The organism is Clostridium neonatale, from assembly GCF_900465025.1.
Taxonomy (GTDB): domain Bacteria; phylum Bacillota; class Clostridia; order Clostridiales; family Clostridiaceae; genus Clostridium; species Clostridium neonatale.
Genome location: NZ_UICR01000001.1, coordinates 172,501 through 287,843, shown reverse-complemented (window position 1 = coordinate 287,843; position 115,343 = coordinate 172,501). Strand labels below are relative to the sequence as shown.

Here is a 115,343-nt window from a genome sequence, read left to right as displayed (position 1 = left end):
CTATATCCTTCTGATTATCGTGAACAAAAACTTAAAACTAATAATAAGTAAAGCAAAAAATGCACTAGAGAACAAATCTCTAGTGCATAACAAAATCATGCTCTATAAACTCTTCTCTTATCTCTAGTCTAAAATGACTACAGGAATTAGCACCATATAAAATAATAAATGAATAATTTTATTGGTTGCCGGGCTTCAAAGGGCCAGTCCCTCTACCTCTCTTGATAAGAAATATTTATTTTTTTAAATTATATACTTGTCTGGTTATTATTATCAAGTATGTTAATTAATATCTTCTCAATTCTTTTTTCATTAAATTTATCTATTTTAAAGTTTATATTTTTATAATTAATATCCATCTCATCTTCTTTAGATGGGATTTTTCCAATTAAATTTATAATAAAACCACTTAATGTGTCTACTTCCTTGCACTCTAGTTCTAATTGAAGTTTTTCATTTATTTCATCCAGTGGCGTTATTCCATCTACTAAAAATGTTTTTGAATCTATTTGCTTTATTTCATCCTCATCATCGTCGTCACAGTCATTTAATTCACCAGTAATTTCTTCAATTAAATCTTTTACTGTAACTATTCCTGAGAAACCACCATACTCATCAATTACTACTGCCATATGCATTTTAGATGACTGCATTGACTTAAGCAACGAATGTATATTTTTCCCTTCATGAACGAAGTATGGCTTTTGAAGTATTTCTCTAATATTGACATTTTCAAAACCCTTTTTCTTAGCCTCTATTATAAAATCTTTTATATAAAGGATTCCTATTATATTATCAATACTTTCCTCATATACTGGAACTCTAGAAAATTTTGATTCTAATAATTCATCTAAATATGATTCTAATTCATCTTCTATATCTATACAATAAACTTCTGTTCTAGGTATCATTATCTTTTCTGTCTTTTTATCATTAAATTCAAAGATACCTTCTATCATGTCTTTCTCACTTTCATTTATTGCACCATATTCTTCGCCCTCTTCTATCAGTGATTTAATTTCTTCCTTAGTAACCCTCTGCTCATCACCTTCACTATCTAATCCTAAAAGTTTAACTATTAAATAAGTTGACATAGATAGAATCTTTACAAAAGGTAACACTATTTTACTTATAAGTAATATTGGTTTAAGAGATAACATTGCTATAGTTTCTGATTTTCTTAGTGCTATTCTTTTAGGCACCAATTCTCCAAATACTAGGGTAAAATAAGATAAGATAATTGTAACTCCTGCAAATGCTATCTCATTTCCATATGGTACTCCCATATTTCCTAAGAATTTTCCAAAATCTTGAGATATCCCTGTAGCAGCTGAAGCACTGGCAAAAAATCCAGCCAATGTTATTCCTACTTGAATAGTAGATAAGAAATTTGTTGGTTCTTCTATTAGTTTGTACAAAATAGCAGCTTTCTTATTGCCTTCATTAGCTAGCATCTTCATCCTATTTTTGTTCAAAGATACTATAGCCATTTCTGCTGATGCAAAAAAAGCATTAATTGCTGTTAATAAAAATAGTATTGAAATTTGAAATAAATAATTGTTGGTCAGGACCGATTCACCGTCCATAGTTTTCCCTCCTAAATTTTTATGATTATAAATTATTATATTTTTAATAATATCATAATTAGAATGCAATCGGTATATTTATTTAAATATTTTACATAAATTTCATTTATTATTAAGACTGTATTCATAATTCATAACAAAATCGCCAAAGCGACTATTATATAATCCCTATAAAACATAAATCCAATATAATACGATAACTTAAATTTAAAAAAATCCTTTAGCCATCGATTTTTTTCAGCGCATACTGGATTTTCTGAGCTTGCCGAAGAAAAGGCCAGCGCATATATTTTATTTTTTTATTCTTTAGGTTCCATAGCATTAGTTTATTACAATATTTTTCAAGTCAGTCTATCCACAGATTTTCAATGAATATAATTTCCTAAAGAATAAAAAATAAGCATTTAAATATCTTGAAATGTTTAAATGCTTATTTAGTAATTCATCTATCTATTCAATTTGCATATTTCTTTTCTATTAACTCAGCTAATCCATGAGCCATCTTATCAATTTCTTCTTGATCTTCACCTTCTAGCATTACCCTTACTAGTGGTTCTGTTCCTGAAGGTCTTATAAGAACTCTTCCTACTCCATCAAGAGCATTCTCTATTTTTTTTATTTCTTCTTGGATTTCATCATCAGTTAAGTATAAGTTCTTCTTTTCATTTGGAATTGTCGCATTAGCAAGTACTTGTGGTAATTCCTTCATTACTGAACATAATTCTGATATCGATGCCTCTTTCTTCTTTGCTATTGTTGCAATTTGAAGTGCAGTAACAAGACCATCACCTGTTGAATTATAATCTAAGAAAATTATATGTCCTGACTGTTCCCCGCCTAAAACATATTTATCTTTAAGCATTTCTTCTAAAACATATCTGTCACCAACACTAGTTTTAATCAATTTAATGCCTTCTCTTTTACAAGCAATGTCTAATCCTAAGTTACTCATAACTGTTACTACAATTGTATCATCTTTTAGCTTTCCTATTTCTTTTAAGTACATTCCACATAACATTAAAATAAAATCACCGTTAATAAGATTTCCTTTTTCGTCAACAGCTAAACATCTATCGGCATCTCCATCAAAAGCAAATCCCATATCGCATTTTTTTCTAACCACATAATCCATTAATTCTTCTGGATGAGTTGATCCGCAATTTTCATTTATATTTGTTCCATCTGGATTATCGTTGATTATAAATACATCTGCACCTAAATCTCTAAATGTCTTTACTGCTACGTTATAAGCAGCTCCATTTGCACAGTCTAAAGCTATTTTTAAACCTTTTAAACTATATGGAACTGTACTTTTAGCAAATTCTATATAATCATCTAAAGCTGTTTTTTCAACTTTTTCTCTTTTTCCTATTTCAGTTCCTGTTGGACTTGGTACATTCTCAAATCCGTTTTCTATAACCCTTTGTATTTCATCTTCCAATTCGTCTGAAAGTTTATATCCTCTATCATCAAAAAACTTTATTCCATTATATTCTACCGGATTATGTGATGCAGAAATCATAACACCTGCATCTGCCTTATACTTTCTAGTTAAATATGCTACAGCTGGTGTTGGAACCACTCCAAGAACTACAGCTTCTGCTCCTACTGATAATATTCCTGCAATTAATGCAGCTTCAAGCATATCTCCTGATATTCTTGTATCCTTTGCAACTAATATTTTAGGCTTATGAGCTCCTTCTGTTAATACATATGCACCTGCTCTTCCTAAATTATATGCAGTTTGAGCTGTTAATTCTGTGTTAGCTATGCCTCTAACTCCATCAGTTCCAAACATTCTACTCATATTTTTCCCTCACTTTTTATAATTATATTATTATACTTTATTCTATAGTATTTATTATATTCTTCAAACTCTACACTATTTTATCATATTCCTTATAAAGTATAATATTTTTTATAATTTTTTACAACGCTATCTCCTAAATAAACAATTAATATGTGTCTATTTTTATAAATCATTATCCTTCATTCTCTCTAAAACCAAATTATACCCATCACTTCCATAATTAAGACATCTATTTACCCTACTAATAGTAGCCGTGCTTGCTCCTGTTATTTGGGCAATTTCAGAGTATGTTTTCTTTTCATCAAGTAATCTAGCTACATACAATCTTTGTGCTAAAGATTTAACTTCATTTATTGTCGCCACATCCTCAAAAAATTTATAGCATTCTTCTATATTTTGAAGCTTTAATATACCTTGGAAAAATAAATCTAATTCTTTACTTTTTATTTTTGATTCTAAATCACTCACACCTATCACCTCTACTATTGTTCTTTATCTAGATTATACATATATATCATTCTCTTTACAACTTTAATATAGCAAAGTAATAAATATCATTGTGTGTAACCTCCCAAAATATTACTTTCTATAATTACTCACTTGATTATTTGTAGTATTAAAGTATAATAAAAATGTTCAATATGCTAATTTATTGTAATTGATATTAATTATAGAAAAAAATCAATATAAAAGTTTGTTATATTTGTAGTGTATAAAACTTTAGGAGGAAATATTATGACATTTAACTCGCCAAACTTTCTTATATTTTTCCCAATAGTGGCTCTTATCTATTTTTTGATAGTCCCAAGATTCAGATGGATATGGCTTTTAGTATCAAGCTATTATTTCTATATGTGCTGGAACCCTAAATATGCAATAGTTATTGTATTTTCAACAATAGTAACATATATCACCGGATTATTAATACATAAAAGTAATTCTATCATTAATAAGAAAAAATCTATTTTTTATAAAAACTTTTTTCTTTTATCCTGCTTACTTATAAATCTAGGCATATTATTTCTATTTAAGTACTATAATTTCTTTTCATCAATTGTAATAAGGCTAGGAACATCACTAGATTTAACAATTAATCTTCCTACATTTGATTATATGCTCCCTGTAGGAATATCATATTATACGTTCCAAGTAATAAGCTATTTAATGGATGTATATAGAAATGATATTGAAGCAGAAAAAAACTTAGGAAAGTATGCTTTATTTGTTTCTTTCTTTCCATCTATAGTTGCAGGTCCAATTGAAAAGGCCAAGCATATGATTCCTCAATATAATTCAGTTCATAAGTTTGAGTATGACAGAGTAAAAAATGGCTTACTTCAAATGTTATGGGGATATTTCAAAAAGGCCATTATTGCTGATAGAATAGCTTTTTTAGTTAATACTGTTTTTAATGATCCTAGTAAATATTTTGGATATCAAATAGTTATTGCTACATTAATGTTTACAATACAGATATACTGTGATTTCTCTGGTTATTCAGATATAGCAATAGGATGTGCTAAAGTTATGGGCTTTTCACTTACTACCAATTTTAAAGAGCCATACTTTGCTACTTCTATTAAAGATTTTTGGAAAAAGTGGCATATAAGTCTTACATCTTGGTTTAGAGATTATTTATACATTCCTTTAGGTGGTAATAGAAAAGGTAAATTCAGAACTCAATTAAATGTTATGATTGTTTTCTTAGTAAGTGGATTATGGCATGGAGCAGCCCTTACATATATATTATGGGGATTTTTACATGGTGCCTTCCAAGTCATTGAAAACTTATTAAATCCACTTAGAGAAAATCTAATTAGGAGATTTAAAATAGATATAAATTCATTTTCATATAAATTTGGTCAAATATTAGTCACTTTTTTACTTGTAAATTTTGCATGGATATTTTTTAGAGCAAATTCAATACATGATATAAAAATTATATTTAGAAATATGTTTGTTAATAACCCTTGGATCTTTACAGATGGTTCTCTATTTAATTTAGGATTGAACTCAACAGAATTTATGCTTTCAATTATTAGCATTATCATTCTTATTTTAATAGATTACCTAAAAACAAAATTTGATTTACTTGATGAACTCTCTAAACAAAATATAGTTTTTAGATGGTGTATTTATATTCTTGCAGTATTATCAATACTTCTATTTGGAGTATATGGTTCTGGATATAATGCGCAGCAGTTTATATATTCTCAATTTTAGGAGGTGTTTATCTTATGGTAAAAAAATTTCTTTTTAAATGTTTAATAATAATATGCATAATATTAACCTTTATAATAAAAATGGCACCATATGTTGTAGATCCTGGTCATACAGAACAATTATATCAAGGATTGTATAATAAAGATTCATCATATGATGTATTATTTATGGGATCTAGCCATATGAATGGTATGATGGATCCAAGTGTACTTTATAATAAATATGGTATCACAAGCTTTAATTACGCGACTGGAGGCCAGCCAGTTAATGTAACTTATTATTTATTAAAAGAAGCTTTAAAGACTCAATCACCCAAAATAGTAGTTTTAGACTTATACTATTTTGGCCTTACTGATGAGTATGGTGATGAAGGCTATATAAGATATGTTCTTGATAATTTGAAGTTCTCTAAAAATAAACTTGAAGCTATAAACAATTGTGTTCCTAAAAATCAGAGATTAGAATACTTATTTCCATATATAAAATACCATGATAGATGGAGTACACTTACAGAATCAGATTTTGCTACTGATATAAAATTAGATCCATCAATAACTGGATATGGAGCTGGTGATAATCTGTATGGTGAACCTTTGGTAGAATATCAACATGGATCCGAAACAGGTGAACTACCTACTGAAAGTGAAAAATATCTAAATAAATTTATAGAGCTATCTAAAGAAAAAGGATTTAAATTAATATTTACAAATGCACCTTATGATTACTCGGCTAATAATACAGATTCCTGGTATAAAGATGATTCTGTATTATATAATACGATTTCATTAATAGCAGATAAAAACAATATACCATTTTTGAATTATTCTACAGAAGATCTCATGTCTGAAATAAACTTTGATTTTCCAAATGATATGAATAATGTAGGTCATACTAATATTTATGGTGCTGAAAAAGTAAGTTCAAATTTTGCAGATTTTCTCCATAATAATTACCAGCTAGAGGATCACAGATAATGTATGCAATACATGTTCATGTTATGAATAACTAGTTTTTATATTATATTTATGAGTAAACTCTGTAGATAAAATTCGTCACAGATACCCTCCTAAAATCAATATAATGTTTATAAAAAATAGAAAAAGACCATTGGAATAAGAAATACTCCTATTCCAATGGTCTTTATATGTTATTAAAATAACTAATATATTAGTTATTTATTAATTTGTCATTTTCATTATTCCAGCTGTAAAGCTTACGAATTTCTTCTCCAACCTTTTCAGATTCATGTTCAGCTGCTAACTTTCTCATAGCTTTAAAGTGAGCTTGTCCTCCAGCTTCAGACATATCTAATAAGAAATCTTTTGCAAAAGTTCCATCTTGGATATCCTTAAGGATCTTTTTCATAGCTTTCTTAGTATCTTCAGTTATAACCTTAGGTCCAGTGATATAATCACCATATTCAGCTGTATTAGAAATTGAATATCTCATTCCAGCAAAACCTGATTGATAAATAAGATCTACGATTAACTTCATTTCATGAATACATTCAAAGTAAGCATTTCTTGCATCATATCCAGCTTCTACTAATGTTTCAAATCCAGCTTGCATAAGTGCACAAACACCACCACAAAGAACTGCTTGTTCACCAAATAAATCTGTTTCTGTTTCTGTTCTAAATGTTGTTTCAAGTACACCAGCATTTGCTCCACCAATTGCAGCTGCATATGCAAGTGCTTTTTCTAAAGCCTTACCAGTAGCATCTTGATGTACTGCCACAAGACAAGGAACTCCCTTACCTTCTTGATATTCGCTTCTTACAGTATGTCCTGGTCCCTTTGGAGCGATCATTGTTACATCAACATCTTTAGGTGCTACGATTTGACCAAAGTGAATGTTGAATCCATGAGCAAACATTAACATGTTTCCTGCTTCAAGATTTGGTTCAATATCTTTCTTATACATTGCTGCTTGTAATTCGTCGTTAATAAGGATCATGATTATATCTGCTCTTTTTGCGGCTTCTGCTGCAGTATATACTTCAAATCCTTGTGCTTCTGCTTTTGCCCATGACTTACTGCCTTCATATAAACCTATAATCACATTGCATCCTGATTCCTTAGCGTTTAATGCATGTGCATGTCCTTGGCTTCCGTAACCAATTACAGCTATTGTTTTACCATTTAATAATGATAAATCACAGTCTTGTTGATAAAAAATTCTTGCTTCTGCCATTATATAAAACCCCCAAATAATAAATTTTGTCTTAAATTTGCATTACTTACAATATATTAGGTTGTAAGTTATGTAACTTTAAAATTATGATTTAATTTTAAAATAGGCTATCAAACTTCTAATAATTTAATAACTTTTACTTAAGATTTTTAACGATTTTTCATCATTTCGTTATTATTTTTAGTATAACAACGGCAATCTTTTTTGTCAATCCATACTTTTAATAACTGAAACTTCAGTGTTTATATTAGCCTATTTTATCATATATTGTATAAATCACCTTAAACACCTATACCAGTAAAATTCACACGATTATTTACACTTCTGTATTAATATCATTCTGCGATTTTATTAAATCTTCCATTGGTTTTGTTCTTAATTTATTATAGATATTTTTTGTTGGAATAAGCCAAACCTCCCCAGATCCTCTATATACATTTACAAATCCCTCACCACTTGTTAATGATCCAACTATTGATTTAGATGATTTTTCTACTGAAAATTCTATATTCCCAGTTCTTAATATTGCAAAATTTCCATCAACTTTTAACGTATCATTTATAAGAACACACTTAAATATTTCACTCTCAGGCACAGGAATTTCAAGCGCAACTATTCCACTTCCAGATAATTTAGTTTGATACAACCCCTCATTTCCTAATAGGCTAGATGATAAAGTTCTTTGCATAGCCACTCCTACTTCAACATCTTCTTCACATGCATAAAACATTCCATCGTCAACTATAATTTCATCATCTTCTAATTCAATTAATGCAAAATGTCCAAACGATGGCTCTAAAAATATTTCTCCTGTTCCCCTATAAGAGGGCTTAAATGCTGTTTCTCCTGTTAATTTACTTGAAATTATTTTTTTCCCTAATCCTAAAACGCCACCCATTTTACTATAGATATTAATATCTCCCTTCATGTAGCTCAACGCTCCAGGTTCTAGCCTTACTGTACTATCATCTAATATTATTCTAATCTGCTTTAACTTTATTCCGCTTTCTTTCATTATATTTAATCCAAAAGCTGTTTCAATGTCTGTAGCTCCATCTAAACTATCATATTGTAATATTTGAAACTTCGAATCATTTTCCATTTCATACAGCATTCTTAACTTATTACTAAAATTTAATGAACTTCTCATATGTCCTCTCCTATTTCATCTAAATAATATTATTTTCATTATATAATATTATAGACAGGTTGTATAAAAGTTTATTCATTAGTTCTAAAAATTATAGTTAGTGACTAGTCTAAATTATAATAGGTCTTATCATTTTTTATAAAAAAAAGAACTATACAGAGCATAATTCACTTCATATAGTTCTTTTTAATTAATATTTATTCTTAATATACTTTTGCTTTTTCTTCTCCACTTAAAACACTTATAGCACCTTGAGCTAATGCTAATAATTCATCTTCTCCTGGATATACAGTTACTGGTGCAATCCATTCAACATTTGCTTTTAAATCTGGTATAAGTGTTGGCGAATATGCAATACCTCCAGTCAAAATGATTTGATCAACTTTACCGTTTAAAGCTGCTGACATCTCTCCAATTGCCTTAGTTATTTGATATAAGAAAGCTTTATAAATTTTTTCACATTCTTTATCTCCAGCTTCCATCTTATCAATAGTTCCTTTAACGTCATTAGTGTTTAAGTAACCAACAAATCCACCTTTTCCAACTACTTTGCTATATACTTCTGCTTCAGTATATTTTCCACTAAAGCACATCTTTATTAAATCTCCTGCTGGAACTGATCCTGCCCTTTCAGGTGAGAATGGACCATCTCCATCAAGTGCGTTATTAACATCAACAACTTTACCATGTTTATGAGCTCCAACAGAAACCCCTCCGCCCATATGAACAACAACAAGATTTAAGTTTTCATATCCTTTTCCAGATTCTTTTCCATATCTCTTAGCAACAGCTTTTTGATTTAAAGCATGGAACTTACTCTTTCTTGGGATATCAGGTGTTCCAGATAATCTTGCTACATCAGCAAGTTCATCAGTAACAACTGGATCGACAATATATGAAGGAATACCTAACTCATCAGCAATTGATCTTGCTAAAATCCCACCTAAATTTGAAGCATGTGGTCCTTGAACTCCAACTTTTAAGTCTTCTACCATTGCATCATTAACTGCATAAGTACCGCCTTCAACTGGCTTAAGCATTCCACCTCTACCAATAACAGCATTTAATGTCTTTATATCAAAGTTTTTTTCATTTAATACTTTTAATATTACATCTTTTCTAAATTGGAATTGATCAAAGATTGTATCAAATTGTTTTAATTCTTCATTAGTATGTCTTAAAGTTTCTTCAAATAATTCTTTTTCATCTTCATAAACACCTATTTTAGTAGATGTTGAACCTGGATTAATTATCAATAATTTGTGAGCCATTTTCTTTCCTCCATATATCTTTATAATTTATTTTTTATTTCATTCTGAAATATTTTTAAAATCACACTCCAAATTTTCCTATTTAATTTGGAATAAATTATTTATTTTTTGCTGCAACTAAAGCTGCTAAGGCAATTGAATTAACTTTTGTTTCAAATGTATCAGCTCTTGAAGTTAATATAGCTGGTGCAGATGTTCCAACTAAAAGACAACCATTCTTAGTTGGTGCAAAATATGTTAATGTCTTATACATTACGTTTCCTGTTTCAATATTAGGTAACATTAAAATATCAGCTTGTCCAGCCACTTCACCTTTAACACCTTTATGATGAGCAGCCTCTAAAGATATAGCATTATCTAAAGCAAATGGTCCATCAACTACGCATCCTTTAAATTGTCCTCTATCACTCATTTTAGCTAATAATGCTGCATCTATTGTTGATGGCATATTAGGGTTTACAACCTCTACTGGACATACAACACCAACCTTTGGATTTGGAAGACCACATGCATGAGCTACAGAAACTGCATTATTTATTATTGCTACTTTATCTTTTAATTCTGGATATGTATTGAATGCAACGTCTGTTAAGAAGAATAATCTATCCCATCCTTCTATTTCAAATACAGAAACGTGAGACATTACTTTTCCTGTTCTAAGACCGACTTCTTTATTTAATACACTTCTTAAAAATGTAGCTGTATCAACTAATCCCTTCATTAACATATCTGCATTTCCACTTGATACAAGCTTAACTGCTTCTAATGTTGCTTTTTTAGGATCTTTTACATCCATTATTTCAAAGTCTTTTAGATCCATATTGATTTTATCTGCAATCTCTTGGATTTTTACTTTATCTCCTACTAATACTGCCTTTGCTATTCCTCTTTCATTAGCTTCTTTTATTGCTTCCAAAACTGGTTCATCTTGTGCTACTGCTACTGCTACCTTTTTAGTTTCAATTTCTTTTAACTTTGAAAATAAATCATCAAAATTCTTACTCATCTTTGCACCTCTTATTTTTTATAATAAATTTATTTATATTTTACTAATAGATTTAATTAACTTCATACATTATTAATTATCTCAATTCGTTAAAATTATGTCAATCAAAACTATCATTATTTCTTATCTAATTTAATTTTAACAAATTTATTTTAAAAATCTTGATTTTTCAGAATATTTTTATAAACTTTTCTAAACTACAATCATTTACTTTCTTTTTAGTGGTATTTAATGAAATAATTTCAACCATAAAATTGAAAAAAATACACAAGAGTTATTGCATAATCAAAACATTCACGTTAATTATGTAACAACTCTTTTAATCTATATAATTATTTTTTTCTTATTGCATAAATATAGTCTTCTATATATTCTCCAATTATATCTTTTAGTAAATCGTAAGCATTTAACTTTAAATCTCCTTCTCTTACCTTTTTATATTGATTATGCATATACTGACTTAAAACTGTAAGAGGAATCTCTGCATTTGATAAATTATCTAACATTTTATTTAAAGCAAATTCTACATCTTCATCTGGCATATAATATCTGCATCGATCTGATAAACTATATTTTCTTTCTAATTTAACTTTATATCCAGTTCCGCTATAATGTTTACTCCATTGAGCAGGATTTTTTATCATGGTAAAATCTAATATTTCCTTAAATTTTGATAGCTCAATATTGGAATCATATTTTAATAATTCTTCTTCAATGCAATTCAATAAAAAAGCTCCTTCTCTAAATGCAAATGTAAGTGCTGGACCTACTTTTAATATTATATATCCATCTTCCACCATCTGCCTTAGTGCATATCTTGTTTGATAATCAGTTGAATGTGCTTCAAAAACTAAATTATCATATTCTTTAATAGCTTTTGATAATTCTGATGCTGCCTCTCTGTCATATTCCCAAACACTATCAGAACCGTATTCAACGCCTGGTTGTACAACAATACCAACAACATACTCAAATGCATTTTCCACTCCATGCTTCTTAAAAGATTCTTTAAATGTTTCTACTGTTTTCTTAAAGTGTTCTACCTTAGTAACCTGCATTCCTTCTTCTACTTCTTCTTCTGCTTCAGCACCTCCTGGAATAGGTACTTCACTACCAATAATATATACTGGATGTACTGCATCAGTATCTTCTTTTAATAAATCCTTATATGCATCTTCAGCTACTTTACATAGTATTCCTGCTCTTTCGGCTATAATACCATCTCCAAAATCACCTTTTTCAATATCACCCTTTATCGGCATACTCGTATCTATATGAATTTTTGTAAATCCAGCCATAACATATTGTCTTATTAACTCTTTTGCATTTTCCATAGCTTGTTTTTCATCTGTTTCTTTCCAAGTTAAAGGTCCTAGGTGATCTCCTCCTAATATAAGCTTATCCTTTGGAAAATCATTTTTTTCACATAAATCATATATAAATTTCTTATACTCTAGTGGTTTCATACCTGTATATCCACCAAATTGATCAACCTGATTAGCAGTTGCCTCTACAAGTAAATACATATCAGTATTCTTTATTTTATCCATAGCAGCTTCAATGACAAACTTATTTGAACAACAAACAGAAAATATTCCATCATGTTTTCCTGATTTATAATTTTTTATTATATCTATTATTGGATGTTTATACATATATTTACCTTCTTTCATTGCATTAATAAAAATATTTTTCACATAATAGCATTTCAATTCAAGTTAGCTTTATTTGTTGTTTATCATCAAAATTACAGCGTAGGTTGTAATACCTACGCTTCACATTATGTCATGTCTATTAAAGTTTTACGAGAAATTTCCTACTATTGTATTTGTATTTTTTTTATTATAAAATATAGTTGCTTATTTGTTTTATTACTTAGATGTACTAAGTAATAATCATTATTATCAGCTTAGGATTTATTTGACCATTTCCTAAGCTATTTTTTGTTTTAATATCTATTTGCACTTCCACATACTTCAATCTTATGTTTAACTATCTCTTTCATAGCTTCTTTTCCTGGTGTCATGTATTTTCTTGGATCACTTTCTTTTGAGTTTTCGTTGAAGAATTTCTTTACTGCATCAGCAAAAGGTATCTTTAAGTCTGTCGCAACATTTACTTTACATATTCCAAGCGAAATAGCTTCTTTAACTAATTCATCTGGTACATCAGAAGCTCCATGTAAAACTAATGGAATACTCACTTTACTTCTGATTTCTTTTAATCTTTCAAAATCAAGTTTAGGTTCTCCTTTATATAATCCATGTGCAGTTCCTATCGCTATTGCTAATGAGTCAACATTTGTTTTATTAACGAATTCTGCTGCATCATCAGGATTAGTATACCTTGTATCTTTCTCATCAACTACTAAATCATCTTCTCTTCCACCAAGTTTTCCAAGCTCAGCTTCTACAACTGCATCATATCTATGTGCATATTCCACAACATCTTTAACAATTGCTATATTTTCTTCAAAAGGCTTTTTTGAAGCATCTATCATACATGATTTAAATCCAATATCAATATCCCTCTTTATAGCATCTACATCTTCAAAATGATCTAAATGTATCGCTATTGGGACATCATATTTGTTTGCTGCTACTTCTGCCATAGCTTTAATATAATCAGGACCTGCATAATCCTCTATTGTTGAAGGTGTTCCTGCTATAATTACAGGTGATTTCATTTCCATAGCAGTTTCTGCTACCACTTGTAATGTTTCCATATTGTGAATGTTAAATGCAGGTACTGCATAACCTTCACGTTGTGCTTTTAAAAGCATTTCTCTTGTTGATAATATCATTGTAAATTACTCCCTTCTTACTAGAATTAAAATTTTTAATAACTTTAAATTCCATCATTAAGATTCTCATCATCAAGTTGTTTTTCTTTTAGTTTAAATATGTTTATTCCATTAGCACCAGCTTCTTTTGCTGTTTCTATTAAATCTTTCAGCTCCACATTATCTCTTCCAAGTACTACTTCTAATAACATAGGTATATTGGTTCCAGATATAACTTCTATGTTTTTATTTATTAATTCTTCCTTTAAAAGTACAGAGTTTGTAAATGGAGACCCTCCTGCTAAATCAGTTAAAATAAAGATATCATCTCCAAAGTTGTTTATAGTTTCCTTAATATTATTTTTCAATTCAGCAGATCCTTGCCCATCTATAAAATCTATTCCTATGACATTTTCTTGTTCGCCTGCAATTAATTTTAATGTGCTTAATAAGCCTGAAGCAAAATTTCCATGACCTGATACTATTATTCCCACCATATACCTTAACTCCTTGTCCTATTTGTATTGATGAATTACAACACCTTTAACAACTCTATTTACAGTTCCATCTGGCCTTGGATTATCTGGAGATATATTAAGTTTTAATGAACTTAAATATCCAAACATTTGACCAAATATCATATAGTTAAATACTTTATATATATTAGGTACACTTTCTCCATTTATGCAGATATAATTACTACAATTTTCTTTCATAGCTTCATCATTTTCATACGTAATTACTGTAAGTTTATGATTTCCTAAATCATTATGAATTTCTTTTATTAAATCAATATCATATAATTTTGTGTATTCCTCATTAGTTGCCATAATTATTACTAAAGTTTTATCATTAATTATTGATTTAGGTCCATGCCTGAATCCCAATACTGATTCACATACTGTAGTTACTTTTCCACTTGTAAGTTCAAGATTTTTTAATGCCATCTCCTGACATAATCCTTTTAGCATTCCAGAACCTAAATAAACAACTCTATCACATTCATAATCAACTAATTCTTTAACTTCTAGCCATCTATTGTCTAATATTTCTTCTGCTTGTAGTGAAACTATCTCAATAAATTCTTTATTTTTTTCTATATTTTCTATATCAAAAACAAGTAATGTTGCAAGAGTCATACAACTAAAAGAGCTTGTCATTGCAAAACTTTTATCATTAGATTTTTCAGGCATTAAAATCAACATATTTTTTTCATTATTTATACATTTTTTAGCTAAATCTCCATCCTTGTTGCATGTTATTACAATTTGAAAAATATTATTCACATTATTTTCAAATAAATCATATGCACCTATACTTTCTGGAGAGTTTCCAGATCTAGCATACGAAACTAATATAGTTTTAGTGTCTTTTTCTATATATTCTTTTGGATTGGAAACTATATCTGTTGTAGCAATTGCCTCAACTCTAGCATTTAATTTTTTATTTAATTCTAAAACAACTGTATCTCCAACATAATCAGATGTACCTGCTCCAGTTAATACAATTCTTGTATTTTCATCTACATTTTTATCTATGAATCTTTGTATATTTTCTTTTTGATCTAATATCAATTTATAAGTTTCTCTCCAAAGTTCTGGCTGCTGTCTTATTTCTGTTGCTGTAAATATAGCTTTTATTTTTTCTAGTTCTTCTAAACTTTTTCCAAAAATCATTTTTCTTCTCCTTATCTGTAATTTTTAATTGATAAGTTGTAATTTAAAAATATCTAAATCACAACTTATCAATTAAGAAAATTATATTCAATATAGATTAATATTCTTTATCGTATCAATCAATATTATCAGCATCATTTATTAAACAAACCCTATATTTAAACTTATCTCCTCTAGTAATACTTACTGTATACTCAATTATCTGTTGATTTTCATATGTAAGCCTCTCCACCTTTAAAGCACATTCTCCTTCTTTTATCTTTAAATATATACTTTCAAGCTTATTTACTAAGATAGGCCTAAACAATTCTTCTGCATATGTTATTTTAGTATGATAATTTTTATTGAAAACATCATACATAGAATTTTCTTCTAACATTTTTTTATTTAAATCTTCAAATCTGTTATATGGAAGATATGATATTTCATATATCATAGGTACTCCATCAGCTAATCTTATTCTAGCAATCTTATATACTAAATCATTTTCTCTTAATTTTAATTTTGATGCTATTTTTTCATCTAGCTCTACAATTTCAAATGTTAATATTTCTGTAGTAGGCACCTTTCCTTTCTTTCTCATATCTTCAGAGAAAGAATAAAATTTTGTTAGATTTTGTTCCATTGTACGTTCGGCAACAAAATTACCTTTACCTTGGATTTTATATATATATCCATTCTTTTGAAGATAATCAAGAGCCTGCCTCACAGTTACTCTGCTTAAAGAATATTGCTTACTAATTTCTCTTTCTGTATCTAACTTATCATTTTCATGCATATTTTTTTCAATATCTTCAATAAAAATATCAGCTAATTGTATATATAATGGAATTTTTGAATTCTTATCAATTTTTTGTTTCATGGTATGGCCACGCTCCAATTCTACAATATATTTTTACTTATTATATCATTTATAGTAATAAATATATCATTTTTCCAGGCATTAAATCAATACCAATTTCGTGCATAACCATACCAATCTTAAATTATATTTTATAATATAGCGAATCCTGTAAATTGTTGAATAGCTTTAGCTACTATTCCCATAATAACTGTAATTGTTATTAATTTAACTGGTGAATATCCCTTCTTTAACAACTTATACATTAACAATGTATAACCAAGAGCTAACATATTAGGCATTACAGCATCTAAAACGCCTTCTTGAACCTTAACTGCTGAATCTCCAACTGCTGAACCTACTGCAATTACCATTGTAGTTTTTAATTTTACCATTGAAGCTATTAATCCTCCAACAACTGTTAGACCAACAATTGATGCTGCATGAGAAATCTTCTTTGTTTGTTCTTTCAATGTAGCTATTGCATTAACGCCAGTATTGTATCCATATTTCATTAAGAAAAATCTTAAGAAGAAATGTAATGCATTAAATAAAATCAAGAATACAAATGGTCCTGCTATATTTCCTTCCATTGCAATTGAAGCACCAATACCTACGCATATAGGAAGTGCAGTCAACCAAAATAATGCATCTCCTATACCTCCTAGAGGTCCCATTGTAGCAACCTTTACAGCTCTTATTGTATTTCTATCTTCTTTATTTTCTTCCATAGCAAGTATTAAACCCATTATAAAATTAACTAAAAATGGATGTGTATTAAAAAACTCCATATGATCTTTCATTGATTTTGAAAGGTCTTCTTTATTTTTATGAATCTTTTTTAATCCTGGTAATAATCCATATAACCAGCCACAAGCCTGCATTCTTTCATAGTTAAAAGATGCTTGCAATAATAATGAACGCCACACCATTTTATTTAAATCACCATTAGTAATAACCTTTTTCCTTGAAGGGTCTTTATAAGTATTAGATTCCATCATCATATACCTCCTCTACCACTTTTTCTCTTGAATCACTATTATTTTTTGAGAAATAATCATATAAAGCAATACATACTCCTAGTAATGCTAATCCTAAAATTGGTAAGTTGAAATATGTTACTAATAAGAATCCTAAAATCATAAATCCAACATATTCTTTCTTTAACATTATCTTTAATAACATTGCGAAACCTATTGCTGGCATTATTCCACCGGCTACTGATAGTCCATCTATTATCCATGTTGGAATTGAACTTACAATAGCTGCTGCCTTATCAGCACCTAATAATATTGGTAAAAAAGCTATAGTAAAATAGAATATAAATAGCACTACTAGTCCTAAATAATTTATTCTTTCGATTCCTGCTGTATCGGCATCTTCACAATACTTGTCCGCTTTATGCATAAAGAAAGAAAAAGCAGTAAATAGTAATGTTATTGCAGCTTGTACTGCTACAGCAAATGGTACAGCTATACCAATAGCTGCTTGTGCATCTAATTTGCCTAAAATAGCTATACTAGTTCCTATGATTCCCCCTATAACAACATTTGGTGGTTGTGCTCCTGCAAGTGGTACCATACCCATCCAAACAAGTTCAAGTGATGCTCCAACTATAAGTCCAGTTTTCATATCTCCTAAAATCAATCCCACTACAAGGCCTGTTACTATTGGTCTATGAATATGTGTTAATCCATCAAACATATCCACACCTGCTATACCAGCCCATAGCCCTATTAATAGCGCTTGTACAAACATAAAGTTTCCTCCTTAAAATTAATTCTTATTTAAATATGTTTATAAATATCTTCATCAATATTTTCATCTGGTACTCTTCTTATTTCTAATGCTATTCCTAATTCTTTTAATTTTCTAAATGCTTCTTTATCCTTTTCATCTATTGAGACTGTTGATGAAATTTGTTCCTTACCTTCTGAGAAATGCATATTTCCTATATTTATCTTGTCAATTGGTACATTACCTTCTGCTAACCTCAAAGCATCTTGTGGATTTCTTACTACTAGAAAAATCTTTTGTCTTGGTGCTGCCTTATGAATTACATCAATTGTCTTTTGTATAGAAAAAAATCTAATTCCTATAGCATCCGGTATTACCATTTCCATCAGATTTTGTTGTACCGGATCTTTGGAGACTTCATCATTCGCAACTACAATTAAGTTTGCACCTAGATGATTCACCCAAGTTACTCCCACTTGTCCATGCACAAGTCGATTATCAATTCTTGTTAATAAAATATTAGGCATAAAACCATTCCTCCTCTTTTATTTTGGTATTAACCAATTTATATTTTTATTTTATATCCAGTTATATAAGTTGTCAACATTTTCACAAAAATTTTTTTAAAAATTATTTTTACTTCTAAAACCAGATACTATGCGCAATCTTCTTAATATATTCCTTATATTTTTAATTTGAAATAATGGTTGCCTCAATCTTATTTATAAAACATATAAATTTTTCCTTGAAAACAGTATTATGCATGTTCTATAATTAAAATATACAATTGGATAATACCAATATTGAAGTTTCAAATATATGTAAAATTGGAGTGATATAGTATGTTAATAAAAAATTGTAAAATAATTAAACTAGACCATATCGAATTAGGATCTGTTCTTATTGAAGATGGAAAGATACAAGAATTAAATCCCGCAAATTATGAATGCAATGAAGTTATTGATGCAAATGGCTTATTTTTGTCACCAGGCTTTATAGATATACATATTCATGGTGCTGGAGGCTATGATACAATGGACGGAACTGTTGATGCCATTGATTCTATATCAAAAACAATAGTCAAGCACGGAACAACTTCTTTCCTTCCAACAACAATGACAGTTTCTATTGAGCAAATAAATAAATCAATGCATGCAATAAAGGAATTGAAAGAAAAAGGCACTTCTGGTGCTCAGGTGCTGGGAGCTCATCTCGAGGGGCCATTTGTAAGTCCTTCTGCAATAGGTGCTCAAAATCCAAAATATCTTCTAGCTCCTTCTATAGAGACCTTTAATGAAATGACTGCCGAATGTGAGGATGTTGTCGTATCAATAACATTAGCACCAGAATTAAATGGAAGTTTAAATCTTATAAAGCATTTATCTAAAAAAAATATTAATTGCTCATTAGGACATACAAGAGCTACATACGAAGAAACAATGGAAGCTATAGATGCTGGTGCTAATCATTCTACTCATCTTTATAATGCAATGCCACCATTTAATCATAGATCACCTGGCATTATAGGTGCATTATTTGATAGTTCTAAAATAACCATAGAAACAATATCAGATGGAATCCATATTTCTTACCCAGCATTAAGAATAGCTTATAAACAAAAAAGCTCTGATAAATCTATTTTGGTAACAGATGCTATGATGGCCTGTTGTATGCCTGATGGTAATTACACACTTGGAGGTCAAGATGTTATAGTTAAAGATAATGCAGCAAGAATTAAAACAGGATCATTAGCTGGATCAGTTCTAACATTAGATGCTGCTATAAGAAATGTTTATAATAATTGTAATATGCCTTTATATGAAGTTGTTAAAATGGCTACTTATAATCCCGCAAAATATTGTAATGTATCAGATCATAAAGGACTAATAAAAAAAGGCTATGACGCAGACTTAGTATTATTTGATGAAAATATAAATGTTAAGCAAGTATTTATTAACGGAAAATCTATTTTTAATGCATAATAAAATAGAGATATGCAGATTATTTCTGCATATCTCTATTTTATTAATTCTATATAATTATCTGGTAATTCATTATCTGATAGTAAATAAGCTAACAATGCAGCTCCATGCCATGGTTTAAGTTTAGGCTCTATTAATATACATTCTATTTTGTCGTTTTTTAACATTTCCTTTAAAGGATTTAATATAAATTCTCCAGCTTTAAATACTCCACCACTATATGAAACTAAAAATCCATTTTCTAGATTCAATTCATTTTTCAATACTTTTATATGAAAAAATAATTCTTTAGCTGCCTCTTTAAATATATTTCTACAAGTCTCACATCCAGCTGATGCCGCTAAATAAGCTATTTCGGAAAATTTAGCAATATCTGTTCTAGAAAATTTTAATCTATTAAATGCTATGTCAACAATTTCAAAATAATCTTTTATATTATATTCTTTTTCTAATGTATCAACTAGAACAGTCTTTTCATTTCTGCCATCTTTCTGTTTTGTATATTCATTCAATATCTTTAATCCAATCCAGTATGCACTTGCATCATCACCAATGCCAGGTCCCCATCCTCCACATCTAGCTTCATTTCCTTTTTTATTTCTTCCATACGCTATACTTCCTGTTCCAGCAACAATGTTTATACCTTCTTTACATCCCGTTCCAGCTGCCCATCCAACAACAGAATCATTTCCAATAACGTAATTAATACCATCAAAAACCTTCTTAACCGAATATTCTATATCTTCAATATCGCTTTTACTTTCTCCATATCCAGGTATACCTAAAAATGCATATTCAATTTCATTCTTATTTATACATCCCTTCTCACAAATTAACTCCAAATTTTCATTTAAAACTTCAATTAATTTTTCTTTTCCAATTTGATGAATATGGGTTGTACCACTTTCTACATCACATATAACTCGTAGTTCTTGATTTATTAATAAATACTTAGTCTTAGTTCCACCACCATCAACTCCTAAAAAGTACATAATCTCTCCTTTCTTACTTAAAAAGGGAATATAAATATTCCCTTTTTATTAATAGATTTATTTGATTATTGCTTCTCTTAATTTAGCACTTGTTTCTTCAAGTGATTTTTCCCAATCTTCTACTGTTTTATTTCCAGACATGATTGAATCTATAGTTCCAAGATAAATATCTGTCCAGCTTACGCCTTCAACAGCATTAGTAGCTACAAATCCACCCATTATAGGTAATGCACCATTGTCATATATTTTAAATAACTCTACTTGTAATGGATCTAAATAATCATTAGCAATTTCAATGGCACCTTTAACTGGTACAACTGCTTTTGCATTTTCAGCTATAATTTTAACTGCTTCATCACTATACATATAAGCCATAAATTCTTCTGCTAGTTCTTTATTAGCAGCATCTTTAGGAATATACATTTGTTCAAGGAAACTTACAGAATATTGTTCTTTTCCATTTTCAAATGCTGGATATGGCATGAATCCCCATTCAAAACCTTTACTTCTTGGTGCATCCTTCATTTCATCTGGAAGCCAAGTTCCATTTGGTATAAATAAAGCTTTATTATCTAAAATTAATTGTTGATTCTTTGTGAATCCTTGATTGTTTGCATTTGCAACAACTGATGGTTCTAAGTAATCCTTAAGTTTTCCAACTACACCTAAAGCTTGCTTAGCTTCTTTTGATGTCCACGTACCTTCTTCATAATTATAAGCCTTATTAACTAAATCTAAACCACCAGCACCAGCGAGTAACGCAGGGACTGCACAATCAAAATATCCACTTGTTGAGTAAGTAAATAATGATATTCCATCATTTTTAGCTTTATCTCCAAGAGCAAACATTTCATCCCAAGTTTTAGGAACTTCATATCCCTTTTCTTCAAATAAATGCTTGTCATAAAACAATCCTGTTGGACTATAAAATAAAGGTGCTAAATATGTCTTTCCATCTCCGTATGGATTAGTAGCTGATGTATCTAAAAATCCTGGTAAAATTTTTTCTCTTACAGTAACGTTTTCACCTGGTACTTTCTTATCAAGTACTCCTGTTAAATCACTTAAAGCTTGGTCTTTTATAAATGTCTCTGTTAATGCGTCAGGTCTTCCAGTTGCTAAATAAACTAAATCTGGTATATTTCCTGATTGTATTTGTGGACGAATTACCTCTTCTAAATTTGAAGCTACTGTAAGTTCAACTGTAACTCCTTCATGGCTTTTTTCGAAATTTTCTTTTAATTTGTCCCAATAAACTTTTCCATATCCACCTTCAAAGGCAGCTATTTTTAATACTTTTCCTTCTGCTGTATCTTTTGATGCCTCACTATTACTTCCGCACCCAATTAACCCTGAAACCATCATTAGTGATGCAAGCATTGTTGCTATAATTCTCTTTTTCATTCTAAATCCCTCCTAATTTTTTATTTATATTTATTTTTTATAGTTCACATTGTCTATTAAATATTAAAATATTATTTAATTCATTGTTATTGGTACTGTTTGTTATACAAATAAATTTCTGACAATATTCCTATTAGCCCAACAAACATCATTGCAAGTCCAAAATAGTTTGTTATGGTTCTACCTTTAATGACTAGAAATAAGCTTATAATAAAAGTTATTAAGTATATTATCTTTTTCATATAATCATCTCCTATAAACGAAAGATTATTTTATTTTGAACCATCTTATAGCTGCTGGTTCTAATTCTATTTCAAATGCATTTTTAGAACCCTCATATACTTTTGTTTTTTGTTTCTCATTAGAGTTATTAATAACAGCATATTTGTTAGATTCTATGTATGCCGATACTTCACAATAAATATTGTCACAATACCATTCCTTTAAATGTTCTTCTTTGTTTGCAGCATAATAACATGATCTCATTAATATTCTAGCATTCTGTGATGAATACGGAAGCCCTGCAATGTATACTGCTCTACCTTTTCCATATACATTAGCGGCCATCATTACATCATCATTTTCTATTTCTATTATTTCTGTACTGTCAGAATTAGCATATATATTCTTAACACTTTCTCCAAAATCAAGTTCAGAATTTATATCTTCAGTTATAAAATGCTTTTCAATCTTTGTCTTAAAATATTTATCTGTACTTAATGAAAATCCAAGTTCTTTATCTACACCAAGCGCATCTGCCATTTGAAAGAATCTTCCTCCATTTAACATTGCTGATGGTTCACCAATTCCTACAAATCCTCCACCATTAAAGATCCATTCTCTTAAAGTAACACTTATTTTTTCATCAATCCATTTTTCTCCACCACTAAATGCAGTTCCTGAATCTCCAGCATTTATTATTACATCAACATCGCTAGATATTCCATTTTCTTTTATATCATCAAAGCTTATAAACTCTACATCGAAGCTCATTCCGCTTAATGCTTCTATAACTCCAAGATAAGTATATATTTGTTTATACCAAAGTGAATGTGCCACCATATGTGTTTGCCAAGTGCGAAGTTTCCCCCAGCAATTTAATATTGCTACTTTCAGCCCACAATATGGTTTAACGTTATTTATATTGTCATATATTTCTCTAAATTCATCACAAACTTTTCCAACATATTCAACAAAATCAGGAAATTTATATGCAAGTGATAAATATCCACCGTATCCTATTCTATCTACAGGTTTTCTCATTATCGCTCTTCTTGCTGTTAACCAGTTTTCTCTAGCTTCTATAATAGGATCATTACCTTCAAAAAATGTATCTGGAAAGAAGTATGGCAAAAAACGTCCTTCTGTATATTTAATCCCTGATATATCAGATATCATTCTAAGAGTTGCACCATTCCCAACAGATCCTACTACTGCATCCAATCCTATATTTTCAAAATATTTTCCGTAAGGTTCAGTTCCAATCCACGTGTCTCCTAAAAACATCATTGCTTCTCTACCATGCTCATGAACTACATCAACTAATTTCTTTACATTATCTGCAACAAACTTTTGTTGAAAATCCATATAATCTAAGTATGCTTTCTTAGGTACTCTAAATGGCGAATTATAATATCCTTCATCTATAATGTCTTCCGCCCTTAATTTGTAACCCTTTTCTTTTTCAAATTCTCTTAAAGCCTTTGCACTTACACTTGAAGAATATCCAAACCAATCAACATATTTCTCTTTTTTTAAATTATTAAATACTAAAGCAAAGTGATAAAAGAAAGTGGTAAATCTAACCACGCTAGTTCCTGGATGTTCATCTAACCAATTATGCATAGCTTCAACTATATGCTTGTTAGTATTTTCATTTCTAACATCAAAAGGAATATCATGTGGTTTGTCATTCCAATCATTAGTTATATGATTATACATCTGAGTTGGATCCCATATACAATAAGCTAAAAATGAAACTGTATACTCGTGCCATTCTTTAGTACCATGTACTATAACTTTTTGTCCTTCTTCCTTATAATCCCAGTTATTTGTATCAACGACTTCATTTGTTGTTCTATCTATAACTTCCCAGAATTCTTTGATGTCATTTTTTATATCTGGCTGAACTTGTTCCTCAAAATACCCGTCCATAATAGATATTTCTAATACATCACTAGTTGCTAGGTTATGTCTGCTCATTAAATATGTCTGCTGAAGTTCATCCATATGTTCTTCTGCCCAGTTATTGTCTCCACGACTTACAAAATATGTCGAATATATCTTTTCTGCTAAACCTTCAATTTCAGGTGTTAGCTTAAATCCATCACAGTCTCTAATTGCATCCGCTCCCCATTTTTCTAATATTTCACATGTTTCTTTTATAAAATTATCATCTGTTGGAATAGTTATTCTTCCTTTACTCATTTTTTTCCTCCTTATTCTTTGACCCCGCCAACTGTCATTCCTTCTGTTAATTTCTTTTGAACTAAAATATATAAAATTATTGTTGGAATCATAACTATAACAAGTCCAGCATACATAGCACCATAATCAGTTGCTGTTTTTTGTACTTGCATTAAGTTTATGAGTCCTAATGGCAACGTTTTTGATTTATTTGGTAAAAGTGTTAATGCTATTATATATTCATTCCAAAAGGCTAAGAAATTAAATAATATAACTGTAATTATGCTTGGTTTAGCCATTGGTATGATTACATGAATTAATGTTTTTAACTTACTACATCCATCAATATAAGCAGCTTCTTCATATGATTTAGATAATGTTCTAAAATAATTTATCAATAGATATACAGTAAATGGTATTGCTGTTGCTGCATAAACTATACTTACTACTATTCTGCTATCCAAAAACACTGTCATACTCGACGGTAATGCAAAAATATTTTTGATAAACTTTTCACCATCAAGTATTAATAAAAATATTGGGACTACTATATAATTTACATTTACAAATAATCCTGCTGTAAATAAAGCACTTATTATTTTCTTACTTTTAAATTCAAATCTAGCTAACACATAAGCTGCTGGTATAGAGACTAAAAGTAATATAATTAAAGCTAAAGCTGTTATAAATACAGAATTCAAAAAGTACTCTCCCATGTTTGCTTCTACAAATGCCCTTCTAAAATTTTCCAAATAAATCCCTTTTGGTAATGACCATGGGCTTCCATAAAATTCTGTTTTATGCTTTAATGATGCCAAAAACGCCCATCCAAGTGGAATTATTATGCTTAATGCAAAAGCCCATAAACAAAAATACATAAAGAACTTTACTAATTTCTTTTGTAATTTATTATCATTCATAAAATTCACCTCTTAAAACTCTATTATATCTCTTTGTGTTATCTTATTAATAACTAATGATAAGACAAATGAGAATATAAACACTACAACACCAATTGTCATACCATACCCATAAGAAGAATTACTATAAGCCTGCTTGTACATATAGCTTAAAAATACTTCTGAAGATCCATCCGGACCGCCAGAGGTCATTACCTTTACAAATAGAAAGCTCAAATTTATTGTACTTATTACAAAAAAAGTTAAAGTAGTTCTTATTGTATTCCAAACCAATGGTAACGTTATCTTAAAAAATTGCTGTACTGCAGTTGCACCATCTAAGCTTGCTGATTCATATAAACTTATAGAAATTCCACTTATACTCGACATGTACATAACCATATAGTATCCAATAGCTTGCCATATCATAGCAAATGCAATACACCATATTACAACTTTCTGATCACCTAGCCACATTCGAGTTAATGAATTTAGATTTAAAAAATTTAATGTTGAATTTACTATTCCTTGATTAGGATCAAGTATTGCTGAAAAGATTGCTGAAATTACAACTACAGATAAAATATTAGGGAAATAAAAGATTATTCTGAAAAAGTTTTTAAATTTTGTATCTTCTCGTACTAAGATTGCCGCAGATATTATAGCCAGAATCATAGTAACTATTGTTACTATCACTAGTAAAAAAATTGTATTTTGAAATGACTTCAAGAAATTGCTATCTTTCAACAACATCTTAAAATTATCTAATCCAACAAATTTTTTATTATTTACAAGTCCGCCCCATTTGAACATAGACATCCAAAATACATTTATTGTTGGTATAATCATAAATATAATAAACAGTATTACTGCTGGCGCTAAAGATAATCCAATAAAAGTCTTGTTTCCTTTATTCTTCACGTTTTTCCCTCCATTCTTTATATGTTTATGATATTACTTTGTAATCATTTGCACAACAAGATTGTTGTTATATTCTTTAGTTATATTGCTATAATATCATTTTACTTTATTTATCTATATAGTATAATAATTGTATAAAAACCAATAAGTAGCACAACGCAATAGTCCTTGAATCTATAAAGTAAGAGGTGTATTATGGGAAATATACGATATTTAATTGATGATAAAAATTTCTCTGATTTTAATTTCGAATTACTCTATATAACTAAGTCAAAGTTTGAAAACGATTGGCATAGCACAGCTCATATTCATCCTTTCATGGAAATATTTTTTATTACAGAAGGAAATGGTGCTTTTCAATTAGAAGATAGTATTGTTAATGTTAAGGAAAATGATTTAATAATAATAAATCCAAATTGTCTTCATACAGAAAAATCAAATTTAAATGATTCCCCTCTTGAATATATCGTTTTAGGAATTGGTAATTTTTCTATCAACTTTTTTAATTTAAATAATACAAAGTTTTCACAATCTGACATTAAAACTTATCATATAATAAATTTTAAAGAAAATAGTTCTAACATACTTAATCAGTTAAATCTAATAATTGATGAAATCAAACTTAAAAATTACAAATATGAAGTTGCTTGTAAAAGTATGCTTTCTCTATTTATATTGAATATATTAAGAACAACTCCCTCAGTGTCAATTCTTCAAAATGAAAAAAAGAACTTGAACTTAGAATGTGCTAAAATAAAGAATTATTTAGATGCACATTATTCAGAAAATATAACTTTAGAAACTTTATCAACTCTCTCATACATGAATAAATTTAGTTTAATACATACATTTACAAAACAAATAGGAATGTCTCCTATTTCTTATTTAATTGAGAAAAGAATTAATGAAGCTAAAAGTCTACTTGAGACTACTAATTATTCGATTAAAGATATAGGCTCAATTGTTGGTTTTTCAAATTCATCATACTTTAGCCAAATGTTTAAAAAACAAACTAATCTTTCTCCTAAACAATATAGATTTCAAAAAAGTTCTTACTAGAAATAAAATTATCTTAGAAAATAAATAAAGCATATATTTTTAGTACATGCTTTATTTATTTTCTAAGATAATTTAGAAATATTAAATTTTTTAATTATATATTCAGCCGATTTCATACCATCAACAGCTGCCGATATTATTCCACCTGCAAATCCAGCGCCTTCCCCTGAAGGATATACTCCTTCTACATTAATACTTTCAAAATATTCATTTCTATTAATTCTAACTGGAGCTGATGTCCTTGTTTCAATCCCTGTTAAAACTGCATCTTCCCTACCATATCCTTTGATTTTTTTATCAAAGTCTACTACTGCTTCTTTTATTGCTTCTACAACATATTCTGGTAAGCATTGTTTTAATTCCTTAAATTCATATCCTCTAGTATAGCTAGGTGTTACTTCTCCTAATTTAGTTGACGGTCTATCCTTAATAAAATCTCCCAATAATTGTATTGGAGCTTTATATTCTCCACCACCTAATTTGAATGCTAAACTTTCATAGTATCTTTGAAATTCCATTCCTCTTAAAGGTGAATTTCCTTCAAAATCGTCTGGGGATACTGTTACTACTAATGCTGAATTCGCATTTTCTAAATCTCTCGCATGATAACTCATTCCATTTGATACTAATCTTCCATCTTCTGATGCTGCTGCAACTACAACTCCACCTGGACACATACAGAATGAATATACAGCCCTCTTTAATTTCTCACTCTGATAAGTTAGTCTATAGTCTGCTGCCCCTAAACGAGGATTATCATAAAAATCACCATATTGACTAATATTTATCATTTTTTGTGGATGTTCAATTCTGACCCCTACAGCAAAAGGCTTAGCTTCCATTTCTATGCCTTCTTTATGTAACATTTCATACGTATCTCTTGAACTATGACCTATTGCAAGAACTAAAGCTTCACAAGGTATATTTTCGCCATTAACAACAACACTATCTAATTTTCCATCAATTATTTGAATTTTTTCTAATCTTGAGTTAAATCTAACCTCACCGCCTAATGACTTAATTTCTTCTCTTATATTTTTTACAACACCTTTTAATAAGTCTGTTCCTACATGGGCCTTACTTTCATATTTTATTTCTTTTGGTGCTCCAGCTTTTATAAACTCATCTAATACAAATGAGCACCTAGGATCTTTTATTCTAGTAGTTAACTTTCCATCTGAAAATGTTCCAGCTCCGCCTTCTCCAAACTGAACATTAGATTCTAAATTAAGTTTTCCAGTCTCCCAAAACTCATCTACTGTCTTAGTTCTATTATCTACATCTTCACCTCTCTCTAATACAATAGGTTTATATCCTTCTCTTGCTAAAACTAAAGCAGCAAAGATTCCTGATGGTCCAAACCCAACGACTATAGGTCTATGATTAAGTTGTTTATTTCCTGGAATTAATTTCTCTAATTCCTTTCTTTCATCTATTTTTATATCTTTGTCATGAAGCTTTGATAATATCTTTTTTTCATTATTGCAAAAAACATCTACACAATATTTAAATTTAATATCATTCTTTTTTCTTGCATCTAAACTTTCTTTTATCAGCTCAATATTCTTAATATTATCTTTTGATATTTTTAGTTTTTTACAGACTTTTCTTTCTAAATCATTAAAATCTTCATCTATATTTAAGTTTAAATTATTTATTCTTATAGCCATATGAATCTTATTCCTTTCTAAAATTATATAATAATTATATTAGAAAAATTATATCATAAAATAACCACAGTATATAAATACTGTGGTTATTTTAATTATTTTTTTATGGTATATAATCCTATACTTTCTTTTTTAGTGTAACTTCTGCATTTTCAACACTTATTACAGTAACACTATCATTATTTGTTTTTACTTCTGGAGTATATGTGAATGTACCCTCTTCTGTAATATCAGCTAGATTCACAGTCACCTGTATATTTTCTGCATTAACTTTATCTAATTGATCTTTTAGCCCATGTAAATTAACTTTTACACCTTCAGTAGAATTTTCTAATATAAATCCTTCAGGTACATTTATATAATTAACATTTCCAACTACTTCCTTGGATACTGGATCTTCTTTTACTACAGTAAATTTTACATCAACCGTATCACTAGCATCCTTTAACGTAATTCCATCAGGAACATTTAATTTCAGTGTAAGTGTATTGGTAGATGTCAAGTTTGATATATCTATATATTCAGTATCTATTTTATCAATAGAATTTAATACATCATCATCTCCACTTATATTAACAGTCGCTTTACTCAATTCACTTTTTTCCAATACATATCCTTCTGGTAATGTTCCTGTTGTCCTTATGTTTATTGGAACAGATTTCCCATTTTTAACCGTTACTATTAATTGGGCATTTGTATTACTTGGTTCTAATCCAGTTACTTCATGTCCTGCTTCGTCTAAAAATTTAATTTCATATGTTTTACTGAAATTTGATTGTATATCTTTTTCTTCTCCTAATAAAACAGCCTTAGATATTTTTTCCACCTGACTTTTTCCCCCTGAAACCGAAACAGTTCGTGGATTTATGGATTTGCTATTTTCATAAATATGATCTTTATATGATAATTTAACCTCTGAAATAATATCAAAGTTCTTACTTATATATTTCTCTAACATAACTTTAATTCCTAAGAATCCATTATTTTTAATTGTTACATTTTCCGGATATGTTATTATTTGAACCGGAATAGTATTTTCTCCTTCTCTGAGTGCATATGTTTCCATATCAGCTACTATCTTAAAATCATCTTTTTTTACTTTAGACATTTCACTAGAAGGCCCCTCTAGTTTTAAATCGACTGTAAATTGCTGATCATTAACCACAGAAAAATCTGAATTTTTTAAAATATCTGTATTAACTAGTTCTACTGGTACTTTTTTAATTTCATAAGTTCTAACTGGATTTTCAACATTAGAGATGTATAACCATAATCCAAAAGACAGAAGTATACATACAAGTTTAACAATTAGTGTTTGGTTTTTACCTTTATCCACGAACTCACCTTCTCTCTAGCTGTTTTTACAGTTTTATCACTTCTCTTTTCTATTATTTTAGACAATACCATTTTTAATTTTTCTTTATCATATCCTCGTGTCAATTTACCATTAATAGCCAATGAAATAGTTCCTGTTTCTTCTGAAACAATAATAATTAATGCATCTGATACTTCTGACAAACCGATCGCAGCTCTGTGCCTAGTTCCTAGCTTTTTATTTATATTTACATTATTTGTAAGTGGCAGAACACAGCCTGATGCTAGTATTCTATTATTTCTAATAATAGTTGCTCCATCATGTAGTGGTGTATTTACCACAAAAATATTTTCTAAAAGATTTGAGGTTATATTTGCATCAATCAAAGTGCCTGCTCCTATTACCTCATTAAGACCTGTACTTTGCTCTAATACCAATAATGCACCTGTTCTGCTTTCAGATAAATTTTGTACTGCAGTTACAATTTCATTAATTGTTGTATCTACTAACTTTTTATCATTTACATGAGAAATATCATCAAAAGCAGTTCTTCCTAAATGCTCTAATGCTCTCCTAATTTCAGGTTGAAAAATTATAACTATTGATAATACTCCTATAGTTAGTGTTTTATTTAATATAAAATACAACATATCTAACTTAAGTATATAACTAATTGGTATAAGAAATCCTATTAAAACTATGCCTTTTAATAATTGTTCAGCTCTTGTTTCTTTAATCAAAGTATAACCTTTATAAAAAATATATGATACCACTAAAATATCCACTACTGACCAAATTGACATATTAGATAAACTTTTACTAACCATACTTATAATTTCTTGCACTTTGTTCACCTCTTTTCTTTACACTTAAATTATATAACAATTTTTTATTTAATACACTTAAAATAGAATTACTATTTTCTTACTTTTTAATTATTTTTATAATAAATTTAAATTAATATAATATATTTATTATTAAGTATACAAATCTTTATTGTACTAAAGGAGGATATTATATGATTAAATTCAAATCCAGAGATATTAAATTTTCTATAATTACTTTGAGCATGTTATTTATTTCTATTATAGTATTAACTTTATCCTTCAAAAATAATGATTTACATAAATTATCTATTGTTTCTCAAGAGATTTGTAATGTAAATAAAGACTTAGGTAGTACCATAAATAATAATGATTTTAATTCTAATGAATCTATAGACATTTTAAAAGAAAATCTAATTAAGCTACAAAAGCTTAATAACTCATTAGAAAATATTAATGTGAAAGATAAGAATATTAACTTAAAAAATCAATTATCATCTTATATAGAATCTAATATCAAGCTTTACGAATCTTCATTATCTATATTAAATATGCAAAATCCAGACAATTTCTCATCTCTTTATAATAATTTACTTAAATCAGAACAAAATATATTAATAAATACAGATAGCTTTAAAAATAGTAGGTTAAATATATCTTTTCCTAAAGAAGCTAATATATTTTTTATAAAACTAAATCAATATGTTAATGATTCATTTAAAAGCACTCGCGAAAAAGATATTGTTTATTCTCAGAAACAAGATTTCTTAATCGAAATCAATTCAATATTATCTGATTTTTCTTATTTGAAAGAAGATTTAAATCCTATTATAAATAATATTAAAGATACCAAAAGAAGCCTATTGATATTAATAAGTGATATAAACACAAAGCGTTCTAAATATCTAGAAATCAGAGAAAAGTCATATTCTATTATTCTTCCTACTGGCACTCAAGAATGTTATGAATCACTAATTGAAATGCTAAATTCTTATGAAATTTATTTAAATAGCATAGAAAGTAGTATAAAGTACGATATAGAGAATTCAAAATTAGATGACAATAAATTAAATACAGTTATTAATAATAATTATAAAGATTCCTTTGATAAATATAATACGTTTTTATCATGCTATGGTACTTTAAAAAATAATATAAAAATTTATAAAAAACATTAATGTATATAATTACTCCTTCTGGCAATAATATTATTTGTCGTGATAAGCGAAGGAGGGTTTTATGAAAAAAATATATAGTATTTTTTTTGCTACATTAATAATCTGTCTTTGTGTTATTAATATCAATACAGCTTATGCTAAAAGCCAAAACTCAGGTTTTAGTACAAATTTAATTAAATCTGATAATTATTCAAATAAATCAGTATTAACTAATAAAAATAATTATACTGATGTTAGTGTTTTTAGCTATGCAACACAACAATTATATATAACACAAGATGACATAGAATTAATGGCAAAGCTTGTTGCAGCAGAAAGTATTGGCGAGCCATATACGGGTAAAATAGCAGTTGCATCTGTTGTTCTAAATCGTGTCGCTAATCCAAAATTTCCAAATAGTATTCAAGGAGTGATTTTTCAAAAAAATGCTTTTTCATGCGTTAGAAACAACCAGATTATAAGCACTCCTAATGAGGACTGTTATAGAGCTGTATATGAAGCAATAAATGGTAGTGATCCAACAAATAAAGCTTTATTCTTTTACAATCCTGCTATTGCTACATGCAATTGGATGAAACAAAGCAATAAAGTTAATGAGACAATAATTGGTCATCACACATTTTTCAAAATCGAATAGAATATAATTATATAAAAAATAGACTATCCCTTAATATGAATTTAGGATAGTCTATCTTAATTTTTATTCAAAAATGAAAATTAAAAACTTTCTATTCAAAGTACCCTTTAACTATAGCTTTTCTATTTTGAACCATTATTTTACCTTTAGCAATTACAGTTTCAATCTCTAGTGATTCCTTATTAACCATTACTAAATCTGCATCTTTTCCATTTTGAATAATCCCTTTATCTTTCAAGCATAATCTTTCTGCTACATTAGATGTGATAACTTTTAAGGCTAACTCTATTGAAACATCAAAATCTTTGATTGCTGAACATACTTCATCATATAAAGATTTAACAGAACATATTCCATAACTTATTAAATTACCATCTTTATCAAAGCTGGGTAGGCTTCCATTTCCATCAGATGAAAAAGTTATATTTTCTATAGGTACATTATTATCAATTAAAAATTTTAATGCTTTTCCTGCCCTAAATTCTCCTTCTTGTAAATTATCTGGATCACAGCTAGTAGTCAAATCTATAAATCCACCTTCTTTAGTGTATCTTATTCCATCTTGAAGTAAATCACTATTTCTATTTATATGGGTAGGTAATAATTGTGATGCAGGTATCTCAGTGCCCTCTATTAAATCAAACAAGTACTTTAATCTTCTCGCTCCATCTCCTAAATGAATATTAACTATTCCACATTTACCAGATAAAATTCCTCCTACTCTACTTTCTGCTATAGTCCTTAAAAATTCTTCATATGTAGCCTGTGAACTTCTATTGTCCGATATAGCTATTTCTCCAACACCTATAAACTCTTCTATTAGCAATAAATCTCCCTTTATAGATCCTGTTAATGTTTTTACTGGAATTTCATATGATCCGGTGTAGCAATACACTGATAATCCAAGGTTTTTTAAAGATTTTGCTTTAGCAATTAAAGATTTAGAACTTCTACATACGTTATCTGTTCCAATACATCCAACCAAAGTAGTTATTCCTGATTCTGTTATTGTTGATAGTCCAATTTCTGGTGTTCTTGTCTCATATCCACCTTCTCCACCGCCTCCAAGTATGTGCACATGTGAATCTATAAAACCTGGAAATAATAATTTTCCGTGTCCATCAATTATTTCTATATCTAATTCTACATTTTGTATATTTAGTGAATCATAAATCCCTTCTATTTTTTCTCCTACTACTAGGACATCTTTTACCCCGATATATCTAGGTGAATATACCTCACACCCTTTAATAATAGTTATCATATATACTTCTCTCCTTTAAATTTAAAATAAAAGATAATCTAATGATATATAAAATCACATATCATTAGATTATCCTTAAAAAGCAATTCAATTCAGTTTTTATTAACTATTTAAAATATTAACTATATAATCATTTATATATATTGATCCTGGAAACTTAATAATTAATTCATTTGCATATGCTTTACTTTTTTCTTTATCTACAGAATTAGTTAACATAGCCAATTCATATAAAGCACCTTCTGTATATGCTCCAATTGGATACTCTTTATAATATTCTTCATATTGCTTTATAGCCAACTCATTTTTCATAAGCATAGATAAGTTACTTGCTCTATAAAATAAAATGTGCTCTTTATAATCATTATTTTCACAAAAATCGTATGCTTTATCGAATTCTATCTCTGCATTCTCATAATCCTTTTGATTATAATATTCTAATCCCATATTATAATAGTTTACTACACCTTCTGAATTTATTAAATTAACAGCCTGTCTATATAAATATATATTCTCACTTCCGATATTTTCTTTATTTATTCCTCTTACTTCATCTACAAGAGCATCAATATTTTTATTTGATATTAGTCCTTTTATCTTTTCAGCATCAAAAACTGTACCTGTATTCTCATTATCATTGTTATTATCTTCATCAGTTTCAGCCTTCTTATTATCCATTTCATCTTTTTTATCTTGTTTCCTAGAATCACTATTTTCTTTATTTAAATTTTTTTCTTTATCATTACTTGTAATTAAATTATTACTGCTTTTATTATTAAATAAATTTTCATAATTATTTCTCATGAATAGAGTAATAAAACTGCATATAATAATTATTGTAATAAATAAAATAGTTGATAATATAATTTTTTTTGAAGATTTCTTTTTTAGTTTATATCCTCCAAAATCAATCAATTCTTTTTGAATTGTAATAGCCTCTTTATCATTACAATCTATCTTTAATGCTTTCTCTATATAATCATAAGCCTTGCTATAATCTCCCTTTTTTTGATAGCAAATAGCCAGTCCAGTATTTACTTTTATAGAATTAAAATCGCTTAATGCACATCTTGAAAGCAATTCTAACGCTAGTTCAATATTCAATTTTTTCAACGCTTCTTCTGATCTTTCGTATAAATCCAATCTCTCAAAATCACTTTGAGCATCCTTTATATAATTTGATGCAATAGTATCGTTGTTTAATTCCTTATTCAATTTCCATACTGTTATAGCTTCATTTAATCTTCCTTTTTGATACAAGAGCATTCCTTTAAAATTCAAAATTGAAGAGTTATTTAATTCTTCTGAAAGCGCTAATTCACAGATATCTAATGCATTATCAATCTTACCTTGTTCATATAAACTCATAGCTTTCTCATATAATTTTCTCGATTTTTTTTCCATAAACAATCCCCTTATTTATAAGTAAAATCTGTGCTATATATAGTATATAATTTAATACTAATATTTACAATAAAAGCCGCCCCAAAATACTTGAGACGGCTATTAAAAGAATATATATTATTCTTGTTCTAACATTATTTTTTTAGCATTTAAGATTGAAGTAGCACTCATTGAGAACTCATCTAATCCATATTCAACTAATGTAGGGATAGCAGCTTCATCTCCTGCCATTTCTCCACACATTCCAACCCATTTACCGTGCTTATGAGCTCCATCAATTGTCATCTTTATTAATCTTAATACAGCTGGGTGCATTGGATTGTAAAGATATGAAACTTTTTCGCTCATTCTATCAGCAGCTAATGTATATTGGATTAAGTCATTTGTTCCGATTGAGAAGAAATCAACATGTTTAGCTAATTCATCAGCATAAACTGCTGCAGCTGGAATCTCAACCATGATACCCCATTGAATATCTTCTGAATATGCTTTTCCTTCCGCTTTTAATTCTGCTTTACATTCTTCAACAACTTCTTTCGCTTGTTCGAATTCTTGTAATCCTGAAATCATTGGGAACATAACTGCAAGCTTACCAAATACAGAAGCTCTAAGTAATGCTCTTAATTGAACTTTAAATATGTCTTTTCTATCTAAACAAAGTCTTATTGCTCTATATCCTAAGAACGGATTCATTTCTTCTGGTAATGGTAAGTATGGAAGAGTCTTATCTCCACCTATATCTAAAGTTCTGATAACAACTTGCTTACCTCCCATTTTTTCAAGAACAAATTTATAGCTTTCAAATTGTTCTTCTTCAGTTGGTGCACTATCTCTATCCATATATAAAAATTCAGTTCTGAATAAACCTACACCATCACCACCGTTTGCTATAACTCCAAGAACATCTTCTGGTTTACCAATGTTTCCGCAAACTTCTATTCTTCTACCTGATTTAGTAGTAGTTTTTACATCTATTAATTTCTTTAATTCTTCTTGTTCTTGTCTAAATTTTTCTTTCTTAGCCTTATATTCAGCTAAAACATCATCTGAAGGATTTATGATTACATCACCAGTTAATCCATCAACTATAACAGAATCTCCATTTTTAACACTGTCTGTTATATCTCCTAAGCCAAGAACTGCTGGTATTTCTAAAGTTCTAGCCATAATTGCTGCATGTGAAGTTCTTCCACCTATATTTGTGATAAAACCTACAACCTTACTTCTATCTAATCCAGCTGTATCTGATGGTGTTAAATCATGTGCTACTACTACAGTATTTTCTTCTGTTATAGCTAAAGAATCTCCACCTTTTCCTGCAAAATTTGATAAAATTCTTTTTGAAACGTCTTTTATATCAGCCGCTCTTTCTCTCATATATTCATTATCCATTGACTCAAATATAGCAACGAATGTATTTGTAACATTTTCAATAGCTTTTAAACCATTTAAATTGTTGTTTTCGATTTCACTCATCATAGCACCAGTAAATTCTGGATCATCTAATAATGTGATGTGAGCTTCGAATACTTCTGCTTTTTCTGCTCCCATTTCAGTTGCAGCTTTAACCTTTATAGCCTCTAATTGTGATTTTGAATCATCTAATGCTTTTTGCATTTTTGCCTTTTCTGCATCAACATCAGTAATTTTTGCATCAGTTACAACTATTTCTTCATCTACGTGCAAAAATACTTTTCCTATTGCATATCCTTTAGAAGCAGCAATACCTTTTTTCATAATATGGAACTCCTCCTTGAATGTATATTTTCTTCTCAAATTAATTAATTTAGTACTCTATATGGTGTCTGCAATTACTATTTTAGTATAAACAACTACAATTATAACATACTTTTTGTGAATTTTAACAGTTTGTTATAATTTTTTTTATGTAATAAACTATTAAATTATACATTTTTTATTAATTCAATGTATTATATTTAACTTATTTTTTAAAATTTGAGCATATAAGTTAAATATAATACATTTTGTATTTTTTCTATAAATCATCAACTAATGTCGCAGCTTTGGCATAAGCCGTAGATCTTGCTTCAAAGAAATCAGTCTTAACTGAATTGGCATTAGATAAACTATCCACCCATGAGGCTGGATTTTTATCATACTCAGTTGAATATAGAGGCTCTAAATTTATCTCTCTAAGTCTTTTGTTACCCAGGTATTTTATGTAGTCTTCAATTAACTTTTTATTTATTCCTTGTATATTATCTCCAATAACATAATGTCCCCAAAGAATTTCTTGGCTTACTCCATATTCCATCATCTCTCTTAATTCACTCTTTATTTCATTTGTGAATAGTTCTGGATTTTCATTTTGTAATTCTTTTATTATATTTCTAAATAACCAAAGATGTGTATTTTCATCTCTGTTAATATATCTAATCTCCTGTGCAGATCCAGGCATTTTCCCATTTCTTTCTAAATTATAAAAGAACATAAATCCTGAATAGAAATAGATTCCCTCCAATATATAATTAGCCATTAGCGCCTTTAATAGGTTTGTTTCTGTTGGATTATCTATAAATTGATTATATAAATCTCCAATAAATTTATTTCTATTTAAAAGAATCTCATCATCTTTCCATTGATATAGTATTTCATTTCTCTTTTCTGGAGAACAAATGCTATCAAGCATATAGCTATAACTTTGAGAATGTACTGCTTCTTGGAAACTTTGTATTGTTAAGCATAGATTTACTTCACTAGCAGTTATATAGTTATTAATATTTCCTAAATTAGCAGTTTGAATCGAATCTAAAAAGATTAAAAATGATAATATCTTATCATAAGCAGTTCTTTCTTCCTCAGATAATTTCTTATAATCTTTTAAATCTTGAGAAAGATTAACTTCTTCAGGTATCCAAAAGTTATTCATTCCTTGCCTATACCAATCTGACACCCAAGTATATTTCATATTATTAAAATCATTTAAATTAGTAGTATTTCCATTTATAATTCTCTTCTTACTTATTTCCCTATCCCCAAATTCGTTAAAAAGGGGTTTTTTTTCAATTTTCATAAAATATTACTCCTATCATTAATTAAACATTTATATTTATCAATTTAAATGTATATCTTTAGAATACTTATTCTTGTATTCTTATACTCCTAAGAATACATATTTCTAAGCTGAACAGCTCTCACATTCTGACACTTCTAAGGATTTTGATCTTACATAATATATAGATTTAACTTTACATTTACATGCCTCTATATATAAATTCATTATTTGTCGCATTGTATAATCACTTGTTATATAAAGGTTAAAAGATTGCCCCTGATCAATATGTCTTTGACGTATCCCATTTATTTGTACTGACCATTTTTGCTCTATATTATATGCAGAATTATAATACCAGTAATTATCATCACAAAGGCTTGGTGCTGTTTTAGGAATTATGCTTCCTTTTTTCTCTTCCAAATAAAATCTAGACATTATTGGATCAATACCTTCAGACGTTCCTGCTATAGTCGCAGTTGATCCATTAGGTGCTATAGCTATTAAATATCCATTTCTAAGCCCATTCTTATTTACTTCTTCTTTTAACTTAATCCACTTTTCATCATTATAATGTCTTAATTCAAAATAAGCTCCATTCTCCCAATCTGAACCTTTAAATAATTCATATGCTCCTTTTTCTTTAGAAATTTTCATACTTGATTTTATAGCATAATAATTTATTTTTTCATAAACTTCATCTGCAAAATTCTTATGTTTTTCTTCCGTCCAATGAATTTTATTATTAGCAAGCATATGATGATATCCGCTTGTTCCAAGTCCTATTGCTCTATATTTTTTATTAGTTATCTCTGCAAATGGAACTGAATAATAATTTAAATCTATAACATTATCCATTGCTCTTATTTGAGTTTCAACAACATATTCCACTTCTTCATCGTTGCAAACATCTATATTTCCAAGTACTACTGATGAAAGATTACATACTACGAAATCACCTGGAATTATTTTATTAATTACAGAATATCCTTCTTCCGACTCTACAATTTTATTGCCCTCAATTTTCATAGGACTCATATTTTGCATTATTTCTGTACACAAATTAGAAGAATATATCATTCCTGCATGTTTATTTGGATTCATATCATTTGCTGTATCTCTAAAGAATGCAAAAGGGGCTCCAGTTTCAGCTGCACTTTTTATTATTAATCTAACTATATCCTTAACTGACATAACTCTTTTGTCAATTCTTTCATCATTTACGCAATCATAATATTTTTCTTCCCATTCTTCTCCATAAAAATCTTCTAGAGAATATCCCTTAACTAATTTTATCTCGTGAGGACACATCATATACCAGTCTGCATCAATATCATTTTCTGCAAGTTTCCAAAACAAATCTGGATAACATATCCCGGGAAATACATCATGTGCCTTCTTTCTATCGTCTCCATTATTAGTTCTTATTTGTAAAAATTCCGGAATATCTTTATGCCATGCATCAAGCCATATTGCTACTGAACCATTTCTTACACCCAATTGATCTACAGCAACTGCTGTATCATTAAATAGCTTTACCCAAGGAATAACTCCTCCAGAAGCACCTTTAAAACCTCTTATAGAAGATCCCAATGCTCTAACTTTTCCAATATATATTCCCATTCCGCCACCGAATTTTGAAACCTCCGCAAAATTGTCAAGTGATTTATATATTCCTTCTAAACTATCTTCAACACTATCAATAAAACATGAACTTAATTGATAAAATGGCTTTCTAGCGTTAGACATAGTTGGTGTTGCCATAGTAGCTTTTAATGAACTTAAAACATCATAAAATCTTTTTGCCCAATATACTCTATTTTCTTTCTTTTCTGGAATTGCTAAATGCATTGCTATTCCCATAAACATTTGTTGTGGAAGTTCTATGACATCTCTGTTAAAATCTTGAACTAGATATCTCTTTGTGATTAAATCTATTCCACTGTAATTAAATATAAAATCTCTCTCTGGCTTTATTTCTTTTTCTAACTCTAAAATATCTTCCTTTGAATAATTATCTAATATATATTTCCCGTATAAATTCCTATTAGTCAATTCTTCTATAAACTCATAATAATTTTTATATAGATCATTTATGCTTTCTATTCCCCTTAACTTTTTAACCTTCTCATACAATTCATATGTATATAATTTAGACGCTACGTATTGCCAATTAGGTTCCATATCATTAGTTAGCTCTAGAGAAACTTGTATTAATGATCTTCTTGTTTCACTATAATCCATGTTTTCTCTAACAATATGTTTTAGTGCTTTTATTAATTTATCTTCTGTATATATTCCCTCATTATCTTTAATTCCGTCAACAGCATCTTTACACAACTCTTTTATATCAAACATTTCTACCTCCACTATATCTTGTGCATGTTTTAGATTATTTCATACAATATATCGTATATTATAATTATTTGTTTAATATTTGTAAAACTTTAAAATTTCTAAATTAAGCTAAGAAAAAGCAGCTAATCTCTTCTTTTCTACGAATTAACTGCTTAAATAATAAATTTTATTTATTAGTATGTTTTCTTAATTAACAGGTAATGATATATATAGTTTAAACATATCTCCTTCTCTCTTTATATTAACTTCTCCACCATGTAACTCAATTATACTTTTGGTTATTGCAAGTCCTAATCCTGATCCTTCAACTTTTGAATTTCTAGACTTATCACCTCTAGCAAACCTTTCAAAAATCTCACTCTCATTAAAATCCATCTCATAATTCGCAATATTTTTAACAGAAATTTTTACATTGTTTTCTTTCTTTTCAGCTTTTATATATACTCTGGTATTATCCATAGAATATTTCAATGCATTCACAATCACGTTCTCCAATGCACGAGACATCAATTTTCCATCTAACTCCATGTATATAAATTCTTCTTCTGATGTAACTTTAAAAGATATGTTTTTTTCTTCATATAGTGTACTATATTCTCCTACTTCTTGATGGATTAATGATAGTAAATCTATTAATTCTTTATTTAATTTAATCTTTCCACTATTAATTTTAGACATCTCAAATAGATCTTCTATTAACGATTTTAATTTTAATGATTTTTTTTCTAAAATTAATAAATACTCCGTTCTTTCTTCCTCTGTTATATCTGGATTTTTTAATATATTAACATAATTGATTATTGATGTTAATGGTGTTTTTAAATCATGTGAAACATTTGATATAAGTTCTGTTTTTAATTTCTCATTTTTTACCCCTTCATATAAAATATCATCATATATTTTCTTTATTAGGTTTATATTATGAGCTAATTCTTCAATTGCAGGAGAACCTTCTAATTTTATATCCTCTTCCCAATTCCCCTCATTCACCTTTTTAAGAGCATCATTAACTATAATTACATCTAATGTCTTTTTTATAATATAAATTGTCGCCAGGAATAGCAATACAATTATAAGTATAGTTCCTTTAAATGGATAAGTCTTAAAAAAGCGAACAAATATATTATTTTCATATCCACCGGTTGCAAGAAAGTATAAATACGTAATTAAAAGAATTGTTAATACAGTCATAGATATAATCAAAGTTTTTCTAGTATCATCATAATTAAATCCATTTTTCATGACATATACTATGTTATTTATTAACTTAGATTTTATTTGTGGCGACTTTGGATTCCTTTTAATTATTATAAAGAGCTTAATAATATATACTATGTAAATAACTAGAATCATTAATCCCACTATTAAATTTTCGCCTAACTTGTTTCCTATCTGATAGTCTATTCTATTATTTTTAACGTAATCCCCTATTTCTGATATTAAAAATAATGTTATTGTGGAAACTACTATTACATCAAAAAGATATATGCTAGAAAAATACTCTTTAATTTTCTTTTTCAATCTTATATCCAATACCCCACACCACCTTAATATACTCTGGCTCCTTTGTATTTAATTCTATTTTTTCTCGTATTCTTCTGATATGTACTGTAACTGTATTTTCACTTTTATAAAAAGGTTCTTCCCATACCATCTCATATATTTCTTTAATTGAAAATACTTTTCCTAAATTAGACGCTAATAAGTGTAATATCTTATACTCTGTTGCAGTAACTTTTACTTCTTCTCCCCTTAATGTTATTTTTTTAGCTATGGTATCTATAACTAAATCTTTAACTTTTATAACATCTTCACTTTCTCCACTATTCAACGGTTTTTCATATCTTCTTAATTGTGATTTAACTCTTGCAACTAATTCTAAGTGATTGAATGGCTTTGTCATATAATCATCAGCACCTACATTTAGCCCTAAAATTTTATCCGAATCTTCTCCCTTTGCAGATAACATGATTATAGGTAAATTTTGCTTTTCTCTTATTTTAAGGCAAGTTCTTATTCCATCCAATCTCGGCATCATTATATCTAGTATAATTAAATGAATTTTTTCCTCTTCTAATATTTCTAGCGCTTCTATACCATCTCCAGCTTTAAATACATTCAAATTTTCGCCTCGTAAATATATCTCAATTGCATCTCTTATTTCTTTTTCATCGTCAACTACTAAAACATTAAACATACTTTAGATCCTCCCAAATAATTTTCTAAACAATAATACTACTTTAATTATATACTACTTTTTGAAATTCTTCAGATGATCTTACTGGTTCAAAATCATGCTCATTTTGTGCAACTTCTTTAGCTGCCGGATCAATTTCTATAGCTTTATTCAGATATTTCATTGTATTATTAATATCACCTCGTCTTCCATATATAGATGCAATGCCATAATAACTCCATACATAATCTTCTATTTCTAAATCTTTATTATACCACTTTAATGCTTCATCCATATTTCCATATAGTTCATAGGTGAGTGCTTTATTAAAAATTGCATAACCATAATCATCTTTTATAGATAGAGCCTTATCTATATCATTCATTCCCTCTTCATAATCACCATTATATGCTTTTGCTATTCCTCTTATGTTATATCCCATATAATTATTAGGGTAATTATTTACAAGCTCATTAGCTTTATTTATTGCATTTTCATATTCATTAGAAAAAAATAATCTATATGCCTCATTATATATATTATTTTCCTCTTCTGATATAGTATATATGCCATCCATATCATTAGGCTCTTTTCTATTTTCATTATTTTCTTCAATATAATCGGAATTATTGCTATTTATAATCATAGTATTTGAACTATTATTTATTTCCTCTCTATCTTTAAATTTTCTATTCATTATTCCTTCATATATCAATATTCCAATTGCTATTATTAATAGGGTTATTAATAATACTTTTTTCATTTTATCACTGACAGGTAATTTAACTCTCATAATTAATCTCCTTATTAATTTAATTCGATTCTAATTTATAGTTATTATATAAATAAATTATACAAATACTATCAATATACAATAAAGATTATTATATATCTGTTACAGTATTTTGTTTTAACATTAGAATTATTATTTTTATATTTTTATCCATTTATTTTAAACAAATAATTAATAATGTTTTTTATTTTTTCTATTTTAATATAGAAATATTATCCCTTATTAAAATTATTATTTCAACATTATTTATCCTTTTATATTATTTCTTGATTTTTGTCTTATAAAAGTGTATTAATATATTGACTATACATATAGATAGTAAAGGAGCATTTAAAATGAATACGTACTACAAATATAAAGCTACATTAATTGATGTTATCTTCATTTTTCTAGGTTGCACAATAGCTTCACTCGGAGTTAACCTATTTCTATCACATGCAAAATTATTAAGTGGTGGAGCTACAGGATTAGCATTAATTTTAGAGTATACAATAGGACTTCCTGCCGGAATAGTCGTATTTCTTTTGAATATTCCTTTATTAATAATAAGTTATAAAAAATTAGATAAATCATTTACTATATATACTACACTAGGAATGTTATCTCTTTCAATATCACTTATGCTTACTAAACCATTAACTAATTTAATACCATTAGAAAATGATCTACTTATTTTTTGTATTTATGGTGGTGTATTATGTGGTATTGGATATGGATTAGTATTTCTTAGAAATGGTTCTACTGGCGGAACAGATATAATAACAATGCTTATTAGAAAAAAATTTTCTAATTTTAATATAGGTGCATTAGGATTTTCTCTCAATATAATAATCATTATATTAGGTGCTATTATATTTGGAATTCCCCAAGCTTTATACACTTTAATTTCATTATTTATTCAAAGTACAGTACTAGATAGGATGCTAAAAGGATTTAGCAGTAAAAAACTACTTCTTATATTAACTGAAAAAGAAGAAGAAGTTATAGAATACGTAATAAAAGATTTACATCGTGGTGTTACTTCACTTGTTGCTGAAGGCGAATATACTCATGATAGAAAAAAGATGCTTTACTGTATTGTTACGTCACGTCAAATGATTTTATTAAAAAATATTGTTCATCAAATAGATCCAATGGCATTTATAACTATAATTGATATATCAGAAGTACGAGGCAAGGGTTTTATAAATATATAATATATTTATAAATTTAATTCACTAAATTTAAAATTAATCCACAATAAAAAAATAATCTATTGTTTTTATCCACAATAGATTATTTTTTTGTTGTTTTTGTTGATTATTTTTACTTTACTGATTCTAAATAACTTTTTTGTCCTATATCATAAAGGTTATTACCTTGTGGATCTATAATTACAACTAAAGGCATATCCTTTACTTCCATTCTTCTAATTGCCTCCGCACCTAAATCTTCATAGGCAATTATTTCAGACTTAATTATACTCTTCCCAATTAAAGCTGCAGCTCCACCAATAGCTCCAAAATATACTGCTTTATTTTTCTTTATAGAATCTATAACCTCTTCATTTCTTGCACCTTTTCCAATCATTCCTTTTAATCCAAGATCCATTAATCTAGGTGCATAGGCATCCATTCTATAACTAGTAGTCGGACCTGCTGAACCAATTACTTGACCAGGCTTTGCTGGTGATGGTCCAACATAATATATTGTTTCATCTTTTATATTTAGAGGCAATTCTTTTCCTTTATCTAATAATTCAATTAGACGTTTATGAGCAGCATCTCTTGCTGAATATATAACTCCACTTAATAATATGTTATCTCCAGCTTTTAAATTTGATATTTTATCTTCTGTAAGAGGTGTATGTAATTTAATATCCATAATCCAATCTCCTATAATATTATTTCTTTGTGTCTAGTTGCATGACAATTAATATTTACTGCCACTGGCAAACCTGCTATATGAGTAGGATAAACCTCTATATTTAGACCTAGCGCAGTAGTTCTTCCCCCGAAGCCTTGTGGCCCTATACCAAATTTATTTACTTTTTCTAATAATTCTTCTTCTAATTCTTTATAAAACTCATTTTTGTTTCTAATATCAATAGGTCTTATAAGAGCCTTTTTAGCCAAATATGCAGCTTTGTCAAATGTCCCTCCTATTCCTACTCCAATTACCATAGGAGGACATGGATTTGGGCCAGCAGCCTTTACAGTTTCTAATATAAACTTCTTTACTCCTTCAATTCCATCTGAAGGTTTTAACATTCCTATCTTACTCATATTTTCAGATCCAAATCCCTTTGGTGCTAATGTAATTTTAACTTTATCTCCTTCTACAATATCATAGTAAATTATAGCAGGAGTATTATCCTTAGTATTTATTCTTTCTATTGGATCTCCTACAACTGATTTTCTTAAGTATCCCTCCTCATATCCTCTTCTTACACCCTCATTTATGGCATCTTCTAGCTTTCCTCCTACAAGATGAACATCTTGTCCTATTTCCATAAAAACACATGCCATACCAGTATCCTGACAAATAGGCATCTCATCTTTACATGCAATTTCAGAATTAATAATTATTTTATCTAGTACATCTTCAGCTAGCTTCCATGTTTCTTTCTTCTTAGATATCTCTAAAGCTTCTTTTATATCATCTCCTAGATAATAATTAGCTTCAATACATAAATTCCTTACTGCCTCTGTTATAACTCCAACATTTAATTCTCTCATCCTAAAAACTCCTTTGCTTGTACTAAATATAAGTTTAAATATATTTCTTAATATTTACAAGCAAAAAACAAATTAGATTATTAACTAAAATTATCTAAACTACTATAATTTTAAATTGTTAAATAAATTTTTATTTTTCCTTCATAATTTAATATTTTCTTTATTATATTTAAATTATAAATAGTTATATTTGAGGTGATTTATGAAAAACTCACTACTTAACAAAATTGCTAATATTATAATATATTTTTTAGTCATCTGCCTAATATGTCTAATAACTTATAATATATTTCTATTAGTACATAGCACCTATTATATCCAATCTCCACCTAAGAATAGCATAGAAGTTGGTCCAAATTTATAAATAAATTATATATAAAAAAATTACCATCTTATTTTTATTGTTAAATAAGGTGGTAATGTTTAATTTACTTATTATCTTCAAAATATTTTTCTATTCCTAATGCTATCCCTTCAACTATTTTATCTTGATGATTTGAATCTTTTAATCTCTGCTCTTCTTCATGATTAGATAAAAATCCACATTCAACTATAATACTTCCACCTTCATAACCATCACGCAATATCTTATATTGATTTTTAGCTGCCTTAGGAATTCTTTTATTATTATCCTTTATTACACTCTTCATTGATTCTTGAACACTTTCTGCAAGCAATCTACTATTCTCATTATCCGAATACCATACCTGCGCTCCAAAGCAGCTAGACTGTTGAAACATGTTTTGATGTATAGAAATAAAAATATCGCAATTTGTTTCCTTTTTTAATTTGCATCTTTGTGTAAGATCATTTACTTTTTTAGTATCAAGTTCTTTATCTTCTTCTCTAGTCATATGAACTTCATACCCTTTTTCAAGTAAATAATCCCTTAACTTTAATGAAATATCTAAATTTATATCTTTCTCGATAGTTCCACTTTTACTTTTTGCTCCACCATCAATTCCACCATGACCTGGGTCTATTAATATTATATGTTTATCTTGATTACTCTCAGCGAAAACTGTAGTTGGTAATGAGAATAACATAATTGTAATGCATAATAATGTTAGTGCTCTTATATATCTCATTCTTTTGAATCCTCCTATTAGTAAAGCTTTATAAAATTAGTATTTGCTTACTCATAAGTATTTATACAATAGTAAATCTGTATATAATATCACTCACAGATAAAAAATAACCCTATCAAATAATTTTTTTATTTGATAGGGTTAAAACAAATTCTGTTATAATTATTTTAATTCACATAATTCTCTATAACACTTTCAGCTATATTAGTAGAATGATCTCCTATTCTTTCAAAAGAGCTTACTAAGTCTAGGAAAATAGCTCCTGCAAATGCATTACATTTTCCATCATATAATCTTTGAATATGTTTTTCTCTATATTTCTTTTGATATGTATCAATTTTATCCTCAATTTCAACAATATTTCTAGCTTGATTGATATTCCTATTTTCATATGATTCTACTGCTATCTCTAATGCTTCTAATGTAGTGTTATATATTTCATATAATTCATCTATGGCGTCTTTACTATATTTAAGTTTTTTATTAATTTTTTCGATTGATAAATCCGCAATATTCTCAGCATGATCTCCGATTCTTTCTATATCTATTATTACATGAAATGTAGATGCCACTATTCCTTTTTCTCTATCGGATAAATCACATTTTGCAAGCTTTATTAAGTATGTAGTTATACTTTCTTCTAATACATTTATTATTTTTTCATTTTCATATACCTTTTGTATTAATTCTTCATCATTATCTACAAATGCCTTCATTGCTAATTCAACGTTTTGCTTAGCCTTATTAGCCATTCTAATTGTTTCCTTTATTACTTGACCAGCAGCTATAACTGGTGTTTCAAGCACTCTATCATCTATATATTTAGGTCCAACTTTTTCTTCATTTTCTTCACAAGGTATTACTCTATTTATAAATTTTATTATGTACGTAGTAAATGGTAATAATAAGGCTGTATTCGCTATATTAAATACTGTATGTGCATTAGCAATTTGTCTACTAACATCATCTGGACTAGTATATTGAACAAATCTTGCTAATACGCCTAAGAATGGCAAGAATATTATAGTACCAACTATATTGAATATAAGATGTAGTAAAGCTGCTTTATGTGCTGTCTTATTAGTTCCTATACTAGCAATCATTGCAGTAATACATGTTCCTATATTACATCCAAATACAACTGGTAAAGCAAGACCAATATCTATAGTTCCAGTAGTAGCTAATGCAATTAGTATACCTGTTGTTGCAGATGAACTTTGAAGTATCGCAGTAATTGCAGCTCCTGCTATAATTCCTATAAACCAATTATCACCTATAGCAATTAGTATGTTAGTAAAAGCAGGCGAAGACGCTAGTGGCTTCATTGCTCCACTCATTATTCCCATCCCAGTAAATAATATACCAAAACCTAATATTATATTTCCTATTTCTCTTCTTTTCTTTGCTCTTGCAAACATTACTAATGCTGCACCAACAAATACAAACAATGGGGCTATTTGATCTAATTTAAATGCTACCAATTGAGCTGTTATTGTTGTTCCTATATTAGCTCCCATTATTATTCCAGCAGCTTGTGCTAAACTCATTAGTCCTGCATTAACAAAACCAACTACCATAACAGTTGTAGCACTACTACTCTGAATTACCATTGTAACAATCGCACCAATTGCAACTCCCATTAGACGATTACTTGTTACTTTTTCCAGGATTGATTTTAAACCGTCTCCTGCTGCATTTTCCAGTCCATCTCCCATTAATTTCATACCATAAATAAATAGTCCTAGTCCACCCATTAATTGAATAATAACTTTTATTGTTTCCAAAACCTTATTCTCCTTTGGCTAATTTATTTATTACCAATCAACAGTTTACATTAAATTTAACCTATTGTTAATATATTTACTTAAATTTTAACTTACATTTAATATTAATTATTAATTTAACCAATTTTTGTTGATTATTATTGAATTTATTCTATATATTTGTAATTTTAAGTCTAATTATATACTATTTATTCTAATTATTTCACAAATAATATACTCTATTTATTAATTATTTTTTCTATAAGTACAACTTCATATGTTACTTTCAATTTAATTCTATAAAAGCATCTTTTATTTGATCTTTTGCTAATTTTATCTTTTCTTTTTTTCTTAACTTCTTCCCATTCATCTATAGCTGCTATAAGTTGTTTCTTATTAACATTATTAAATATATGTTTATAATTAGAATAAAATATTGAATAATCCTTTTTTGTATAATTGATTCTTGATATAAATGAGTTTTCAAATACATTCCTTTTATCCCCATCTAATTCAATACGCTTAAACATTACTTCTAAGCATACTATTAAAGTAATAAGTAAACCTGCTATAATTCCTCCAATAAATTTTTCATTAATACCATGACGAATGAACACAATCCCCAATATAGGCCACTAAAAATTATTAATTATTTTTGTTCTTATAGTTATTTTATTATCATTCATTTAGTAACCTACCTTTTTAAATAATATAGAATATTTTACCAGAAATTGTTCTATATTTCTATATTACTATTAATAGATCTTTTTATTTATTACTTATAGATAAAAAACAACCTATTTTCATAAAATTTTATATAAGAGAAAACCCCACGAATATTGAATTCGTGGGGTTTGTATAACTCCAATAATTATCTCTTTGAGAATTGAGGAGCTCTTCTTGCCTTTTTAAGACCGTATTTCTTTCTTTCCTTCATTCTTGGATCTCTAGTTAAGAATCCAGCCTTCTTTAATTCTGACTTTAAAGCTTCATCAGATTTAACTAATGCTCTAGCTATACCGTGTCTGATAGCTCCTGCTTGACCTGTAAATCCACCACCGTGAACATTTACTAAAACGTCAAACTTTTCTTTAGCTCCAGTTAAAACTAATGGTTGGTTAACGATAACTCTTAAAGTTTCTAAACCAAAATAATTTTCGATATCTCTTTTATTTACAACTACGTTACCATTTCCTGGTACTAGTCTTACTCTTGCAACTGATTTTTTTCTTCTTCCAGTTCCCATATATTGAACTTTTGCCATTTTTCTTCCTCCTCCCGAGATCATATTAGTATCTTAATTCAAGTACTTCTGGTTTTTGAGCTGCATGTTTATGATCAGCACCTCTATATACATTTAGTTTCTTTAACATTTGTCTTCCTAAAACACCTGTTGGAAGCATTCTTCTTACAGCTTCTTCGAAAGCAAATTCTGGTTTCTTATCTAATACTACTCTGTATGGAGTTTCTTTTAATCCACCTGGGTAAAGGCTATGCTTTCTCATTAATTTTTGATCTAACTTCTTACCAGTTAAAACAACCTTTTCAGCGTTAATTACGATAACAAAATCTCCACAGTCAACGTTAGGTGTGAATGTTGGTTTATTTTTACCTCTTAAAATTGAAGCAACTTGGCTAGCAACTCTACCTAATGGCTTACCAGCAGCATCAACAACATACCATTTTCTTTCAATTTCACTTGCTTTTGCAATGTATGATTTCATCTGTTTCCCTCCCTGAACTTACATTAATTTTTTACTTTCACTTAAAGTAAATTTTTTATGTCAAGACCCGGGGCTAGTGGATCTTAATTACATAAATATTTAACAAACAAATCTATTATAATACACGCTTACGGGCGTGTCAACAATTTTTTGGTATTTAATAAAAAACTTTTTCTAATATTAATCCATTAGCTGGAACGCACATTCCCGCACGCTTTCTATTTCCTTCTTTAATTATGCTCTCAATTTCTTCTGGTTTTATTTTGCCATTTCCTACTTTTAATAATGTTCCTACTATAATTCTAACCATATTATATAAAAATCCATTTCCAGTTATAAAAATCTGTATTTTATCTCCATCTCTTTTTAAATATAATTCGTAGATTGTTCTAATTGTGGTTTTTATTGAACTCCCTGGAGACATAAATGCTCTAAAATCATGAGTACCTACAAAATACTTACACGCTTCCTCCATCTTATTAAAATCTAATGGATATCTATAATGATATAAATATTGATGCCCTAGTGATAGCCTCTCATATCTATTTATTATAGTATATGAATAAGTCTTTCCTTTCGAAGAGTACCTTGCATGAAAATTTTCAGCCACTTCCTCTGATTTAATAATAGAAACATCTTCTGGCAATCTAACATTAATTGCTTCTCTAAATTTTTCAGATGGAATTGTGCTATTTGTAAAAAAATTGGCTACCATGGATTTGGCATGAACTCCTGAGTCAGTCCTAGAACTTCCATTTATCTCTATTTGTTCATTAGTCGCTTTAAATATAGCCTTTTCTATTGTTTCTTGAACTGTTCTTCCTTTAGGCTGTTTTTGCCATCCACAAAAATTACTACCGTCAAATTCAATTGTTAACTTAATATTTTTCATTTTAAATTCCTCTTAACTAAACAAAGGCAGTTATACTATAAATAAATATATAGTATAACAACCTCCATTGCTTATTATTATATTATCCAATTTAAAAAAATTAATACTATTTTAAATTCTATCATAATTAAGAATTATATGATTCCTGTAAATACAAATCTAACTGCTATACACCATATAATTAATACTCCAAACACACTAAAAGCTATAATATCTCTAGAAGTAAATTTCAAAACTTTCATTCTTGTTCTTCCAGCTCCACCTCTATAACCTCTTGCCTCCATAGCCATTGCTAATTCATCTGCTCTTCTAAATGAGCTGATAAATAAAGGCACTAATAATGGTATTAAATTTTTAGCTTTTTGAATTAATCCTCCACTTTCAAAGTCAGCTCCCCTAGCCTTTTGCGCTTTCATTATTTTATCCGTTTCATCCATAAGTGTTGGTATAAATCTAAGCGCTATTGTCATCATCATAGCCAACTCATGTGCCATCTCTTTTCCAATCGGCCTAAGTAGTCGCTCTATTCCATCTGTTAGCTCTATAGGAGAAGTTGTTAATGTTAATAACGATGTGCCTGTTATTAATAATATCAATCGTATGGCCATAAATCCAGCAATACTTAATCCTTCTTTATAAATATATAAAAATCCTATTTTATATATTAATGTATCAGGTGTTCCTTTAACCATAAATATATTTAAAACAGCTGTAAGCATAACCAAAAATAGTACTGGTTTTAATCCATTAAAAATGAATCTTGGTGGTATCTTGGCAATCATTATTATCATTATTAAAAACGCTACAACAACTGTATATCCAACAAATTTATTTATTAAAAAAAGACATACTATAAATAATAATGAAATTAAAATTTTTGTTCTAGGATCAAGTTTATGTATAAAGGACTCTCCTGGTAAATATTGTCCTATAGTAATATCCTTTAACATCCCCTATTCTCCCCCTCTCATATTATTATCTTTTAATATCGATAATAACTGTTTCTTAGCTTCTTCTATAGTAAATATATCATCGCTTAAATTAAATCCTCTTTTTCTTAACTCTCTAGCCAAATATGTAACCTGCGGTACTCCTAATCCTATCTTCTCTAACATATCTATTTCTTTAAAAACTTCAGAAGGCTTTCCTTGAATAGCCACTTTTCCATGATTCATAACGATAATTCTTTGAGCCATATTGGCAACATCCTCCATACTATGACTTACAATTATTATTGTCATATTTGAAGTTTTATGTAGTTCTTTAATTTGATTTAGTATATCATCTCTTCCTTTTGGATCTAATCCCGCTGTTGGTTCATCTAAAATTAAAGTTGTTGGCTTCATAGCTAGAACACCTGCTATTGCAACTCTTCTTTTCTGTCCTCCACTTAAATCAAATGGTGATTTATCTTTATATATCTCATAATCTAAACCCACCATTTTCATTGATTCCTTAACTCGTTCTTGGATTTCTTCTTCTGAAAGTCCTAAATTCCCAGGTCCATAAGCTATATCCTTTGCTATAGTCTCTTCAAACAATTGATATTCTGGATATTGAAACACTAGTCCAACTTTTTTTCTTATTTCTGAAAGCTTTATTTTCTTATCAGTTATATCAATTCCATCTACTATTATTTTTCCACTCGTTGCTTCTAAAAGGCCATTGAAATGTTGAATTAAAGTTGATTTTCCTGAACCTGTGTGACCTATCAATGCTATAAATTCTCCATCATTAATATCTAAAGAAACATTATCTAACGCAATTTTTTCAAATGGGCTTTTAGGCATATATATATGTGTTAAATTTTCTACTTTAATTGACATAATTCTTCCACCATTTCATCTACATTTAATATTTTTTCATTTATATTAATTCCAGCTTTTTTTAATTCATATGCTAATTCAGTCACCTGTGGAACATCTAATCCAATAGTCTTCATACGTTCCACTTGTGGAAATATTTCTCTTGGAGTGCCTTCCATTTTTATGCTTCCATCATCCATTACTATTATTCTATCTGCTTGAGCAGCTTCATCCATATAATGCGTAATAAGTATTATTGTCATTCCATGTTCTTTATTTAAATATTTTATATTATTCAGCACTTCTTTTCTTCCAGAAGGGTCTAACATTGCTGTAGGTTCATCAAAGATTATACATTCTGGTTCAATTGCAAGTATTCCAGCTATAGCCACTCTTTGTTTTTGACCACCAGATAATAGATGTGGTGCATGCCTTTTATATTCGCTCATACCAACTTTCTCTAAACTATCATCAACACGCTTACGTATTTCAGCAGGATCTATACCTAAATTTTCTGGGCCAAAAGCAACATCCTCTTCAACTATAGTAGCAACAAGTTGATTATCAGGATTTTGAAATACCATACCTGCCTTTGCTCTGATATCCCATAATACTTCTGGATTACTAGTATCTAAACCATCTACAATCACAGTTCCTTCTGATGGAGTTATTAAAGCATTTATATGTTTTGCTATTGTAGATTTTCCTGATCCATTATGCCCTAATATAACTAAAAATTCACCCTTTTTCACTTCTAAATTCACATTTTTTAATGCGTATTTCTCTTCATTTTTTCCTTCTGTATTATTAATATATTTAAAAGATACATTACTGCACTTAATCATTGCATCTCTCATTTTTTACCTCCAGTATGCATTATTACTACATTATACAAATGTTTAATAATATTCTTCTAGTATTGAGTATTTTTCTATACGTTTATTATATACTAATCTAATAAATATTCAATAAAATATATATTTTTTTATATATTCTCTCTAAAACATCTCTATAATATATTAATTTAATATTAATTAACTTTATTTAGATAAATTTTCTTATAAAAAAGGGATTAAGTTCAAACTTAATCCCGTACTATAATTATACTAATTCAAGTATAACTATTTCTGCTCCATCTCCTCTTCTAGGACCTTTCTTAATGATTCTAGTATATCCACCGTTTCTATCGGCATACTTTGGAGCTACATTATCAAATAAATTCTTAACAACTAATTCTTCTTGAACATAAGCTAACACTTGTCTTCTAGCATGAAGATCCCCTCTTTTTCCAAGAGTAATCATTTTTTCAGCTATAGATCTAGTTTCTTTAGCTCTAGTTTCAGTTGTTTCGATCTTACCATGCTTTAATAAACTAGTAACAAGATTTCTTAGCATAGCTTTTCTTTGGTCTGTAGGAAGACCTAATTTACGATAACCTGCCATGGATTTACCTCCTTACTCCTCACCTAACTTTAGGCATAAGCCTAATTCTTTAAGCTTTCTTTCAACTTCTTCTAAAGATTTCTTTCCTAGATTTCTTACCTTCATCATATCTTCCATTGACTTTCCGGCAAGTTCTTGTACTGTATTGATTCCTGCTCTCTTTAAACAGTTATATGATCTAACTGATAAATCAAGTTCTTCTACAGTCATTTCTAGAACTTTTTCTTTTTTATCTTCTTCTTTTTCAACCATTACTTCAATATCATTTGTATTATCTGTTAATGACATGAATAATTTGAAATGTTCAATAAGTATCTTTGCAGATAAACTGATAGCTTCATCTATTTTTATAGTACCATCAGTCCAAATCTCTAAAGTTAATTTATCATAATCAGTAATTTGACCAACTCTTGTGTTATCAACAGTAAAATTCACTCTCTTTACTGGTGTATAGATAGAATCAACTGCTATGGCTGATATTGGAAGGTCTTCGCTCTTATTTTTATTTTGAGTAACGTATCCTCTTCCTCTATCAACTGTTAATTCCATGTAAAGTCTTCCGTCAGCATCTAAAGTTGCTATATGTAGATCCTTATTAACAACTTCAACATCTCCATCAGTCTTTATATCTGCTCCAGTAACTTCTCCCGGTCCTTTGGCATCAATATAAATTACTTTTGGACCTTCACCGTTCATTCTTAAAGCTAATGATTTAATATTAAGAATTAATTCTGTAACATCTTCTTTAACTCCTTGAACTGTAGAAAACTCATGAAGCACACCATCAATTTTAACAGAAGTTGGTGCTACACCTGGAAGTGATGATAATAAAATTCTTCTTAATGCATTTCCTAGTGTAATACCATATCCTCTTTCTAGTGGTTCAACAACGTACTTACCATAAGTACCGTCTTCATTAACTTCTATACATTCTATTATTGGCTTTTCGATTTCTAACATTGATAAACCCTCCTTTTATTATAAATGGCAACCTTATTATGAGGGCAACTGATTCTATATTTGCATATATTTTGATAAATTTCTGCAACAAATATAAATATATTACTTGCTGTATAACTCAACAATAAGTGTTTCGTTAACAGGTACATCAATATCTTCTCTTGATGGCTCTGCAACTACTTTTCCTTCATAGTTATCAACATTAGCTTCTAACCATTTTGGTAAAGTCTTTGGATTTTCTGCAAAAGTTTTGAACTTTTCGCTTCCTCTGCTCTTTTCACATACAGTGATTACATCGTTAACTGAAACTTTATATGAACATATATCAACTTTCTTACCATTTACTAAGAAATGTCCATGAGTTACTAATTGTCTAGCTTCATTTCTTGATGCACCGTAACCTAATCTATAAACTACGTTATCAAGTCTTAATTCTAGTAATTTAAGTAAGTTTTCACCTGTAATACCTTTCATGTGTTCAGCTTTTTCATAATATGTTCTAAATTGGCCTTCTAATACGCCATAAATTCTTCTTGCTTTTTGCTTTTCTCTTAATTGAATTCCATAGTTAGACATTTTTTTCTTACTTGCACCATGTTGTCCTGGAGCATAGCTTCTTCTTACAAAAGCACATTTATCAGTAAAACATCTATCACCTTTAAGGAAAAGTTTCATACCTTCTCTTCTACATAATCTACATGTAGCACCAGTATATCTTGCCATTAAACTACACCTCCTATATAGATCTATAATTAGACTCTTCTTCTCTTTGGTGGTCTACAACCATTATGTGGGATTGGAGTAACATCTTTAATTAAAGTTACTTCTAGTCCAGCTGCTTGTAAAGATCTTATTGCTGCTTCTCTACCTGAACCCGGTCCTTTAACATAAACTTCTATACTCTTTAATCCATGTTCCATTGCTGCTTTAGCTGCTGTTTCTGCTGCCATTTGAGCTGCAAATGGAGTACTTTTTCTTGATCCTCTAAATCCTAGTGCTCCTGCACTTGACCATGATAACGCATTTCCTACTGCATCTGTTAAAGTAACTATTGAGTTATTGAAAGTTGACTTAATGTGTGCAGCACCATGCTCAATGTTTTTTCTTTCTTTTCTTCTTCTAGTCTTTTTAACCTTTTGAGCTGCCATTATCTTCCCTCCTAACTATTTCTTCTTATTAGCTATTGTCTTCTTAGGGCCTTTTCTAGTTCTAGCATTAGTCTTAGTTTTTTGTCCTCTAACTGGAAGACCTCTTCTATGTCTAATTCCTCTATAAGAACCAATTTCTACTAATCTCTTAATGTTTAAAGCAACATCTCTTCTTAAGTCACCTTCCACTATTAAGTTCTTATTTATATAAGTTCTAATTTCATTAACTTCTTCTTCTGATAAATCCTTAACTCTTGTATCTGGATTAACTCCTGTTGAAGCTAATATTTTTTGTGAAGTTGAAAGTCCAATTCCATAAATATAAGTTAAACCTATCTCAACTCTCTTTTCTCTTGGTAAATCAATACCTGCTATTCTTGCCATTAAAATTTACACCTCCTGATAATTGAAATGTATTAAAGTTGATTTTTTTATTTATAATAAAATTTCAGGCAATGTAATTTCATTGCAGCCGCCCTGAAATTTATTGTTTTGATTAATTAAACGACTATATAATCATATTTGACTTTTAATAAATTGTCAATATTATTATATCTATTTATTGTAAATAATATTGTCTAATAATTTATTAGCCTTGTTTTTGTTTGTGCTTAGGATTTTCACAGATTACCATTACTTTTCCTTTTCTTTTTATAACTTTGCACTTTTCACAAATAGGCTTAACTGATGGTCTTACTTTCATAGCTAACCCTCCTCATATTACTTTTGTGATATCTTTATTTAGCTCTCCATGTAATTCTACCTCTTGTTAGATCATAAGGAGAAAGTTCAACTGTAACTTTATCTCCAGGTAGAATTCTTATGAAGTTCATTCTTAATTTACCTGATATATGTGCTAAAATCTTATGCCCACTTTCAAGTTCCACTTGGAACATTGCATTTGGTAATGATTCTAGTACCGTACCTTGCATTTCTATAACGTCATCTTTTGACATAAGGTAATCAACCCTCCTTAACAATGCCTTTTAACTTTAGGAATCTTTTTATTTTTAAATCAGTACCCTTATCGCATGATTTGATTGATGAAATTATCTCATCATCAGTATCTTCTAAAATACTTAAGTGTTTTAACTTTTTCTTTTTAGGCATATTTATTGATTTTGTATTTCCATTAGCTAGCAACACATAATCTTCATTCATCTGCCTAACAATAACGTATAAGTTATTTTTATCTCTTCCTGCTTTTGAAAGTACTACTTTTCCAATCAAGTCATTGTTTTGCAAATTTTTCACCTCTATGATTACCTTAGTATAAATTAGCGATACTATTTCTAGTATAATGCAAATTTATAACTAAGCAACACTCTAATTTCTACTTAAACTAGTGTTAATATTTCTGGTCCGTCTGATAATATTGCAACTGTATTTTCATAATGTGCTGATAATGAAGAATCTCTTGTCACAACAGTCCATCCATTTCTTAAAGTTTTTACTTTATGATTCCCTATGTTAACCATAGGTTCTATAGCTAAAACCATTCCTTTAACTAAGTCCGGACCGATACCAGCCTTTCCAAAATTAGGTACATTAGGATCTTCATGAACATTAGCTCCAATCCCGTGTCCTACAAAATCTCTTACAACTGAGAAACCAGCTGCCTCAACGTAGCTTTGTATTTCGTGTGATACATCTCCTAATTTATTTCCAACCTTGGCATATTCTATACCTTTAAAGAAACTTTCTTTAGTGATATCAATTAGCTTTTGTGCATCAGAACTTATATTTCCTACTGGAAAAGTTCTTGCTGCATCTCCATGAAATCCATCAATACATGCTCCACAATCAATACTTACTATATCTCCGTCTTTTAACATGTATTCCCCTGGTATTCCATGTATTACTTGCTCATTTACTGAAATACATAGTGAAGAAGGAAAACCATATAAGCCTTTGAATGAAGGTTTTGCTCCATGCTTAGTTATAAATTCCTCTGCTATTTTATCTAATTCTGCAGTTGTTATTCCTGGTTTTATCTCATTCTCGAGCAAGAGCAATGTTTCTCCTACAATTTTACCTGCTTTTCTCATTAAGGATACTTCATTATCATTTTTTATAATAATCATTACTTCTTATTCTCCAGAATTTCACATATTCCTCTGAAGACTTCAATAATTGCCTTTGTTCCATCCACTGTAGATAATTTGTTTTTATCTGCATAATAATCTATTAATGGTTGTGTTTCTCTTCCATATACTTCAAGTCTTTCTTTTACAGTCTCTTCTGTATCATCTTTCCTTTGTATTACTTCAGTTCCACACAAATCACACTTTTTGCTATCAGCTGGTGGATTAAATTTTATATGATAACTTGCTCCACATGATGGACATACTCTTCTTCCAGTCATTCTTTCTAAAATGAATTCGTTTGGTACCTCTATTGCTAATGCAGTATCTAGTTCTTCATTTCTTTCTTTAAGAAAACTATCAAGAGCTTCAGCTTGAGCCACAGTTCTTGGAAAACCATCTAATAAATATCCTTCTTTGCAATCATCTTGGCTAAGTCTATCTTTAACCATATTTATCGTTACTTCATCTGGCACCAATTGACCTTTATCCATATAAGATTTTGCTTCAATCCCCAAAGATGTATTTTCTGAAATATTCTTTCTAAATATATCTCCTGTAGAAATATGAGGAATTGAATATTTATTACTAATAGATTTCGCCTGTGTTCCTTTTCCTGCTCCAGGAGGACCTAATAATACTATCTTCACCGGCTTCATCTCCATTTATTTAATCTATTTAAGAAATCCTTTGTAGTGTCTAACTACCATTTGTGATTCTACTTTTCTAGTAAAATCTAAAGCAACGTTAATCATAATTAACAATGATGTTCCTGAAAAAGATATATTTTTAAAAGCTGTGTTATTTTCTATTAAAATTGGAGTTACTGCTAAGATTGCTGCTAATACTCCTCCGATAACTGCTAATCTATTTAATATCTTTTCAAAATAAATTGTTGTCTCTTCACCTGGTCTTATCCCTGGAATAAAGCCAGCTGATTTATGCAAGTTTTCTGACATCTCATCTGGTTTAAATGTAATCTGCATATAAAACCAATTAAAAAATATAGTAAGTACAGCATAAATCACTATATAACTCCAACTTTTTGAGTTAAATGGACATGTGTTATTAGTTAAAATCCATTGTGCCCAACTTTTATCACCACCAAATAATGTTGCAATAGTTCTTGGAAATTCCATAACTGACATAGAGAAAATTATGCCTAAAACTGCCGAACCAATTATACTAAGTGGAATATGTGTTGATTGTGATTTAACCATCGCATTATTTCCTGAAGCAAACTTACCTGCATATTGTACTGGTATTCTTCTTTCAGATAATGAGAAGAACAATACTGCTGCTAACAGTAATAAAATAAATGCTGTAAATAATACAATTGAAACAATACTTACACTACCTGCATCCTTAAGAACAATTATAGATCCAATTATTGTTGGAATTCTTGAAATTATATTAACAAAAATTAGTATAGATGTTCCATTTCCAATTCCCTTTACTGTTACCTGATCACCTAGCCACATACAAAATGTAGAACCGACCACTAAAGTGAATACTATTACTATTTTTTGAGTTATTTCTAATCCCGCTGTTGCTCCACTATTTGCTAAAGTAGCATATATTCCATAGGCTAATACAAAAGAAATAACTAATGCTACATAACGTGTTGCATTTTGTATCTTCTTTCTCCCTGAATCACCTTCTTTAGAAAGCTGCTCAAGCTGTGGAATAGCTACAGTCAATAATTGTATTATGATAGATGAATTAATATATGGCATAACTCCAAGAGCTAATATACTTGCTCTACTAAAAGCCCCTCCAGATATTAAATCATAAAAACCTAGTAAACTCCCTGATTGAGATATATTCTTTAAATAATCAGAGTTAATTCCAGGAAGAGGAATGTGACTTCCCATCCTGAAAACTGCAACTAGTAATATTGTCCATAAGAGTTTTTTCCTTAGTTCAGGTACCTTAAATGCATTACGTAGGGTTTGAAGCATTTTACATCACCTCAACTTTTCCTCCAGCTGCTTCTATCTTTTCTATAGCAGACTTAGAGAACTTACATCCTTTAACTGTTAAGCTCTTTTCTAAATTTCCGTTTCCAAGAATCTTAACTCCATCCAATACTTTACTTATAACTCTTCTTTCAAGTAAAACTTCTGGAGTTATTTCTGTACCATTATCAAAGATGTTTAATCTATCAACATTTATGCTAACAATTTGTTTTGTAAATGGATTTGTGAAGCCTCTCTTAGGAAGTCTTCTATATAGAGGCATTTGTCCTCCTTCAAATCCAGGTCTTACTCCACCACCTGATCTAGCATTTTGGCCTTTTTCACCTTTACCAGCATTTCTACCTAATCCTGAACCAGTACCTCTACCAATTCTTTTAGGAGCCTTTTTACTGCCTGCTGCTGGTTTTAATTCGTGAAGTTTCATACTCAGTGCACCTCCTCTATATATTAAACTTCTTCTACTTTTAGTAAGTAGTCTATTTTCTTAATCATACCTTGTACTTGAGGTGTTCCCTCAACTTCTACTGTTTTTCTTATCTTTCTAAGTCCTAGAGCATTTGCAGTAGCGATATGGTCTTTTTTTCTACCTATTAGGCTCTTTACTAATGTAACTCTTAATTTAGCCATTGCAATATCCTCCTAACCTAATATTTCTTCTACAGACTTGCCTCTTAATTTAGCTATTTCTTCAGCTGTTCTTAAGTTTGCTAATCCGTTTATTGTAGCATTTACCATGTTATTTGGATTGTTTGAACCCAATGATTTAGCTCTTACATCTTTTAATCCTGCTAATTCTAATACAGCTCTTGCTGGACCCCCAGCGATAACTCCTGTACCTTCTTTAGCTGGCATAATTAGAACATCAGCTGTTCCAAATTTTCCGTGTATTTCATGAGGAATTGTGTTTCCTACTATTGCAACTTCTACTAAGTTTTTCTTAGCATCTTCTATTCCTTTTTTTATTGCTTCTGGGATTTCGATAGATTTACCCATTCCAACGCCAACGTGTCCGTTCTCATCACCAACAACAACTAATGCGCTGAATCTGAAGTTTCTACCACCCTTAACAACCTTAGTAACTCTGTTTATGAAAACAACCTTTTCTTTAAGGTCTAGTGTACTAGGATCGATTCTCATTGATTTCCCTCCTTATTATTAGAATTGTAATCCTGCTTCTCTTGCTGCTTCTGCTAATTCTTTAACTCTTCCGTGGTATATGTATCCGCCTCTATCAAATACCACTTCAGTGATTCCTTTTTCAATAGCTCTTTTAGCAACTACTTCACCTACAAGTTTAGCTCCTTCTTTATTTCCGCCTTTAGCCGAAAAATCCTTATCTAAACTTGAAGCTGCTACTAATGTAACGCCGTTTATATCATCTATAACTTGTGCATATATATTCTTTTCACTCTTGAAAACTGAAAGTCTTGGTCTTTCAACTGTACCAAATACTTTTTTACGAACTCTAAGGTGACGTTTTTCTCTACTTGCCTTTTTGTCTACCTTTTTGAACATATGGACTCACTCCTTCCTACTTATTTTTTACCAGTTTTACCTTCTTTACGTCTGATCACTTCATTTTCGTACTTGATACCTTTACCCTTATATGGTTCTGGTAATCTCCACTTTCTGATATCAGCTGCTGCAAAACCAACTTTTTCTTTGTCAATACCTTTAACAACAACTCTAGTAGCAGCTGGAGTTTCGAATGTGATTCCATCAATAGGTTCTATTTCAACTGGATGTGAATATCCAAGGTTCATTACAAGCTTCTTTCCTTGTAATTGAGCTCTATAACCAACACCAACTAAATCTAAAGTCTTTTGGTAACCTTCAGTAACTCCAATTACCATGTTATTAATTAATGCTCTTGTTAAACCATGAAGAGCTCTGTGTTCTTTTACATCACTATCTCTAGTAACGACTACTTCGTTATTTTCAATAGCTATGTTAATGTCTTTGTGCATATCTTTAACTAATTCACCTTTTGGTCCTTTAACTGTAACAACGTTGTCTGGTGTTACAGTTACAGTTACGCCAGCAGGAATAGCTATTGGTAATCTACCCACTCTTGACATAAGTGCACCTCCTGTATTATTTGAAAATTGTATCGTAATTCAACAATTTATACTTATTATCTATAATTTATACTATTACCAAACGTAGCAGATTACTTCTCCACCTAAACCGTTCTTTCTAGCTTCTCTATCTACCATTATTCCTTTTGAAGTTGAAACAACTGCAATACCTAATCCATTAAGAACCTTAGGAACTTCATCTTTCTTACAGTATACTCTTAATCCTGGCTTAGATATTCTCTTTATTCCAGTAATAACTCTTTCTTTGTTAGCTCCATATTTAAGAGATAATCTTAGCATTGGAACAACACCATCGTTATATTCATTAATTTCTTTAATATAACCCTCTTGTAATAATATATTTGCAATTTCCTTCTTAACCTTTGAAGAAGGTACTTCTACCACTTCATGTCTTACAGAATTAGCATTTCTCACACGAGTTAATAAATCTGCTATTGGATCTGTCATAACCATTTAATGTGCCTCCTTTCATTACATGTTTCTTCTTACCAACTTGCTTTTCTACAACCTGGAATTTCGCCCTTATAAGCAAGTTCTCTAAAACAAATACGGCATACTCCATATTTCTTTAATACAGCATGTGGTCTTCCACATATTCTACATCTAGTATAAGCTCTAGTTTTATATTTAGGAGTTTTGCTCCACTTTTCGATTATAGCCTTACGTGCCATCGTGTTACCTCCTTAATTATTGAGCAAATGGCATTCCAAGGAATCTTAATAATTCCCTAGCTTCTTCATCAGTATTTGCTGATGTTACGAAGATTATATCCATTCCTCTTACTTTATCTATTTTATCATATTCTATTTCTGGGAATATTAATTGTTCTTTAATTCCTAATGAGTAGTTTCCTCTACCATCGAACGCTTTGCTTGAAACTCCTCTAAAATCTCTAACTCTAGGTAAAGCAATAGATACTAATTTATCAGCAAATTCATACATTTTTGCTTTTCTTAAAGTAACCTTACAACCTAAAGGCATATTTTCTCTAATTTTGAAATTAGCTACTGATTTCTTAGCTCTAGTCAATATTGGTTTTTGGCCTGAGATTAATGTTAGATCATTAACAGCTGCTTCTAAAACCTTTTGGTTTTCTCTAGCTTCACCAACTCCCATGTTAATTACGATTTTTTCTAATTTTGGTACTTCCATAATATTCTTGTATCCGAACTTCTCGATCATAGCTGGAACTACTTCTTTTTCGTATCTTTCTTGAAGTCTTACCATATTTATTTACCTCCTTTCAAAATGTTAGAATGTTTCTCCACATTTTTTACAAACTCTAACTTTAGTGCCGTCATCTAATATTTTATTATTGATTCTAGTTGCGTTTTTACACTTAGTGCAATATAACATAACTTTTGAACTATTAATAGCAGCTTCTTTTTCAATAATAGCGCTTTCCATTTGAGCTTTATTAGCTTTTTGATGTTTCTTTACTATATTAACTCCTTGAACAAGAACTTTTCCTGTCTTTGGAGATACCTTTAAAACTTCTCCAGTTTTCCCTTTATCTTTACCAGATATAACTATAACTGTATCATTCTTTCTTACATGTACCTTCAATGTTTAGACACCTCCTTTTATAGAACTTCTGGTGCTAATGATAATATTTTATTGAATTCTTTATCTCTTAGCTCCCTAGCAACAGGCCCAAAGATACGAGTTCCTCTTGGTTGTTTGTCATCTTTGATTATAACCGCTGCGTTTTCATCGAATTTTATATATGAACCATCTGCTCTTCTTACGCCTCTTACAGATCTAACTATAACTGCCTTTACAACATCACCTTTTTTAACAACTCCACCTGGTGTTGCACTTTTAACGCTAGCTACTATAACGTCACCGATGTTACCAAACTTTCTCTTTGATCCGCCTAAAACTCTGATACACATAATTTCTTTTGCACCTGAATTATCTGCAACCTTTAATAAGGTTTGTTGTTGTATCATTATATTACCCTCCTTTCAGTCTTCAAGCCTCTATTTAGCTTTTTCAACTATTTCAACAAGTCTCCATCTTTTATCTTTAGATAAAGGTCTAGTTTCCATTATTAATACTCTATCATTAATTTTTGCATCATTATTTTCATCATGAACTTTAAATTTTGTTGTTCTATTAACAGTTTTTCCATACAACGGATGTCTAACCTTAGTTTCAACAGCAACTACGATAGTTTTTTCCATTTTGTCTGAAACAACTCTACCGATTCTTTTCTTTCTTAATCCTCTTTCCATTAGAGTTTAACCTCCTTCCAACTTTTATTGTTCCAATGCTCTTAATTCTTCTTCTCTTAAGATGGTTTTTATTTGGGCTATAGATTTTTTAACTTCTCTTATTCTCATTGGATTTTCTAATTGTCCTGTAGCTAGTTGGAATCTTAAGTTGAATAATTCAGCTTTAAGATCTCCTAATTTAACTGCTAAGTCTTGAGGATTGCTTGATCTTAATTCTTTTAATTCTCTAGCCTTCATTATTTTTCACCACCCATTTCCTCAAAATCTCTTTTTGTAACAAACTTTGTCTTTACAGGAAGTTTATGTGATGCAAGTCTCATAGCTTCTCTTGCAGTATCTTCTGCTACTCCTGATAATTCAAATAAAACTCTACCTGGTTTAACTACTGCTACCCAGTATTCTGGTGAACCTTTACCTGAACCCATTCTTGTTTCTGCTGGTTTTTCAGTAACTGGCTTATCTGGGAAAATCTTTATCCAAAGTTTTCCTCCTCTTTTAATATATCTATTGATAGCAATTCTGGCAGATTCAATTTGGTTACTAGTAATCCATCCACAAGTTGTTGCTTGTATACCGTAATCTCCATAAGCTAAGAAATTACCTCTAGTAGCTTTACCTTTCATTCTACCACGTTGTACCTTACGATGTTTTACTCTTTTAGGCATTAACATGACTTATTCCTCCTTTCTTATGCGTTAGCCTCTTCCTTTTCAACTTTCTTAGTTGGAAGAACCTCTCCATTATAAACCCAAACTTTAACTCCAATTTTTCCATATGTTGTATCTGCTTCTGCAAATCCATAATTTATATCAGCTCTTAATGTTTGTAGTGGAATTGTTCCTTCATGATATTGTTCAGTTCTTGCGATTTCAGCTCCACCTAATCTTCCTGAACATGCAGTCTTAACACCTTTAATTCCGTGTTTCATAGCTCTTTGCATTGTTTGCTTCATAGCTCTTCTGAAAGAAATTCTCTTTTCTAATTGTGCTGCAATGTTTTCTGCCATTAATTGAGCATCACATTCAGCACTCTTAACTTCAACAATGTTTATTAAAACATTTTTATCTTTAATAAATGAAGTTAATTTACCTTTTAAAGCTTCAATTCCTGCTCCACCTTTTCCAATAATAACACCTGGCTTTGCAGTGTGTATATTTAACTTAACTCTCTTAGCAGCTCTTTCGATTTCTACTTTAGAAATACCCGCTGAGAAAAGTTCTTTTTTAACAAACTTTCTTATTTTGTTATCTTCAACTAGGTTATCTGCAAAATTTTTCTTGTTAGCATACCATTTTGCATCCCAACCCTTGATGACACCTACTCTAAGGCCGTGAGGATTTACTTTTTGACCCACTTGCTTTTCCCTCCTTCTAAACTAAGCTCTTTCTTTAACAACTAGTGTTATGTTGCTTGTTTTCTTTAAAATCTTAAATGCTCTACCTTGTGCATGTGGTTGGAATCTCTTCAATGTTGGACCTTGACCCACAAAGCATTCTGAAACAAATAAGTTATCAGCATTTAATTCTAAATTATGTTCTGCATTTGCAACAGCTGATTTTAATACTTTTTTAATTACTACTGCTGCTTCTCTTGGCGTATATTCTAATATAGCAAAAGCTTCATTAACTTGCTTTCCTCTAATTAAATCTAGAACAACTCCTACTTTTGTTGGAGACATTCTAACATATTTTGCTATAGCTTTAGCTTCCATTTATGATCCTCCTTTCAAGGCTATCTCTTTGATGTTTTATCATCGTGACCTTTATAAGTTCTAGTTAATACAAATTCACCTAACTTATGGCCAACCATATCTTCTGATATATAAACAGGTACATGCTTTCTTCCATCATGAACAGCAATTGTGTGTCCTATGAAAGCTGGATAGATAGTTGAACTTCTTGACCAAGTCTTTACAACCTTTTTTTCTCCAGCTTTATTCATTTCTTCTACCTTATTAAAAAGTCCTTCATGAACAAAAGGTGCTTTCTTTGTTGATCTACTCACTAATATGCCTCCCTTCATAAAATCATCAAGTTTAAGCAACTTGAAGAGAAATAAGTATTCTCCTCAAACTACTTTCTTCTATCTTTAATGATGAATTTATCTGAATATTTCTTAGTTTTTCTAGTTTTGTAACCAAGAGCTGGTTTACCCCATGGAGTAACTGGACTTGGTCTACCGATTGGTGATTTACCTTCACCACCACCATGAGGGTGATCGTTAGGATTCATAACAGAACCTCTTACTGTTGGTCTCCATCCCATATGTCTCTTTCTACCTGCTTTACCGATATTTACAATATCGTTAGTAGTATTTGAAAGACTTCCTATTGTTGCTCTACATTCGATTCTTACATATCTCATTTCACCTGATGGTAATCTAAGAGTTGCATAATCTCCTTCTTTAGCCATTAATTGCGCAGAAGTACCAGCCGATCTTACTAATTGACCACCTTTACCTGTTTGTAATTCCACGTTATGAATTACTGTACCTACTGGTATATTCTTTAATGGTAAAGCGTTACCTGGTTTGATATCAGCATTTACTCCTGATTCAATAACGTCTCCAACTTTTAAAGCTGATGGTGCAAGAATATATCTTTTTTCACCGTCTGCGTATATAACTAACGCTATATATGCTGTTCTATTTGGATCATATTCTATAGTCGCAACCTTTGCTGGAATTCCATCCTTATTTCTTTTAAAATCTATAATTCTATATTTTCTCTTAGCACCGCCACCACGATGTCTAACAGTAATTTTACCTTGAGCATTTCTACCCGCTTTACTTTTTAAAGTAACAAGAAGTGACTTTTCTGGTGATTGTGAAGTAATTTCTTCAAATGTTGCCATTGTCATTTGTCTTCTTGATGGAGTAATCGGATTAAATTTTTTAACTGCCATTAAAATTCCCTCCTTCTTTAAGCTTTTCTGGTGTTCCTACACCAATAATGGCTTTAATATTATTGCATTCCTTCGAAGAATTCAATTCCGTTGCTTTCTTCTGTTAATGTAACAACAGCTTTCTTGTAGTCTGATCTTTTACCTACATGTACGCCCATTCTCTTAGTTTTTCCCAAACCATTTATAGTATTAACACTTTCAACTTTTACGTTGAATACCTCTTCTACAGCTCTCTTTATTTGAGATTTATTTGCATCAACATGAACGATAAAAGTGTACTTCTTTTCAGCCATATCAGCCATACTCTTTTCAGTTATAACTGGTTTTCTGATTATATCATGACTAGTTAATTTCATTATGCGTACACCTCCTCAATTTTAGATACAGCATCTTTTGTAACGATTAATTTTTCATATTTTAATAAATCATATACATTGATATTGTTAGCTGGAATTACGCTTACGCCTTCAATATTTCTTGCTGACTTGTATACAGCTTCATTTGATTCAGCAGTAATTATCAATGCTTTTTTAGCTTCTAAAGCTTTTAACATATCAACTACTATTCTTGTTTTTGGTGCCTCAAAACTTAATTCATCTAAAACTATCATTTGTTCATTTTGAACTTTAGTAGTTAAAGCTGATTTCATAGCAACCTTTCTCATACTCTTTGGAACTGCCATTCTGTAATCTCTTGGCTTTGGAGCGAATACTATACCACCTTTAATCCATTGAGGTGCTCTGATAGAACCTTGTCTTGCTCTTCCAGTACCTTTTTGTCTCCAAGGTTTAATTCCTCCCCCTCTAACTTCAGATCTTGTTTTAGCAGATTGAGTTCCTTGTCTTTTATTAGCTAATAACGCTACTACTACTTGATGTAATGCATATTCATTAACTTCTGTCGCAAACACTGTTTCATTTAATTGCATTTCATCAACTTTTTTTCCTTCTTTATTAAATATTCCTACTGTAGGCATTCTATTTCCTCCTTTCCTATAAAAATTAAGCTCTTACTGTATCTTTAATTACTACTGTACCTTTGTTAGGTCCTGGAATTCCACCCTTAATTAATATTAAGTTCTTTTCTGGAATAACCTTAACAACTTCTAAGTTTAATACAGTTGTATTTACAGATCCCATATGTCCTGGCATTCTCTTATTTTTGAATGTTCTTGATGGATCTGAAGAAGCTCCCATTGAACCTGGTGCTCTATGGAACTTAGAACCGTGTGTCATAGGTCCTCTTTGTTGATTCCATCTCTTGATAGCTCCTTGGAATCCCTTACCTTTTGAAACTGCTGATACATCTACTTTATCTCCAATTTCAAATACATCAGCTTTTATTTCTTGACCTACTTCATAAGTACTTATGTCTTCTAATCTAAATTCTTTAAGAGTTCTTCTTACACTAACCCCTGCCTTTGCGAAAGTACCTTTTCTTGGCTTGTTAGCTAATTTTTCTCTTATTTCTTCAAAACCAACTTGTATTGCTTCATAACCATCTTTTTCTACAGTTTTCTTTTGAACAACAACACATGGGCCAGCTTCTACTACAGTGACTGGAATAACTTTACCCTTTTCATCAAAAATTTGAGTCATTCCAACTTTTTTACCAATTATAGCTTTTTTCATGTATTTACACCTCCCAAACTAATTAGCGGACTTTTTACAATCATAACTAGCCGTTTTCTTTAAATTTTATATTATAGTTTAATTTCTATATCTACACCAGCTGGAAGATTTAATCTCATTAATGCATCAACAGTTTTTGGTGATGGATTAACTATATCGATTAATCTTTTATGCGTTCTGATTTCGAATTGTTCTCTTGAATCTTTATACTTGTGCACTGCTCTTAATATTGTAACAACATCTTTTTCAGTTGGTAGTGGTACTGGACCTACAACTTTAGCTCCTGTTGTTTTTGCAGTTTCAGTAATTTTTTCAGCTGATTGATCTAATATTGTATGATCAAAAGCTTTTAATCTTATCCTTATTTTTTGCTTTGACATTTCATTTCCCTCCTTTTTTATGTACGTTTTACTTCTAACGCACAACAGCGACTATGTGTAAACTGTTCCAGGTGTTTCATATACACCAAAGACGCTACAAAGCCCTGTTGTTGAGTTCTAGACTCAAACTTACTCATCAAGAATTACCCGGAAGTCCGGCAACCTCTCGAATCCGTGTCGTTATACAACTTCTTTATTATACTATTCTCAATAAATATTTTCAAGTTTTTTTTTATTTTTTAAAAAATTTAATAAAAATAATTATCCTGAAGTATTTAACACAAATATATTTTAGATTTTTACTCATAAAAATACAATATATTTATTTAAGGCTTTATATCCATATTTTATCTTTTACTGCTTTAACAACACTACCATTAATATTTTATGTAAATAATTGAGGTAAGGAATAAATTCCCTACCTCAATTACAATTTAATATTATTCAACTATACTAGTAACAACTCCAGAACCTACAGTTCTTCCACCTTCTCTGATAGCGAATCTTAATCCTTCATCCATTGCGATTGGAGTGATTAATTCAACATTCATGTCAATGTGGTCTCCTGGCATTACCATTTCCATTCCATCTGGTAATTTGATTGAACCAGTAACGTCAGTTGTTCTGAAATAGAATTGTGGTCTATATCCATCGAAGAATGGAGTATGTCTTCCACCTTCTTCTTTTTTAAGTACGTATACTTGACCTACGAACTTAGTATGTGGATGTACTGAGTTTGGTTTTGCTAAAACTTGACCTCTTTCGATTTCAGTTCTTTGAATACCTCTTAATAATGCTCCGATATTATCTCCTGCTTGCGCTTCGTCTAATAACTTTCTGAACATTTCGATTCCAGTTACTACTGTCTTCTTCTTTTCTTCTTGTAATCCAACGATATCTATTTCATCTCCAACATGAAGAACCCCAGCTTCAACTCTTCCTGTTGCAACTGTTCCTCTACCAGTGATTGTAAATACATCTTCAACTGGCATTAAGAATGGTTTATCTGTAGCTCTTTCTGGTGTTGGAATATAACTATCTACTGCATCCATTAAATCTAATATTGGTTTGATAGCTTCTTCATCTGTTGGATTTTCTAATGCTTTTAATGCTGATCCTGTTATTACTGGAATATCATCACCTGGGAAGTCATATTCACTTAATAATTCTCTTACTTCCATTTCAACTAATTCTAATAATTCTGGATCATCTACCATATCTGCTTTGTTTAAGAATACTACTATGTATTCTATACCAACTCTTGATCCTAATAAGATATGTTCTCTTGTTTGTGGCATTGGACCATCTGCTGCTGATACAACTAAGATAGCTCCATCCATTTGTGCAGCTCCTGTAATCATGTTCTTAACATAGTCAGCATGTCCTGGACAGTCTACGTGAGCATAGTGTCTGTTTTCTGTTTCATACTCAACGTGAGCTGTATTGATTGTAATTCCTCTTTCTTTTTCTTCTGGCGCTTTATCTATATCAGCATAGTTAAACGCTTCTGCATATCCTCTGTTTGCTAATACAGTTGTTATAGCTGCTGTTAATGTTGTCTTACCGTGGTCTACGTGACCGATTGTTCCAATGTTAACATGTGGCTTACTTCTCTCGAACTTTTCCTTTGCCATTGTTAAATTCCTCCCTTATGATAGAAATTAATTTTTCAAATCTTTCGTAATTATTATAGCGTATAAAATAGATAATATCTATATATATTATCTATTTTATTATTAATTATTATACTATAATTTAAAATTATTTTGCTCTCTTGCCAGCTATTTCTTCTTGTATGTTCTTTGGAACTTCTTCATAGTGGTCGAATACCATAGCGTAAACACCTCTACCTTGAGTTCTTGATCTTAAAGCTGTAGCATATCCAAACATTTCAGATAATGGTATATATGCTCTAATAACTTGAGCTCCATTAACAGCCTCCATGCCTTCCATTCTACCTCTTCTTGAGTTAACGTCTCCAATAACATCTCCCATGTATTCTTCTGGAACTGTTATTTCAACTTTCATCATAGGTTCAAGAAGTACTGGATCTGCTTTAGCCATAGCATTTTTGAATGCCATAGAACCAGCAATTTTAAATGCCATTTCAGATGAGTCAACCTCATGATATGAACCATGTACTAACTTAACTTTGAAGTTAATAACGTTGTATCCAGCAACAATACCATTTAAAGCTGCTTCTTGAATACCTGCATCGATAGCTGGTATATATTCCTTAGGAATAGCTCCACCAACAATAGCATTTTCAAATACATATTCTCCATCAGTTGGTTCCATTTCAATTACAGCATGACCGTATTGACCTTTACCACCTGATTGTTTAGCATATTTAGCTTCAGCTTTAACTGCTGATCTAATTGTTTCTTTGTAAGCAACTTGAGGAGCACCTACATTACATTCAACCTTAAACTCTCTTTGAAGTCTATCAACGATAATATCTAAGTGAAGCTCTCCCATACCTGCAATTATTGTTTGACCTGTTTCTTCATCAGTCCAAGTTTTGAAAGTTGGATCTTCTTCAGCTAACTTAGCTAAAGCTATACCCATCTTTTCTTGACCGGCCTTTGTTTTAGGCTCAATTGCAATATTTATAACTGGTTCTGGGAATTCCATAGACTCAAGAACTACTGGAGATTTTTCATCACATAAAGTATCTCCTGTAGTAGTATTCTTTAATCCAATAACTGCTCCTAATTCACCTGCTTCCAAAGCTTCAACTTCTTGTCTTGAATTAGAGTGCATCTTTACAAGTCTTCCGATTCTTTCTTTCTTACCCTTAGTTGAGTTAAGAACATATGAACCACTTTGCATTACACCTGAATAAATTCTTGTGAACGCCAACTTACCAACAAATGGATCTGTAGCAATTTTAAATGCTAAAGCAGATAATGGTTCGCTATCATCAGCTTTTCTTTCAACTTCTTCACCTTCTAAAGTTGTTCCTTTTACAGCTGGAATATCTAATGGTGATGGTAAGAAGTCCACAACACCATCAATCATTTCTTGAACGCCTTTATTTTTGTATGAAGAACCACAAATACATGGATAAATTTCATTAGCGATTGTTGCTTTTCTTAAAGCAGATTTTAATTCTTCTACAGTAAGTTCTTCACCTTCTAAATACTTTTCCATTAATTCTTCATCTGTTTCAGCTATAGCTTCAATCATGGCAGCTCTATATTCTTCAGCTTGATCTACTAAATCAGCTGGAATTTCTTCTTCTCTCATATCTTTTCCAAGATCATCATAGAATACGATAGCTATATTTCTTATAAGGTCAACCATACCTTTAAAGTTTTCTTCGCTACCTATTGGAATTTGTATTGGAACAGCATTTCCTTTTAATCTATCCTTAACAGTTTCTACACATCTAAAGAAATCTGCACCTGTAGCATCCATCTTATTTACATAAATCATTCTTGGAACACCATATTTATCCGCCTGTCTCCAAACTGTTTCAGTTTGAGGTTCAACCCCACTTTTAGCATCTAAAACAGTAACGGCTCCATCTAGAACTCTTAAAGATCTTTCAACTTCCACTGTGAAGTCTACGTGTCCTGGAGTATCAATGATGTTTAATTCATGACCTTTCCATTCACATGATGTCGCAGCAGAAGTAATTGTTATACCTCTTTCTTGTTCTTGAACCATCCAGTCCATTGTAGCTTCACCATCATGAACTTCTCCTATTTTATGGCTTACACCTGTATAAAATAATATACGCTCAGTAGTTGTTGTTTTACCTGCATCTATATGAGCCATTATTCCGAAATTTCTAAATTTCTCTAAAGGATATTTTCTTGCCATTTATTTGTCCTCCTCTCAAATAGTAAATATAGTAAAATAATTTGACAAAACTGCCTTAGCATTAGCCAAAACAGTTTTGATATATATATATTAGTATCTGTAATGAGCGAATGCTTTATTAGCTTCAGCCATTTTATGAGTATCTTCTCTCTTTTTAACAGCTGCTCCTGTGTTATTAGATGCGTCCATTAATTCTCCTGCAACTCTTTCAGCCATAAGCTTTTCGCCTCTTTTTCTTGCCGCTATTAACATCCATCTTATTCCTAACGTCTGTCTTCTTTCTGGTCTAACTTCTATTGGAACTTGATATGTAGCACCACCTATTCTTCTAGCTTTTACTTCTAATAATGGCATTACATTGTTCATAGCTTCTTCAAATACTTCTAAAGCATCTTTTCCAGTTCTTTGAGCTATTAATTCAAAAGCGTCGTAGCATATTTTTTGCGCTACACCTTTCTTACCATCTAGCATTATGCTGTTGATAAATTTAGTAACAACCTTTGAGTTATAAACTGGATCTGGTAATACGTCTCTTTTTGCAATATGTCCTTTTCTTGGCACTTTTCTTCCCTCCTTAACATTTTGAATTTAAGTTCATCGGTACTCGGCATTATTTTCTAATACCGCAAAGTGCTAATCTTTACATCTATATATAAACTTAACTAAATTCAATATTTATGTTGAAGATAAGCACTATCATAAGTTAAGATTCCTATTTCTTAGGTTTCTTAGCACCGTACTTAGATCTTCCTTGCATTCTGTTAGCTACTCCGGCACAGTCTAATGCACCTCTTACAATATGGTATCTAACACCAGGAAGGTCCTTAACTCTTCCACCTCTTATAAGAACAACACTATGTTCTTGTAAGTTGTGACCAACTCCACCTATATATGCAGTTACTTCATATCCATTTGTTAATCTAACTCTGGCAATTTTTCTTAAAGCTGAGTTAGGCTTCTTAGGAGTTGTTGTTTTAACTACTGTACATACCCCTCTTTTTTGTGGACACTCTTTAAGTGCTGGTGCAGTTGATTTAGCTATAGTTGTCTTTCTGCCTTTTCTTACTAATTGGCTAATAGTTGGCATTGTTTCACCTCCTGAAATTTATTTTATCTATATAAATAAAGATAAAAACTAATTTATTTTTAAATATTGGGTAATCTACTATTATTTTAAATTTTCAATATTAAATTATGTAAATAATTTATAAAATATACGAAACTTATTTATTGTGTTGACACATATCTGTATATTTTATAGAGTAAATCACACAAATTGTATTTTATCATTTTAATATACACATGTCAACACAATAAGTTTCTAATATTAAACTGTTTCTATTTCTTCTACAGATTCTTCCTCTGCTGCTTCTATGTTAAGATTTCTATATCTCATCATTCCTGTACCAGCTGGAATAAGTTTACCAATTATAACATTTTCTTTTAAGCCTACTAATGGATCTACTTTTCCTTTTATTGCTGCTTCTGTTAATACTCTTGTTGTTTCTTGGAATGACGCTGCTGATAAGAAGCTATCTGTTGCTAATGCTGCTTTAGTAATTCCCAAAAGAGTTTCTTCTCCTTTGGCTTCTTCTCCACCAAATTCTCTAACTCTAGCATTTTCTTCTTTGAAATCAAACATATCTATCATTGTTCCTGGTAAAAGATCTGTATCTCCAGATTCACTAACTTTTATTTTTCTTGTCATTTGTCTTACAACTACTTCTAGATGTTTATCGTTAATATCAACACCTTGTAATCTATAAACTTTTTGAACTTCTGAGAGTAAATATCTTCTTGCACCATCAATTCCTTTGATATTCATTATATCATGCGGATTAACAGAGCCTTCTGTTATTTCATCTCCTGCTTCTATATAGTCACCTTCAGTTACTCTTAATCTAGATCCAAATGGAATATCATAGCTACGTTCTTCTCCATCAGAACTCATAACTATAACCATTCTCTTTTTCTTTGTTTCTTCTATTTTAATACTTCCTGCTATTTCTGATACAATTGCAAGCCCTTTTGGTTTTCTAGCCTCAAATAACTCCTCAACTCTAGGTAAACCTTGAGTGATATCTGCACCTGAAGCAACTCCACCTGTATGGAATGTTCTCATTGTAAGTTGTGTTCCTGGCTCTCCGATTGATTGTGCTGCTATAATACCAACTGCTTCACCTATATCAATCTTTTTAGCAGTAGCCATGTTCATACCATAACATCTTGAACATACACCCACTTTACAATCACATGTAAATACTGATCTTATTTTTACTTTTTTAATTCCTAACGAAGTAATTTTTTCAGCTGCATCTATATCCATATATTCATTTCTAGGAACTACAACTTCTCCATTTTCTGGGTTTATAACATCTTCAGCAGTATATCTACCAATTAGTCTTTCTTTTAATTCCTCAATAACTTCATTTCCTTCTTTGATTTCTGTAACATAAAGACCTTCAGAAGTTCCACAGTCTTCTTCTCTAACAATTACATCTTGAGAAACATCAACAAGCCTTCTTGTTAAATACCCTGAATCCGCTGTTTTTAATGCAGTATCAGCATTACCTTTTCTAGCACCATGTGTAGATAAGAAATATTCTAATACATCCAAACCTTCTTTGAATGATGCTTTGATTGGCAATTCTATGATTTTACCAGATGGACTCGCCATAAGTCCTCTCATACCAGCTAATTGCTTAATTTGTGACTTAGAACCTCTGGCTCCTGAGTCTGCCATCATATATATTGGATTAAACTTATCAAGACTGTCCATTAAAGCATTCGCAATGTCCTCAGTTGTTTGAGTCCACTTTTCAATAACTCTTTCATATCTTTCGTCATCAGATATGAATCCTCTCTTATACATTTTTTCAATTTTTTCAACTGTTTCATCAGCTTCTTTAAGTAATTCATATTTAGCATCTGGAACTATAATATCCGATGTCGCAACTGTTACCGCTCCAATTGATGAATAATGATATCCTAGCGCTTTTATATTATCAAGCATCACTGATGTCTTTATTGGGCCATGCTTCATATAGCAATTATCTATAATTCTACCTAATGATTTTTTAGTTACTAAGAAATCAACTTCCAAATCAAATTTTGTTTCTTCATTGCTTCTATCGACTAATCCTAGATTTTGAGGTATTGATTCATTGAAAATTATTTTACCAACTGTAGTTTTAATTATTCTTGATTGTTTTACTCCATCAAATTCTCTAGTTACTTTTACATTAATCTTTGCATGGATATTAATAGCCTTTGTCTCATATGCCATTATAGCTTCATCTACACTAGAGAAAGTCATTCCTTCTCCTTTAGCACCATCTCTATCCATTGTTAAGTAATATGATCCAAGAACCATATCTTGTGTAGGAACACAAACCGGTTTACCATCTGATGGCTTTAATATATTGCTTGCACCTAGCATTAAAAACCTTGCTTCCGCTTGTGCTTCAACAGATAATGGAAGATGGACAGCCATTTGGTCACCATCAAAGTCAGCATTGTATGCTGTACAAGATAATGGATGAAGTTTTATTGCCTTACCTTCTACTAAGACTGGTTGAAATGCTTGAATTCCAAGTCTATGCAGTGTAGGAGCACGATTAAGTAATACTGGATGATCAGCAATAACCTCTTCTAGTACATCCCAGACTTGTGGTTGAACTCTTTCAACCATTCTCTTAGCACTTTTAATATTATGAGCAATTCCATCTTGAACTAGTTTCTTCATAACAAATGGTTTAAATAACTCTATAGCCATTTCTTTTGGAAGACCGCATTGATACATTTTTAATTCTGGACCAACAACAATAACTGATCTTCCCGAATAGTCAACTCTCTTACCAAGTAAGTTTTGTCTAAATCTTCCTTGCTTACCTTTTAACATATCAGAAAGAGATTTTAAAGGTCTATTTCCCGGACCTGTTACAGGCCTACCTCTTCTACCATTATCAATAAGTGCATCTACAGCCTCTTGAAGCATTCTTTTTTCATTTCTAACAATTATATCAGGAGCTCCTAAATCTAATAACTTCTTTAATCTGTTATTTCTATTTATAACTCTTCTATATAAATCATTTAAATCAGAAGTAGCAAATCTTCCACCATCTAGTTGAACCATTGGTCTTAAATCTGGCGGTATTACTGGTATAACACTTATAACCATCCACCCTGGTTTATTCCCAGATTTTCTAAATGATTCTACCACTTCTAATCTTCTAATTATTCTTACTTTTTTTTGACCAGTACTCTGTTTTAATTCTTCTTTTAGTTCCTTTGACGCTGATTCTAAGTCAATCTCATTTAATAATTCTTGGATTGCTTCTGCACCCATACTAGCTTCAAAGCTTTCATCACCATATTTTTCAACAGCTTCTCTATACTCTTTTTCATTAAGAAGTTGTTTCTTTAATAGTGGTGTTTCTTTTGGATCTGTAACTATATAAGAAGCAAAATATAATACTTTTTCTAAAGATCTTGGTGACATATCTAGTAACAATCCCATTCTTGATGGGATTCCTTTAAAGTACCAAATGTGAGATACAGGGGCAGCCAATTCAATGTGACCCATTCTTTCTCTTCTTACCTTAGCCTTAGTAACTTCTACTCCACATCTATCACAAACTATTCCCTTATATCTAACTCTCTTATATTTTCCACAATGACATTCCCAATCTTTCATTGGTCCAAATATTCTTTCACAGAATAAACCATCTCTTTCTGGCTTTAAAGTTCTGTAATTAATTGTTTCTGGTTTTTTAACTTCTCCTCTTGACCACTCTCTTATTTGTTCTGGAGATGCTAAACCAATTTGTATTGCATCAAAATTATTTAATTCAAACAAGGGTAAATCCTCCCTTCAAAATTAGTGTTCATCATTAAATCCATCTAAATCTAACTGATCTAGTTCTTCGATATCTGCATTTTCGTCATAATCAATATCATCAAGGTCATCTTCCCTAGTCTCATCATAGCCATCATTTATAATTTCCGGTTCTGGAGTAATACTTTCTTCAGTTCCCTCTATATTAACTTCCAAATCTGCCATGTCATCATCAGCAAACTCTTTTAATTTAACTTCTTCATGCGAGTCATTTAGAACCTTTATATCAAGACATAAAGCTTGAAGTTCCTTTATAAGAACTTTAAATGATTCCGGAACACCTGGTTCTGGTATATTTTCACCTTTAACTATAGCCTCATATGTTTTAACTCTACCTACAACATCATCTGATTTAACTGTTAAAATTTCTTGTAATGTATGTGCTGCGCCGTATGCTTCAAGTGCCCAAACTTCCATTTCTCCAAATCTTTGCCCACCAAATTGAGCTTTACCTCCAAGTGGTTGTTGCGTAACTAAAGAGTATGGTCCAGTTGATCTAGCATGTATCTTATCATCAACTAAGTGATGAAGCTTTAAGATATACATTATTCCAACAGTTACTTCATTATCAAACGGCTCTCCTGTTCTTCCGTCATATAATATAGTCTTAGCATTAGCATTAAATCCAGCCTTTTCTAAGCATTCTGTAATTTCACTTTCTGTTGCTCCATCAAATACTGGTGTTGCTATGTGCCAACCTAAATGGCTTGCTGCCCATCCTAAATGAACTTCAAGCACCTGCCCTATATTCATACGTGAAGGAACTCCTAGCGGATTTAAGCAAATTTGAAGTGGTCTTCCATCTGGTAAAAACGGCATATCTTCTTCCGGTAAAACTCTTGATATAACCCCTTTATTACCATGACGTCCTGCCATCTTATCACCAACTGATATTTTTCTTTTTTGTGCGATATAGCATCTTACAAGTTCATTAACTCCTGGATTTAATTCATCTCCATTTTCTCTTGTAAATACTTTAATATCAACAATTATACCAGCTTCTCCATGTGGCACTCTTAATGAAGTATCTCTTACTTCTCTAGCTTTTTCTCCAAATATTGCTCTCAGCAATCTTTCTTCTGCTGTTAATTCTGTTTCGCCCTTTGGTGTAACCTTACCTACTAATATATCTCCGGATCTTACTTCAGCACCTATTCTGATTATTCCTCTTTCATCCACATCTTTAAGCGCATCATCGCTTACATTTGGAATATCTCTTGTTATTTCTTCTGGGCCTAGCTTCGTATCTCTCGCTTCGCATTCATATTCTTCAATATGCATAGAAGTAAAGATATCTTCTCTAACTAATTCTTCAGAAATCAGCATAGCATCTTCGTAGTTATATCCTTCCCATGTTATGAATCCCATTCTGATATTTCTACCTAATGCAATTTCACCTAAGTCTGTTGATGGACCGTCTGCAATAACCTGATTCTTATATACAACTTCTCCTGTATCTACTATTGGCCTTTGATTAATACAAGTACCTGAGTTACTTCTCTTAAACTTTAATAGTTTATATACATCTATACCACCATCTGAATCTCTTTTAATTTTTATTTCAGAACCAGATACATATGTAACAATCCCTGCATTTTTCGCTTTAGGAAGTACTCCTGAATCTACAGCTGCTTTATACTCAATACCAGTACCCACTATTGGTGCTTGTGGCTTTAATAATGGAACTGCTTGACGTTGCATGTTTGATCCCATAAGTGCTCTTGTAGCATCATCATTTTCAAGGAACGGAATCATAGCTGTTGCAACTGATACCATCTGTCTTGCAGATACATCAATCAAATCTACATCTGTAGCCGGAACTACGAACACGTCTTCTAAGTGTCTTACTGTAACCTTTTTATCGATAAAATGTCCTTCTTCATCTAGCGGTTCTTTTGCTTGAGCTATTAAAAACTGATCTTCTTCATCTGCAGTAAAGTATCTAATTTCATCTGTAGCTCTACCGTGTTCTTTATCAACTATTCTATATGGTGTTTCTATAAAACCATATTCATTGACTTTAGCAAAAGTAGCTAATGAATTAATAAGACCTATATTCGGACCTTCTGGTGTTTCTATAGGACACATTCTTCCATAATGTGAATGGTGAACGTCTCTAACTTCAAACCCTGCTCTTTCTCTTGAAAGTCCCCCTGGTCCTAATGCTGATAATCTTCTTTTATGAGTTAATTCCGATAATGGATTTGTTTGATCCATGAATTGTGATAATTGTGAGCTTCCAAAGAATTCTTTTATAGCTGCTGCCACCGGTCTTATATTTATTAACATCTGTGGAGTTATTGCTTCTTGATCTTGAATAGTCATTCTTTCTTTAACTACTCTTTCCATCCTTGATAAACCAATTCTAAATTGATTTTGTAATAATTCTCCAACTGATCTTAATCTTCTATTTCCTAAATGGTCTATATCATCAACATAGCCTATTCCATATGCTAATCCTAGTTCATAACTAATAGTTGCGAAAATATCGTCTCTTATAATATGTTTTGGAATAAGTCTTGAAATATTCTTCTTTATCTCTTCTTTAATAGTTGATTCATCAGAAAAGTTATCTAATATTTCTCTTAATGTTGGATAGTGTACTAATTCTTTAATTCCTAAATCTGAAATATCAAATGAAACTTGTTTATTTATATCAACAAAATGGTTACTTATTACCCTAACCACCTTATCTTCTATTAATAGATCAACAGATTTAACACCAGCATTTTGTATTTCTTCAGCCATCAACCTACTAATTTTTTGATTTTTCTCAACCATTATTTCTCCAGTTTGTGGATTAACAATATCCCCTGCAGATACTTGGTTTGCTATTCTTAAATTTAATGCTAGCTTTCTATTAAATTTATATCTACCTACTCTAGATAAATCATATCTTTTTGCATCAAAAAATAGAGTATCAATTAAAGATATAGCACTATCAACTGTTGGTGGCTCTCCTGGTCTTAATCTTTTATATATTTCAAGCAATGCCTCTTCTTTAGTCTTAGTATTATCTTTTTCTATTGAAGCTCTAAGTCTTTCTTCTTCTCCAAAAAAGTCTAATAATTCTTGATCACTGCCAAAACCCATAGCTCTCGCTAATATAGTGATTGGTAGCTTTCTTGTCTTATCTATTCTTACATAGATTATATCATTTGAATCTGTTTCATACTCTAACCATGCACCCCTATTAGGAATTACAGTGGCAGAATATAATTTTTTACCACTCTTGTCTATAGAGTAATTATAATATACGCCTGGTGATCTTACTAATTGACTTACTATAACTCTTTCTGCACCATTGATTACAAAAGTACCTTGTTCAGTCATTAAAGGAAAATCTCCCATGAACACTTCTTGTTCTTTTATTTCACCAGTTTCATTATTTTGAAGTCTTACTGAAACTTTCAGTGGAGCTGCATATGTTGCATCTCTTTCTTTACATTCTTCAACTGAGTATTTGATATTTTCCATATCAAGTTTATAATCAACAAATTCTAAAACTAAATTACCCGTAAAATTTGTTATCGGATTGATATCCTCAAAAACTTCGTGTAATCCTTCATCTAGAAACCATTGATATGAATCTAATTGAACCTCAATTAGATTTGGCATTTCAGTAACATCTTTAACCTTACCGAAACTCATTCTTGTTCTTTTCCCAACTTGGACAGGATGTACCATGAACTTTCACCCCTTGTATAAACTAAAATAACCAAAAGCATACTTTCCCTAAGGACTTTGCTTTCGGACAGCGTCTTTTTATAGTATAACCATTAATAACCAAATTATACTCTGTTTTTCCACTAAGAATATATATTATTCCATAGTGAATAATACATTATATTATAATATCATATGATTTTTTTATTGTCAACACAATTTAAAATGTAATATTTAGTCATAAAGCTATATATAATATTTACTATGAATTTGTATAATAAACATTATATATAGCTTTATACAACCAACAAAAAAGGTGCATCAAGCACCTTTTTATTATTTAAATTCTACAGTAGCTCCAACTTCAGCTAATTTAGCTTTCATTTCTTCTGCTTCTTCTTTAGCAACGCCTTCTTTTAATGTCTTAGGAGCTCCATCAACTATTTCTTTAGCTTCTTTTAATCCTAATCCAGTTATTTCTCTTACAACTTTGATAACCTTTATTTTGTTATCTCCAGCGCTAGCTAATACTACATCAAATTCTGATTTTTCTTCAGCAGCAGCTCCACCAGCTACAGCTCCACCAGCTACAACAGCAGCAGCAGCACTTACTCCAAATTCTTCTTCACAAGCCTTTACTAATTCGTTTAATTCTAAAACGCTCATTTCTTTAATTGCTTGAATTATATCTTCTCTTGTCATTTTAATAGCACCTCCGAAAATTTTTATAAAATTATTTTTTTGTTTTCCACAAATATTATTCTGCAGATTCTGTTCCCTTACTATCAGCAATAGCACTTATTACACGTGCAAAGCTTGATATTGGAGACTTGATACTTCCAAGAAGTTTTGCGATAAGAACTTCTTTTGATGGTATTGTTGCAAGTTGTTGAATCTTTGCTGCATCATATAATTCTCCATCTACGATACCAGCTTTAAGTTCTAAAGCTTTATGATCTTTTGCAAAATCATTTAATATTCTTGCAGGAGCTGTTACGTCATCATATCCAAACGCAATAGACACAGGTCCTTCTAAATATTCATCAAAACCTTCAATTCCTAATTCTTTAACAGCTAAAGTAACTAAAGTATTTTTATATACTTTATATTCAATTCCAGCTTCTCTTAGATTCTTTCTTAGTAAAGTATCTTCTTCAACAGTTAATCCTTGATATTTAGCAAGAACAACCGCTTGAGCTTTTTCTAACTTTTCTTTGATTTCTGCAACTTTTGCTTCTTTAAGTTGTCTGTTCTTATTTATCACTGCGGTCCACCTCCTCACAGTTTTAAACTGCTTATTTATTTAAAAAGATCTTCCCGCAGACAGGAAGATCTATAATAACTAATTATTATATACCTCGGTAGGTAGTTATCCTTTTATGCTTTCGCACCTACTGTCTACGGAAAAATTTATTCTTTTTTCAACAACATTTGATATTGTATCACTTAACTTATTTTAAGTCAATACTAATCTAAAACTTTTGTTGGATTTATTTTAGCTCCTGGTCCCATTGTACTTGAAACTGATACCGATTTTACATATTGTCCTTTAGCCGCTGCTGGTTTAGCCTTGATTAAAGCTTCCATTAAAGCATTAAAGTTTTCTTTTAACTTCTCTACTCCAAATGATTTCTTTCCAATAGGGCAGTGAACTATAGCAGTTTTATCTACTCTATATTCAACCTTACCAGCTTTTATATCTTCAATAGCTTTAGTAACATCAAATGTTACTGTTCCTGATTTAGGGTTTGGCATTAATCCTTTAGGTCCTAAAACCCTACCGATTCTACCAACAACCCCCATCATATCTGGAGTTGCTACAACTACATCATAGTCGAACCAATTTTCACTTTGAATTTTTTGAACTAATTCTTCTGCTCCAACAAAATCTGCTCCAGCTGCTTTAGCTTCATCAGCTTTAGCACCTTTTGCAAATACAAGCACTTTGACAGTTTTACCTGTTCCGTTAGGTAAAACAACAGCACCTCTTACTTGTTGGTCTGCATGCCTTGGATCTACTCCAAGTCTTACATGTAGTTCAATTGTTTCATCAAAATTAGCTTTTGCAGTCTTTAAAACAAGATCTAATGCCTCATTAGAACTATATAGTGTACTTTTATCTATAAGCTTTGCACTTTCAATGTATTTTTTTCCCATTTCTTTTCCTCCTCCGTGGTAATAACGGTTTTTACCTCCCACTTAATTTTACGAATTACTCTTCAATAGTTACGCCCATACTTCTAGCTGTTCCAGCAATCATTCTCATTGCTGATTCAACGTTAGCAGCATTTAAATCCGGCATCTTAGTTTCTGCTATTTTTTTAAGTTGATCTTGAGTTAACTTACCAACCTTAGTTTTATTAGGAACCCCTGATCCGCTTTCTAATCCTAATTCTTTCTTAATTAGAACTGCAGCTGGAGGTGTTTTTAATATAAAACTAAAAGATCTATCTTGGTAAACTGTTATAACTACTGGTATTATTAATCCTGCTTGGTTTGCTGTTTTAGCATTAAACTCCTTACAGAATCCCATTATATTTACACCATGTTGACCTAAAGCTGGACCAACTGGTGGAGCTGGTGTTGCCTTACCTGCTTGAAGTTGAAGTTTAATCATTCCAGTTACTTTCTTAGCCATTTTTGTTATTCCTCCTATTACTGTGGTATATGCGAACTTTTCGTTCTCCCACTTTATTAAATCAGTTTACATTAAACTAATTTTTCAACTTGATTAAAATCTAATTCGGCAAGAGTTTCTCTGCCAAACATTTCTACTAAAGCCTTAACTTTATGTTTCTCTAAAATTATCTCTTGTATTATAGCTATGGAATCTCTTAACGGTCCTGAGATAATTCTTATATTTTCCCCTATTTCTAAATCTATATCAATAGTAGTTTCTACCACTCCCATTGATTGAACTTCATCATCTGATAGAGGAACTGGTTTTGATCCTGGACCGACAAATCCTGTTACACCTCTTGTATTTCTTACAACGTACCAAGCTTCATCACCCATTATCATCTTAACTAGCACATATCCAGGAAATTTTTTCTTTAATGAGACTTTGCGCTTACCATCTTTTTCTTCAACCACTTCTTCCATTGGTACTTGTATATCATGGATAAGAGATTCAAGATTTCTGTTTTCAATTGCTTTTTCTAGATTTGCTTTAACCTTATTTTCATATCCAGAGTATGTATGTACTACATACCATCTTGCTCTTTCACTCATAGTCATTTCAGCAACAATGAATATTGCCAAACCTCCTTATTATTTTAATTTTAAAATCATTTCAAAGAGGCTCTTGAAAATAAAATCAAATCCACCAACTAATACTATGTATATTACAGTGAATATTAAAACTGCAATTAATGCTTTCTTTGTCTCATTCTTTGAAGGCCAAGTTATTTTTTTCACCTCAGCCTTAACCTCTCTAAAAAAACTAAACAAACTACTCTTTTGAACAGCCTTTCCAGTTTTCACATTATTTTTATCTGACATACTATCACATCCTTAATTTTAATAAGCATATGTCATTTTAGGCTAACTATTTTGTTTCTCTATGAAGAGTGTGTTTTTTGCAGAATTTACAATATTTTCTCATTTCTAATCTATCTGGATCATTTTTCTTGTTCTTCATTGAATCATAATTTCTTTGTTTACACTCTGTGCATGCTAAAGTTATCTTTGTTCTCATGACTGCACCTCCAGTTTCATATATTTCATATATATTAAACAAAAGATCTTATCTTTTGTTTTTGTTGAAAAGACTTACTTTTAATTTTACTTATATAAAATATCATACAAGATCTTTATTGTCAATCACCTTTAAATAGGACTAAGTTAAATAACTTAGTCCTATTTATTTAAAGAATAATTAATATTATTCAACTATACTAGTAACAACTCCAGAACCTACAGTTCTTCCACCTTCTCTGATAGCGAATCTTAATCCTTCATCCATTGCGATTGGAGTGATTAATTCAACATTCATGTCAATGTGGTCTCCTGGCATTACCATTTCCATTCCATCTGGTAATTTGATTGAACCAGTAACGTCAGTTGTTCTGAAATAGAATTGTGGTCTATATCCATCGAAGAATGGAGTATGTCTTCCACCTTCTTCTTTTTTAAGTACGTATACTTGACCTACGAACTTAGTATGTGGATGTACTGAGTTTGGTTTTGCTAAAACTTGACCTCTTTCGATTTCAGTTCTTTGAATACCTCTTAATAATGCTCCGATATTATCTCCTGCTTGCGCTTCGTCTAATAACTTTCTGAACATTTCGATTCCAGTTACTACTGTCTTCTTCTTTTCTTCTTGTAATCCAACGATATCTATTTCATCTCCAACATGAAGAACCCCAGCTTCAACTCTTCCTGTTGCAACTGTTCCTCTACCAGTGATTGTAAATACATCTTCAACTGGCATTAAGAATGGTTTATCTGTAGCTCTTTCTGGTGTTGGAATATAACTATCTACTGCATCCATTAAATCTAATATTGGTTTGATAGCTTCTTCATCTGTTGGATTTTCTAATGCTTTTAATGCTGATCCTGTTATTACTGGAATATCATCACCTGGGAAGTCATATTCACTTAATAATTCTCTTACTTCCATTTCAACTAATTCTAATAATTCTGGATCATCTACCATATCTGCTTTGTTTAAGAATACTACTATGTATTCTATACCAACTCTTGATCCTAATAAGATATGTTCTCTTGTTTGTGGCATTGGACCATCTGCTGCTGATACAACTAAGATAGCTCCATCCATTTGTGCAGCTCCTGTAATCATGTTCTTAACATAGTCAGCATGTCCTGGACAGTCTACGTGAGCATAGTGTCTGTTTTCTGTTTCATACTCAACGTGAGCTGTATTGATTGTAATTCCTCTTTCTTTTTCTTCTGGCGCTTTATCTATATCAGCATAGTTAAACGCTTCTGCATATCCTCTGTTTGCTAATACAGTTGTTATAGCTGCTGTTAATGTTGTCTTACCGTGGTCTACGTGACCGATTGTTCCAATGTTAACATGTGGCTTACTTCTCTCGAACTTTTCCTTTGCCATTGTTAAATTCCTCCCTTAAATCATGTAATAAACTTTGCCTAGTGTTTTTTTATTTTATTTGGAGCTCACAATCGGGATTGAACCGACGACCTCCGCCTTACCAAGGCGACGCTCTGCCTACTGAGCTATGTGAGCGTTCATTTTATGCTATTCCTTGATATACCAATTATAAATTTTACTATTCTTTTTTTTATTTGTCAATAAAAAAATTATTTTATATCTAAATACTTTTCCAGTTTTCTTTTTACTCTTTGTAAAGCATTATCGATAGATTTAGAATGCCTCTCTAAATCACATGCTATTTCTTGATAAGACTTCCCATCTAAGTATGATGTAAGAACTTCCAATTCTAAATCTGATAACACATTTTCTATTTTATCCTCAATATAATCCATTTGTTCTTTACTTATTATAAGTTCTTCTGGATCTGAAATCTTTATACCAGCTAAAACATCTAATAATGTTCGTTCAGATTCTTCTTCATAAATTGGTTTATTCAATGATACATAAGTATTTAATGGAATATGCTTTTGTCTAGTAGCAGTTTTAATTGCAGTAATGATCTGTCGCGTTACACATATTTCTGCAAAAGCCTTAAACGATGTTGACTTATCAGGTTTATAATCTCTAATAGCTTTGTAAAAACCAATCATTCCTTCTTGATAAATGTCTTCTTTATCTGCCCCAATTAAAAAATATGACTTAGCCTTTGACTTAACAAAATTTTCATATTTAGAAATCAAATAATCTTGCGCTCTATTATCTCCTGATTTTGCTTCTATAACAATTTCTTCATCTGATTTATCTTTAAATTCTAAAAACTTTTCCAACGATTCTCACTCAACTCTCTTCTGCATAAAACTACTTATGTAAACAATTATACCTTAGCAAAATTGCCTTAGTCAACTTAATTCATTTGCCCCTTCTAATTTTTTCCAACTTTTCAACAATACTATCAGGAATATTATCACTTAAGCTATTTTTATATCCAATCTTATTATTTTCAGAATTCTTTTTAATCACTTTTTCTACCTTTAAAATTTCATTATAAAATTCTAAAGAAGACATTCTAACTGCCCCTCTTTGAAATACTGTTTGTTGCTCTAAATTATCAGAAGTTACTACTACTATCTCATGTTTTCTTCCTAATTGATTAACTTTTTTCTCAATATAACTATCAGCCGTTTCTCCATCTTTAGTAAAAATAACCGATATATGATTGCTAACCTCTTCTTTTTTCTCAATACTTCCTGTAACCTTATGTGCATCAAAGACTATAGATATTCTGCAACTATTAAATACAGAATAATTATGAAGAATATCTATCAGAGACTGCCTTGCACCTTCAAAAGTAAAATCTTTTGTAGCTTTTAAATTAGGCCAGCTATTTATAACATTGTACCCATCTACAAAAATAGTTTTCACATATATACCTCTCTCACTTTAGTCTCCCTTTTAATATTTCATACATCATTATACCACCTGCTACTGATGCATTTAAAGAATTAATCTTTCCCACCATTGGTATTTTAATTAACTTATCACATTTTTGTATTGTTAATTTAGACATACCTTTACCTTCATTTCCTATTATAATTGCACAAGGTCCAGTAAAATCAGCTTCATAACTATATTCTTTTGCTCTTATATCAGTACCATAAACCCATATTCCGTTTTCTTTTAATTCGTCTATAGTATTATTTATATTAGTTACTTTAGCTATCTTCATATGCTCAATAGCTCCCACTGATGATTTATACACAGTACTATTTACCGACACACTTCTTCTTTTAGGTATAATAATTCCATGTGCTCCAAATAGCTCTGCAGTTCTAGCTATAGAACCTAAATTATGAGGGTCTTCAATTTCATCTAATATAATTATAAACGGATCTTCATTCTTATCTCTTGCTAAATCTAGGATATCTGATACATCAGAATATTTAAATGGTGTCACTTTAGCTATTACTCCTTGATGAACTTCCCCACCACACATTGAATCAAGTTTTCTCTTATCAACTTCTTTTATAAGAATTCCTTTTTCCTTTGCCATTCCTATAATAGCTTTTATCGATCCTTCAGATCTATTGTTAGATATGTATAATGCTTCTATTGTTCCTTTTCCCTTTAAAGTTTCTGAAACAGCATTCCTTCCTATTATTAAATCTTCTCTTCCTATATTCAAATTATCTTTTTTATTCAATTTATCTTTTTGTTCTGTATCTTTACTTTTCTTCATTTCACTATTTTTTCTTATAGCTCTATTTTTTTCTTGCATTCATTTCCCTCCTTGCATTTTATAATAAAATCTAATTTAATATGTAAAGTGATTTATTTAGCACAAATTCCAATCGTTCTTTATCTCCAATTAGATATAAATATCCTACAAGTGCTTCAAATCCTGTTGCCATTCTATAATCTCTCACATCTGCATTTTTGGGAATTGTAGCTGACTTAGCATTTCGCCCTCTTTTGTAAATACTTAACTCATCTTCTTTAAGTAAACTTTCCAATTGATGCATTATATCAGATTGGCTTTTAGCTTTTACGTAACTAATTGCTTTTACATGAATCTTATTAGCATTTAATGATATATTGTTGCTCAATATATAATTTCTGATAAAAACTTCATATACTCCATCACCAATTAAAGCTAATTGCAAAGGGTTTAACATTCTAGCTTCATCTTTACTAAATTCTTTAACTCTTAAGTCATTTATCATTTTTTTCTCCTCTTTAACTAAAAGTACCACTTTTAAAGCAAATGCACAATGACAATATTCAAGACTTATATAAGTCTTGCTAACTTGTACTGTGCATTTTAATTGCTATTTTTATGTTTGCATACTAACCATTAATTAAATAATCTTTTCTTACAAGAAATATCAATTAATTTTCTTCCATCTTACACCTTGTGGAGTATCTTCTAGCACAATATTTCTTGCCTTTAAATCATCTCTTATTTTATCCGCCAACGCAAAATTCTTATTTTTTCTCGCTTCCTGTCTTTGTTCTATAAGTTCTTCTATTTCTGAATCTAAGTCCTTTTCAATCCTCTTTTGTAAAATTCCAAGTGGCTTTCCTAATTCCCTTATAAGTTTCTCTGCATTTTCGCAAATTTCTACTGATGAATCTATACTTATATTATTATTTATATCTTTAGTTAAATCAAATAGTACAGATATAGCATCTGCAGTATTAAAATCATCATCCATTTTTTCAATGAATTTATCTCTATATTTATCTAAAGATTTTAAATAAATATGCTCTTCTTCTGTCATATCCTTATGCTTAACTTCACTTTTTAAATTTTCAAGATTATTTATACAATTATATAACCTTTCAACTGAAGATTTAGACGAATCTAATAGTTCTTTAGTAAAGTTAATTTGAATTCTATAGTGCCCTGAAAGCATTAAAAATCTTATAGCATCTGAATCATACTCTTCAAGGATCTCTCTTGCTGTAAAGAAATTATTTAATGACTTAGACATTTTTTTGTTATCTACATTTACAAATGCAGCATGCATCCAATAGTTTGCGAACTTCTTGCCAGTCACTGCTTCACTTTGAGCTATTTCATTTTCATGATGCGGAAATTTTAAATCCATCCCTCCAGCATGAATATCAATTGTATTTCCCAAAAGCTTTTTAGCCATACATGAACATTCGATATGCCAACCGGGTCTTCCCATGCCCCAAGGACTTTTCCATGCTGGTTCACCGGTTTTTTGTGCTTTCCAAACTGCAAAATCCATCGGATCTTTTTTTCTTTCATCTACATTTATTCTAGCGCCAGCTTGTAAATCCTCCAGATTTTGACCACAAAGTTTTCCATATGCCTCAAATTTATTTGTACTAAAATAAACATCACCATCTACTTCATACGCATATCCTAAATTTATTAATTGTTCTACAAATTTTATAATTTCATCTATATATTCTGTTGCTCTTGGATTAATTGTAGCTCTTTCTATATTAAGCAAATCTGCATCTTTATAATATTCTTCAATATATCTATCACCTAATTCTTTTACTGTTACACCTTCTGAATTAGCTTTATTTATCATTTTATCGTCTATATCAGTAAAATTTTGAATGAACGATACTTTATATCCTCTATATTCCAGATATCTTCTTACGGTATCGAATATAATGAAAGTTCTTCCATTTCCAATGTGAAAATAATTATAAACAGTTGGTCCACAAACATACATTTTCACTTCATTTGGGACTATAGGGATAAACTCTTCTTTTCTTCTAGTTAAACTATTATATATCTTCATCAATTTACCTCCTAATATTATTTTAAGCTTATATTATTTTTATCAAATTCATCCTTAATTATATCATATACATCTTCAAGTTGTACTTCTCTCATTTCTCCATCTCTAAGTTTAAACTCTACTATACCTTCTCCAATTTTTTTACCTACAGTTACTCTTATTGGTATTCCTATTAATTCTGAATCCTTAAACTTTACTCCTGCTCTTTCATTTCTATCATCAATAAGTGCTTCTACACCCATACCTATTAATTTTTCATAAAGTTGATTCGCTGCTTCAAGTTGATTTTCATCTTTAACATTTACAGGAATTACAGATACATGATATGGTGCAACAGCCAAAGGCCACACTATTCCATTTTCGTCATGGTGCTGTTCTATTATAGAAGCAACAGTTCTAGTAACTCCTATACCATAGCATCCCATTATAAATGGCTTTTCTTTCCCATTCTCATCTATAAAATTTGCATTCATAGCTTTTGAGTATTTTGTTCCAAGTTTAAAAATATGCCCAACTTCTGTTCCTCTTGCTATAGTTATAGTGCCATCGCAACAAGGACATTTTTCACCTTCAGTTACATTTCTAAAATCTCCAACAATACCTTCAAAATCTCTTCCATAATTAACATTTTCAACATGATATCCTGTTTCATTTGCTCCAGCAATAAAATTGTACATATTGGCAACTTCTTCATCTACTAATAACATATCAACTTTTATTCCAATTGGTCCAGCAAATCCTATTAATGCTTCAGTTGCATTGAAAACTTCTTCTGGGCTTGCGAAATCAAGATTGCTTACTTCTCCAATTTCATTAGTAACCTTTACCTCATTTATTTCCCTATCTCCTCTTACCATAACAGCAACTATTTTTCCATCTGCATTAAATAACATAGTCTTAGCAAATCTTTTTTCATCTGCATTGAAGAAATTTGCTACTTCTTCTATAGTTCTTGCATTAGGTGTTTCAACTTTATGAACTTCTTTTAACTCTTCTTTTTCTTGTTTTTCTGGAATAGCTACTGCTTTTTCAATATTTGCAGCATAATTGCATTTAGTGCAGAATACTACATCATCTTCTCCCACTTCTGATTTAACCATAAATTCTGCTGAATTTGCTCCACCAATTGCCCCAGAATCTGCTTGAACGCATTTAGCATCTAATCCACATCTATTAAATATTTTTACATATGCATCATGCATTTTATCATATGCTAAATCTAATCCTTCTTGATCTTTATCAAAGCTATACGCATCTTTCATAATAAATTCTCTTGATCTCATAACTCCGAATCTTGGTCTACGCTCATCTCTATACTTAGTTTGAATTTGATATAAATTAAGTGGTAATTGCTTATATGATTTTATCATACTTCTAGCTATATCAGTAAAAACTTCTTCATGAGTTGGTCCTAAGCAAAAGTCTCTTTCTCCTCTATCTTTTAATCTAAACATTTCGGCGCCATACGCATCCCATCTACCAGATTCTTGCCATAATTCTGCTGGAATCATAGCTGATGCCAAAAATTCTTGCGCTCCTGCTGAATTCATTTCTTCTCTTACTATGTCTTCAACTTTTTTTAATACTCTCAATCCTAATGGCATATAATTGTATACTCCCGCTGCCATTTTTTTCATCAATCCTGCTCTAAGCATAAGTTTATGACTATCGATTTCTGCTTCCGCTGGTACTTCTCTCAATGTTGTTATTAACATATTAGACATTTTCATTATAAAAATTCCTCCTAATGTATATAAATTTATATAGTTTTCTAAGTTAGGACCATCTGCAAAATGATGGTTATTCACGCCTATAAGACTTTCTTACTGACTGTGATAATTCGTACATTAAACATATAACTTATGCAAATCATCCTATAGTGCCATTAAAATTGCTTTTGCTCTAAATTACTTTAATTTTAAATATCAAATTACATTTCGCTAATTACTCAAATTGAACATTTTTAACCCTTCATTGCATTCGCTCTATACTTTAACCCTATTAAAACTAATTTTCTTACATTTATAAAATCAGCTTTTTCTACTCACTGCGGAAAACTATTTAGATCTACCAGCATAGAATTTGTTAGTCAAAATACAAAAAAAGTTCGCCTAATATATATATTAGGGCGAACTTATTATCGCGGTACCACCTAAATTTGTTCTCTAATAATGATAACGGTATTAAACCGATAGTTTTTTCCTATTACTCCGAAGCTGGTTCAAAATCTATTAAAAGTCTTACAGCCTATGGACCTTTTCTCTGAAATTGCGATTTCTACTATTCTTCATCATTGATTTTATAAATAATTTTGTTGTGAGTTAATTATAACTTTTTGAAAATTACCTGTCAATAATATTGTAATAGACTAGATTTTTACCAAATATTCAGCTAAAATCATGTCTTCGGGAGTAGTTATCTTTATATTAGTGTACTCTCCTTGAAAAATATAAACCTCATTTCCAAAAAGCTCTGCTACCATTGTATCATCGGTCACTGATATTCCCATTTCTTTAACTTTACTATGACATTCATAAATCATATTATAGTCAAAGGCTTGTGGTGTCTGAATTGATACAAGTTTTTTTCTATCAAGAGTCTCAACAGAGAAATTTTTTTCATTTTTTATTTTTATCGTATCTTTAGGCATAACTCCAGGTGCTGTTGCCTTATATTTCTTAGCATATTTTATTGAATCATTAATAATTCGTTCAGATGTAAAAGGTCTTGCTGCATCATGTATTAATACGATATCTGAATTATTAACTGCTAATAATCCATTGTATACAGACTCTTGTCTTTCGCTTCCACCCTCTACTATTTTATTTACTTTAAGATTATATTTTTTTAATACTTCATTTTTACAGTATTCAGTATCATCCTTTGATAATACTAAAATAATATTGTCTATTAAATCATTGTCCATAAACAACTTAATAGTATAATATAAAATAGGCTTATCTTTTATCTCAATAAATTGTTTGCTTTTGGAAGTTCCCATCCTAGTCCCTTTTCCACCAGCTAATAAAATTGCAGTTACCATTCTATCTCCTTAGCACTAACTTTCTTTTGGTTTTGCAAAAATCATTCTTCCTGCTGCAGTTTGAAGTACTGATGTAACTAATACATCTTTTGTTTGACCAATATATCTTTTTCCTCCCTCAACAACAATCATGGTGCCATCATCTAAATATGCCACACCTTGACTAGATTCTTTACCATCTTTAACTATATCTATAACCATTTCTTCTCCTGGCAAAACCACTGGTTTTATTGCATTAGATAGCTCATTTATATTCAATACAGGAACCCCTTGAAATTCAGCGACTTTATTTAGATTATAATCATTAGTTATAACTTTCCCTTTCATTTCTTGTGCTAACTTTAATAATTTGCTATCAACCTCAGTAATTTTAGGAAAATTATCTTCAACTATCCTTGTTTCAATAGGTAATTCCTTTTGAATTTTATTTAATATATCTAATCCTCTTCGTCCCCTGTTTCTTTTTAATGCATCTGAAGAATCTGATATATGTCTTAATTCATCCAATACTGCATTTGAAACAACCAATGGGCCTTCTATAAATCCTGTCTCACAGATGTCAAATATTCGTCCATCAATTATAACTGAAGTATCTAATACCTTCGGAATTTCATATTGAATTGCTTCTTCTTTTGAATTTTCTTTAGATTCTTTACTTTTCTTTTCTTTCATTGATGGTATTTTAAAATTTACTATAAGTCCAGTTATATCATCTTTTTTCTTAATCATAACTTCTGCACCTATTACAGCCGCCAGCAAATTTAATATTATCAATAATATTGGACCTACGACTGGATATATACCACTTACTGGTTTAGCAATAAAAGTCATTAATATTAATGCAATTACTGCCCCTAAGCATCCATATATTATTTCTGCTATGCTCATCTTTTGCATACTTCTCTCAATGTATTCTATCAAATTAGAAATTCCTCTATAAACTGTAGGGCAAATAAAAAATAATATAAGTCCAAAAATTAAACATAATACTACAATGAAAGTCAATTTCCCAATAGTATTAGCTAGATATGATATACTTGATATTTGAGGTATCGCAAGTAGCATTTGTGCTATTACATACCCTATTACAACACCTAAAATTGTAAATAAAACTCTCAATATTTTTTTTAACACATAATTCACCTCCTTCTAATTATCTCCACTTTTATGTGTTTTCATACTTACAATCTAATAGTCATACTATATATTGTTAATTATAACATACAATTAATCTATCTAAAATGAATAAATTATTAAGTTTAATAAAATGTCCCCCTATTAAATTTCTATTTTCTTATGTATTATATAACTTGTATTTGAAATATAGCTATAATAATTTATTTGAATTAATGCTCTAATTTTCTATAAAACTATAAAAGCTTTTACAGTACTAGATAGAATTCTTTAGTATAGTATTTTATTAAGGAGATGAAGTACATGAATGATATGATATTTGATGAATATCAAAATTGTGTAAATGATTGTTTAATACGTCATAATAACATTTTAGATGTTATCACCAAATATAGCGAAACTAATTCCAAGGTAAATAGAGCCATAGCAAAATCTATAACAAATTGCGGATGCATTAATATTAAGAATATATCTTACATAAAAAATGGAGAGAATAATATCAATAAGGAAATTTCATCTGATAGCAAGACTTCTTGTATTGCTTGTGATGATTGTCGTGAGGTTATAGAAAAAGAAATTGGTAATAATTTATTTTATCTTACTTCATTATGTAATTTATTAGGCATAAGCTTATATGATATAATAATAAAAGAATATAACAAGATGATAACTTTAGGTAAATTTAACTTAAATTAATTCTAAAAAAGCTAGATTAATAATTTAGATTATTAATCTAGCTTTTATTAGATTTCCTTTTTTAAAGATATTTGTTCACGTATTCTTTTTAAGCCACTCCTTATGGCAGTAGCTCTAGCTTCTCCAATTCCCTCTACATTATCTAGATCATCAATATCTGCTTCAATTATTGCACTTAGCTCCTTAAATTCTTTAATTAAGTTTTCAATTACATTTGCAGGTATTCTAGGAACTTTACTTAATACTCTATATCCTTTAGGAGAAATTAAAGTATCCATTAACGGTATACCTGAGTACCCTAAAACTCTAGCGATAGCATCTAAATCTATAAGTTCTGATGAATTTAATTTCTGTATTGCTTCATAAATGTCATTATAATTAAGATCTTCTTTGCAGTAATCTCTAATTAATAGAATCCCATCCCTTTCTATGTGACGTATCAATTCACTAAGCTGCATTGAAATCAATCTACCTTCATTTCCAAGTTCTAATATGTACATATTAATTTCTTCAACTATTCTCATTACCATTTCTGTTCTTTGAATCGCTGTTACCACATCAAACAATGTTGTTAAATCCTGAAACTCTAGTAAATTCAAATTGTTAATTACACGATCTAAAACTGCAACATATTTTTCTAAAGTTTGTATTGCCTGATTTGCTTTACTTAATATAACACTACTTTCTCTTAAAACATATTTTATATCCCCTTTGTACATAGTTATTATATTTCTTCTTTGTGAGATAGCTATTACTATTTTATTAGTCTGTTTTGCTACTCTATGTGCAGTTCTATGCCTGGTTCCTGTTTCATAAGTAGGAATAGATGAATCCGGTATTAACTGTGCATTTGCACAAATAATTTTTTTCAAGTCCTCTGTTATAACTATTGCTCCGTCCATCTTTGCCAATTCATAAACGTAAGAAGGTGTATATTCTGAATTAATTGAAAATCCCCCATCTACAATGTTCATAACTTCTTCGCTATCACTAATAACAATTAATCCACCTGTTTTTGCTCTTAATATATTTTCTAACCCTTCTCTAAGTTGTGTACCTGGACACATTATTTTTAATATATCTTTTATTCCTGTACCTTTTTCAATCCTCATAAATTCACCCCTTTTCACATACTAAACTTATTCAAAGCATAAAGTAACCCTATACTAAACTCTATCATTTATGATACTATAATAATTCCAATCTCTCAATCAATTTATTAATAAATTGATGCACATAAGTTCCATGAAGCTATTAATTATATATATGATTTATTACTTCACTTAATGTTTTTAATTCTACTATTTGTATTTTTCTAAAATTATGTTCATTCAAAAATGACTCTTTAGGTACATAAACTTGTTTAAATCCCATTCTCTCAAGTTCCTTTACTCTACTTTCAATAGACGGTACTCTCTTTAATTCACCAGTTAATCCAACATCACCTACAAAGGCAATATTTGACTTTATCCCCTTTTCTTTAATAGATGATACAATACTCATTATTACTGCTAAATTTATTCCCTGCTCTCTTATTTTCATTCCACCAGTTGTTTTTATAATTACATTTTTATCATATAAATTAATCCCACCACGCTGCTCTAATATAGATATTAGTGTGTTCAATTTATCTTTTCCTAACGTCTCTCCAATACGAGTAGGATACGGTGTAAAACTCTTTGATACTAAACTTTCTACTTCTGTTATTATAGATCTAGTACCTTCTTTTATAACAGATAGAGCACACCCTGATATCACTTCATTTTCCTCTCGTTTAGTCATAAAAAATTCTGAAGGATTATCTATAGATAATATTCCTTTATCACTCATTTCAAAAAATCCATTTTCAATGCCACCGAATCTATTTTTTGAGCTAACTAAAACACGTAAGTTTTCTTCATTATCATCTTCTATTATTAAAACTGTATCTACCAAATGTTCCAGTGCTCTTAATCCTGCTAACTCATCATTTTTAGTCATCTGCCCTACTATAATAACAGCTCTTGGTCTTTTTTCATTTTTAGCAACTTGTAGTAATGTGTTTGCACATTCCATTGTTTGTGTAGGTGATCCTGCTCTCGCTGGCAATGAATTTTCCATTGTAAATGTCTGAATACTATCTACAATTATTAAATCAGGGTTTATATCTTCTATTGACTGCAAAACATTATCTAAACTATTTTCTTGCATCACCCATATATTTTCATTAATATTATTAAGTATTCTATCTGCTCTATTTTTTATTTGAGTATCGCTCTCTTCTCCTGATGCATAAACAACTTTTAACCCCTTTTTAGCTACTTCATTTGAAATTTCAAGTAATAGTGTAGATTTCCCTGCACCAGGTCTTGCAGTTATTATGGTTATAGAATCTTTTACTATTCCTCCACCCATAACTCTATCAAATTCATTTATTCCAGTTATAATTCTATCTTCTTTACTTGATATAATATCATTTAGTTTTCTTATTTGACTCCCAGAATTTATTTTTGCACTTACATTTTTCTTAATATCTACGATTTCTTCTTGCAAGGTATTCCAACTATTGCAAGTTGGACATTTCCCTAACCATTTTATACTTTCAAATCCACAATTAGAACATCTATACAGCATTTTCTTTTTCATACTTTTCTCCTTTTTATATAAACTCTCACAAATTTATCTCTTCAGAAATAATTTATATTTATTAATATAAAAATCTTATCATAATAAAATCATTTTATACACATTTCATTTATCAATATTCTATGTATATATTGCCTAATTGTTGCAAATACTATAAAAAATTATTTATAGGAGTGATATATATGATAAATATAGATTATCTTAAAAATATTCCTGGCCCTAAAAAAAGTACCCTTCATGAAACATCAAAGCAAAATCTAAGTAATATATCATTTAACTCATGTTCTGAAAATGAATGTAATAATCTATTATTAAATTCAAATCTAGAGCAATTTAACACAATTAAGTAATAATAAATTCACTTATATAATAATTATTAATAATAACATTGATATAAAAATAGAATTGTACTATAATTGAAATTAACAAATAATAATTATTATTTAGGAGGTGATTATATGATTAAAGTATATAGCACAAATTCATGTCCATGGTGTGTTAAAGCAAAAAATTATTTAAAATCTCAAAATATTGATTTTGAAGATCTTAATGTACAAGAAGATATGGTAGCGAGAGAAGAAATGATAAATAAATCACATCAAATGAGCGTACCTGTTTTGGATATTAACGGAAAAATAATTATAGGCTTTGATAAACCAGCTATTTTAGAAGCAATAAATAATATCCAATAAATATTATTTATTTAGTTAGAGCAATAGATATTCTTAGTATTTATCTATTGCTCTATTTTATATTATTTATTTAATTCCTTATCTATTAATTTTTTATCAAAACCAACAATCACAGAATCATTTATTTGTATTACTGGAACAGTCCTTTGTCCAGACACTCTAAACACTTCTTCTCTATCTTCATGCTTATCAGCTACATTTATCTCTGAATAATTTACACCCTTGGTATTAAAATATTTTTTCGCCTTAATGCAATCTGGGCACCATGAAGTTGAATAAATTTTTATCATCTATTATTTCTCCTTATCTACTATATATTTTTCTGCACTTAAAAGTGCAATAGTTCCATCAGCTACAGCTGTAGTTATTTGCCTAAACTCTTTTTCTCTTACATCTCCTGCTGCATAAACTCCTTTTATATTTGTTTGCATATTTTCATCTGTAATCACATATCCGTATTCATTTAAATTTATATATTTTTTTATTAAATCTGTCTTTGGTTCTGTCCCTATGTATGCAAATACAGCATCCATAGCAATGTTTGTAATTTGATTTGTCTTAGTATTTTTAAGTTCAATTCCTTCTAATTTGCCATCACCTTGAAGTCCTATAATGTCTTCATTTAACATAACTTCTATCTTTGGGTGATTAAATATAGCTTCTATTTTTGTTTTTTCCCCTTTAAAATAATCATGTCTCCTAATTAAATATACTTTTTCTGCAAATCGAGTTAAAAATATTGCTTCTTCTAAAGCTGAGTTTCCACCACCTACAACTGCTATCTTTTTACCTTCATATAAAGCACCATCACAAACAGCACAGTAATGTACTCCATTGCCTGAAAACTTACTTTCTTGTGGAATAGGAAGTTTTTTAGGCGATGCTCCAGTTGCAATTATTATAGCTTTAGGCTTATATATAAATGACTCCGTTTCAACTATTTTTTCATCATCTGAAAGGATTATATCTTCTATTAAATCAAACTCATCAATGATAGCTCCACTTTCTTCAGCTTGAGATTGTAATATGTCAGATAATTCACTTCCCTGTATGCTTTTAAACCCAGGATAATTTTCTATTGTGTAACTATTTCTAACCTGCCCTCCTAAAACTTTATCCTCTAACAACAATGTATTCAATTTGGCCCTTCCAGCATATATAGCTGCAGTAAGTCCTGCTGGGCCTCCTCCGATTATTATCAAATCTAATTCTTTTATTTCTTTATCCATATATCTCTCCTAATTTCTATATTTTATATTTTAATTTTATCACTATTTATCAATATGTGTATATATAATTATTTAATTATTATTATTTAATTATTATTATCATTTATTAATATTAATTAAAATCTATTTTCAAATAATAAAAGGTGATTAGATATATAAAATACTCTAACCACTTTTTATTGTATTATAATTTGCTAAATACAAGTTTATCTTCTAAATGATTAACTTTTAATTTATCACCTATTTTTATGTTTCCTTGTAATATTTCTTCACTCAATCTATCTTCAACTTCTTTAATTATAAGTCGTCTTAATGGACGTGCACCATAGTTAATATCTATGCCTTTATTTAATAAGAATTTCTTGCTATCAGCTTCAAAATCCAAGTAAATATTTCTCTTGCCTAATCTGTTTTTAATAGAGGCAAGCATCAAATCCATAATCTTATCTAAATCATCATCATTTAACTTATGAAATACTATTGTATCATCAATTCTATTTAAAAATTCTGGTTTAAATTTTTGTTTTAATTCCTCCAAAATATTTTCTTTCATCTTTTCATATTCTGAATTTTCACTGATAGAATTATTAAATCCTATCACTTTTTGTTTTTTAATACTATGGGCACCTACGTTTGAAGTCATAATTATTATTGTATTTTTAAAATCTACAACTTTTCCTTTTGAATCAGTTAGTCTTCCATCATCCATTATTTGAAGCAATATATTAAATATATCAGAATGTGCTTTTTCAATTTCATCTAATAAAACTATAGAGTAAGGATTCCTTCTTACTGCTTCAGTCAATTGACCACCTTCTTCATATCCAACATATCCCGGAGGAGACCCTATCAATCTAGAGACTGCATGACTTTCCATATATTCTGACATATCAATTCTTATAATATTATTTTCATCTCCAAACATTACTTCTGCTAATGCTTTTGATAATTCAGTTTTACCAACTCCTGTTGGACCTAAGAAAATGAAACTACCTATAGGTTTATTAGGGTCTTTTATTCCTACCCTTGCTCTTCTAACAGCTCTAGCTATAGATTTAACAGCTTCATCTTGACCAATAACCCTTTTGTGTAGTATTTCCTCTAATTTTAATAGTCTTTCACTTTCATTTTCTGATAATTTTTCAACCGGTATCTTAGTCCATGAGGAAACAACACTGGCTATATGTTCTGGCGTAACTACTAATACTTGAGATGAATTTTTACTATTCCACTCCTGTTTCATATTCTCTAATTTTTCTATAACTCTCTTTTCTTTATCTCTTAAGTCTGCAGCCTTTTCGAAATTTTGAATAACTACAGCTTCTTCCTTTTCTTTAGTTATACATTCAATTTCTTTTTCAATCTCTTTTAATTCTGGTGGTGCTATTAAATTTTGAATTCTAACTTTAGATGAACCTTCATCAATTAAATCAATAGCTTTATCTGGCATAAATCTATCATTAATATATCTATCAGCTAGATTAACAGCAGCCTCTAAAGCATCATCAGTGATTCTAACATTATGATGCTCCTCATATTTTTCTCTTAATCCAAACAAAATCTCTAAAGTCTCTTCTTTAGATGGTTCTTTTACATTTACTGGTTGAAATCTTCTTTCTAATGCCGAATCTTTTTCAATATATTTTCTATATTCTTCTATTGTAGTAGCTCCGATACATTGGATTTCACCTCGTGCTAATGATGGCTTTAATATATTAGAAGCATCTATAGCCCCTTCAGCTCCACCGGCTCCTATTATTGTATGAATTTCATCAATAAATACAATGATATTCTTATTTTTTATTATTTCTTCCATCGTTCTCTTTAATCGTTCTTCAAATTCACCTCTATATTTCGCTCCGGCTATCATAGATGTTAAATCTAATGCAACAACCCTCTTTTCTCGGAGCACTTCTGGAATATCTCCTCTAACTATTTTTTGTGCAAGGCCTTCAACAACAGCAGTTTTTCCTACTCCTGGTTCTCCAATCAAGCATGGATTATTTTTTATCCTTCTGCATAATATCTCCAATAATCTTTGATTTTCATTTTCTCTTCCTATAACTGGATCTAACATACCTTCTCGCGCTAACTCAGTGAGATCTCTGCCATACTTATCAAGCATAGGGGTTTTTTCTTTCTTACTTCTTTCTGCCTCTCTATCTATCTTTTTATCATCATACTTTCCTGATAAAAATAATACTAGGTCATCTCTAATTCCCACAAAGTTTAATTGCAATATTTTTAAAATGGTATACGCCATACCCTCTTCTTGATTTATTATTGCTAATAAAATATGTTCTGGAGAAACATATTTATGATTTAGTTTTTTAGCTTCAATCACACCTTCCTCTAGAAGCCTTTTTACTCTTGGTGTTCTTGAAATATACTCTAACTTAATATCTCCAAATCCTATATATTTTTGAATCATTCTTTTTACATTATCTAAATAGATACCATATTTTTTTAATAGTTCACTTGAATATCCATTTTCTTTTATGATCCCAATCAAAACATGCTCTGTCCCCACATATCCATGTTTAAAATTTTCCGATTCTTTTTCTGCTTCTAAAAAAACAATCTGTGCTCTATCTGTTAATTTGCTATCTTCCATCTTATTGCTCCTCTCATTATAAAATATCTAAATCAATATTCTCTTTACAAGGTTAGCTCTCTCATAATTTATTTCTCTTATATTTAATGGTCTTCCTATATAATTCTCTATTGAACTATTTTTAATCATAACTAACAACTGATTAATCTTACCATTTTCTATATTTAATAAATTAAGTTCTACTCCTAATCGAATATCAGATAATAGTTCTATTGCCTCTTTCTCGTCTAAAAGGACTGCTGATTCAAGTATTGCATATGCTCTGTATACTTTATTTTCTACTTCATATTTATTTTTACTTAGCAATACCTCCTTAGCCCTTTTTTCCTCAGAAATTACATTTAAAACTACTCCTTTTAATGTTCCTATTATTTCATGTTCCTTTATTCCTAATGATGATTTATTGGATATCCTATATATATTTCCATATTTCTCAGAATCGTAATTGTATATACTTTTTATGCTCATTCCTAACCTATCAAATGTCTTGGATATCTTATCAATTTCATTATTCATAGTTAATGCCGGCAAATGAATATCTATAGATGCTTCAAGTCCTGTTCCAATATTTTTAGGAGATTCCATTAGATATCCTAAATTTTCATTAAATGCATATTCTAATTTTGATTCTATATTATCATCAATTATATTAGCACTATTAAATGCTTCTTCTAAATTCAATCCTGCTGTTATGCACTGTATTTTTATATGTTCTCCTTCATTTATCATAATGCTTATAGTTTCATTTTTGTTTACTATGAATGCACCTTTTTCTGAATTGTCTAATAAATTTTTATTAATTAAATGTTTTTCTATACAGTCCTCATAATCTTTTTTATCATTCTCCCATAACTTATATAAAGTCATATCTTCAGAATATATTGTATCATTTAATACTTCATATATTAATTCGGCATTTTCTCTTGCCTTCATATAATCTAATTTATTGGGAAAAGGGACTAACTTTAGATTCCTCGCTAATTGAATTTTAGTGCTTAATACAATATCTTCATTATTAGCCAAATTATGAATCCAGTTTCTCATTATACTCTTCCCCCTCCACATCTATCATTCTTGATATACTATCATCTATTATACTTTTCTCTATTTCTGAAATACTATCTCTAATTACTGCAGCCTTCTCATAGTCTTCTTCTAATATTAGCTTCTGTAAACTTTCTTTCAAATCTTTTAGCTTTTTCTTTTGTGATAATTCAATCTTATTCCTTTTTGGTATCTTTCCTGCATACTTAACAAAATTAGTTGCTGTCTTCACTAATGGTTCATTTGATTTTGAGAATTCTTCATAGCACTCAGAACATCCTAACTTTCCAGTCTTTTTAAATTCGTCATAATGCATGCCACAATTAGGACATACTAATTCTTTCTTTTCTGAAACATTATTAAAATTTGATATTAACCCTGTTAATATTCCTTGAAATGGAAAATCAATTTCTTTACTAATAGAATTTAACATTGGAATATCAGCTATATCTCTAGCACAATTTTCACATAGCCATATTTCTTGCTTTTGACCGTTTAATATTTTAACTAAATTTATTCTAGCTTCATTTTTTTTGCATTTTTCACACAACATAATATATCCCACCTTTTAAGATAAAATTACCATAATCATTGCTTTTAAAATATCTGCTCTCACTTTGTTTTTATTTTCTACTGAAATCAAGCTTCTATCATTTATTGCAATTTTCATTAGTTCATATTGCTTTTCCTCAATAATATCTGATTCAAGTAAGTTCTCTAATAAAGCATTAGCATTATGATAAGTAATTGTATCTCCAATACTTTGACTTATTAGTTGTCCTCTGATATTAGAACGACCATGACTAAGTTGTTTAATGACTATATGTCCACCACCACCTCTTTTACTCTCAATTAAATAACCTCTTTCGTAAGTAAATCTAGTTGTTAGTACATAATTTATTTGAGATGGAGCACATCTAAATTGATCTGCTAATTCATTTCTTTGTATAAAAACTATATTATCGTCATTATTGTTAAACATCTCTTTTATAAAATCTTCTATTATATCTGACAGTCTTGCCATAATATCACCTGCTTAAACCTTATTTATCATTTTTGTTTTTGACTTACTTTGACTTTATAATATTATACTATTTTTTTATATATTTTCAAACCTAATTATTTATGACTAAATCTTATTTATAAATTTTACTGATTAATTTTAATATTATTTGCTAATACTATAATATTGAATACTGATTTTATGGAGGATATATATGCAGATTATTTGGTATGGACATTCTTGCTTTTTAATTAAAGCCTCATCAGGAAAAAGAATTTTATTAGATCCATTTAAAATTGATATAAATAGTAATGCTAGTTTTCCCAAATGTGATTTAATAACATTGAGTCATACTCATTTTAATCATTCATATATTAATAAGAATAATACAGATACAAAAATAATCAATACTGAAGGTTACTTTGACATGAATTTTGCAAAAACATATGGTATTAATGCATATCATGATAAACTATTAGGACTTAAAAGAGGAAAAAACATTATCTTTATACTAAAAATTGATAACTATACATTCTGTCATCTAGGAGATTTAGGGCACATTCCTGATGATACTATTTTAGATAAATTACAAGGAATTGATATATTATTTATACCTATAGGAGGAAAATTCACTTTAGATGGTTATGAAGCTTCAAAACTTTGTGAATTAATTTTACCTAAATATATAATTCCTATGCAATATAGAACTCTAGATAGTTCCATTCCACTAGATGATTTAGAGAAATTTATATTCTCTAATAAATATATCAATAAAATTAATTCATCAAGCTTAGATACTAATATTTTAACTTCTAAACATCAGTCTAATATTATTTTGATGAATATATGTAAATTAAATTAATTATTAAAGTTATATTTATATTGTTAAGTATTTATCATTAATAATTAAAATAAGGACATCACTAAAAGTGATGTCCTTATTTTAATTAAGTACCTTATTACAGTCATCATGACAATAAAACATAAAGTCATGTTTTCTACGTTAAGGCAATTCCATGTAATATTATTCTTGGCAAGGAGCTCCTACTGGACAAACATTAGCACAGTTTCCACAATCTATGCAAGTATCTGCATCAATAACAAATTGAGTATCTCCTTGGCTTATAGCATTTACTGGACATTCAGCTGCACATGCTCCGCAGCTAACACATGAATCATTAATAACAAATGCCATATTAAACACCTCCTAATAAATTGTTGTAATTAACCAATTACATTTTATCACGTATTGTCTTGTTTTAAAAGTATTTTATTTACAATAAAGGTGTTAATTTATTTTCACATCTTATATAACTATATATGCTAAATCTTCTATGGTATTAATAATTTTTTCTTCATTTAAATATATTGAATCATATATTACAACTATTTCTTTTTTTTGCAAAGATACTTGACTCGCAATTATTCCTGAATTATTTGCTATAGCATTTTGAATTAACTTTACATCTTTTTCAGATTCCATATTTAAAATCTTAATAATAGATTTCACAAAATATCCTCCTATTTTTCACTAAAAAGATCTTTTATTAATTTTTTATCTTCTTCTGACTCTATCTCTAACTTTATATTTGATTCATCTACAGTATCCTCATATTCTCCGGAAATAAGTTCTATATCTGATATACCGTATTCTTCAATAACTTCTTCATCGCCTTTTTTTAATTTAACTTTAACTATTTCTTTTACTATTGAGTTTCCAGTAACTTCACCATTTCCATATGGTGTTTTAACTATAGCCCCTACTTTAGGTAATCTTTTTCTTATATCCTCATATGTACTTTGCTCATAATTTAAGCAACACATAAGTCTGCCACAAATACCTGAAATCTTAGTCGGATTAAGTGAAAGATTTTGTTCCTTGGCCATCTTTATTGATACTGATGCAAAATCCCCTAAGAAACTAGAGCAACACATTGGTCTACCACATGGTCCAAGTCCGCCTATCATTTTAGCTTCATCCCTTACTCCAATTTGTCTTAATTCTATTCTTGTCTTGAATATAGTTGCTAAATCTTTAACTAAATCTCTAAAATCAACTCGCCCATCAGCTGTAAAATAAAATATTACTTTATGGTTATCAAATGTATATTCAACATCTATCAACTTCATATTAAGTTCATGCTCTTCTATTTTCTTTAAACAAATACTTAATGCTTCTTCTTCTTTTTCCTTATTTTCTTTATGTTTTAATATATCTTTTTCATCTGCAATTCTTATTACACTTTTTAATGGAGAAATTATATCTTCTTCTGATACTTCTCTTATTCCTATTACACATTCTCCAAATTCAACACCTCGTGCAGTTTCTACAATTACATAGTCTCCTTTTATTATGTTAAATTTTTCAGGACTAAAATAATATATTTTTCCAGCCTTCTTGAATCTTACTCCTATAACCTTTATCATTAATTATACCTCCGCAAATCCCATAAGCAGCACACTTATAGTCATCGAATAGTTTGAATTACTATTAAAATTTATTCTTGCCTCTTTTATGTATTCTAACATATTACTTAATTTTTTATAAGATATCTTTCTTGATATTAATTCTAATTTTTCTACCTTATCAATATTAATGATTCTTTCGATTTTATTTAATTCTTTTAAAACTAATAAATCCCTAATATACAGAAGCAATATATCTAATAAATCATCTTTCTCATCTTTCAAGTTATTAAATGCTTCTTGATATTTAATAACTATTTTTTTATTTCTAGCCAATATATCATCAAATAATTCTATGCATAAATCTCTTAATTGTTTTAATTTTTCATCTTTTATAAATCTATCTACTTTGCCTGGAATACCTGTACTATAGGCTATCGCTGATTGTCTTTCTTCTAAATTCAAGCTTTTATAGTTTTCATCTATATACTCTAAAATTTCATCTTTTGATAATGGCGTTAGTTTATATATTTGGCATCGTGATTGTACAGTTTCTAAAATTTGCTCTAATGAATCACTTAACAAAATTAGAAATACACCATCTGGTGGCTCTTCTATAGTTTTTAATAATGCATTCTGAGCTTGTGCAGTCATTTTATCGCACTTATACATTATAATAACCTTTCTATTGCCCTCATAAGGTTTTTTATTTACTTCTTCAATTACTTTTCTAACATCATCTACACCAAATGTATTGGAAGAAGGATAATATTTTACAATATCAACGCTATTAATGAAATCTAATCCCTTTAGTATTTTACTAGCTAAATATTGAGCTATTATACTTTTTCCAATTCCATCATTGCCTATAATTAAATTTGCATGAGAAAATGAACCATTTATATTTCTTTTATTTATTGCACCTTTAATCATTTGATGCCCAATTATTTTTCTCAATGCCTATCTCTCCTAATATTATATTTTTATAAATTGATCTACATCTAATACAAATAGTGTAGCTCCTCCTACATTAATTTTTACTGGATACTGATGCATGTAACCCGCTTCACTTCCATTTAAAGTCGTAGGAGCAACTAAAAGCTCTTTTCTTTTCTTACAAATCCTTTTTATGATCTCAATTACATCATTAACCTGATTTTCTTCAACACCTGTCATCAATGTTGTATTACCCGATTTAAGAAACCCTCCAGTAGTTGCTAATTTAGTTACTCTATAATTTTCATCTGTTAGCGCTTCAATAACGTCTGATGCATCCTCATCTTGAACAATAGAAATTATTAATTTCATTCTACATCCCCAACCTCTCAAATATATTATTATATTTATTTTACCACAAATAGATAATTTTTATATATTTAAGCTAATTTTTGTATCTAACTTAGATATTATTATATCTTTTATTTCAGCCGCTATCTGTTCTTTACTTTTCTCTGCATTTATTTTAATCATTCTATCTTTATTATTAGAATATATAATTTCATATCCTTCTCTAACTTTTTCATGAAAGTCTATCTTCTCTAAATCTAGTCTATTAATTTCTCTATTATCGTTATTATTTATTCTTTGTAATCCTATTTTAGGATCTATATCAAATAATATAGATATATCAGGCATATATCCCTCAATAGCAAATTCATTTATGCTCATAATCGCATCTATTCCTAAACCTCTAGCATAACCCTGATATGCTAGTGATGAATCAACAAATCTATCGCAAAGTACTACAACTCCATCTTCCAATGCAGGTATGACCTTTTCTACTAGGTGTTGTCTCCTGGCTGCAGCATATAATAATGCTTCTGTTCTTCCATCCATAGCAGTATTATTCCTATCTAATATGACTTGTCTTATATCCTCAGCAATCTTTATCCCACCTGGTTCTCTTGTTTTTATACACTTTATTTTATTCTCAACAAACCAATCATATATTGAATTTATAGCAGTACTTTTGCCTGATCCATCTCCACCTTCAAATACTATAAATAAACCTTTTTTCATAAGCAACCTCACTGAATTATATTTTTATCAAACAATATTCTTTTTATCATTTTTAAATAGTAATCATATGTTTGTTCCTTTACATGACTATTAACAATATCTTTTTCACATTTTTCACATATATGTTTTTCATTTAACATTATACCATTACTATTATAAATACCACATAAAAAACAATTATTATTTAAATCTTTCATTTTATTATATCTCCTTTTTTTAAAATATTATTTTAAACCTATGTTACATTTAAATTTTATAAATATCCTTAAATATATTAAGATTTTGTCCAATCTTAATTTTTTAATACAGCTCACTTTATATTGCCCATAATAATCAATAATTTTTTTAAATTTGGAGATACTATTATCATAAAAACATATGAAAGGAGAATGCTACATATTATATAATCTGCTTTTCAATGTATTCTTATTAAATAGATTATAACTATTTGTAGCTTATGAAGTAATGAAACAAGAAATTAATTCCTTTTTATATAGCTGTGAAAAAGATATCCATGATCTATGTATATATCTTTATAACAATCCTGAAGTAAGTTATAAAGAGCATAATTCTAGTGAGTATATCTGTAATTTATTAAGTAAATATAATTTTAACATACAAAAGAACTTCTTAGATATTAATAATGCTTTTTTTGCACAGAAAGGTGATAAGTACCCTAAAATATGCTATCTATGTGAATATGATGCTATAGAAAATGTTGGACATATAACTGGTCATAATTTAACTGCAACGATTTCTGCTTCTGCCGCACTTGCATTAGGCCATATTATTAATAAAATTGGTGGATCTGTTATATTAATTGGCTGTCCTGGTGAATATTTTGGTGGAAGTAAAGGAACTATGGTTAAACAAGATACCTTCGAAGATATAGATGTTGTCATGGAAGTTCATCCAGATATAATAACATGCGAAAGTGGTTCCTCTTCATCAATAATTCCAATAGGTATAAAATTTATTGGAACAAAAAATCTTCACTTTTTAAATAGAAGCGCATTTACCCCACTAGATGCAGCACTTTTAACTATAAATATTTTAAATTCAACCAAAAAAGGTCTTCCTGAAGGACTAGAAATAAACTATGTAATCTCTAATGGCGGTAATACCCCCTTATTTATTCCATCTGAGACTGAACTTAAATGTTATATAAGAGCTAGAACCTCTAAGTTGGCATCATATGGAAATGAGCATATAAAACAAATTGTAAAATACGTTGCAGAACTGACAGGTATAGAAAATAATTTTTTCTTATATGAACAGCCAAATAAAGAGTTAATTACAAATCATACTTTAAATCGACTATTTAGTCATAATTTAAAAGAAAGTGGAATTATAAATATTAATCCACCTAAAAATATATATGCAGGATTAAGTATTGGTGATGTGAGTCATAAAGTTCCTACAATTCATCCATATATATCTATAGTAGAAGATGATACTATACAATATGGAAGTATAGATTTCGCTAAAGCAACTATTTCTGATTACGCTTTAAATCAATGTATTATATCTGCAAAAGCTCTTGCTTATACAGGGATAGATCTAATTAAAAACGAGAATTTATTATTAGAAGTAAAGCAAGAATTCTTTTCTCAATCTAATTAAACAAGCGAATCCCATCAATCAATTAATATACTTGATTGATGGGATTTTTCTTAACATTAAAAACAGTTTACAAACGAATTTATAATAGTATAATTAATATAGCATTGCTAATATTCGCAAGGAGGTGCTCTTTTGATTAAAATTTATAAAAGCATTGGTGAAAATAATCCTGTTTTAAATACATTAGACAACATAGAAAATGGATGCTGGATTAATATAATAGCTCCTTCTGATGAAGAATTGATACTAATATCAAAAAAAACAGGAGTTCCTATAGATTTTCTTAATTCGGCTCTTGATGATGAAGAAACTTCTCGTATTGATTTTGAAGATGGATCTTTATTGGTTATAGTCGATATTCCTTTTACCGAAATGGAAGATAACTCTTTAACATATGATACCTATCCATTAGCAATAATACATACAGATAAACAAATAATAACAGTATGTTTAAAAAATAGTAGAATACTTTCAGATTTTGTTAATCAAAAAATAAAATCATTCTATACATTTAAAAAATCAAGATTTATATTGCAAATTTTAAATAGAATATCAACTTACTATCTATTATATTTAAGACAAATAGATAAAAAAAGTCTAATGATTGAAAAAAGGCTTCATAAATCTATGAAAAATAGAGAACTTATTCAGTTACATTCACTTGAAAAATCATTAGTTTACTTTTCTACATCTTTAAAAGCTAATGAAATTACATTAGAAAAAATGTTAAAACTAGAATTAATGCAAAAATATGAAGAAGATAAAGATGTCTTAGAAGACGTAATTATAGAGAATAAACAGGCTATAGAAATGACCGAAATCTACAGTAATATATTAGCTAGTACAATGGACTTCTTTGCTTCTGTAATATCTAATAATTTGAATATTGTTATGAAAGTATTAGCATCTGTAACCATATTAATGGCTATACCAACGATAATGAGCGGAATATTTGGTATGAATATAACGCTTCCAATTTCAGAGGGCGATCCAAATGGATTCTTAATTATAACATTATTAACAATTGCTATATGCGCAGTTGTAGCATTTATACTATATAAAAAGGATATGCTTTAGTAAAACATATCCTTTTTATATATTTAAATCTTAATATATCTGCTAAAATAACAAAAAACCTTGAAATATTTCAAGGTTTTTTTTGGAGGCGCCACCCAGATTTGAACTGGGGAATAAAGGTTTTGCAGACCTCTGCCTTACCACTTGGCTATAGCGCCATATATGGTGGCTCGAACTGGAATCGAACCAGTGACACGAGGATTTTCAGTCCTCTGCTCTACCGACTGAGCTATCGAGCCATTAACCTCGCAACGTCCTACTCTTCCACACAGTCTCCCATGCAGTACCATCGGCGCTGTAGACCTTAACTGTCCTGTTCGGAATGGAAAGGAGTGTTACCTCTACGCCATCATTACGAGATACTTAATTTTACAAAATCTTAAATCTTGTTAGAAAGTAATACTCATCAGTTTTACTGATTGAGTTTTATTGAAAGATTATTCTTTCAAAATTGCATATAATTATGTATTACAACTTAATTATTGGTCAAGCCCTCGACCTATTAGTATCAGTCAGCTAAATACGTTACCGCACTTACACCTCTGACCTATCAACCTTGTAGTCTTCAAGGGGTCTTACTAGCTTATGCTATGGGAAATCTCATCTTGAGGTGGGCTTCACACTTAGATGCTTTCAGCGTTTATCCCTTCCCGACTTAGCTACCCAGCAATGCTTCTGGCGAAACAACTGGTACACCATAGGTCAGTCCATCCCGGTCCTCTCGTACTAAGGACAGCTCCTCTCAAATTTCCTACGCCCGCGACGGATAGGGACCGAACTGTCTCACGACGTTCTGAACCCAGCTCGCGTGCCGCTTTAATGGGCGAACAGCCCAACCCTTGGGACCTACTTCAGCCCCAGGATGCGACGAGCCGACATCGAGGTGCCAAACCTCCCCGTCGATGTGAACTCTTGGGGGAGATCAGCCTGTTATCCCCGAGGTAGCTTTTATCCGTTGAGC

The 115,343-nt window shown here is 29.9% G+C and carries 126 protein-coding genes, 3 tRNA genes, 2 rRNA genes, 1 riboswitch and 2 other annotated features (2 of these 134 only partly in view); of the genes, 14 read left to right on the top strand and 117 right to left on the bottom strand.

Annotated elements, in window-relative coordinates; all coding sequences use genetic code 11:
- Nucleotides 1-51, top strand: the end of a protein-coding gene (locus tag CNEONATNEC86_RS01450) for a response regulator transcription factor (protein ID WP_125149685.1). The gene continues 726 nt to the left of window position 1, outside the view; the window shows 51 of its 777 coding nt (coding positions 727-777); its start codon lies beyond the left edge, outside the window; its stop codon occupies nucleotides 49-51.
- 63 nt (nucleotides 52-114) lie between these two features.
- Nucleotides 115-231, bottom strand: a riboswitch (SAM riboswitch).
- A 17-nt stretch (nucleotides 232-248) separates the two neighbouring features.
- On the opposite strand, the gene CNEONATNEC86_RS01445 is transcribed toward CNEONATNEC86_RS01450, so the two are convergent.
- The 3 genes from CNEONATNEC86_RS01445 to CNEONATNEC86_RS01435 form a co-directional block, all read right to left on the bottom strand.
- On the bottom strand, nucleotides 249-1,586 hold the full coding sequence (locus tag CNEONATNEC86_RS01445; protein WP_125149625.1) for a hemolysin family protein: 1,338 nt from the start codon (nucleotides 1,584-1,586) through the stop codon (nucleotides 249-251).
- Nucleotides 1,587-2,040: 454 nt separating this feature from the next.
- On the bottom strand, nucleotides 2,041-3,393 hold the full coding sequence (glmM, locus tag CNEONATNEC86_RS01440; RefSeq protein WP_125149623.1) for a phosphoglucosamine mutase: 1,353 nt from the start codon (nucleotides 3,391-3,393) through the stop codon (nucleotides 2,041-2,043).
- A gap of 165 nt (nucleotides 3,394-3,558) precedes the next feature.
- On the bottom strand, nucleotides 3,559-3,864 hold the full coding sequence (locus tag CNEONATNEC86_RS01435) for a YerC/YecD family TrpR-related protein (RefSeq protein ID WP_058293510.1): 306 nt from the start codon (nucleotides 3,862-3,864) through the stop codon (nucleotides 3,559-3,561).
- 267 nt (nucleotides 3,865-4,131) lie between these two features.
- Between CNEONATNEC86_RS01435 and CNEONATNEC86_RS01430 the strand changes: the two genes are divergently transcribed.
- Both CNEONATNEC86_RS01430 and CNEONATNEC86_RS01425 read left to right on the top strand, forming a co-directional pair.
- Nucleotides 4,132-5,619: an MBOAT family O-acyltransferase gene (locus CNEONATNEC86_RS01430; protein ID WP_125149622.1), complete on the top strand. Its 1,488-nt coding sequence runs from the start codon at nucleotides 4,132-4,134 to the stop codon at nucleotides 5,617-5,619.
- Nucleotides 5,620-5,633: 14 nt separating this feature from the next.
- The gene (locus tag CNEONATNEC86_RS01425) at nucleotides 5,634-6,593 is read left to right on the top strand and encodes a hypothetical protein (RefSeq protein WP_083498694.1); all 960 of its coding nucleotides are present in this window, start codon (nucleotides 5,634-5,636) and stop codon (nucleotides 6,591-6,593) included.
- Between the two features lie 193 nt (nucleotides 6,594-6,786).
- On the opposite strand, the gene ilvC is transcribed toward CNEONATNEC86_RS01425, so the two are convergent.
- From ilvC to agaV, 12 genes are all read right to left on the bottom strand, one after another.
- Complete coding sequence (gene ilvC, locus CNEONATNEC86_RS01420; RefSeq protein ID WP_058293512.1) at nucleotides 6,787-7,812, bottom strand: ketol-acid reductoisomerase; 1,026 nt, start codon at nucleotides 7,810-7,812, stop codon at nucleotides 6,787-6,789.
- Nucleotides 7,813-8,128: 316 nt separating this feature from the next.
- Complete coding sequence (locus CNEONATNEC86_RS01415; RefSeq protein ID WP_125149621.1) at nucleotides 8,129-8,962, bottom strand: AIM24 family protein; 834 nt, start codon at nucleotides 8,960-8,962, stop codon at nucleotides 8,129-8,131.
- Between the two features lie 203 nt (nucleotides 8,963-9,165).
- Nucleotides 9,166-10,233, bottom strand: a complete 1,068-nt coding sequence (buk, locus tag CNEONATNEC86_RS01410) for a butyrate kinase (RefSeq protein ID WP_159135415.1) — start codon at nucleotides 10,231-10,233, stop codon at nucleotides 9,166-9,168.
- A 97-nt stretch (nucleotides 10,234-10,330) separates the two neighbouring features.
- Nucleotides 10,331-11,239 (bottom strand): phosphate butyryltransferase, encoded by a 909-nt coding sequence (ptb, locus tag CNEONATNEC86_RS01405; protein WP_058293515.1) that lies wholly within the window; start codon nucleotides 11,237-11,239, stop codon nucleotides 10,331-10,333.
- Between the two features lie 332 nt (nucleotides 11,240-11,571).
- Entirely contained in the window at nucleotides 11,572-12,894 is a 1,323-nt protein-coding gene (locus tag CNEONATNEC86_RS01400; RefSeq protein WP_159135414.1) for a class II D-tagatose-bisphosphate aldolase, non-catalytic subunit, read from the bottom strand.
- A 293-nt stretch (nucleotides 12,895-13,187) separates the two neighbouring features.
- Nucleotides 13,188-14,042, bottom strand: a complete 855-nt coding sequence (locus tag CNEONATNEC86_RS01395) for a tagatose bisphosphate family class II aldolase (protein WP_125149618.1) — start codon at nucleotides 14,040-14,042, stop codon at nucleotides 13,188-13,190.
- A 44-nt stretch (nucleotides 14,043-14,086) separates the two neighbouring features.
- Nucleotides 14,087-14,518, bottom strand: coding sequence for a PTS galactosamine/N-acetylgalactosamine transporter subunit IIA (gene agaF, locus CNEONATNEC86_RS01390; RefSeq protein ID WP_058293518.1), 432 nt, complete (start codon nucleotides 14,516-14,518; stop codon nucleotides 14,087-14,089).
- A gap of 18 nt (nucleotides 14,519-14,536) precedes the next feature.
- Nucleotides 14,537-15,697, bottom strand: a complete 1,161-nt coding sequence (locus tag CNEONATNEC86_RS01385) for an SIS domain-containing protein (RefSeq protein ID WP_058293519.1) — start codon at nucleotides 15,695-15,697, stop codon at nucleotides 14,537-14,539.
- A gap of 115 nt (nucleotides 15,698-15,812) precedes the next feature.
- Nucleotides 15,813-16,559, bottom strand: a complete 747-nt coding sequence (locus CNEONATNEC86_RS01380; protein WP_058293520.1) for a GntR family transcriptional regulator — start codon at nucleotides 16,557-16,559, stop codon at nucleotides 15,813-15,815.
- A gap of 131 nt (nucleotides 16,560-16,690) precedes the next feature.
- Nucleotides 16,691-17,536 carry a PTS system mannose/fructose/sorbose family transporter subunit IID gene (locus CNEONATNEC86_RS01375; protein WP_058293641.1) on the bottom strand — a complete coding sequence of 282 codons (846 nt, stop codon included), beginning with the start codon at nucleotides 17,534-17,536 and terminating at the stop codon, nucleotides 16,691-16,693.
- Entirely contained in the window at nucleotides 17,526-18,296 is a 771-nt protein-coding gene (gene agaW, locus CNEONATNEC86_RS01370; protein ID WP_058293521.1) for a PTS N-acetylgalactosamine transporter subunit IIC, read from the bottom strand. The genes CNEONATNEC86_RS01375 and agaW overlap by 11 nt, the downstream gene beginning before the upstream one ends.
- Nucleotides 18,297-18,325: 29 nt before the next feature.
- On the bottom strand, nucleotides 18,326-18,802 hold the full coding sequence (gene agaV / locus CNEONATNEC86_RS01365; RefSeq protein WP_125149617.1) for a PTS N-acetylgalactosamine transporter subunit IIB: 477 nt from the start codon (nucleotides 18,800-18,802) through the stop codon (nucleotides 18,326-18,328).
- 315 nt (nucleotides 18,803-19,117) lie between these two features.
- On the opposite strand from agaV, the gene nagA reads away from it, so the two are divergent.
- Nucleotides 19,118-20,257: an N-acetylglucosamine-6-phosphate deacetylase gene (gene nagA, locus CNEONATNEC86_RS01360; protein WP_125149616.1), complete on the top strand. Its 1,140-nt coding sequence runs from the start codon at nucleotides 19,118-19,120 to the stop codon at nucleotides 20,255-20,257.
- A 35-nt stretch (nucleotides 20,258-20,292) separates the two neighbouring features.
- On the opposite strand, the gene CNEONATNEC86_RS01355 is transcribed toward nagA, so the two are convergent.
- From CNEONATNEC86_RS01355 to CNEONATNEC86_RS01335, 6 genes are all read right to left on the bottom strand, one after another.
- On the bottom strand, nucleotides 20,293-21,249 hold the full coding sequence (locus CNEONATNEC86_RS01355) for an N-acetylglucosamine kinase (RefSeq protein ID WP_125149615.1): 957 nt from the start codon (nucleotides 21,247-21,249) through the stop codon (nucleotides 20,293-20,295).
- Between the two features lie 57 nt (nucleotides 21,250-21,306).
- Nucleotides 21,307-22,653: a carbohydrate ABC transporter substrate-binding protein gene (locus tag CNEONATNEC86_RS01350; protein ID WP_058293525.1), complete on the bottom strand. Its 1,347-nt coding sequence runs from the start codon at nucleotides 22,651-22,653 to the stop codon at nucleotides 21,307-21,309.
- Nucleotides 22,654-22,739: 86 nt separating this feature from the next.
- Complete coding sequence (locus tag CNEONATNEC86_RS21975; RefSeq protein WP_374116915.1) at nucleotides 22,740-22,895, bottom strand: DUF6903 family protein; 156 nt, start codon at nucleotides 22,893-22,895, stop codon at nucleotides 22,740-22,742.
- A gap of 25 nt (nucleotides 22,896-22,920) precedes the next feature.
- On the bottom strand, nucleotides 22,921-25,080 hold the full coding sequence (gene gnpA, locus CNEONATNEC86_RS01345; RefSeq protein WP_058293526.1) for a 1,3-beta-galactosyl-N-acetylhexosamine phosphorylase: 2,160 nt from the start codon (nucleotides 25,078-25,080) through the stop codon (nucleotides 22,921-22,923).
- An 11-nt stretch (nucleotides 25,081-25,091) separates the two neighbouring features.
- Nucleotides 25,092-25,979 (bottom strand): carbohydrate ABC transporter permease, encoded by an 888-nt coding sequence (locus CNEONATNEC86_RS01340; protein ID WP_058293527.1) that lies wholly within the window; start codon nucleotides 25,977-25,979, stop codon nucleotides 25,092-25,094.
- Nucleotides 25,980-25,991: 12 nt separating this feature from the next.
- Nucleotides 25,992-26,879 carry a carbohydrate ABC transporter permease gene (locus CNEONATNEC86_RS01335; protein ID WP_058293528.1) on the bottom strand — a complete coding sequence of 296 codons (888 nt, stop codon included), beginning with the start codon at nucleotides 26,877-26,879 and terminating at the stop codon, nucleotides 25,992-25,994.
- A gap of 195 nt (nucleotides 26,880-27,074) precedes the next feature.
- Here CNEONATNEC86_RS01335 and CNEONATNEC86_RS01330 point away from each other — a divergent pair, with 195 nt between their 5' ends.
- Nucleotides 27,075-27,938: an AraC family transcriptional regulator gene (locus CNEONATNEC86_RS01330; protein ID WP_058293529.1), complete on the top strand. Its 864-nt coding sequence runs from the start codon at nucleotides 27,075-27,077 to the stop codon at nucleotides 27,936-27,938.
- Nucleotides 27,939-28,000: 62 nt separating this feature from the next.
- Here CNEONATNEC86_RS01330 and CNEONATNEC86_RS01325 read toward each other — a convergent pair whose 3' ends face one another.
- From CNEONATNEC86_RS01325 to cdaA, 3 genes are all read right to left on the bottom strand, one after another.
- The gene (locus CNEONATNEC86_RS01325) at nucleotides 28,001-29,608 is read right to left on the bottom strand and encodes an NAD(P)/FAD-dependent oxidoreductase (RefSeq protein ID WP_058293530.1); all 1,608 of its coding nucleotides are present in this window, start codon (nucleotides 29,606-29,608) and stop codon (nucleotides 28,001-28,003) included.
- Nucleotides 29,609-29,726: 118 nt separating this feature from the next.
- Nucleotides 29,727-30,944: a CdaR family protein gene (locus CNEONATNEC86_RS01320; RefSeq protein ID WP_058293531.1), complete on the bottom strand. Its 1,218-nt coding sequence runs from the start codon at nucleotides 30,942-30,944 to the stop codon at nucleotides 29,727-29,729.
- A complete protein-coding gene (gene cdaA, locus CNEONATNEC86_RS01315; protein ID WP_058293532.1) occupies nucleotides 30,917-31,768 on the bottom strand; it encodes a diadenylate cyclase CdaA in 852 nt (283 codons plus the stop codon). Before cdaA ends, CNEONATNEC86_RS01320 begins: the two co-directional genes overlap by 28 nt.
- Before the next feature lie 173 nt (nucleotides 31,769-31,941).
- Between cdaA and CNEONATNEC86_RS01310 the strand changes: the two genes are divergently transcribed.
- Together CNEONATNEC86_RS01310 and CNEONATNEC86_RS01305 are read left to right on the top strand one after the other, a co-directional pair.
- Entirely contained in the window at nucleotides 31,942-32,925 is a 984-nt protein-coding gene (locus CNEONATNEC86_RS01310; protein WP_125149613.1) for a hypothetical protein, read from the top strand.
- 61 nt (nucleotides 32,926-32,986) lie between these two features.
- Nucleotides 32,987-33,562, top strand: a complete 576-nt coding sequence (locus CNEONATNEC86_RS01305; protein ID WP_058293549.1) for a cell wall hydrolase — start codon at nucleotides 32,987-32,989, stop codon at nucleotides 33,560-33,562.
- Nucleotides 33,563-33,653: 91 nt separating this feature from the next.
- On the opposite strand, the gene iadA is transcribed toward CNEONATNEC86_RS01305, so the two are convergent.
- The 8 genes from iadA to CNEONATNEC86_RS01265 all read right to left on the bottom strand — a co-directional run bounded on the left by iadA (nucleotide 33,654) and on the right by CNEONATNEC86_RS01265 (nucleotide 44,573).
- Nucleotides 33,654-34,826: a beta-aspartyl-peptidase gene (gene iadA, locus CNEONATNEC86_RS01300; protein WP_125149612.1), complete on the bottom strand. Its 1,173-nt coding sequence runs from the start codon at nucleotides 34,824-34,826 to the stop codon at nucleotides 33,654-33,656.
- Between the two features lie 102 nt (nucleotides 34,827-34,928).
- Entirely contained in the window at nucleotides 34,929-36,230 is a 1,302-nt protein-coding gene (locus CNEONATNEC86_RS01295; protein WP_159115461.1) for a tetratricopeptide repeat protein, read from the bottom strand.
- Nucleotides 36,231-36,347: 117 nt separating this feature from the next.
- Nucleotides 36,348-37,967, bottom strand: a complete 1,620-nt coding sequence (gene ptsP, locus CNEONATNEC86_RS01290; protein WP_125149610.1) for a phosphoenolpyruvate--protein phosphotransferase — start codon at nucleotides 37,965-37,967, stop codon at nucleotides 36,348-36,350.
- A 259-nt stretch (nucleotides 37,968-38,226) separates the two neighbouring features.
- Entirely contained in the window at nucleotides 38,227-39,264 is a 1,038-nt protein-coding gene (locus CNEONATNEC86_RS01285) for a ribonucleotide-diphosphate reductase subunit beta (RefSeq protein ID WP_058293553.1), read from the bottom strand.
- Nucleotides 39,265-39,369: 105 nt separating this feature from the next.
- Nucleotides 39,370-41,601, bottom strand: coding sequence for a ribonucleoside-diphosphate reductase subunit alpha (locus CNEONATNEC86_RS01280; RefSeq protein WP_159135413.1), 2,232 nt, complete (start codon nucleotides 41,599-41,601; stop codon nucleotides 39,370-39,372).
- A gap of 186 nt (nucleotides 41,602-41,787) precedes the next feature.
- Complete coding sequence (locus CNEONATNEC86_RS01275; RefSeq protein WP_125149608.1) at nucleotides 41,788-43,134, bottom strand: sensor histidine kinase; 1,347 nt, start codon at nucleotides 43,132-43,134, stop codon at nucleotides 41,788-41,790.
- Nucleotides 43,106-43,798, bottom strand: coding sequence for a response regulator transcription factor (locus CNEONATNEC86_RS01270; RefSeq protein WP_159135412.1), 693 nt, complete (start codon nucleotides 43,796-43,798; stop codon nucleotides 43,106-43,108). The genes CNEONATNEC86_RS01275 and CNEONATNEC86_RS01270 overlap by 29 nt, the downstream gene beginning before the upstream one ends.
- Before the next feature lie 43 nt (nucleotides 43,799-43,841).
- Nucleotides 43,842-44,573 (bottom strand): tetratricopeptide repeat protein, encoded by a 732-nt coding sequence (locus tag CNEONATNEC86_RS01265; RefSeq protein WP_159136050.1) that lies wholly within the window; start codon nucleotides 44,571-44,573, stop codon nucleotides 43,842-43,844.
- 332 nt (nucleotides 44,574-44,905) lie between these two features.
- Between CNEONATNEC86_RS01265 and CNEONATNEC86_RS01260 the strand changes: the two genes are divergently transcribed.
- Complete coding sequence (locus tag CNEONATNEC86_RS01260; protein WP_058293558.1) at nucleotides 44,906-45,766, top strand: YitT family protein; 861 nt, start codon at nucleotides 44,906-44,908, stop codon at nucleotides 45,764-45,766.
- 109 nt (nucleotides 45,767-45,875) lie between these two features.
- On the opposite strand, the gene CNEONATNEC86_RS01255 is transcribed toward CNEONATNEC86_RS01260, so the two are convergent.
- The 66 genes from CNEONATNEC86_RS01255 to CNEONATNEC86_RS00930 all read right to left on the bottom strand — a co-directional run bounded on the left by CNEONATNEC86_RS01255 (nucleotide 45,876) and on the right by CNEONATNEC86_RS00930 (nucleotide 97,354).
- Nucleotides 45,876-46,433 carry a Fe-S-containing hydro-lyase gene (locus CNEONATNEC86_RS01255; protein ID WP_058293559.1) on the bottom strand — a complete coding sequence of 186 codons (558 nt, stop codon included), beginning with the start codon at nucleotides 46,431-46,433 and terminating at the stop codon, nucleotides 45,876-45,878.
- An 11-nt stretch (nucleotides 46,434-46,444) separates the two neighbouring features.
- Nucleotides 46,445-47,287, bottom strand: coding sequence for a fumarate hydratase (locus CNEONATNEC86_RS01250; RefSeq protein ID WP_058293560.1), 843 nt, complete (start codon nucleotides 47,285-47,287; stop codon nucleotides 46,445-46,447).
- Nucleotides 47,288-47,715: 428 nt separating this feature from the next.
- Entirely contained in the window at nucleotides 47,716-48,375 is a 660-nt protein-coding gene (gene cwlD, locus CNEONATNEC86_RS01245) for an N-acetylmuramoyl-L-alanine amidase CwlD (protein ID WP_058293561.1), read from the bottom strand.
- 167 nt (nucleotides 48,376-48,542) lie between these two features.
- Nucleotides 48,543-50,159 carry a Na/Pi cotransporter family protein gene (locus CNEONATNEC86_RS01240; protein WP_058293562.1) on the bottom strand — a complete coding sequence of 539 codons (1,617 nt, stop codon included), beginning with the start codon at nucleotides 50,157-50,159 and terminating at the stop codon, nucleotides 48,543-48,545.
- 218 nt (nucleotides 50,160-50,377) lie between these two features.
- Nucleotides 50,378-50,764, bottom strand: coding sequence for a hypothetical protein (locus CNEONATNEC86_RS01235; protein ID WP_098021069.1), 387 nt, complete (start codon nucleotides 50,762-50,764; stop codon nucleotides 50,378-50,380).
- 245 nt (nucleotides 50,765-51,009) lie between these two features.
- Nucleotides 51,010-51,402 carry a 30S ribosomal protein S9 gene (gene rpsI / locus CNEONATNEC86_RS01230; protein ID WP_058293564.1) on the bottom strand — a complete coding sequence of 131 codons (393 nt, stop codon included), beginning with the start codon at nucleotides 51,400-51,402 and terminating at the stop codon, nucleotides 51,010-51,012.
- A gap of 25 nt (nucleotides 51,403-51,427) precedes the next feature.
- Nucleotides 51,428-51,862: a 50S ribosomal protein L13 gene (gene rplM, locus CNEONATNEC86_RS01225; protein ID WP_097919245.1), complete on the bottom strand. Its 435-nt coding sequence runs from the start codon at nucleotides 51,860-51,862 to the stop codon at nucleotides 51,428-51,430.
- 157 nt (nucleotides 51,863-52,019) lie between these two features.
- Complete coding sequence (gene truA, locus CNEONATNEC86_RS01220; RefSeq protein WP_058293566.1) at nucleotides 52,020-52,754, bottom strand: tRNA pseudouridine(38-40) synthase TruA; 735 nt, start codon at nucleotides 52,752-52,754, stop codon at nucleotides 52,020-52,022.
- Nucleotides 52,755-52,888: 134 nt separating this feature from the next.
- A complete protein-coding gene (locus CNEONATNEC86_RS01215) occupies nucleotides 52,889-53,704 on the bottom strand; it encodes an energy-coupling factor transporter transmembrane component T family protein (RefSeq protein WP_125149603.1) in 816 nt (271 codons plus the stop codon).
- 3 nt (nucleotides 53,705-53,707) lie between these two features.
- On the bottom strand, nucleotides 53,708-54,580 hold the full coding sequence (locus CNEONATNEC86_RS01210) for an energy-coupling factor transporter ATPase (RefSeq protein WP_125149602.1): 873 nt from the start codon (nucleotides 54,578-54,580) through the stop codon (nucleotides 53,708-53,710).
- Nucleotides 54,565-55,416: an energy-coupling factor transporter ATPase gene (locus CNEONATNEC86_RS01205; RefSeq protein WP_159135411.1), complete on the bottom strand. Its 852-nt coding sequence runs from the start codon at nucleotides 55,414-55,416 to the stop codon at nucleotides 54,565-54,567. Before CNEONATNEC86_RS01205 ends, CNEONATNEC86_RS01210 begins: the two co-directional genes overlap by 16 nt.
- Before the next feature lie 244 nt (nucleotides 55,417-55,660).
- Nucleotides 55,661-56,002, bottom strand: a complete 342-nt coding sequence (rplQ, locus tag CNEONATNEC86_RS01200; protein ID WP_058293570.1) for a 50S ribosomal protein L17 — start codon at nucleotides 56,000-56,002, stop codon at nucleotides 55,661-55,663.
- A gap of 12 nt (nucleotides 56,003-56,014) precedes the next feature.
- Nucleotides 56,015-56,962: a DNA-directed RNA polymerase subunit alpha gene (locus CNEONATNEC86_RS01195; protein WP_058293571.1), complete on the bottom strand. Its 948-nt coding sequence runs from the start codon at nucleotides 56,960-56,962 to the stop codon at nucleotides 56,015-56,017.
- Between the two features lie 102 nt (nucleotides 56,963-57,064).
- Nucleotides 57,065-57,685, bottom strand: a complete 621-nt coding sequence (gene rpsD / locus CNEONATNEC86_RS01190; protein WP_058293572.1) for a 30S ribosomal protein S4 — start codon at nucleotides 57,683-57,685, stop codon at nucleotides 57,065-57,067.
- 29 nt (nucleotides 57,686-57,714) lie between these two features.
- Nucleotides 57,715-58,110 carry a 30S ribosomal protein S11 gene (gene rpsK, locus CNEONATNEC86_RS01185; protein WP_058293573.1) on the bottom strand — a complete coding sequence of 132 codons (396 nt, stop codon included), beginning with the start codon at nucleotides 58,108-58,110 and terminating at the stop codon, nucleotides 57,715-57,717.
- Nucleotides 58,111-58,125: 15 nt separating this feature from the next.
- Nucleotides 58,126-58,494: a 30S ribosomal protein S13 gene (rpsM, locus tag CNEONATNEC86_RS01180; protein WP_058293574.1), complete on the bottom strand. Its 369-nt coding sequence runs from the start codon at nucleotides 58,492-58,494 to the stop codon at nucleotides 58,126-58,128.
- A 205-nt stretch (nucleotides 58,495-58,699) separates the two neighbouring features.
- Nucleotides 58,700-58,813, bottom strand: a complete 114-nt coding sequence (rpmJ, locus tag CNEONATNEC86_RS01175) for a 50S ribosomal protein L36 (RefSeq protein WP_002509257.1) — start codon at nucleotides 58,811-58,813, stop codon at nucleotides 58,700-58,702.
- Between the two features lie 34 nt (nucleotides 58,814-58,847).
- Nucleotides 58,848-59,066 (bottom strand): translation initiation factor IF-1, encoded by a 219-nt coding sequence (gene infA / locus CNEONATNEC86_RS01170; protein ID WP_002582630.1) that lies wholly within the window; start codon nucleotides 59,064-59,066, stop codon nucleotides 58,848-58,850.
- 7 nt (nucleotides 59,067-59,073) lie between these two features.
- A complete protein-coding gene (locus CNEONATNEC86_RS01165) occupies nucleotides 59,074-59,355 on the bottom strand; it encodes a KOW domain-containing RNA-binding protein (RefSeq protein WP_058293575.1) in 282 nt (93 codons plus the stop codon).
- A 92-nt stretch (nucleotides 59,356-59,447) separates the two neighbouring features.
- Nucleotides 59,448-60,194 carry a type I methionyl aminopeptidase gene (map, locus tag CNEONATNEC86_RS01160; protein ID WP_058293576.1) on the bottom strand — a complete coding sequence of 249 codons (747 nt, stop codon included), beginning with the start codon at nucleotides 60,192-60,194 and terminating at the stop codon, nucleotides 59,448-59,450.
- Complete coding sequence (locus tag CNEONATNEC86_RS01155; RefSeq protein WP_058293577.1) at nucleotides 60,194-60,844, bottom strand: adenylate kinase; 651 nt, start codon at nucleotides 60,842-60,844, stop codon at nucleotides 60,194-60,196. The genes map and CNEONATNEC86_RS01155 overlap by 1 nt, the downstream gene beginning before the upstream one ends.
- A gap of 24 nt (nucleotides 60,845-60,868) precedes the next feature.
- Complete coding sequence (gene secY / locus CNEONATNEC86_RS01150) at nucleotides 60,869-62,155, bottom strand: preprotein translocase subunit SecY (RefSeq protein ID WP_058293578.1); 1,287 nt, start codon at nucleotides 62,153-62,155, stop codon at nucleotides 60,869-60,871.
- 1 nt (nucleotide 62,156) lies between these two features.
- Nucleotides 62,157-62,597, bottom strand: coding sequence for a 50S ribosomal protein L15 (gene rplO / locus CNEONATNEC86_RS01145; protein ID WP_058293579.1), 441 nt, complete (start codon nucleotides 62,595-62,597; stop codon nucleotides 62,157-62,159).
- 23 nt (nucleotides 62,598-62,620) lie between these two features.
- Nucleotides 62,621-62,800: a 50S ribosomal protein L30 gene (rpmD, locus tag CNEONATNEC86_RS01140; RefSeq protein WP_058293580.1), complete on the bottom strand. Its 180-nt coding sequence runs from the start codon at nucleotides 62,798-62,800 to the stop codon at nucleotides 62,621-62,623.
- 12 nt (nucleotides 62,801-62,812) lie between these two features.
- Nucleotides 62,813-63,310: a 30S ribosomal protein S5 gene (gene rpsE / locus CNEONATNEC86_RS01135; RefSeq protein ID WP_058293581.1), complete on the bottom strand. Its 498-nt coding sequence runs from the start codon at nucleotides 63,308-63,310 to the stop codon at nucleotides 62,813-62,815.
- Nucleotides 63,311-63,328: 18 nt separating this feature from the next.
- Nucleotides 63,329-63,688, bottom strand: coding sequence for a 50S ribosomal protein L18 (gene rplR, locus CNEONATNEC86_RS01130; protein WP_058293582.1), 360 nt, complete (start codon nucleotides 63,686-63,688; stop codon nucleotides 63,329-63,331).
- A gap of 20 nt (nucleotides 63,689-63,708) precedes the next feature.
- On the bottom strand, nucleotides 63,709-64,251 hold the full coding sequence (rplF, locus tag CNEONATNEC86_RS01125; RefSeq protein WP_058293583.1) for a 50S ribosomal protein L6: 543 nt from the start codon (nucleotides 64,249-64,251) through the stop codon (nucleotides 63,709-63,711).
- 75 nt (nucleotides 64,252-64,326) lie between these two features.
- Nucleotides 64,327-64,725: a 30S ribosomal protein S8 gene (gene rpsH / locus CNEONATNEC86_RS01120; RefSeq protein ID WP_058293584.1), complete on the bottom strand. Its 399-nt coding sequence runs from the start codon at nucleotides 64,723-64,725 to the stop codon at nucleotides 64,327-64,329.
- A 32-nt stretch (nucleotides 64,726-64,757) separates the two neighbouring features.
- On the bottom strand, nucleotides 64,758-64,943 hold the full coding sequence (locus CNEONATNEC86_RS01115; protein ID WP_009167825.1) for a type Z 30S ribosomal protein S14: 186 nt from the start codon (nucleotides 64,941-64,943) through the stop codon (nucleotides 64,758-64,760).
- Between the two features lie 16 nt (nucleotides 64,944-64,959).
- Nucleotides 64,960-65,499, bottom strand: a complete 540-nt coding sequence (gene rplE / locus CNEONATNEC86_RS01110; RefSeq protein WP_058293585.1) for a 50S ribosomal protein L5 — start codon at nucleotides 65,497-65,499, stop codon at nucleotides 64,960-64,962.
- A 24-nt stretch (nucleotides 65,500-65,523) separates the two neighbouring features.
- Nucleotides 65,524-65,838 (bottom strand): 50S ribosomal protein L24, encoded by a 315-nt coding sequence (rplX, locus tag CNEONATNEC86_RS01105; protein WP_058293586.1) that lies wholly within the window; start codon nucleotides 65,836-65,838, stop codon nucleotides 65,524-65,526.
- Nucleotides 65,839-65,855: 17 nt separating this feature from the next.
- On the bottom strand, nucleotides 65,856-66,224 hold the full coding sequence (gene rplN / locus CNEONATNEC86_RS01100; RefSeq protein WP_058293587.1) for a 50S ribosomal protein L14: 369 nt from the start codon (nucleotides 66,222-66,224) through the stop codon (nucleotides 65,856-65,858).
- A 30-nt stretch (nucleotides 66,225-66,254) separates the two neighbouring features.
- Nucleotides 66,255-66,509 (bottom strand): 30S ribosomal protein S17, encoded by a 255-nt coding sequence (rpsQ, locus tag CNEONATNEC86_RS01095; RefSeq protein ID WP_058293588.1) that lies wholly within the window; start codon nucleotides 66,507-66,509, stop codon nucleotides 66,255-66,257.
- A 24-nt stretch (nucleotides 66,510-66,533) separates the two neighbouring features.
- Complete coding sequence (gene rpmC, locus CNEONATNEC86_RS01090; RefSeq protein WP_058293589.1) at nucleotides 66,534-66,746, bottom strand: 50S ribosomal protein L29; 213 nt, start codon at nucleotides 66,744-66,746, stop codon at nucleotides 66,534-66,536.
- Nucleotides 66,746-67,180, bottom strand: a complete 435-nt coding sequence (gene rplP, locus CNEONATNEC86_RS01085; protein ID WP_058293590.1) for a 50S ribosomal protein L16 — start codon at nucleotides 67,178-67,180, stop codon at nucleotides 66,746-66,748. Before rplP ends, rpmC begins: the two co-directional genes overlap by 1 nt.
- Before the next feature lie 17 nt (nucleotides 67,181-67,197).
- The gene (gene rpsC, locus CNEONATNEC86_RS01080; protein WP_058293591.1) at nucleotides 67,198-67,863 is read right to left on the bottom strand and encodes a 30S ribosomal protein S3; all 666 of its coding nucleotides are present in this window, start codon (nucleotides 67,861-67,863) and stop codon (nucleotides 67,198-67,200) included.
- A 21-nt stretch (nucleotides 67,864-67,884) separates the two neighbouring features.
- Nucleotides 67,885-68,220, bottom strand: a complete 336-nt coding sequence (gene rplV, locus CNEONATNEC86_RS01075) for a 50S ribosomal protein L22 (RefSeq protein WP_058293592.1) — start codon at nucleotides 68,218-68,220, stop codon at nucleotides 67,885-67,887.
- Between the two features lie 20 nt (nucleotides 68,221-68,240).
- Nucleotides 68,241-68,513, bottom strand: coding sequence for a 30S ribosomal protein S19 (gene rpsS / locus CNEONATNEC86_RS01070; protein ID WP_058293593.1), 273 nt, complete (start codon nucleotides 68,511-68,513; stop codon nucleotides 68,241-68,243).
- Nucleotides 68,514-68,581: 68 nt separating this feature from the next.
- Nucleotides 68,582-69,412 carry a 50S ribosomal protein L2 gene (gene rplB, locus CNEONATNEC86_RS01065; protein WP_058293594.1) on the bottom strand — a complete coding sequence of 277 codons (831 nt, stop codon included), beginning with the start codon at nucleotides 69,410-69,412 and terminating at the stop codon, nucleotides 68,582-68,584.
- 59 nt (nucleotides 69,413-69,471) lie between these two features.
- Nucleotides 69,472-69,768, bottom strand: coding sequence for a 50S ribosomal protein L23 (rplW, locus tag CNEONATNEC86_RS01060; protein ID WP_058293595.1), 297 nt, complete (start codon nucleotides 69,766-69,768; stop codon nucleotides 69,472-69,474).
- Nucleotides 69,768-70,388, bottom strand: coding sequence for a 50S ribosomal protein L4 (gene rplD / locus CNEONATNEC86_RS01055; protein WP_058293596.1), 621 nt, complete (start codon nucleotides 70,386-70,388; stop codon nucleotides 69,768-69,770). Before rplD ends, rplW begins: the two co-directional genes overlap by 1 nt.
- A 25-nt stretch (nucleotides 70,389-70,413) precedes the next feature.
- Nucleotides 70,414-71,043 (bottom strand): 50S ribosomal protein L3, encoded by a 630-nt coding sequence (gene rplC, locus CNEONATNEC86_RS01050; RefSeq protein ID WP_125149600.1) that lies wholly within the window; start codon nucleotides 71,041-71,043, stop codon nucleotides 70,414-70,416.
- Nucleotides 71,044-71,114: 71 nt separating this feature from the next.
- Nucleotides 71,115-71,423: a 30S ribosomal protein S10 gene (gene rpsJ / locus CNEONATNEC86_RS01045; RefSeq protein ID WP_058293598.1), complete on the bottom strand. Its 309-nt coding sequence runs from the start codon at nucleotides 71,421-71,423 to the stop codon at nucleotides 71,115-71,117.
- A gap of 440 nt (nucleotides 71,424-71,863) precedes the next feature.
- Nucleotides 71,864-73,057 (bottom strand): elongation factor Tu, encoded by a 1,194-nt coding sequence (tuf, locus tag CNEONATNEC86_RS01040; RefSeq protein ID WP_058293046.1) that lies wholly within the window; start codon nucleotides 73,055-73,057, stop codon nucleotides 71,864-71,866.
- A 127-nt stretch (nucleotides 73,058-73,184) separates the two neighbouring features.
- A complete protein-coding gene (gene fusA / locus CNEONATNEC86_RS01035) occupies nucleotides 73,185-75,251 on the bottom strand; it encodes an elongation factor G (protein WP_058293599.1) in 2,067 nt (688 codons plus the stop codon).
- Between the two features lie 90 nt (nucleotides 75,252-75,341).
- Entirely contained in the window at nucleotides 75,342-75,812 is a 471-nt protein-coding gene (rpsG, locus tag CNEONATNEC86_RS01030; protein WP_058293600.1) for a 30S ribosomal protein S7, read from the bottom strand.
- A 151-nt stretch (nucleotides 75,813-75,963) separates the two neighbouring features.
- Nucleotides 75,964-76,338 carry a 30S ribosomal protein S12 gene (gene rpsL, locus CNEONATNEC86_RS01025; RefSeq protein WP_058293601.1) on the bottom strand — a complete coding sequence of 125 codons (375 nt, stop codon included), beginning with the start codon at nucleotides 76,336-76,338 and terminating at the stop codon, nucleotides 75,964-75,966.
- Nucleotides 76,339-76,578: 240 nt separating this feature from the next.
- Entirely contained in the window at nucleotides 76,579-80,109 is a 3,531-nt protein-coding gene (gene rpoC, locus CNEONATNEC86_RS01020) for a DNA-directed RNA polymerase subunit beta' (RefSeq protein ID WP_159135410.1), read from the bottom strand.
- 21 nt (nucleotides 80,110-80,130) lie between these two features.
- A complete protein-coding gene (gene rpoB / locus CNEONATNEC86_RS01015; RefSeq protein ID WP_125149599.1) occupies nucleotides 80,131-83,835 on the bottom strand; it encodes a DNA-directed RNA polymerase subunit beta in 3,705 nt (1,234 codons plus the stop codon).
- Between the two features lie 315 nt (nucleotides 83,836-84,150).
- Nucleotides 84,151-84,516, bottom strand: a complete 366-nt coding sequence (gene rplL, locus CNEONATNEC86_RS01010) for a 50S ribosomal protein L7/L12 (protein WP_058293604.1) — start codon at nucleotides 84,514-84,516, stop codon at nucleotides 84,151-84,153.
- A 55-nt stretch (nucleotides 84,517-84,571) separates the two neighbouring features.
- Nucleotides 84,572-85,075: a 50S ribosomal protein L10 gene (gene rplJ, locus CNEONATNEC86_RS01005; protein ID WP_058293643.1), complete on the bottom strand. Its 504-nt coding sequence runs from the start codon at nucleotides 85,073-85,075 to the stop codon at nucleotides 84,572-84,574.
- 34 nt (nucleotides 85,076-85,109) lie between these two features.
- Nucleotides 85,110-85,236: a sequence feature (ribosomal protein L10 leader region), on the bottom strand.
- 45 nt (nucleotides 85,237-85,281) lie between these two features.
- Entirely contained in the window at nucleotides 85,282-85,971 is a 690-nt protein-coding gene (gene rplA, locus CNEONATNEC86_RS01000; RefSeq protein ID WP_058293605.1) for a 50S ribosomal protein L1, read from the bottom strand.
- Between the two features lie 55 nt (nucleotides 85,972-86,026).
- A complete protein-coding gene (gene rplK, locus CNEONATNEC86_RS00995; protein ID WP_022743540.1) occupies nucleotides 86,027-86,452 on the bottom strand; it encodes a 50S ribosomal protein L11 in 426 nt (141 codons plus the stop codon).
- A gap of 71 nt (nucleotides 86,453-86,523) precedes the next feature.
- Nucleotides 86,524-87,045: a transcription termination/antitermination protein NusG gene (nusG, locus tag CNEONATNEC86_RS00990; protein ID WP_058293644.1), complete on the bottom strand. Its 522-nt coding sequence runs from the start codon at nucleotides 87,043-87,045 to the stop codon at nucleotides 86,524-86,526.
- Nucleotides 87,046-87,084: 39 nt separating this feature from the next.
- Nucleotides 87,085-87,315: a preprotein translocase subunit SecE gene (secE, locus tag CNEONATNEC86_RS00985; protein ID WP_058293606.1), complete on the bottom strand. Its 231-nt coding sequence runs from the start codon at nucleotides 87,313-87,315 to the stop codon at nucleotides 87,085-87,087.
- A 46-nt stretch (nucleotides 87,316-87,361) separates the two neighbouring features.
- Entirely contained in the window at nucleotides 87,362-87,511 is a 150-nt protein-coding gene (rpmG, locus tag CNEONATNEC86_RS00980; protein ID WP_058293607.1) for a 50S ribosomal protein L33, read from the bottom strand.
- A 186-nt stretch (nucleotides 87,512-87,697) separates the two neighbouring features.
- Nucleotides 87,698-88,891 (bottom strand): elongation factor Tu, encoded by a 1,194-nt coding sequence (tuf, locus tag CNEONATNEC86_RS00975; RefSeq protein ID WP_058293046.1) that lies wholly within the window; start codon nucleotides 88,889-88,891, stop codon nucleotides 87,698-87,700.
- Nucleotides 88,892-88,950: 59 nt separating this feature from the next.
- Nucleotides 88,951-89,026 (bottom strand) — tRNA-Thr (locus tag CNEONATNEC86_RS00970).
- Between the two features lie 74 nt (nucleotides 89,027-89,100).
- Nucleotides 89,101-89,721, bottom strand: a complete 621-nt coding sequence (gene sigH, locus CNEONATNEC86_RS00965) for an RNA polymerase sporulation sigma factor SigH (RefSeq protein ID WP_058293608.1) — start codon at nucleotides 89,719-89,721, stop codon at nucleotides 89,101-89,103.
- An 82-nt stretch (nucleotides 89,722-89,803) separates the two neighbouring features.
- Nucleotides 89,804-90,316: an NYN domain-containing protein gene (locus CNEONATNEC86_RS00960; RefSeq protein WP_058293609.1), complete on the bottom strand. Its 513-nt coding sequence runs from the start codon at nucleotides 90,314-90,316 to the stop codon at nucleotides 89,804-89,806.
- Nucleotides 90,317-90,329: 13 nt separating this feature from the next.
- Nucleotides 90,330-91,169 (bottom strand): 23S rRNA (guanosine(2251)-2'-O)-methyltransferase RlmB, encoded by an 840-nt coding sequence (rlmB, locus tag CNEONATNEC86_RS00955; RefSeq protein ID WP_159135409.1) that lies wholly within the window; start codon nucleotides 91,167-91,169, stop codon nucleotides 90,330-90,332.
- Nucleotides 91,170-91,200: 31 nt separating this feature from the next.
- The gene (locus CNEONATNEC86_RS00950; RefSeq protein WP_125149597.1) at nucleotides 91,201-91,614 is read right to left on the bottom strand and encodes a Mini-ribonuclease 3; all 414 of its coding nucleotides are present in this window, start codon (nucleotides 91,612-91,614) and stop codon (nucleotides 91,201-91,203) included.
- Between the two features lie 162 nt (nucleotides 91,615-91,776).
- Entirely contained in the window at nucleotides 91,777-93,177 is a 1,401-nt protein-coding gene (gene cysS / locus CNEONATNEC86_RS00945) for a cysteine--tRNA ligase (protein ID WP_125149596.1), read from the bottom strand.
- Nucleotides 93,178-93,194: 17 nt separating this feature from the next.
- On the bottom strand, nucleotides 93,195-94,907 hold the full coding sequence (locus tag CNEONATNEC86_RS00940; protein ID WP_125149595.1) for a proline--tRNA ligase: 1,713 nt from the start codon (nucleotides 94,905-94,907) through the stop codon (nucleotides 93,195-93,197).
- A gap of 391 nt (nucleotides 94,908-95,298) precedes the next feature.
- Nucleotides 95,299-95,480: a binding site (T-box leader), on the bottom strand.
- Between the two features lie 65 nt (nucleotides 95,481-95,545).
- On the bottom strand, nucleotides 95,546-96,220 hold the full coding sequence (gene ispD, locus CNEONATNEC86_RS00935) for a 2-C-methyl-D-erythritol 4-phosphate cytidylyltransferase (RefSeq protein WP_058293614.1): 675 nt from the start codon (nucleotides 96,218-96,220) through the stop codon (nucleotides 95,546-95,548).
- Nucleotides 96,221-96,235: 15 nt separating this feature from the next.
- A complete protein-coding gene (locus tag CNEONATNEC86_RS00930; RefSeq protein ID WP_058293615.1) occupies nucleotides 96,236-97,354 on the bottom strand; it encodes a PIN/TRAM domain-containing protein in 1,119 nt (372 codons plus the stop codon).
- A gap of 303 nt (nucleotides 97,355-97,657) precedes the next feature.
- On the opposite strand from CNEONATNEC86_RS00930, the gene CNEONATNEC86_RS00925 reads away from it, so the two are divergent.
- Nucleotides 97,658-98,050, top strand: a complete 393-nt coding sequence (locus CNEONATNEC86_RS00925) for a nucleoside triphosphate pyrophosphohydrolase family protein (RefSeq protein WP_058293616.1) — start codon at nucleotides 97,658-97,660, stop codon at nucleotides 98,048-98,050.
- A 47-nt stretch (nucleotides 98,051-98,097) separates the two neighbouring features.
- Here the strand turns inward: CNEONATNEC86_RS00925 and disA are convergent, their stop codons facing one another.
- Both disA and radA read right to left on the bottom strand, forming a co-directional pair.
- On the bottom strand, nucleotides 98,098-99,162 hold the full coding sequence (gene disA, locus CNEONATNEC86_RS00920) for a DNA integrity scanning diadenylate cyclase DisA (protein ID WP_058293617.1): 1,065 nt from the start codon (nucleotides 99,160-99,162) through the stop codon (nucleotides 98,098-98,100).
- A gap of 142 nt (nucleotides 99,163-99,304) precedes the next feature.
- On the bottom strand, nucleotides 99,305-100,675 hold the full coding sequence (radA, locus tag CNEONATNEC86_RS00915; RefSeq protein WP_125149593.1) for a DNA repair protein RadA: 1,371 nt from the start codon (nucleotides 100,673-100,675) through the stop codon (nucleotides 99,305-99,307).
- A 182-nt stretch (nucleotides 100,676-100,857) separates the two neighbouring features.
- Here radA and CNEONATNEC86_RS00910 point away from each other — a divergent pair, with 182 nt between their 5' ends.
- Complete coding sequence (locus CNEONATNEC86_RS00910; protein WP_159115456.1) at nucleotides 100,858-101,025, top strand: hypothetical protein; 168 nt, start codon at nucleotides 100,858-100,860, stop codon at nucleotides 101,023-101,025.
- 108 nt (nucleotides 101,026-101,133) lie between these two features.
- Complete coding sequence (locus CNEONATNEC86_RS00905; RefSeq protein ID WP_058293619.1) at nucleotides 101,134-101,367, top strand: glutaredoxin family protein; 234 nt, start codon at nucleotides 101,134-101,136, stop codon at nucleotides 101,365-101,367.
- A gap of 62 nt (nucleotides 101,368-101,429) precedes the next feature.
- On the opposite strand, the gene CNEONATNEC86_RS00900 is transcribed toward CNEONATNEC86_RS00905, so the two are convergent.
- The 6 genes from CNEONATNEC86_RS00900 to CNEONATNEC86_RS00875 form a co-directional block, all read right to left on the bottom strand.
- A complete protein-coding gene (locus CNEONATNEC86_RS00900) occupies nucleotides 101,430-101,657 on the bottom strand; it encodes a glutaredoxin family protein (protein ID WP_058293620.1) in 228 nt (75 codons plus the stop codon).
- A gap of 3 nt (nucleotides 101,658-101,660) precedes the next feature.
- Nucleotides 101,661-102,596, bottom strand: coding sequence for a thioredoxin-disulfide reductase (trxB, locus tag CNEONATNEC86_RS00895; protein ID WP_159115455.1), 936 nt, complete (start codon nucleotides 102,594-102,596; stop codon nucleotides 101,661-101,663).
- 184 nt (nucleotides 102,597-102,780) lie between these two features.
- Nucleotides 102,781-105,210, bottom strand: a complete 2,430-nt coding sequence (locus CNEONATNEC86_RS00890; RefSeq protein ID WP_058293622.1) for an ATP-dependent Clp protease ATP-binding subunit — start codon at nucleotides 105,208-105,210, stop codon at nucleotides 102,781-102,783.
- A gap of 27 nt (nucleotides 105,211-105,237) precedes the next feature.
- Nucleotides 105,238-106,254 (bottom strand): protein arginine kinase, encoded by a 1,017-nt coding sequence (locus CNEONATNEC86_RS00885; protein WP_159135408.1) that lies wholly within the window; start codon nucleotides 106,252-106,254, stop codon nucleotides 105,238-105,240.
- Entirely contained in the window at nucleotides 106,235-106,807 is a 573-nt protein-coding gene (locus CNEONATNEC86_RS00880) for a UvrB/UvrC motif-containing protein (protein WP_058293624.1), read from the bottom strand. The genes CNEONATNEC86_RS00885 and CNEONATNEC86_RS00880 overlap by 20 nt, the downstream gene beginning before the upstream one ends.
- Nucleotides 106,808-106,822: 15 nt before the next feature.
- Nucleotides 106,823-107,278, bottom strand: a complete 456-nt coding sequence (locus tag CNEONATNEC86_RS00875) for a CtsR family transcriptional regulator (RefSeq protein ID WP_125149589.1) — start codon at nucleotides 107,276-107,278, stop codon at nucleotides 106,823-106,825.
- Between the two features lie 193 nt (nucleotides 107,279-107,471).
- On the opposite strand from CNEONATNEC86_RS00875, the gene CNEONATNEC86_RS00870 reads away from it, so the two are divergent.
- On the top strand, nucleotides 107,472-108,119 hold the full coding sequence (locus CNEONATNEC86_RS00870) for an MBL fold metallo-hydrolase (RefSeq protein ID WP_159135407.1): 648 nt from the start codon (nucleotides 107,472-107,474) through the stop codon (nucleotides 108,117-108,119).
- A 162-nt stretch (nucleotides 108,120-108,281) separates the two neighbouring features.
- Here the strand turns inward: CNEONATNEC86_RS00870 and CNEONATNEC86_RS00865 are convergent, their stop codons facing one another.
- From CNEONATNEC86_RS00865 to CNEONATNEC86_RS00835, 7 genes are all read right to left on the bottom strand, one after another.
- The gene (locus CNEONATNEC86_RS00865) at nucleotides 108,282-108,452 is read right to left on the bottom strand and encodes a DUF362 domain-containing protein (protein WP_058293627.1); all 171 of its coding nucleotides are present in this window, start codon (nucleotides 108,450-108,452) and stop codon (nucleotides 108,282-108,284) included.
- 111 nt (nucleotides 108,453-108,563) lie between these two features.
- Nucleotides 108,564-108,767, bottom strand: a complete 204-nt coding sequence (locus CNEONATNEC86_RS00860) for a heavy-metal-associated domain-containing protein (protein WP_159135406.1) — start codon at nucleotides 108,765-108,767, stop codon at nucleotides 108,564-108,566.
- Between the two features lie 11 nt (nucleotides 108,768-108,778).
- The gene (locus CNEONATNEC86_RS00855; RefSeq protein WP_159135405.1) at nucleotides 108,779-109,684 is read right to left on the bottom strand and encodes a PSP1 domain-containing protein; all 906 of its coding nucleotides are present in this window, start codon (nucleotides 109,682-109,684) and stop codon (nucleotides 108,779-108,781) included.
- Nucleotides 109,685-109,687: 3 nt separating this feature from the next.
- Complete coding sequence (locus tag CNEONATNEC86_RS00850; protein ID WP_125149584.1) at nucleotides 109,688-110,620, bottom strand: DNA polymerase III subunit delta'; 933 nt, start codon at nucleotides 110,618-110,620, stop codon at nucleotides 109,688-109,690.
- An 18-nt stretch (nucleotides 110,621-110,638) separates the two neighbouring features.
- Nucleotides 110,639-110,971: a cyclic-di-AMP receptor gene (locus CNEONATNEC86_RS00845; protein WP_058293631.1), complete on the bottom strand. Its 333-nt coding sequence runs from the start codon at nucleotides 110,969-110,971 to the stop codon at nucleotides 110,639-110,641.
- A 60-nt stretch (nucleotides 110,972-111,031) separates the two neighbouring features.
- Complete coding sequence (gene tmk / locus CNEONATNEC86_RS00840; RefSeq protein ID WP_159135404.1) at nucleotides 111,032-111,682, bottom strand: dTMP kinase; 651 nt, start codon at nucleotides 111,680-111,682, stop codon at nucleotides 111,032-111,034.
- An 8-nt stretch (nucleotides 111,683-111,690) separates the two neighbouring features.
- Nucleotides 111,691-111,879 (bottom strand): sigma factor G inhibitor Gin, encoded by a 189-nt coding sequence (locus CNEONATNEC86_RS00835; RefSeq protein WP_058293633.1) that lies wholly within the window; start codon nucleotides 111,877-111,879, stop codon nucleotides 111,691-111,693.
- Nucleotides 111,880-112,147: 268 nt separating this feature from the next.
- Here CNEONATNEC86_RS00835 and CNEONATNEC86_RS00830 point away from each other — a divergent pair, with 268 nt between their 5' ends.
- Nucleotides 112,148-113,305 (top strand): zinc-binding metallopeptidase family protein, encoded by a 1,158-nt coding sequence (locus CNEONATNEC86_RS00830; RefSeq protein WP_058293634.1) that lies wholly within the window; start codon nucleotides 112,148-112,150, stop codon nucleotides 113,303-113,305.
- A 132-nt stretch (nucleotides 113,306-113,437) separates the two neighbouring features.
- On the top strand, nucleotides 113,438-114,382 hold the full coding sequence (locus CNEONATNEC86_RS00825; RefSeq protein ID WP_058293635.1) for a magnesium transporter CorA family protein: 945 nt from the start codon (nucleotides 113,438-113,440) through the stop codon (nucleotides 114,380-114,382).
- A gap of 83 nt (nucleotides 114,383-114,465) precedes the next feature.
- Here the strand turns inward: CNEONATNEC86_RS00825 and CNEONATNEC86_RS00820 are convergent.
- The 4 genes from CNEONATNEC86_RS00820 to CNEONATNEC86_RS00805 form a co-directional block, all read right to left on the bottom strand.
- Nucleotides 114,466-114,540 (bottom strand) — tRNA-Cys (locus CNEONATNEC86_RS00820).
- Nucleotides 114,541-114,545: 5 nt separating this feature from the next.
- Nucleotides 114,546-114,621 (bottom strand) — tRNA-Phe (locus tag CNEONATNEC86_RS00815).
- Between the two features lie 4 nt (nucleotides 114,622-114,625).
- Nucleotides 114,626-114,742: ribosomal RNA gene (gene rrf, locus CNEONATNEC86_RS00810) — 5S ribosomal RNA — on the bottom strand.
- A 122-nt stretch (nucleotides 114,743-114,864) separates the two neighbouring features.
- Nucleotides 114,865-115,343, bottom strand: a 23S ribosomal RNA gene (locus tag CNEONATNEC86_RS00805); it runs 2,428 nt beyond the window's last position.

Coding starts and splice junctions, on each gene's coding strand:
- CNEONATNEC86_RS01445 (WP_125149625.1), bottom strand. CDS start 1,586: ATGGACGGTGAATCGGTCCTGACCAACAATTATTTATTTCAAATTTCA.
- glmM (WP_125149623.1), bottom strand. CDS start 3,393: ATGAGTAGAATGTTTGGAACTGATGGAGTTAGAGGCATAGCTAACACA.
- CNEONATNEC86_RS01430 (WP_125149622.1), top strand. CDS start 4,132: ATGACATTTAACTCGCCAAACTTTCTTATATTTTTCCCAATAGTGGCT.
- CNEONATNEC86_RS01425 (WP_083498694.1), top strand. CDS start 5,634: ATGGTAAAAAAATTTCTTTTTAAATGTTTAATAATAATATGCATAATA.
- ilvC (WP_058293512.1), bottom strand. CDS start 7,812: ATGGCAGAAGCAAGAATTTTTTATCAACAAGACTGTGATTTATCATTA.
- CNEONATNEC86_RS01415 (WP_125149621.1), bottom strand. CDS start 8,962: ATGAGAAGTTCATTAAATTTTAGTAATAAGTTAAGAATGCTGTATGAA.
- buk (WP_159135415.1), bottom strand. CDS start 10,233: ATGGCTCACAAATTATTGATAATTAATCCAGGTTCAACATCTACTAAA.
- ptb (WP_058293515.1), bottom strand. CDS start 11,239: ATGAGTAAGAATTTTGATGATTTATTTTCAAAGTTAAAAGAAATTGAA.
- CNEONATNEC86_RS01400 (WP_159135414.1), bottom strand. CDS start 12,894: ATGTATAAACATCCAATAATAGATATAATAAAAAATTATAAATCAGGA.
- CNEONATNEC86_RS01395 (WP_125149618.1), bottom strand. CDS start 14,042: ATGATATTATCAACAAGAGAAATGCTTTTAAAAGCACAACGTGAAGGT.
- agaF (WP_058293518.1), bottom strand. CDS start 14,518: ATGGTGGGAATAATAGTATCAGGTCATGGAAATTTTGCTTCAGGCTTA.
- CNEONATNEC86_RS01385 (WP_058293519.1), bottom strand. CDS start 15,697: ATGATTTTTGGAAAAAGTTTAGAAGAACTAGAAAAAATAAAAGCTATA.
- CNEONATNEC86_RS01380 (WP_058293520.1), bottom strand. CDS start 16,559: ATGAAACAAAAAATTGATAAGAATTCAAAAATTCCATTATATATACAA.
- CNEONATNEC86_RS01375 (WP_058293641.1), bottom strand. CDS start 17,536: ATGGAATCTAATACTTATAAAGACCCTTCAAGGAAAAAGGTTATTACT.
- agaW (WP_058293521.1), bottom strand. CDS start 18,296: ATGTTTGTACAAGCGCTATTAATAGGGCTATGGGCTGGTATAGCAGGT.
- agaV (WP_125149617.1), bottom strand. CDS start 18,802: ATGCCTAATATTTTATTAACAAGAATTGATAATCGACTTGTGCATGGA.
- nagA (WP_125149616.1), top strand. CDS start 19,118: ATGTTAATAAAAAATTGTAAAATAATTAAACTAGACCATATCGAATTA.
- CNEONATNEC86_RS01355 (WP_125149615.1), bottom strand. CDS start 21,249: ATGTACTTTTTAGGAGTTGATGGTGGTGGAACTAAGACTAAGTATTTA.
- CNEONATNEC86_RS01350 (WP_058293525.1), bottom strand. CDS start 22,653: ATGAAAAAGAGAATTATAGCAACAATGCTTGCATCACTAATGATGGTT.
- CNEONATNEC86_RS21975 (WP_374116915.1), bottom strand. CDS start 22,895: ATGAAAAAGATAATATACTTAATAACTTTTATTATAAGCTTATTTCTA.
- gnpA (WP_058293526.1), bottom strand. CDS start 25,080: ATGAGTAAAGGAAGAATAACTATTCCAACAGATGATAATTTTATAAAA.
- CNEONATNEC86_RS01340 (WP_058293527.1), bottom strand. CDS start 25,979: ATGAATGATAATAAATTACAAAAGAAATTAGTAAAGTTCTTTATGTAT.
- CNEONATNEC86_RS01330 (WP_058293529.1), top strand. CDS start 27,075: ATGGGAAATATACGATATTTAATTGATGATAAAAATTTCTCTGATTTT.
- CNEONATNEC86_RS01325 (WP_058293530.1), bottom strand. CDS start 29,608: ATGGCTATAAGAATAAATAATTTAAACTTAAATATAGATGAAGATTTT.
- CNEONATNEC86_RS01310 (WP_125149613.1), top strand. CDS start 31,942: ATGATTAAATTCAAATCCAGAGATATTAAATTTTCTATAATTACTTTG.
- CNEONATNEC86_RS01305 (WP_058293549.1), top strand. CDS start 32,987: ATGAAAAAAATATATAGTATTTTTTTTGCTACATTAATAATCTGTCTT.
- iadA (WP_125149612.1), bottom strand. CDS start 34,826: ATGATAACTATTATTAAAGGGTGTGAGGTATATTCACCTAGATATATC.
- CNEONATNEC86_RS01295 (WP_159115461.1), bottom strand. CDS start 36,230: ATGGAAAAAAAATCGAGAAAATTATATGAGAAAGCTATGAGTTTATAT.
- ptsP (WP_125149610.1), bottom strand. CDS start 37,967: ATGAAAAAAGGTATTGCTGCTTCTAAAGGATATGCAATAGGAAAAGTA.
- CNEONATNEC86_RS01285 (WP_058293553.1), bottom strand. CDS start 39,264: ATGAAAATTGAAAAAAAACCCCTTTTTAACGAATTTGGGGATAGGGAA.
- CNEONATNEC86_RS01280 (WP_159135413.1), bottom strand. CDS start 41,601: ATGTTTGATATAAAAGAGTTGTGTAAAGATGCTGTTGACGGAATTAAA.
- CNEONATNEC86_RS01270 (WP_159135412.1), bottom strand. CDS start 43,798: ATGTTTAATGTTTTAGTAGTTGACGATGAAAAAGAAATAAGAGATGCA.
- CNEONATNEC86_RS01260 (WP_058293558.1), top strand. CDS start 44,906: ATGAATACGTACTACAAATATAAAGCTACATTAATTGATGTTATCTTC.
- CNEONATNEC86_RS01255 (WP_058293559.1), bottom strand. CDS start 46,433: ATGGATATTAAATTACATACACCTCTTACAGAAGATAAAATATCAAAT.
- CNEONATNEC86_RS01250 (WP_058293560.1), bottom strand. CDS start 47,287: ATGAGAGAATTAAATGTTGGAGTTATAACAGAGGCAGTAAGGAATTTA.
- cwlD (WP_058293561.1), bottom strand. CDS start 48,375: ATGAGATATATAAGAGCACTAACATTATTATGCATTACAATTATGTTA.
- rpsI (WP_058293564.1), bottom strand. CDS start 51,402: ATGGCAAAAGTTCAATATATGGGAACTGGAAGAAGAAAAAAATCAGTT.
- rplM (WP_097919245.1), bottom strand. CDS start 51,862: ATGAAATCATACATTGCAAAAGCAAGTGAAATTGAAAGAAAATGGTAT.
- truA (WP_058293566.1), bottom strand. CDS start 52,754: ATGAAAAATATTAAGTTAACAATTGAATTTGACGGTAGTAATTTTTGT.
- CNEONATNEC86_RS01215 (WP_125149603.1), bottom strand. CDS start 53,704: ATGTTAAAGGATATTACTATAGGACAATATTTACCAGGAGAGTCCTTT.
- CNEONATNEC86_RS01210 (WP_125149602.1), bottom strand. CDS start 54,580: ATGTCAATTAAAGTAGAAAATTTAACACATATATATATGCCTAAAAGC.
- CNEONATNEC86_RS01205 (WP_159135411.1), bottom strand. CDS start 55,416: ATGAGAGATGCAATGATTAAGTGCAGTAATGTATCTTTTAAATATATT.
- rplQ (WP_058293570.1), bottom strand. CDS start 56,002: ATGGCAGGTTATCGTAAATTAGGTCTTCCTACAGACCAAAGAAAAGCT.
- CNEONATNEC86_RS01195 (WP_058293571.1), bottom strand. CDS start 56,962: ATGTTAGAAATCGAAAAGCCAATAATAGAATGTATAGAAGTTAATGAA.
- rpsD (WP_058293572.1), bottom strand. CDS start 57,685: ATGGCAAGATATACTGGTGCTACATGTAGATTATGTAGAAGAGAAGGT.
- rpsK (WP_058293573.1), bottom strand. CDS start 58,110: ATGGCAGCTCAAAAGGTTAAAAAGACTAGAAGAAGAAAAGAAAGAAAA.
- rpsM (WP_058293574.1), bottom strand. CDS start 58,494: ATGGCAAGAATAGCAGGTATTGATTTACCAAGAGAAAAGAGAGTTGAG.
- rpmJ (WP_002509257.1), bottom strand. CDS start 58,813: ATGAAAGTAAGACCATCAGTTAAGCCTATTTGTGAAAAGTGCAAAGTT.
- infA (WP_002582630.1), bottom strand. CDS start 59,066: ATGTCAAAAGATGACGTTATAGAAATGCAAGGTACGGTACTAGAATCA.
- map (WP_058293576.1), bottom strand. CDS start 60,194: ATGATTATTATAAAAAATGATAATGAAGTATCCTTAATGAGAAAAGCA.
- secY (WP_058293578.1), bottom strand. CDS start 62,155: ATGCTTCAAACCCTACGTAATGCATTTAAGGTACCTGAACTAAGGAAA.
- rplO (WP_058293579.1), bottom strand. CDS start 62,597: ATGAAACTTCACGAATTAAAACCAGCAGCAGGCAGTAAAAAGGCTCCT.
- rpmD (WP_058293580.1), bottom strand. CDS start 62,800: ATGGCTAAATTAAGAGTTACATTAGTAAAGAGCCTAATAGGTAGAAAA.
- rpsE (WP_058293581.1), bottom strand. CDS start 63,310: ATGAGAATCGATCCTAGTACACTAGACCTTAAAGAAAAGGTTGTTTTC.
- rplR (WP_058293582.1), bottom strand. CDS start 63,688: ATGTTCAAAAAGGTAGACAAAAAGGCAAGTAGAGAAAAACGTCACCTT.
- rplF (WP_058293583.1), bottom strand. CDS start 64,251: ATGTCAAGAGTGGGTAGATTACCAATAGCTATTCCTGCTGGCGTAACT.
- rpsH (WP_058293584.1), bottom strand. CDS start 64,725: ATGGTTATGACAGATCCAATAGCAGATTTATTAACTCGTGTGAGAAAT.
- CNEONATNEC86_RS01115 (WP_009167825.1), bottom strand. CDS start 64,943: ATGGCACGTAAGGCTATAATCGAAAAGTGGAGCAAAACTCCTAAATAT.
- rplE (WP_058293585.1), bottom strand. CDS start 65,499: ATGGTAAGACTTCAAGAAAGATACGAAAAAGAAGTAGTTCCAGCTATG.
- rplN (WP_058293587.1), bottom strand. CDS start 66,224: ATGATACAACAACAAACCTTATTAAAGGTTGCAGATAATTCAGGTGCA.
- rpsQ (WP_058293588.1), bottom strand. CDS start 66,509: ATGGAAAGAGGATTAAGAAAGAAAAGAATCGGTAGAGTTGTTTCAGAC.
- rpmC (WP_058293589.1), bottom strand. CDS start 66,746: ATGAAGGCTAGAGAATTAAAAGAATTAAGATCAAGCAATCCTCAAGAC.
- rplP (WP_058293590.1), bottom strand. CDS start 67,180: ATGTTAATGCCTAAAAGAGTAAAACATCGTAAGGTACAACGTGGTAGA.
- rplV (WP_058293592.1), bottom strand. CDS start 68,220: ATGGAAGCTAAAGCTATAGCAAAATATGTTAGAATGTCTCCAACAAAA.
- rplB (WP_058293594.1), bottom strand. CDS start 69,412: ATGGCAGTTAAAAAATTTAATCCGATTACTCCATCAAGAAGACAAATG.
- rplW (WP_058293595.1), bottom strand. CDS start 69,768: ATGAAATTAACTAGTCATGATATAATCAGAAAACCAGTTATAACTGAA.
- rplD (WP_058293596.1), bottom strand. CDS start 70,388: ATGCCTACAGTAGGAATATTTAATAAAGAAGGAAAAAAAGTTGATGAA.
- rplC (WP_125149600.1), bottom strand. CDS start 71,043: ATGAAAAAAGCTATAATTGGTAAAAAAGTTGGAATGACTCAAATTTTT.
- rpsJ (WP_058293598.1), bottom strand. CDS start 71,423: ATGTCAAAGCAAAAAATAAGGATAAGATTAAAAGCTTTTGATCATACA.
- tuf (WP_058293046.1), bottom strand. CDS start 73,057: ATGGCAAAGGAAAAGTTCGAGAGAAGTAAGCCACATGTTAACATTGGA.
- fusA (WP_058293599.1), bottom strand. CDS start 75,251: ATGGCAAGAAAATATCCTTTAGAGAAATTTAGAAATTTCGGAATAATG.
- rpsL (WP_058293601.1), bottom strand. CDS start 76,338: ATGCCAACTATTAGCCAATTAGTAAGAAAAGGCAGAAAGACAACTATA.
- rpoB (WP_125149599.1), bottom strand. CDS start 83,835: ATGGTACATCCTGTCCAAGTTGGGAAAAGAACAAGAATGAGTTTCGGT.
- rplL (WP_058293604.1), bottom strand. CDS start 84,516: ATGACAAGAGAAGATATAATTCAAGCAATTAAAGAAATGAGCGTTTTA.
- rplA (WP_058293605.1), bottom strand. CDS start 85,971: ATGGGAAAAAAATACATTGAAAGTGCAAAGCTTATAGATAAAAGTACA.
- rplK (WP_022743540.1), bottom strand. CDS start 86,452: ATGGCTAAGAAAGTAACTGGAATGATTAAACTTCAACTTCAAGCAGGT.
- nusG (WP_058293644.1), bottom strand. CDS start 87,045: ATGAGTGAAAGAGCAAGATGGTATGTAGTACATACATACTCTGGATAT.
- secE (WP_058293606.1), bottom strand. CDS start 87,315: ATGTCAGATAAAAATAATGTGAAAACTGGAAAGGCTGTTCAAAAGAGT.
- rpmG (WP_058293607.1), bottom strand. CDS start 87,511: ATGAGAACAAAGATAACTTTAGCATGCACAGAGTGTAAACAAAGAAAT.
- tuf (WP_058293046.1), bottom strand. CDS start 88,891: ATGGCAAAGGAAAAGTTCGAGAGAAGTAAGCCACATGTTAACATTGGA.
- rlmB (WP_159135409.1), bottom strand. CDS start 91,169: ATGCAAGAAAAAAATAGAGCTATAAGAAAAAATAGTGAAATGAAGAAA.
- CNEONATNEC86_RS00950 (WP_125149597.1), bottom strand. CDS start 91,614: ATGATAAATGACTTAAGAGTTAAAGAATTTAGTAAAGATGAAGCTAGA.
- cysS (WP_125149596.1), bottom strand. CDS start 93,177: ATGAAGATATATAATAGTTTAACTAGAAGAAAAGAAGAGTTTATCCCT.
- CNEONATNEC86_RS00940 (WP_125149595.1), bottom strand. CDS start 94,907: ATGAAAATGTCTAATATGTTAATAACAACATTGAGAGAAGTACCAGCG.
- ispD (WP_058293614.1), bottom strand. CDS start 96,220: ATGGTAACTGCAATTTTATTAGCTGGTGGAAAAGGGACTAGGATGGGA.
- CNEONATNEC86_RS00925 (WP_058293616.1), top strand. CDS start 97,658: ATGAATGATATGATATTTGATGAATATCAAAATTGTGTAAATGATTGT.
- disA (WP_058293617.1), bottom strand. CDS start 99,162: ATGAGGATTGAAAAAGGTACAGGAATAAAAGATATATTAAAAATAATG.
- radA (WP_125149593.1), bottom strand. CDS start 100,675: ATGAAAAAGAAAATGCTGTATAGATGTTCTAATTGTGGATTTGAAAGT.
- CNEONATNEC86_RS00910 (WP_159115456.1), top strand. CDS start 100,858: ATGATAAATATAGATTATCTTAAAAATATTCCTGGCCCTAAAAAAAGT.
- CNEONATNEC86_RS00905 (WP_058293619.1), top strand. CDS start 101,134: ATGATTAAAGTATATAGCACAAATTCATGTCCATGGTGTGTTAAAGCA.
- CNEONATNEC86_RS00900 (WP_058293620.1), bottom strand. CDS start 101,657: ATGATAAAAATTTATTCAACTTCATGGTGCCCAGATTGCATTAAGGCG.
- trxB (WP_159115455.1), bottom strand. CDS start 102,596: ATGGATAAAGAAATAAAAGAATTAGATTTGATAATAATCGGAGGAGGC.
- CNEONATNEC86_RS00890 (WP_058293622.1), bottom strand. CDS start 105,210: ATGGAAGATAGCAAATTAACAGATAGAGCACAGATTGTTTTTTTAGAA.
- CNEONATNEC86_RS00885 (WP_159135408.1), bottom strand. CDS start 106,254: ATGAGAAACTGGATTCATAATTTGGCTAATAATGAAGATATTGTATTA.
- CNEONATNEC86_RS00880 (WP_058293624.1), bottom strand. CDS start 106,807: ATGTTGTGTGAAAAATGCAAAAAAAATGAAGCTAGAATAAATTTAGTT.
- CNEONATNEC86_RS00875 (WP_125149589.1), bottom strand. CDS start 107,278: ATGGCAAGACTGTCAGATATAATAGAAGATTTTATAAAAGAGATGTTT.
- CNEONATNEC86_RS00870 (WP_159135407.1), top strand. CDS start 107,472: ATGCAGATTATTTGGTATGGACATTCTTGCTTTTTAATTAAAGCCTCA.
- CNEONATNEC86_RS00865 (WP_058293627.1), bottom strand. CDS start 108,452: ATGGCATTTGTTATTAATGATTCATGTGTTAGCTGCGGAGCATGTGCA.
- CNEONATNEC86_RS00855 (WP_159135405.1), bottom strand. CDS start 109,684: ATGATAAAGGTTATAGGAGTAAGATTCAAGAAGGCTGGAAAAATATAT.
- CNEONATNEC86_RS00845 (WP_058293631.1), bottom strand. CDS start 110,971: ATGAAATTAATAATTTCTATTGTTCAAGATGAGGATGCATCAGACGTT.
- tmk (WP_159135404.1), bottom strand. CDS start 111,682: ATGAAAAAAGGTTTATTTATAGTATTTGAAGGTGGAGATGGATCAGGC.
- CNEONATNEC86_RS00835 (WP_058293633.1), bottom strand. CDS start 111,879: ATGAAAGATTTAAATAATAATTGTTTTTTATGTGGTATTTATAATAGT.
- CNEONATNEC86_RS00830 (WP_058293634.1), top strand. CDS start 112,148: ATGAAACAAGAAATTAATTCCTTTTTATATAGCTGTGAAAAAGATATC.